This is a genomic window from Paraburkholderia sp. OAS925 (assembly GCF_040543975.1).
GTDB classification, from domain to species: domain Bacteria; phylum Pseudomonadota; class Gammaproteobacteria; order Burkholderiales; family Burkholderiaceae; genus Paraburkholderia; species Paraburkholderia graminis.
The window spans coordinates 1,721,108-1,836,450 of the sequence record NZ_JBEUNO010000001.1 but is presented as its reverse complement, the minus strand read 5'-3'; the positions used below and the strand labels follow the sequence as shown (position 1 = coordinate 1,836,450).

Below are 115,343 nucleotides of genomic sequence, written 5' to 3'. Positions count from 1 at the left end.
GGTCGGATTGTTCTTGACTGCGTGGATGTCGGCTTCCAGGTGGATGTCCGAGTCCGACGCCTTGCGCATCATGCCTTCGGGCTCCATCGTGATCGGCTGCAGATACACCGCGCCGATTTCCATGCCGCCCTGAATCTGCTGCTTGCCGATCGGATACTCTGCCGCCGTTGCCGACAGCGCCGCGACGGCCGCCGCCGCTGCAACCCCAGCGCGCACAAATGAAGAAATCCGCATTGAAACTCCTTGTTTTTATCTGACTCGATTCGATCCCATTGGAACAGTGCGTCGGACAACCAACCGAAGCAGATCGCATATTTGAACGTTAATGCGAACCATTCTCAATATTGGGCGAGTTTATCATTGTTCGCTTGCCGGAACAAATACGAACGCACGCGAAGCCTTATGGCAGCAGGGTCTTAAGGGTGTCTTAAGAAACGACGTGTGGGAGATGGCAGGCGGGCCAAGCCGCCTTTTCGGATGTAAGAACAGGACGCGGCGGATTGCCGCGCCTTGTCCTTGTCCTTGCTTTGGGCCGCCGCGTGATTTATTCGACGCCCGATACGTGATCGCCGACATTCGCCCCGAACACGCGCTGCCGCAGCAACGCAAGCTGGTCGCGCGTCTGGGCCGCTTTCTCGAACTCGAGGTTCTTCGCGTGCTCCATCATCTGCTTTTCGAGGCGCTTCAGTTCCTTGGCAAGCTGCTTCTCGGACATGTCCTCGAACTTGGCGCGCGTTTGCTGCTCTTTCAGTTCGGCGCGCGCGTCGTCGACGTTGTACACGCCGTCGATAATGTCGCGGATGCGCTTCACCACGCCGCGCGGCGTGATGCCGCGCTCGAGGTTGAAGGCGATCTGCTTCGCACGCCGCCGCTCGGTTTCGTCGATCGCGCGGCGCATTGAGTCCGTCACCTTGTCCGCGTACAGAATCGCCTTGCCGTTCACGTTACGCGCCGCCCGGCCGATCGTCTGGATCAGCGAGCGTTCGGCGCGCAGGAAACCTTCCTTGTCGGCGTCGAGAATCGCGACGAGCGACACTTCCGGAATGTCCAGACCTTCGCGCAGCAGGTTGATACCGACGAGCACGTCGAACGTGCCGAGCCGCAAGTCGCGGATGATTTCGACGCGCTCGACCGTGTCGATGTCGCTGTGCAGATAGCGCACCTTGACGCCGTGGTCGGCGAGAAACTCCGTCAATTGCTCGGCCATGCGCTTGGTCAGCACGGTGACGAGCACGCGGTCGCCCGCCTTCACGCGCTCGTTGATTTCGGCGAGCACGTCGTCCACCTGGCTGCGCGCCGGGCGCACCTCGATTTCCGGGTCAACGAGTCCGGTCGGGCGCACGAGCTGCTCGGCCACCTGGCCCGCGGTCTTCTTTTCGTAGTCCGCGGGCGTGGCCGACACGAACACGACCTGGCGCATCTTGCGCTCGAACTCGTTGAACTTCAGCGGCCGGTTGTCGAGCGCGGACGGCAGACGGAAACCGTAGTCGACCAGATTTTCCTTGCGCGCGCGGTCGCCGTTGTACATGCCGTTCAACTGGCCGATCAGCACATGCGACTCGTCGAGCAGCATGATCGCGTCTGGCGGCAGGTAATCGACCAGCGTAGGCGGCGGCTCGCCGGGCGCCGCGCCGGAAAAGTGCCGCGAGTAATTCTCAATGCCTTTGCAGAAACCCAGCTCCTGCAGCATTTCCAGGTCGAAACGGGTGCGCTGTTCGAGCCGCTGCGCTTCAACGAGCTTGCCCTGGCTATAGAAGAACTCCAACCGCTCGCGCAACTCGGCCTTGATGGTTTCCACTGCTCGCACAACCGTATCGCGCGGCGTCACGTAATGCGACGACGGGTACACGGTGAAGCGCGGAATCTTCTGACGCACACGGCCGGTAAGCGGATCGAACAGTTGCAGCGTTTCCACTTCGTCGTCGAACAATTCCACGCGCACCGCCATTTCCGCATGCTCGGCCGGGAAAATGTCGATGGTGTCGCCGCGCACGCGGAACGAGCCGCGCTGGAAGTCGGCTTCGTTGCGGTTGTACTGCATCGCGATCAGCCGCGCGATGATGTCGCGCTGGCCGAGCTTGTCGCCGGTGCGCAGCGTGAGAATCATCTGGTGGTATTCGGACGGATTACCGATACCGTAAATGGCCGACACGGTCGCGACGATCACCACGTCGCGCCGCTCCATCAGGCTCTTGGTGGCCGACAGCCGCATCTGCTCGATATGCTCGTTGATCGACGAGTCTTTCTCGATGAACAGGTCGCGCTGCGGCACGTACGCTTCCGGCTGATAGTAGTCGTAGTACGAGACGAAGTACTCGACCGCGTTGCGCGGAAAGAACTCGCGGAACTCCGAGTAAAGCTGCGCGGCGAGCGTCTTGTTCGGCGCGAACACGATAGCCGGACGGCCGAGCCGCGCGATGGTATTGGCCATCGTGAAGGTCTTGCCCGAGCCGGTCACGCCGAGCAGCGTCTGGAACGAGAGACCGTCCTCGATGCCTTCGACGAGCGTCTCGATTGCCGTCGGCTGGTCGCCGGCGGGCGGATATGGCTGGTAGAGCTGAAACGGCGAGCCTTCGAAGCGGACGAATTTGGATTCGTCGAGCGTATCTTCGGCTTCGGTCAGATGTTGTTCGGACATGGGACGGCAGCGCCTTGGGCAAAAAACTATTCTAACGGGTTGCGGAAAGTCGGATCGGGCACGGACTGCACGGATCCGCGTAGGACGGCAGCGGCGCGAGAACAGTCCGTCTTGCATTTAGCGGCGCCCTGCCTGTTTTTCAAGCAAATGAGCCCGCCAACGGGCGCTATCGTCCGAAAAACGTTCGCAGATTCGTTACAATGCGAAGTTGCGCTCGCTTGCCTCTGTCCGCGTTTTGCGTCATCCGGCGTTTGCGTTTTGCATCAGACGCAGCCGGCACGGTCGCGCATGCTCGTAGCCGCCCTCTTTTCACTACTGCTGGCCACCCACCATGTCTCTGTTCTCCGCCGTCGAACTTGCTCCCCGCGACCCGATTCTGGGCCTGAACGAAGCCTTTAACGCCGACCCGCGCCCCACCAAGGTCAATCTCGGCGTTGGCGTGTATTTCAACGAAGAAGGCAAGATTCCGCTGCTGCGCGCCGTGCGCGACGCGGAAAAGGCGCGTGTCGAAGCTGCGCTGCCGCGCGGTTATCTGCCGATCGAAGGTATCGCCGCCTACGACGCAGCCGTGCAAAAGCTGCTGCTCGGCAACGATTCGCCGCTGATCGCCGCGGGCCGCGTCGTGACGGCGCAAGCGCTGGGCGGCACGGGCGCGCTGAAGATCGGCGCGGACTTCCTGAAGCGGCTGAACCCGAACGGCAAGGTCGCGATCAGCGATCCGAGCTGGGAAAACCACCGCGCGCTCTTCGAAGCCGCGGGCTTCGACGTGGTCTCGTATCCGTACTACGACGCGCATACGCACGGCGTGAATTTCGACGGCATGCTGAGCGCGCTCAACAGCTATGCCGCGGGCACGGTCGTCGTGCTGCATGCGTGCTGCCACAACCCGACGGGCGTCGACCTGAGCGTCGAGCAGTGGAAGCAGATCGTCGAAGTCGTCAAGGCGCGCAACCTGGTGCCGTTCCTCGACATCGCCTATCAGGGTTTCGGCGACAACATCGAAGCTGACGCTGCGGCTGTGCGCCTCTTCGCCGCGTCGGAATTGAACGTGTTCGTGTCGTCGTCGTTCTCGAAGTCGTTCTCGTTGTACGGCGAGCGTATCGGCGCACTGTCCATCATCACGGGCAGCAAGGAAGAAGCCACGCGCGTGCTGTCGCAACTCAAACGCGTGATCCGCACGAACTACTCGAACCCGCCGACGCATGGCGGCTCGGTGGTCGCCGCGGTGCTCGCGTCGCCGGAACTGCGCGCCACGTGGGAAACGGAACTCGCTGAAATGCGCGACCGCATTCGCGCGATGCGCAACGGTCTGGTCGAGCGCCTGAAAGCGAGCGGCGTGGATCGCGACTTTAGCTTCGTCAATGCGCAGCGCGGTATGTTCTCGTACTCGGGTCTGACGGCGCCGCAAGTCGACCGTCTGCGCGAAGAGTTCGGCATTTATGCGGTGGGCACGGGCCGCATCTGCGTGGCCGCGTTGAACACGCGCAACCTCGACGTGGTGGCCAACGCCGTTGCGCATGTGTTGAAGTAAAGCTTTTTGCAAAGCGCGCTTAGGTGCGCTTTTATTGAAGCTGAATATGAAACGGCGCCCCATGAAGGGCGCCGTTTCTGTTTGCGGCTCAGAACTTGCCGACTCGCCTGTCAGCGCCCGTCGCGATGAATGTCGTGCGTGACGAAACCCGCGTCGTTATCCGGCATGGCAAGCCAGTCCGGTTGCGAAAGCGAATGACGGATGTCGTCCAGCCCGCTTTGCCAATGCTCACGCATGGTCGACAAGCCGAACTGGAAGTCCTTGTAGTGCCCTTCGTACTCCTTCTGCCGGTAGATGAGATGGATCACGTTGTAGCGCTTCGAGCACGATAGATCTTCCGCGAGCTTGCACCAGGGGTCGTCGCGCTGGTCCGGCGACACACGGTCCAGCACCTCGCGCAGCACGTGCCGGAAACGTTGCGAGCGTTGCAGCATGTCGGTCACGAGACGAGTGCGGCTCGAATACTGAATGTCTTTCATGCGCCCCTGCACGTCGGTGATGCTGTCCGGCACCGGCCCGATTGCGCTCCACAGATCGACCTGAAACGCGAGCGTGTCGCGCCGCGGCGTGGTCTGCATCACCTCGTAGAGCGGCGTATTCGACATCAGCCCGCCGTCCCAGTAGTACTGGCCGTCGATTTCCACCGCCGCGAAGCCAGGCGGCAACGCACCGGACGCCATGAAGTGCTCGGCCCTCAGCGTGGTGTGCGTATTGTCGAAATACGCGAAATTGCCCGTGCCGCAATTGACCGCGCCCACGGACACACGCATTTCCCGCGAGTTGATGCGGTCGAAATCGCACAGGCTTTCCAACGTGGCTTTGAGCGGCGCCGTGTCGTAATAGCTCGCCGCCTGAGGCGGTCCCGACACCGTTGGCAAAGGCGGCGGAAAGCGCGGCACAAAGAAGCCCTTTTGTCCCTCGACGAGTGCGCCGAGCGCCTGCGTCGCCGTGAACGCTTTACGCACGGCGTCGCTCGAGTTGAAGAACGCATGCTCGATAAACGCCGGCAGCGGCAAACCGAACGCCGGTTGACAGATGGTCTCCCAGAATTGCAGCAGCCGTTCCACCCGCTTTTCCGGCGGATTGCCCGCGATGATGGCGGTATTCAACGCGCCGATGGAAATGCCCGCCAGCCAGTTCGGCTCAATGCCGGCTTCGTGAAGCCCCTGAAAAACGCCGGCCTGATACGCGCCCAATGCACCGCCGCCCTGCAGCGTGAGCGCGATGGTTTCGTAGTCCGGCACTTGAATGCGCGAGCCCGGAGCCGTGGCGGACGCCGCGCCGGCGCCCGCACCTCCCTCATTGCCCGGCACGCCCAGACGCGCCTGCTTGAGATTGCGTTGCGCCATGACGCCTCCTTATTGCATGTACCAGCCGTGGCTCACAATGAAGGATTGACCCGTCAGTGCCGCCGTGGGGAAAGTCGAGAGGAACAGCACGGTTTGCGCGACGTCTTCGACGGTGGTGAAAATACCGTCGACGGTGCCGCCGAGCATCACGCGCTTGACGACTTCTTCTTCACTGATGTTCAGTTCCTTCGCCTGCTCGGGAATCTGCTTGTCGACAAGCGGCGTGCGCACGAAGCCGGGACACACGACATGCGAACGCACGTTGTGTTTCGCGCCTTCCTTGGCGAGCACGCGCGCGAGCCCGAGCAGCGCATGCTTGGCCGTCACGTAAGCGGACTTGAGCGGCGACGCCTCGTGCGAGTGCACCGAGCCCATGTAGATCACGATGCCGCCGCGATCGTCCTTGTACATGTGCTTGAGCGCTGCCTTCGTGGTCAGGAAGGCGCCGTCCACGTGAATCGCCTGCATCTTTTTCCAGTCGGAGAACGAGTAGTTCTCGATCGGATTGACGATCTGAATGCCGGCATTGGAAATAAGAATGTCGACGGAGCCCAGCTCGGCCGCCACTTTGTCGATGCCCTGGTTGACGGCGTCTTCGTTGGTGACGTCCATGGCGATGCCGATCGCCTTGCCGCCGCCCTTCCTGATTTCTTCAGCGACGGCGTTCGCGCCGTCCTGATTCAGATCGGCGATCGCGACAGCCGCGCCCGCTGCCGAAAGGGTCAACGCAATCTGCTTGCCGATGCCGCTCGCGGCGCCGGTAACCACCGCGACCTTGCCATTCAGATTTGTGTTCAGTGACGACATCCAGAACCTCCATGCAGTTGATGAGCAATGAGACCACGAGCCGCGCGCAGCGTGAAGTCAGCCGAACGGCTTAGGCGCCGATTACGCGCGCATAGGCGCGCATAGGCCTTCTCCTATACCGTTCGGCCGAATGTTGCACTGCGGCCAATCCTGCTATTGTGCATGAACCGTATGGAATCGATCGGTAAAAAGCACGCCCAGGCTTATGTATTTAAACTAGGCGTTCCGCCAGGATTCCGGTCGCTTCACTATCGAGGAGAATTGCATGAATTATCGGCGTTTAGGTCGCTCGGGCCTGCAGGTCAGCGAACTGTCCATCGGCTCGTGGGTCACGTACGGCAATCAGGTCGATCATCGCGCGGCGCGCGAATCGCTCGCGGCCGCGCGCGACGCGGGCGTCAACTTCTTCGACAACGCGGAGGTCTACGCCGGCGGCAAATCCGAAGAGATCATGGGTCAGGCGCTCAAGGAACTGGCATGGCCGCGCGTGAGCTATGTGGTGTCGACCAAGTTTTTCTGGGGACTGCAGGAAGCGCCCAATCAGTACCACACGCTGAACCGCAAGTATCTGCTCAACGCAATCGATTCATCGCTCGCACGTTTGCAGCTCGACTATGTCGATCTGGTGTTCTGCCATCGCCCGGACCCAAACACGCCGGTCGAAGAAACGGTATGGGCAATGAGCGACATGATCACGCGCGGCAAGGCGTTGTACTGGGGCACGTCCGAGTGGAGCGCGGACGAAATCCGCGCTGCTTACGAGATTGCGGAGCGGCATCATCTGCATAAGCCGGTCATGGAGCAGCCGCAATACAACCTGTTTCATCGCAAGCGCGTGGAGCAGGAATACAAGCGTCTTTACGAAGATATCGGCCTTGGGCTGACCACGTGGAGTCCGCTCGCGTCCGGCCTTCTGACCGGCAAGTATCGCAACGGCGTGCCCGCGGAAAGCCGCGCGCAATTGCAAGGTTACGACTGGCTGCGCAAACAGGTCACCGATGAAGGCAAGAACAATGTGGTCGGCAAGCTCGGCGAAGTGGCCGACGAACTCGGCTGCACGGTCGGCCAGCTTGCAATTGCGTGGGTTCTGAAGAATCCGCATGTCAGCACTGTGATTACCGGCGCATCGCGCGTCGAGCAGATCGGCGAGAACATGAAGTCCGCCGAGCTCGCCGAGCGGATCACGCCGGAGATCAAGGAGCGGATCGAAGGCATTATCGGCGACGCGTACGACTGACAGCGCTGCGGGAACCGCGCCGGTTGCGCGGCCACGGCAAAAGCGTGGCCGGCGCACGGTGCATCGGCTGGTGTGAAGCGCACACCAGGCAAATCACCGTGCGGCGCGGTGCCCGGCGTCGCGTACAATACGCGACCGCGCTGCACTCCGGCGCTCGTTGCCGCCGTGCCGCCGTGCCGCCGTATTGCATCCGCATTGCATCCGCATCGCCGGTTCCAGCCTGGAACGGCACGCCTCTTTCAGCGTCTCCTCATATGCTCAGCTACCGCCACGCCTTTCATGCAGGCAATCACGCCGACGTCCTCAAACACGCGGTCGTGTTGCAGCTATTGCGCTATCTCGGCCAGAAGGACAAAGCCTACTGGTATATCGACACGCATGCCGGCGCGGGCGTCTATTCGCTGAAGGAAGGCTACGCCGTCAAGACGGGCGAGTTCCAGACAGGTATCGCAAAGCTGTGGGAGCGCAACGATCTACCGCCGCTCTTCGCCGATTATGTCGATGAAGTCGCCGCACTCAATTCCGACGGCCAGTTGCGCTTCTATCCGGGTTCGCCGTACATCGCGTGGCGGCAACTGCGCGAGCAGGACCGCATGCGTCTGTTCGAGCTGCACAGCACCGAAATCGACGTGTTGCGCCACAACTTCCGCGATGCGGGCCGTCGCGCGATGCTATACGCAGGCGACGGTTTCGACGGCATTCTCGCGCTGCTCCCGCCAGCGCCGCGTCGCGCGCTGGTGCTGCTCGATCCGTCATATGAAGACAAGCGCGATTACACGCGCACGCTTCGTTGCGTCGAAGAGAGTCTGAAGCGCTTTCCGACCGGCACGTACGCGGTCTGGTATCCGCAGGTGAGGCGCCCGGAATCGCAGCGCTTTCCGGAGCAGCTAAAAAAGCTGCAGGACCGCAACTGGCTGCACGTCAGCCTGACTGTCAGCAATCCGCCGGAAGACGGTTTTGGTCTGTTCGGCAGCGGCATGTTCATCCTGAATCCGCCGTACACGCTGCACAAAATGCTGAAGGATCAGATGCCTTGGCTGGTGAGCGCGCTCGGCGAGGACAAGGCCGCGCAGTTCAAGGTGGAATATCGCGGCGATTGAATTCCGGCTGGGCGCGCGCGGCCCGCAGTTGACGGCGCGCTCCGGCCGCACCGTCAACTGCATTGCGCGCTCACTTGAGTTGCGCCCCCGCCTTGCGTGCGAAGTCGTTCGTAAACGTCGCGTTCAGATCGATCTTCTTCGGATCGAGCCGGTTATCAAACGACGCCAGCGCGCGCAACGAAGTCGCCGGGCCGTCTGGGGGCATCAGGCCATCGGGCGAATAGGCGTCGCGCACGTTGTGAAAAGCCTCCACATATAGCGCGGAATCGTTGAGCAGATAAGCCGGCGGCACCATCTTCAGCAGATCGGCATCGCTCGCGTTCTGCAACCAGTGATCCGCGCGCACGATCGCGTTCGCGAGCGCCTGCGTCGTCTTCGGATACTTCTGGATGAAACTCTCGGGTGCATAAAGCGTGGCTGCGGGCATCGTGCCGCCGAACACCTCCTGCGTGCCCTTAACCGTGCGAGTGTCCACCAGCACCTTGATTGCACCGCTGCGCGTGAGCTTCGTCATCATCGGATCGACGTTGGAAAGCGCGTCGATCTGCCCGTTGCCGACCGCCGCCAGCACGGTCGCGCCGCTGCCCACGCCGATCGCCGCGATGTCGCTGCGCTGCACGCCGGCCTTGCGCAATGCGACGGTGAGCACCAGATCGGTCGACGATCCCGGCGCGCTCACGCCGACTTTGGCGCCTTTGAAGTCCGCGAGCGTTTTTATCTTGTCGGCTTTCGACGTCAAGACCGCGACCACGATCTGCGGCGCGCGGCCCATCAATGCGAAAGCCCGGTAATGTTGGCCTTTGGCCTGCATGAAAAGCGTGTGCTCGAAGGCACCCGCGCCGATATCCGCACTGCCGCCCACCACGGCTTCGAGCGCTTTCGATCCGCCCGCGAAATCTTCGAGCGTGACGTCGAGACCTTCGTCCTTGAAATAGCCCAGTTGCTGCGCCGTCAACACCGGCAAATAGTAAAGACCGGGCAACCCGCCGACGGCCATCGTCAAGGCCGGCTTTTCAGGCGTGTCTTTCGCGAACGCTACGCCGTCCAATGCCGCGATGGCAAAAAGCGTAGCGCATAGGCCGGCGGCACGCCGCATCCAGTGAGAAGGCATTTGTCGTCTCCTTTTTGTATTTTCGTTCGATGCGGTCGTTGGGCCGGCTACCGTCGGCGGACTTGGGCGAGAGAGACCGCCTGAAGATTGTCGTCGTCCGACTGCAGGCGCGCCATGCGCCCAAACCCGAATGGCCGCGCCCGGCGCGCTGTGACGACTGGACGTGTCGGCGTACTGCGCGACCGATAGGCTGCGGGCCGGGACAGCGCAGTTGTGTTATTGCCGATGCGGCGGCGGACCCGGCTGGATCTGCGGCTGCGGCACGGCGCCGCCGACGGGCAACTGGATATAAGGCGCGACGATGATCGGCACCGATGAGTTCGGCGCGAGTTCGGTGGGCGTTGCGATCGGGCGCGCTTCGACGATGGGCTCCCGCGAAAGCGGCGCGGTTTGCAGGACCGTGCCGCTTTGCCCGTCGCTGATCCCGCTTTGCGTGTCGAGAATCACCGGCTTGCGGCTATTACTCGACGCGGCAAATACGCTAGATGCGGCACTGACCGTAGCCAACGAGATTGCAACGACAGCGAGGACAGGTTTAAGCGAGCGGATTGGAGACATGGGCGGACCGGTTCGAGTCGGCAAGGCCGGATTGCGCGGACGACGCCCTACCTTACCGCGACACGCGCCAGCAGGCTAGTCGATATTCGCCATCCTCGTGTTTGGGCGTCCGGTTCGCGATCACAAAGGCCCAGATGTGACAAAGCCCCGCAAAGACGGGGCTTGACACTGAACTACCACTTCTACCGCTTACTGCGACTGCGCTGGCCGTGCGACCCGCACGCTGGCGCCGCCAGTTGAAACTTACAGCGAGTAGCCGTTGGTTTCGAGCGAGCGGATACGCTGTTCGAGCTGAACGATATCCGACGACGACGCCAGATACGCTTCGCGGCGATCGCGTTCGGCAGTTTCAAACCAGGTGCTCAGCTTTTCGAGGATGTATGCAAACATGATGTTCTCCAAGGATCAAATGAATCCCCGGTGGATTGGGCATCAGGGATTTCCCGTAGACGGGTTAACCCGAATTATAGGCTGATGGTGCAACCGCGCCAGTGAAATGCTCGCATGATGTGCATTCCATTTTGGAATACCGCACACGTTTGGTGCAATAAGATCTTTGATTTCTTTGGCTTCTGAGCGCCGCGGGTTTTGTTAGCGGGCAGGTCGCCGTCCTTTTTGCACAACTTCGGTGCGCGACCTACGGGTTGCACCCGCGTCAGCACTCTCAATGCCGCGCCTTCACCGACGGTAGCCCGTGGCAATCCGCGCGCTTGTCTTCACAAAGCAAGTCCGCATCGGCGAGCCGCTCGATGATCGGACACTCCGGGCGGTCGTCGCCATGACAATGGTTCGCGAGATGCGCCAACGTGTCGCGCATCTCGGTGAGCTCGGCGATGCGTCGATCCAGGTCGGCCACGTGATCCAGCGCGATCGCCTTCACTTCGGCGCTCGCGCGCGTGCGGTCGTGCCACAGCGCCAGCAGCCGCCGAATGTCTTCCACGAGGAAACCTAGCCGGCGCGCCTGACGAATAAAACGCAACGAATGGACCTCCTGCGGCCCGTAAACCCGATAGCCGGCGCTCGTGCGTGCTTTTGCCGCCAGCAGGCCGACGCTCTCGTAGTAACGAATCATCTTCGCCGTGACGCCCGACGCGCGGGCCGCTTCGCCAATATTCATCACCGTTTCTCCACTGATCGGCTCGATCGTACACGTTCCCATGATGGGAAGGTCAGCCACTTAAATTCGGTCCGGCAGGCATAATTCAACTGTCGCAACGTTATTTCGCGAGGCAATCCGATGAAAACCGAATTCCAGGTCGAAGGTATGAGCTGCCAGCACTGCGTGGCCGCGGTCACGAACGCTATCCGCGAGCACGACGACGGCGCGCAAGTTCAGGTGGATCTGGCGGCGGGCCGCGTGACGGTTGAATCGACGCAATCGGTCGAGGCGTTGAAGGCCGCCATCGACGAGGCCGGGTACACAGTCAAAGGCGAGGTGAAAGGCGTATCGCCCGACGAGGCGAGTGGCGCGGCCGGCGGCGTCGCGCACTAGGCGGACGCGCTCATGTTCAAGGTCGCCGTGATTGGAGCGTCGGGTCTGCTCGGCCGCGCTATTGTCGACGAGTTGGCGAGGCAGCCAACCAGGCAAGTCGTCGGCACCGCGTTCAGCCGCCCTGCGCCGGACACTGTCCCGCTCGATGTCCGCGACTCGCGGGCAATCGAGCAGTTTGTCGAACGCGAAGCGCCGGATGCGCTCGTGATTGCCGCCGCCGAGCGTCGGCCGGACGTGTGCGAGCGTCAGCCGGAACTGGCCCGCGCGCTCAATGTCGACGCGGTGCGCGCGATCGCGGCCGCGGCGCAACGGCGCGGCGCCTGGACGCTGTCGATTTCCACCGATTATGTTTTCGACGGCACTCATCCGCCTTATCGGCCGGATTCCGCGCCCGCGCCGCTCAACGCGTACGGGCGCAGCAAGCTCGAAGGCGAGCACGCGTTAACCGCGACGACCGACTTCGGCTGTGTGCTGCGCTTGCCGCTGCTGTATGGGCCGATTGTCGATTGGGCGGAGTCCGCCGTGACGAGCCTCGTGCCCGCGATTGCCGCGTCGGCTTCGGCGCACGGCCAGCCGGCCCGCATGGACGCGTGGGCGATTCGCTATCCGACCTTCACGCCGGACGTCGCGTTCGTGATCCGGCAGATGCTCGAGCGTCATGCCGGGGGCAACGCGATTCGCGGCATCGTCCATTGGTCGGGCGACGAACCGATGACCAAGTACGAGATCGCGGTGCGCCTTGCGCAAGCGCTGCAACTGGATGCGCACCTGACGCCGCAGCACACGCCGACCGATGCGACGCCTCGCCCGCATAACTGCCATCTTGCGTCGGAGCGGCTCGAGGAGCTTGGCATTGGCCGGCGCACGCCGTTCGATACGGCGATACGCGAGGTGCTCGCCGCGTTTCCGTGGCGCGGCGATACGGCTGTTTGACGAGCGAAGCGGCGAGCTATGGCGAGCGCGGGTCAAGCGCACATTCAACCGCGCATCAGTGAAAATCGCGGCTCGCGGTGGCCAGGTCGCCGAGCCACTCACTTAAGTCTTCCAGACGATGAGCGACCAGGTGCACCACCTCGCCCTTGTGTTTCCGCCTCATCTTGCCCGCCTGACTCGCAGGCGCGGTCTGCTCGCCCTGATTGCCCGGGTTGCCCTGATTGCCGCCAGTGGCGACGCCGTCGTCGCGCTGCAAGACACCATAGACCGCGAGCAGCGAAGAGCCCAGCAGCGCCTTGCGCTGCTTTTCCACCAGCGACGGCCAGACGATCACATTGATCGAACCGGTTTCGTCTTCGATTGAAACGAAGATGGTGCCGTTCGCCGTGCCCGGCCGCTGCCGCACGGTGACGATGCCGCATGCCCGCGCGAGCGTGCCGTGCTGACACGCAGCGAGATCCGCCGCCGTGCGAAAACGCTGCTTCGCGAGACGCGCGCGCAACAGCGCAAGCGGATGACGATTGAGCGTGAGGCCGAGGCTCGCATAATCGTCGACGATCTCGCGCGCCTCGTCGGCCTGCGGCAACGCGAGCGGCGCTTCCGCGATCGGCGCATCGCGCAGCAGCTTGGGGACAATGTGCTGGGCGGTCACGGCCCACCATGCTTCCCGCCGATGACCCGCGATACTCGTCAGCGCGTTCGCCGCCGCGAGCGCTTCGAGATCGCGCCGCGTCAGCGCCGCGCGTCGCGCGAGATCGTCGACGTTCGTAAACGGCGCATCGCGGCGAGCGGCCATGATGCGCTCGGCAGCCGCCTGCGCGAGTCCCTTGATCAGATGCAGACCGATACGCACGGCGGGACCGCGCGCGCCATAAGTGCCGGGCGCTTGAAACACGCGCGCGGTCAGCCGCTTCGCCGCGCGCCGGATCGTCCGGTTCACTCTCAGGCGGCGCAGCGAAAGATCGCGCAACTGCTGCGCGGACAAGACGGCCTGCTGACGATGCAAACAGGTTTCGCCCGGCGCGATCCGCTCGCCTTCGCGATCGCGCTTCTCGAAGGTCGATTCCCAGTCGCTCAGCGTCACATCGGGCGGCAATACCTTGACGCCGTGGCGCCTCGCATCCTGCACGAGTTGCGACGGCGAATAAAAACCCAACGGCTGGCTATTGAGCAGTCCGGCCAGAAAAGCCGCCGGCTCGTAGCGCTTTAACCACGCACTCAGATAGACGAGCAGCGCGAAACTCGCCGCATGGCTCTCCGGGAAACCATACTCGCCGAAACCTTCGATCTGCTGGCAGATACGGTCGATAAATTCCGGCTCGTAGCCGCGCGCCGACATGCGGTCGCTCAGGTCCTTCTGATACTTCGCGAGGTTGCCGGTGCGCCGCCAGGCCGCCATTGCGCGTCGCAACTGGTCGGCCTGCTCGCCGGTGTACTTTGCGGCGACCATCGCCAGATGCATGACCTGCTCCTGGAAAATCGGCACGCCGAGTGTGCGTTCGAGCACGGGCCGCAGCTCGTCTTTCGCGTAGTCGATCGGTTCGAGGCCCTGCTTGCGGCGCAAATACGGATGCACCATGCCGCCCTGAATCGGCCCCGGCCGCACGATCGCGACTTCGATCACGAGGTCGTAATACTTGTTCGGCTTCAGGCGCGGCAGCATGCTTTGCTGCGCGCGCGATTCGATCTGGAACACGCCGACCGTATCGGCATGGCCGCACATTTCGTAGACGGCGCGGTCTTCGCGCGGAATGTCCTGCACGCGGAACTGCGGAAAGCCGCGTCTTAGCGCGACGAACTCCAGCGCGCGCCGAATGGCCGACAACATGCCCAGTGCCAGCACGTCGACTTTCAGCAGCTTGAGCGCGTCGATATCGTCTTTATCCCATTCGATCACGCTGCGGTCTTTCATCGTCGCGTTTTCGATCGGCACGAGCCGCGAGAGCTTGTCCTTCGCAATCACAAAGCCGCCGACGTGTTGCGACAGATGCCGCGGAAACAGGCGCAATTCCTTCGTGAGGCGAATCAGATTTCTGGTGATGTGAGAGTTGGCGTCGAAACCCGCTTCCGCGAGATAGCCGGCCACTGCTTCGGAACCGTCCCACCATTGCTGCGATTTGCTGATTCGCTCGATCAACGATGCCTCGAGACCCAGCGCCTTGCCGACGTCCTTCAATGCGCTGCGCACATGGTAGGTAATCAGCGACGCGGTCAGCGCCGCGCGATGACGCCCGTACTTCGCATAGATGTACTGGATCACCTCCTCGCGGCGCTGATGCTCGAAGTCGACGTCGATATCGGGCGGCTCGTTGCGCGCGCGCGAGATGAAGCGCTCGATCAGCATGTTCATATGCACGGGGTCGATCTCGGTCACATGCAGGCAATAGCAGACGATCGAATTCGCCGCCGAACCGCGGCCCTGGCAAAGAATGTTTCTGGAGCGCGCGAAGCTCACGATGTCGTGCACCGTCAGAAAGTACTTTTCGTATTTCAGATCGGCGATCAGGCTCAGTTCCTTTTCGATCTGATCGATGCGCTTCAGGTCCAGGCCGTTCGGCCAGCGTTCCGCCGCACCCGCCATGACGAGCTTGCGCAGATAGCTCGACGGCGACTCTCCCGCAGGCACCAGTTCTTCGGGATACTCGTACTTGAGTTCGTCGAGCGAGAAGCGGCACAGCGCGGCGATATTGAGCGTTTCCTCGAGCGTATCGCGCGGATAGAGTTTGCTCAGACGCACCCGCGTGCGCATGTGCCGTTCGGCATTGGCTTCGAGCGCGTGGCCGCATGCCGACAGCGGCGTGTTCAGGCCAATGGCGGTCATCGTGTCCTGCAAGGGCTTGCGCGATCGCGTGTGCATCAGAACGCCGCCCGCCGCGACGAGCGGTAGGCCGCTCGCTTGCGAAATCATCCGCAAGGCGTCGATCTGAAGATCGTCGCTGCCGGTTTGCCAAAGTTCGAGCGCGATCCACGCGCGGTTGGCGGCGAACGACGCGAGCCAATGCGCGCAATGCAGTGTGTGCGACAGCGTAGCCGTGCGCTGCGGCACAAGCAGCAGCACACAGTCAGGCAGAGTCCGCAGATGCTCGAGATGCGGCAACGAATCGGTGAAATCCGACGGGCTTAGCCGGTAGCTGCCCTTCTCCGCGCGCGAGCGGCCGAGCGTGATCAGTTCGGAAAGATTGCCGTAACCGTTGCGGTTCGCTGCAAGCGCAACCAGAGTGCAGAAAGGCTCGCCGGCTGCGTCCGTCAGATTCAGTTCGCTGCCGATGATCAGTTGAGGCAGAGGTTTCAACACCTCGTTTTCTAGGGCCTCCTGTCGTATCGCTTCGTCCAAGACTTCTTTCGGAAGCGGACCGGCTTCCGGCGGCCGGGCCGCTTTCAGCTTGTCCTCGATTTCCTTGCGCAGACGGTTCTGCTCTTCCCCGATTTCCTTTAACGCCGAATGAGCGCGCACGACGCCCGCGAGCGAGCACTCGTCGGTAATGGCGAGCGCGCTATAGCCGTGCAGCATCGCGCGTTCAACGAGTTCATGCGGATGCGAGGCGCCACGCAGGAACGAGAAATTGGTCAGGCAATGCAGCTCCGCATACGCCGGCAAATTCGAGGCGGGCGGCTGCGGAGGAAGAAGCGCGGACGCGGATACCGTCATGATGCTCAACCGAATAAACCCTGCAAATACCAATCGCCGCTGATACGTTCGCGGTACACCCAGAACATGTGGCCGCGATCGTCGGCGGCGACGTAGTAATCGCGCTCGACGCGATCGCCGTCCCACCAGCCCGCTTCGATCCGCTCGGTACGCGTGAGCATTTTCAGCGGCCGGCGATAGATCGGCCGCTGATCACGCATCATCAGGCGTAGGGGTTTATCGAGCATCCAGATAGGGCGAGGCTGAGAAGGTAAGGCGCTGTCGGGGAGGTTTAGTGAGGCTTGGGGTGGTTGCTGAGGTGCTTGCTGTGATGCTTGCTGAGGAGTGAAGGCAGTGGCGGTTTTTGCGTTCGTCGCTGCGGATGGGCGTGGGGTGGCCTGCTTTTTCGCTTCCGCGTCCGTTTCCGTTTCCGCCGCGCTCGAGGGTGATGCGCCTTCAGCCGCGGCGTTTCGCAACTCATCGGTTAGCCAGGTTTTATCCGCTTTGATTCTGGGCCGCGCTTTCGCCTGCGAGCGCTTCTTGCGCGCAAAATCCTGAGCCTGGTACGCCTCGACGCGCATGGCGTGTTCGGGGCGATGATCGTCCTGCACCGACATTTGCAGCACGTTCTCCGGTCCCAACCGGGCGCTCAAGCGTTCGAGCAGACGCACGATCGACTCACCGTCCGATTCGGGCATGGGAAACAAAGTGTCGGACTGGCCGGCGTATTCGGCGATCTGATCCGCGACCAGCTTCAATTCGATGACGGGCGCCGCGAGAACCGTCTGATTCAGTTTCTCGCGCAACAGCCAGATCAAATGCTCTGCATCACGCGACGGTATGGCCCACGCGACCTTCAAGCTCGATGTCTTCGGCGAATGGCGGGACGCCAATTCATGCTCGAGCAGCAACGTATAACCGCTCAGCGCCGCATGGTGCGCGCTCAGCCAACCGGCCAACTGCACGATCAGCCGACGCGCGGCGAACAGGAGCGCATCGGCGTTATCGACGCGCGACGGCAATTCGAGCTGCGCATGAAACGACGCGGGCGCGCGAAACGATTCGCGCGGATCGGGGCGCGTGCCATACGCCTGCGCCAGCAGGTCCAGAATGCCGCCGCCAAACCGCCGGACCACGCCCGCTCTGGGCAATTGACGCAAATCGGCGAGGGTCGTGCATCCGACATGCACGAACGCGTCGCGATGCGTTTGCGCAACCGGCAGCAGCGACACGGGCAAGCGGTCGAGTACACGCGTGAGCGAAGTCTCCTGCACCACATGCCAGCGGCGCCCGTGCCGGTTGGCGCGTGCCTGCGCCAATAGCCAGGCGCCCCACGCCGTGGGTGCACACGCGATACGCGCGGTATAACCGAATTCCGCGACCGTGGACGACACCCGCGACAACAAGGCTCGCAAGCCACCGAACAACCTCAAGCCAGAGCCGACTTCCAGCAGCAAGGTATGCGTGTCGGCCAGCGAGACCTTCGGCGTGTACGTCAGCAGGGCAAGCGCGATTGCTTCGAATGCCTGCGTTTCGCGGGCGGCGTCGGCGGTGAGCAGTTTGAGCCCCGGCGCCAAAGCCAGCGCGTAGGAACGCGAATGGCCGGGTTGCACACCGGCGCGCAAGGCATCGACGTCCGGCAGCAGAATATGTGCGTGGTCAGCGAGCGCATAGCAGTGCGCGTCGGCGATGTTTCCGGCATCGCACGACGGGTTTGCGTCGCGGCTGGGCTCACACCGATTCTGCTTCGCGGACGAACCATCCGGAAGCGATGTCAGCGGCTTTACCGCTTCCAGCGACAAGAGAGGCAATGCGACGGCGATCCACAACATGTTGAGTCTCTAATCCTTGATGGCTGCTTGCTCCGTTCGCGGGTAACAAAACGCCTTGCAGCGGCAGAACGAGACGAAGCGGCTCGGCAAGCGGCGGCCCGCGGCGCTTGAAGATGTCAATCGACAGGCCAATCTCCTGCAACCACTGACGACGGTTGATCGTCTCGGCATTAGCCGGCAAAAGCGGCTCGCAGATCATGCGTAATGGCGCTGGCGACGATTGCGCAGCGGCCTCTACAGGGCGCATCAAAAATGCCAGCGAAGCCGATTCTTGAGCCGCGACCTGCAAGCGCCTGACTTTATCGGCGCGCGCATTCGACAACCACACCAGAACCGCGCCGATGCCGTCCTGCTTCAATGCCTGAGTGGCGGCCCAAAGAGCCTTGTCTTCGTTCGAGCGCACCCATAGCACGCGCTCGACATCGATGCCCCACGCCTTCAATGCCGCCGCGCTCGGCTGAAAAGGAGGTGCCACAAGCATCACATGCCGCCCCGCCTGCTTCGTGAGATGACCAAGCGCGTAGGCCAGCAAGCGCATTTCGCCCGCGCCCCAATGCTCGACCAGCAGTTCCGTCACACCACCGGCGGGCCAGCCTCGTCCGGGCAATACGCGATCCAGCGCGGTGTGGCCACTCGGGACCACACGCGAATCCACCTCGGCAAGCTCGTTGCCCTGCCACATTTGACGCCGCAATTGCGACGACAGCGGAGTTGTCACAAGCTGAATCGCTGCTGCCATAGACCACTCGTTCCATTGAAAATGCTCCGCCCTGCCCGATCTCGATCGAGTAGGGACGACGAGTCATCACTGTATATTTATACAGTATTTTGATGGTGATGTTAAGGCGGGGAAGCGGTACGGAGGTCCCGGTGGGATAAGGAAAAGCGGCTTGGGAATGGATACGATTGGTCTGGGGGAATGGAGCTTTAGCGCTTGGAGGATGCCGATAGGACAGAGTGCAAGAAGGAGTTGCGCCGCGCCGCACATGGCGTTCACCACGCACCAACACGTCCTATCGAGTCGCGATGACGGTGAGGACCGGCGCGCTGACCTGGCAGTTCGATCCGCTGATGGACGATCAGGAACTGGACTCGCGGCAGTCGACCGGCGCGGTGTACTGGGAAGGCGCGGCACGGGTGAGCCGCAATGGCGCGGAGCTCGGGCGGGCGTATCTGGAACTGACCGGTTATGCGGGCGCTCTGCGCATGGGCGGGCCGTGACGGCGCCGTATTTTCCAGCGCTGTAAACGCAGAAACCCCACCTTTTCGGGGTGGGGTTTCTGACACTGCTGGGGAGCCTGACGATTACCTACTTTCACACGGGTAATCCGCACTATCATCGGCGTGGAGTCGTTTCACGGTCCTGTTCGGGATGGGAAGGGGTGGGACCGACTCGCTATGGTCATCAGGCTTTGACGGGTTGCTGTAGCGCTCAGGGAGCAGTACAGCCAATCGGGAAGAAGTAGCTGAGAGGATGCCTCTCGTTTTGCACGTTTATGCGTGCGGGCTGTGCTGTTCGAGGCACAACATCGATCACTCAACCGTGCGTCCTGTTCTCCCTGGCGGGGAGTTCCAGCGCATCCCCTTCGGGGATCGGACCAGTGTAGGCGCCAAAGCGCCAACGCTGGTCGAGACACACCTGTTATAGGATCAAGCCTTACGGGCAATTAGTATCAGTTAGCTGAACGCATTACTGCGCTTACACACCTGACCTATCAACGTCCTGGTCTTGAACGACCCTTCCAAGGGGCTCGAAGCCCCGGGGATATCTCATCTTAAGGCGAGTTTCCCGCTTAGATGCTTTCAGCGGTTATCTCTTCCGAACATAGCTACCCGGCGATGCCACTGGCGTGACAACCGGTACACCAGAGGTTCGTCCACTCCGGTCCTCTCGTACTAGGAGCAGCCCCCTTCAAATATCCAGCGCCCACGGCAGATAGGGACCAAACTGTCTCACGACGTTTTAAACCCAGCTCACGTACCTCTTTAAATGGCGAACAGCCATACCCTTGGGACCGGCTACAGCCCCAGGATGAGATGAGCCGACATCGAGGTGCCAAACACCGCCGTCGATATGAACTCTTGGGCGGTATCAGCCTGTTATCCCCAGAGTACCTTTTATCCGTTGAGCGATGGCCCTTCCATACAGAACCACCGGATCACTATGACCTGCTTTCGCACCTGCTCGACTTGTCGGTCTCGCAGTTAAGCACGCTTATGCCATTGCACTATCAGCACGATTTCCGACCGTACCTAGCGTACCTTCGTACTCCTCCGTTACACTTTGGGAGGAGACCGCCCCAGTCAAACTGCCTACCATGCACTGTCCCCGATCCGGATTCACGGACCAGGGTTAGAACCTCAAACAGATCAGGGTGGTATTTCAAGGATGGCTCCACGCAAACTGGCGTTCACGCTTCACAGCCTCCCACCTATCCTACACAGACCGGTTCAAAGTCCAATGCAAAGCTACAGTAAAGGTTCATGGGGTCTTTCCGTCTAGCCGCGGGGAGATTGCATCATCACAAACACTTCAACTTCGCTGAGTCTCGGGAGGAGACAGTGTGGCCATCGTTACGCCATTCGTGCAGGTCGGAACTTACCCGACAAGGAATTTCGCTACCTTAGGACCGTTATAGTTACGGCCGCCGTTTACCGGGACTTCAATCAGGAGCTTGCACCCCATCATTTAATCTTCCGGCACCGGGCAGGCGTCACACCCTATACGTCCACTTTCGTGTTTGCAGAGTGCTGTGTTTTTATTAAACAGTCGCAGCCACCAGTTTATTGCAACCCCTTCACCCTTCTGGCGCAGGCCAGTCAGGCTACAGGGGCGTACCTTATCCCGAAGTTACGGTACCAATTTGCCGAGTTCCTTCTCCCGAGTTCTCTCAAGCGCCTTAGAATACTCATCTCGCCCACCTGTGTCGGTTTGCGGTACGGTCACTGTTGAACTGAAGCTTAGAGGCTTTTCCTGGAACCACTTCCGATTGCTTCGTCGCCTAAACGACTGGCCTCGCACCCTTGAATTCCGCGCCCGGATTTGCCAAAGCGCCTTCTCCAATGCAAGGACCGGGACTTCCAACACCCGGACAACCTTCCGCGATCCGTCCCCCCATCGCATTCAACACTGGTGCAGGAATATTAACCTGCTTCCCATCAGCTACGCATTTCTGCCTCGCCTTAGGGGCCGACTCACCCTACGCCGATGAACGTTGCGTAGGAAACCTTGGGCTTACGGCGAGGGGGCCTTTCACCCCCTTTATCGCTACTCATGTCAGCATTCGCACTTCCGATACCTCCAGCACACTTTCCAGTGCACCTTCGCAGGCTTACGGAACGCTCTCCTACCATGCACATAAATGTGCATCCGCAGCTTCGGTATATGGCTTAGCCCCGTTACATCTTCCGCGCAGGACGACTCGATCAGTGAGCTATTACGCTTTCTTTAAAGGATGGCTGCTTCTAAGCCAACCTCCTGACTGTTTTAGCCTTCCCACTTCGTTTCCCACTTAGCCATATTTGGGGACCTTAGCTGGCGGTCTGGGTTGTTTCCCTCTTGACACCGGACGTTAGCACCCGATGTCTGTCTCCCGTGATTGCACTCTTCGGTATTCGGAGTTTGCTATGGCGTAGTAATCCGCAATGGACCCCACAACCATGACAGTGCTCTACCCCCGAAGGTGATACACGAGGCACTACCTAAATAGTTTTCGGAGAGAACCAGCTATTTCCAGGTTTGTTTAGCCTTTCACCCCTATCCACAGCTCATCCCCTAACTTTTCAACGTTAGTGGGTTCGGACCTCCAGTACGTGTTACCGCACCTTCATCCTGGCCATGGATAGATCACCTGGTTTCGGGTCTACACCCAGCGACTGAACGCCCTGTTCGGACTCGCTTTCGCTACGCCTGCCCTAATCGGTTAAGCTTGCCACTGAATGTAAGTCGCTGACCCATTATACAAAAGGTACGCCGTCACCCTCTTGCGAAGGCTCCGACTGTTTGTATGCATGCGGTTTCAGGATCTGTTTCACTCCCCTCCCGGGGTTCTTTTCGCCTTTCCCTCACGGTACTGGTTCACTATCGGTCGATCACGAGTATTTAGCCTTGGAGGATGGTCCCCCCATCTTCAGACAGGATTTCACGTGTCCCGCCCTACTTGTCGTACACCTAGTTCTTCCTCGCTGTTTTCGTCTACAGGGCTATCACCTGCTATGGCGGCACTTTCCAGAGCCTTCGACTAACAATGAAGATAAAGAGTACAGGCTGGTCCCATTTCGCTCGCCACTACTCTGGGAATCTCGGTTGATTTCTTTTCCTGCGGTTACTTAGATGTTTCAGTTCACCGCGTTCGCTTCACATGGCCTATGTATTCAGCCACGGATACCTCAAAAGAGGTGGGTTTCCCCATTCGGACATCTACGGATCAAAGCTCGTTTGCCAGCTCCCCGTAGCTTTTCGCAGGCTACCGCGTCCTTCATCGCCTGTGATCGCCAAGGCATCCACCACATGCACTTGTTCGCTTGACCCTATAACGGGTGTGTCTTCTCGGCCAGTGTTAGTGCTTTAGCACTTACTCTGGCCCGATCCCCGAAGGGGACCAGCGATCCGATCACTCGCTACAGGTTGAGTATTCGTGTTGCGCCGTATTCCAAGAGCAATCTTTCGATTACCTTTAAAATACATCGATACAATCACAACCCTGATTCACCTACTCGCACACCCATCTCTAAGTATGCTTTCGTGAATCTCTTTACTACTTCTTCCTGATTGTTAAAGAACGACAGCCGATACAAAGCTCTGCTTCATATCACTTGCTGACTGGCTCAATCGCCAATGCACAACGCTCTGCCTGTTTCACAGAACGCTACGCATTGAGGATTGGTGGAGGATGACGGGATCGAACCGACGACCCCCTGCTTGCAAAGCAGGTGCTCTCCCAGCTGAGCTAATCCCCCAAGTCACTGCACAGCAGCACCAGAGGTTTCAGTCCATCAGCTCACCAGACATGACATGGTGGGTCTGGATGGATTCGAACCATCGACCCCCGCCTTATCAAGACGGTGCTCTAACCGACTGAGCTACAGACCCCTGAGTCTGTCTGCGTTTCTTCACTACAGCCGATAAGCGTGAGCGCTCAACGTTTGACACGTTCAGCTCTGGAAAGGAGGTGATCCAGCCGCACCTTCCGATACGGCTACCTTGTTACGACTTCACCCCAGTCATGAATCCTACCGTGGTGACCGTCCTCCTTGCGGTTAGACTAGCCACTTCTGGTAAAACCCACTCCCATGGTGTGACGGGCGGTGTGTACAAGACCCGGGAACGTATTCACCGCGGCATGCTGATCCGCGATTACTAGCGATTCCAGCTTCACGCACTCGAGTTGCAGAGTGCGATCCGGACTACGATCGGTTTTCTGGGATTGGCTCCACCTCGCGGCTTGGCGACCCTCTGTTCCGACCATTGTATGACGTGTGAAGCCCTACCCATAAGGGCCATGAGGACTTGACGTCATCCCCACCTTCCTCCGGTTTGTCACCGGCAGTCTCCCTGGAGTGCTCTTGCGTAGCAACTAGGGACAAGGGTTGCGCTCGTTGCGGGACTTAACCCAACATCTCACGACACGAGCTGACGACAGCCATGCAGCACCTGTGTTACGGCTCCCTTTCGGGCACATCCACCTCTCAGCGGACTTCCGTACATGTCAAGGGTAGGTAAGGTTTTTCGCGTTGCATCGAATTAATCCACATCATCCACCGCTTGTGCGGGTCCCCGTCAATTCCTTTGAGTTTTAATCTTGCGACCGTACTCCCCAGGCGGTCAACTTCACGCGTTAGCTACGTTACCAAGCCAATGAAGGCCCGACAACCAGTTGACATCGTTTAGGGCGTGGACTACCAGGGTATCTAATCCTGTTTGCTCCCCACGCTTTCGTGCATGAGCGTCAGTATTGGCCCAGGGGGCTGCCTTCGCCATCGGTATTCCTCCACATCTCTACGCATTTCACTGCTACACGTGGAATTCTACCCCCCTCTGCCATACTCTAGCCCGCCAGTCACAAATGCAGTTCCCAGGTTAAGCCCGGGGATTTCACATCTGTCTTAGCGAACCGCCTGCGCACGCTTTACGCCCAGTAATTCCGATTAACGCTTGCACCCTACGTATTACCGCGGCTGCTGGCACGTAGTTAGCCGGTGCTTATTCTTCCGGTACCGTCATCCCGCCCGGATATTAGCCAGACGGTTTTCTTTCCGGACAAAAGTGCTTTACAACCCGAAGGCCTTCTTCACACACGCGGCATTGCTGGATCAGGCTTGCGCCCATTGTCCAAAATTCCCCACTGCTGCCTCCCGTAGGAGTCTGGGCCGTGTCTCAGTCCCAGTGTGGCTGGTCGTCCTCTCAGACCAGCTACAGATCGTCGCCTTGGTAGGCCTTTACCCCACCAACTAGCTAATCTGCCATCGGCCGCCCCTGTAGCGCGAGGTCCCGAAGGATCCCCCGCTTTCCTCCGCAGAGCGTATGCGGTATTAATCCGGCTTTCGCCGGGCTATCCCCCACTACAGGACACGTTCCGATGTATTACTCACCCGTTCGCCACTCGCCACCAGGATTGCTCCCGTGCTGCCGTTCGACTTGCATGTGTAAGGCATGCCGCCAGCGTTCAATCTGAGCCAGGATCAAACTCTTCAGTTCAAACCTGTTACTGTTTTCGGGCTCTTTCGAACCCGGTCGCTCACTCAACGTACTGACGAAGTGTTCAACCATCTCTCGATGACCAAACCTTCCTTTCATTACTGTGTGAGACTTGATACTTTCGCTTCTCGCCCGGCTCCGGAGTTAAACCCCGCAACCCGGCGCGCGTCGCGCATCAAGCGCCCACACTTATCGGCTGTTAGTTTTTAAAGATCATTCGCACACTTCACAGCGCCCATTTCAACCACCCCGGCACTGCTTCGTCCTGCGTCGCTGCATCAGCAGCAGAGAAGCGAGATTATGAAGAACTTCCGTCGCGCCGTCAACAGGTTTTTGCTACTGACTGAACCTGCCGCCACCGCTGGAAGCCTTGCCGCTATTGGCTCTCCCGCTTCCCGTGCCCCGGCGTCCGGAGCACGAAAGAGCGAGATTCTAGCGAGCCGGCCGGCGCCTTGCAAGCGTTATCTGCATTTATTCAAGGCGCCTTTTCTATACGGCCAATTTCTTCCGCAACAGGCGGTTTGGCGTCCGGCCTCAATGCGCCCGCAGCGGATGCTCCGATGGTCCAGTCATGCAGCACCGTGTACGCAACCGCCAGCAGCGTCGGTCCGATGAAGACCCCGAGGAAGCCAAACGCGAATGCGCCGCCGAGAATGCCCAACATGACGAGAATCAACGGCATGTCGCTGTTCTTGCCGATGAGAATTGGCTTGATCACATTGTCCGACATGCCCACAGCGAGCACGCCCCACACAACCAGGAAAATCGCCCAGCCGGTCGCACCGCCGTGATAGAGCCAGATGGCCGCGGGCAGCCATACGATCACAGGCCCGCCCGGTATTACCGAGAGAAAAAACGTAGCCAGTCCCAACAATGCAGGCGCCGGCACACCAGCGATCCAGCAGCCGAAGCCAGCCAGAATGCCCTGAACAAGCGCCGTGCCCAGAATTCCGTAGACCACGCCCTTGACGGTGCTGCCCGCCAGCGCCAGCAGATAGTCGGCGCGCTCACCCGCGATACGCCGCATGCCTGCGTTCAGCCACGCGCCGGCGCCCTCTCCTCCGGTGTAAAAGAAGAAGGCCAATATGATACTTAACGCGAGCAGGCCGAGACCGTGAGTCACGGCAATCCCTGCGGCAAGGATCCACTTGCCGGCCGGCGCCGCAAGCGTACGCAACTGCGCGATCAGTTCGGAATTACTGCTTGTCAGACTTTCCCAGAAACTTTGGATGCTCGAACCGACCACGGGAATTCGCGCCACCCAGGGCGGCAAATCCGGCAAGCCTGCTTCGAACAACCGCTGGACCAGCGCGACTATGTCGTGGACGTGCGCGCCAAACGCAAACCCGGCGTAGACGAACGGTCCCAGCACCACAATCAGGATGATGAGCACGATCAACGTCGCCGCCAGCTTGCGCCTTCCGCCAACCGCCGCGGTCAGTCGCCGGTAGAGTCCCCACGAGCTGTAGCTGAGAATCGCGCCCCACAAGAGAGCGGTCGTAAAAGGCGCGAGAACCAGCAACGAGCCGCCCACCAGGATAATCAGGGCAAACACCGCCGCGAGACGTTCAATCAATTGGTCCGATTTCACCATGAATCTCCTGTTGCGCCAGACCGAGGCGGCGAGCACGGACGCGCGTCGACGCCCGTAAAAAGCGGTCAGTATATATAAGCGACTTCCGCTTCCCCGCCCTCTTATATTATTTGACGAAGTCCCAACACAACGTACGTCGCACGTACGGCGCAGGTCTGATTTTTCATGCGGAAACGTCCTAATCGATCCCGCGCTACGTCCCGAATAATATGGCGCGGCGTAAACGACTAGAATATAAGGTTCTGTGCACCCAACTTCCGGATTTATGCGCTCGCGAATCGCCAAACGTCTCCCCCCCGATGCCGACAAACTTGTCGGTCTTTCGCTCGCGCTTTTCGCGTCGGGCAGCCGCACCGAAGACCGCTTCTGGGAAGCGAAACTCGATGCGCTGCTGGCCAAGATCGTGCGCAACGCCAACCAGACCACGCTCGATGCAGCGCTCGACCACCTGCAGCAGAATCATCCCGATGCCTACGGCGCGCTTGCCGACATGGCCGAAACGCACAGCGAGTCGTTCGTCATCGAGCATGAAGGCGTGACGTATGAAGCGCTGTTGATCGCCGCGCCGATCCTCGCGTGGACGCGCTACATGATTCCGTCGGGTCCGCTCAAAGCCGACGCAGCCGACGCCCTGCGCGCGCATCTGCAGGCTCACGTGCTCGCGGCCAACACGCGCGTCGCCATGGCTCCGTTCCTGTATAGCATCGACCAGTTGCCGCGCCATCACGTCGAAACCTGGCGCATTGCACAGCAGCTTGCACAAGCAGCCATGGCTGGCGGCAATCTCAAACTCAACTTCGGCGAATTGCCGGAAACGTCGCCGATTCTTGCCGACCCGCGCTTCCTCCTGGCGGTGGTCGCGGCCCCGGTCGGCGAGCCGACTTTTCGTTGGCAGGAAGAGGAACACGGCAGCCGGATCGAGCGCGGCCAATGTCTCGAGCAATGGGCAACGCAGGGCGGCGCCAACCTGTCACTCGTGCTGCCGGGCTGCGAATTCGAGTGTCTGTTGCCGGATGCGTACTACTCCGCATGTCGCGACGCTGACGAACGCGTGCGTCCTCACACCGTCCGGACCGCCGTGCGTTATCTATTCGACACAATTGGCGCAGCGCCGCAAGAACTCCGCGCGGTGGTTGCCGGCTTCGGCGAGCGCCGCATCGACGAATACCGCGTCGGCTTCACGCGCCGCGGCAGCAACGAGGTGATTTACGGCGTCGTGTGGCCGCTGTACGGCCGCGAAAACGGAGAAGCAGGCATCGACGAAGAGCCGCAGGAAACTGCGCCGCCGGACGCTCCGCTCGAAGAAATCGTCGCGCTGCTCAAGGAAACCGGCGTGACTGACGTGCGTCGTCACGCAGGCCGGTTCGAGCCTGAATATTGCGATGACTGCGGCGTGCCGCTCTACGCCGACCCGCTCGGCGAAATCGTTCACGCCGAAATGCCCGAAGACGCCGAGCCCGCGCAGCCGCACTTTCACTAGGCAAGCGCGCCGCCGGCGCGTTGCAGTCCATCAAAAGCCTCGCCCTGTGCGGGGCTTTTTCATATGTCATTCCTCTTATGCCTTTTGGACAGGCCGTCAAACCGAAGGGAATTTGTCATGATAGAGACGGCGACGCATCGCAACGCCTGGCACAACGCGAGGCGACTGCATCGCGCCAATTCGCCCGACACATCTGGAGACATGCATGCGATTCTCGATACTCAACTCAGACGCGGAACGACGCGACGGCCTCAAAGCGCTGTTGCGGCAAATCAACCGGCTTGCGCGCTTTAACGAAGCACAAGACTGGCGTCAGGCCGAACGCACGCTCAAGCGTCAGTGGCCCGACCTGTTCGTCATCGACTGGCAGGACTGGATGTCGGTCAAGGACGTGCGGCATCTGCTTAGCCACTATCCGGACCTGCGCATCGCGGTGCTGACCGACAGGATTTCGCCGAAGGCGGTGAGCGAACTCATGGACGAGGGCGTGCGCGGCGTGGTGCCGCGCGAAACCGACCCGTGCCTGATCGTGCGCGCCTTTGAAATGGTGCTGCTCGGCGGGCACTATGTGCCGTCCGGCGCGCTGCCGCTCAAGCCGCCGCTGCCGGCAGACACGGCGATCCGCCCGTTCGACGAAAAAAGCCCGCCGCCGCGCCGCGTCAGGTTGTCGAACGGACTGTCGCCTCGCCAGCAGCAGATCATGCGCTGCGTCCATATGGGCAGCACCAACAAGATGATTGCGCGCACGCTCGGCATCAGCGAGGGCACCGTCAAGATCCATCTGACGAGCATATTCCAGCAACTCGGCGCACCCAATCGCGCGGCCGCGGTCGCGCTTTACAACGGCTGGCTGGCGAACCATTTACAAGTACTGCGCAATAAAGGACAGAGCCTGCTTCGTCCGGTCATGGGTCAAGCGGGCCTGGTGCCGCTGCGGCGCGCAGCACTGCGGCGCTTCGAATACCCGTTGTCGGCTAACGAGACGGCGGCGCCCTTGCCGATGGCAGCCGAGCCCGGCACGGCATACGACGACGGCGAGTCCGCCGCCGACCTTCCGCCAGAGCCCGTCACCGAAGGTTCGTCGTGAGATGACGGACCGCGCGCGAGCGTGATGCGCGATTTCTGCCAGCGCGTGCACCGGCTGGCATGGAATCCGCTCACACCTTTTGTCGTCCAACGAGTAATATGAGACTCATGGGTTTCCTCTACACACCGCTTCCATTCTGGATCGCTGTCGGTGGCTGGATCGCCACTGCGATAGTGGTCGCGCTCGCGCTGTGGAAAAATCCTTTCAAACGACTTCAGGACGGCACGTTGCAGCACGTGTGGCTGGCGATCATCGTCGCCGTGTCGGTGCTGTGGGCAAGCAACGCATGGCTCGACGACGGCACGGTCATGCATCTGCTCGGCGCGACGCTCGTCGTCACGCTGTTCGACTGGGCGCTCGCACTGCTTGCAATGGCGGTGGTCACCGGCCTCGCGGGTCTCATCTTCGACGCACCGTGGCAAGGCATCGCGCTGACTTTTCTCGTGTTCGGCGCGGTGCCGGTCGGTATTTCCACGTTGCTTCAGCGGGCCAGCATTGCGTGGCTGCCGCGCAATCTCTTCATGTTTATCTTCGGCCAGGGCTTTCTGTCGCCGGCTATTGCCGTTTCGCTCACGGCGGCTGCGGCGCTCGGGGTTCATGTTGCGCTCGCCGGCGGTTCCGCGACTGTGATACCGGCGGGCTACGCGCTCAGCGTGCTTCTGCTGGCCACGGGCGAAGCCTGGTTCACGGGGATGTCTACCGCATTGATCGCGGTCTACCGCCCTGCATGGGTCACCACTTATGATGTCCGGCGATACCGGCTCGGCGGACCGCGCACTTGAGCGCGACGCAAGGTCGTAGCGCGCGGCTCGTATGTGCGGCTCGCGTGCGAGTGAGCTCTTCGCGCCGTTGCGAGCAAACGCGCGCCTCGCATAACAAAGCCCCGCAAAATAGCGGTCGAAAAATAGTTGCGGCACGATTGAACTCAACCATGCCGCCAGGCATCTTACGTGCCTCACGTCTTATTAGCGTCTAACGAACTTGATGGATTGCACCAACGCACCGCGCCGATTACTGCGGCTGGTCGGCCGGTTGGCAAGTTTCGCAGCGAGCCTCTCGCTCGCTTGCACCGCGCCCGCATTCGCCGACCAACTCGAACAGCACAACGATCTCGTCAACAGATTTGTCAATGAAATGCGCGCCGACCCGCTCGTCGCGGATTGCGCCGCGCATGGCAATTTTGTCGCGAGCACGTCGACCGCCTTTGATCACGTCGAGTTTCCTCCCAGTTCGTTCGACAGCGCACACGCGTCGATCACGCCGTGGAACGATTCGTTCGACGAGGGCAAGCAGCGTGTCAAGGTCGACAACATCGTCACCGTGGAAGGACTCGGCATCCGTCAGAACGGCGCAGGCGACGCAGCGGATCTGAAGTTCCGTTGCGGCTACGTCGGCTCGCAGATGCTCGCGTTTAGCTGGAACGACCCGGTGCCGCCTACGCGCGCACGCAGCGTGGAGCAGCCGCAGTCGCGCGCGACGTCGGGCAAGCATCGCGGGAGCAAAGGCAAGCAGGCGGCAAGTGGCAAGAGTGCAAAGAAGAGCACGGCCAAATCGTCGAAGAGCACGTCGAGTAAATCGTCGAGCAAGAAAGCGCCGGTGAAGAAGAAACACTAGGACGGAGAAAGATCTGACAGCGCGCGTCCGATGCCGGCGATACGACGCGTATGACGGTAGCTGCGAATTCAGCATGGCGACCAACGCTTCGCGAGCGTCCGCGCGAATCCAAACTCAGCACCCTACTCCCCCTGACCCGCCAATAAAAAAAAGCACACACGCAATCCGTGTGTGCCCTTCCCTTCTATTGCAATTGCGCGCAGCGAATCAGCCGAACGTCTCCAGATGCCGCAAGATCGCTTGCAGCATCGACGCCCCGAGTGACGCGCTGCGCTCGCCGTTCCAGCCCACGCGTTCGTCGGGCAAGTTGGCGTTGTCCTTAAAAGGCATCTCGAGCGTCAGCGACAGGCAGCCAAATTCATTGCCGATATATTTCGAAGCGAGCTTGAGCGCATCTTCGCGATACTTGCTCGCAGCATAGCCGTACTTGTCCTGAAAATCAGGGCTCGCCTGCTTGAAGGCTTCGATAAACGCTTTCTGTTCCTCGCGTTGCCGCTCGGTGAATCCCGGCAGCATCTCGGAACCGGCCACGAAAACATACGGCAGCGCCTCGTCGCCGTGAATGTCGAAGAACAGATCGCAGCCGGTTGCGTGAATCGCGTCGCGTACGACGAGCACCTCGGGACTGCGCGCGGCATCCGGCTCCATCCACTCGCGATTCAGATTCGCGCCCGCCGCGTTGGTGCGCAGATTGCCGCGCACGCTGCCATCCGGATTCATGTTCGGCACGATGTGGAACACCGCGTGATCGTAGAGTTTGCGCGCAACCGGGATCGCCCGCCCAATCGCCCCAGCCGACGAGCCGCTTCACGAGTCCTTCGATAAACCATTCGGCCATCGTCTCGCCCGGATGCTGACGCGCGATCAGCCAGATCTTTTTCTTCGGCATCTTCAGCATATCGCCGCTTTGCGGTGTGCCGAGCGTGAGCAGGGAAACCGGCCGGCCTTCGACGGTCGTGCCCAGTTCGGTCAGCGTGGCCTGCGGCATCTGTTGAACTGCGCCCAAAAATTCGGCGTGGCGCTCCTCGCTGTACGGCTCGAAGTACGCGTAGTAAATGCGGTCGAACTCCGGCGTGTGGTCGATGGTGAGCACCCGGCCGTCATACGATGTCGGCACGCGAAACCAGTTCACGCGATCGTAGCTGGCCACGGCCTGGTAGTCGCGCCAGCCTTCCGCGAACGCGCACGCCGCCGCATTTTCGAAAGTCATCACGCAGCGCTCGCCGGCCGCGCCCGAGAGCCGGAAGTAGAACCACTGCGCGAACTCCGCGTGGCTGTCCGGCCGAACGCGCAAGCGGATATTTCCCGCGCTCGCGCAGGACAGCACCTCGATCGCGCCTGCGTCGAAGTTGCTCGTAATCGATAAACTCATGATGTGGTTCCCTGCATGATTGTGCGGCGCTCCGTCGGGCGGCGCTCCGCCTAGTCAGCGACGCGGCGGCGAAATACGTAAGTGGAATCGTTCGACGCTTTAGCGTCGAATGCATAGCCTTCGGAGTCGAACGCCTTCAGTTGTTCCGGCTTGTCGACGCGGTTCTCGACCGCATAGCGCGCCATCAACCCGCGCGCGCGCTTCGCATGAAAACTGATGATCTTGTAGCGGCCGCCCTTCCAGTCTTCGAACACCGGCGTAATGACCGGCGCGTCCAGCAGCTTCGGCTTGACCGACCTGAAATATTCGCCCGACGCGCAATTCACGAGAACCCGCGAGCCTGCGGCGCGCTTCTTCAATTGCGCGTTCAAGGCCTGCGTGATGCGCTCGCCCCAGAACGCGTACAGATCCTTGCCGCGCGGATTGGCGAGGCGCGTGCCCATTTCCAGACGGTACGGCTGCAGCAGATCGAGCGGACGCAACAGGCCATACAGTCCCGACAACACGCGCACATGGTTCTGCGCAAAGTCCAGATCCGCCGACGACAAGGTCTTCGCATTGAAGCCCTCGTACACGTCGCCGTTGAACGCGAGCACGGCCTGCTTCGCGTTGTCCGTGCCGAAGCGCGGCGACCACTGCGCGTAGCGCTCGTGATTGAGGTGCGCGAGCTGGTCGGAAATGCTCATCAGCGAGGCGATCTGTTGCGGCGACAAACGGCGTAGACCGCTGATCAATTCCGCGGCATCGTCGATGAAATCGGGGATCGTGTGCTTCTTGACGTGAGGCGGGGTGTCGTAGTCGAGCGATTTCGCCGGCGACAGAACGATTATCATAGAGGCTTGCAGGCACGCCGTGCCTGGCGGTCAAAGACGAAAGCCAGATTGTAACGAATGCCCGGTTCCCATGCCTCAAGCGGCGCTTTGCGCGTCGTTCTCGATTCCAATGTATGGATCGACATTCTCGTGTTCGACGATCCGCACACGCGGCCGATTCGCGCCGCGCTCGAAAGCGGCGCGCTCGCCGCGCTGATCGACGCCCGTTGCCTCGCCGAACTGACTTACGTGCTCGACTATCCGCAATTCGTCGAACGCAACGTGGATAAGTCCGCGGCGCTGGCGGTCGTCGCGCGGCTCGCGCAGCTTGTGGAACTCGCCGCGCAGCCGGAAGACGCGCGGCCGCTGCCGAAATGCAAGGACCGCGACGATCAGAAATTCCTCGAACTCGCGCACGCCGCTCAGGCGCACTGGCTGATTTCGAAAGACCGCGCCGTGCTGAAACTCGCGAAGCGGATCGCGCGAGATTTCGGCTTTCAGATCGCACAGCCGGCGCCGTTCGCGGCTTCGCTAAGTGAAGCGCCTGGCGGTTCGGCAAGCGCTTCCACGAACGCGGCGACCCCAGCCGTGGAAACCCCGGTATAACCCTGGCCTCGCGGCCGTCGGCACACAGCAGCCGCGCACGCCGCGCCGCGATTCCCTACAATCAGGCTTCGCCGGTTTCAAACGATGCCTTCGCCCACTCACCCGTTTCGCCGAACAGCGCCATGAAAGCACCGCACGACACGCCCATGAGTCCCTCGTTTCCCTCGCGCCTGCCGAACGTCGGCACCACGATCTTCACCGTGATGAGCGCGCTCGCCGCCGAGAAAGGTGCGGTGAACCTCGGCCAGGGCTTTCCCGACTTCGGCTGCGATCCGCGCATCGTGGATGCGGTCGCGAACGCGATGCGCGACGGCCACAACCAGTATCCGCCGATGGCAGGCGCCGCGCCGCTGCGCGCAGCCATCTCCGAGAAGATCGCCAACCTGTACGGACGCCGCTACGACGCCACGACGGAAATCACCGTCACCGCCGGCGCCACCCAGGCGCTGTTGACCGCGATCTTATGCACGGTCCATCCTGGCGACGAAGTCATCGTGATCGAGCCGACCTATGACAGCTATCTTCCGTCGATCGAACTGGCCGGCGGCAAGCCGGTATTCGTCACGCTCGACGCGCCGGACTACGCGATCCCCTTCGACAAGCTCGCCGCCGCCATCACGCCGAAAACGCGGCTCCTGCTGATCAACACGCCGCACAATCCGACCGGCACGGTCTGGCGCGCCGACGACATGCGCAAGCTGCAAGACATCGTGCGCGGCACCAACGTGCTGATCCTGTCCGATGAAGTGTACGAGCACATGGTCTACGACGGCGCGCCGCACGAGAGCGTGGCGCGTTATCCTGAACTGGCGCAGCGCAGCTTCGTCGTGTCGAGTTTCGGCAAGACCTATCACGTAACGGGCTGGAAAGTCGGCTACGTGGCGGCGCCCGCGGCGCTGACAGCGGAATTCCGCAAAGTGCACCAGTTCAACGTGTTCACCGTGAATACGCCGATGCAGATCGGTCTGGCCGACTACATGAAAGACCCGGCGCCCTACCTGGAGCTCCCGGCGTTCTATCAGAAGAAGCGCGATTTTTTCCGCGCCGGTCTCGCGAATTCCCGCTTCAAGCTGCTGCCTTGCACGGGCACGTACTTTCAATGCGTCGATTACTCGGCCATCAGCGATCTGCCCGAAGCCGAATTCGCGCAGTGGCTGACCGGCGAGATCGGCGTCGCGGCGATTCCGGTTTCCGCGTTCTATCACGAGGCGCATGAGTCCGGCGTCGTGCGCTTCTGTTTTGCAAAGCAGGAAAGCACGCTCGCCACGGCGCTCGAGCGGCTGGCGCGGCTCTAGCATGTCGCGCGCGATGCTGCGAACGAACCCACGTTCCTCGCCATCGCGCGTAGCGGCTAATGCGTGTGGTGCGCGGCGCGGCTCGCTTCATGTCGCGCGTTGCATTGTGCGTGACGTCGTTCCTTGCATTGCGCGCCGCGTTGCATCAAGCCGGACGCGACGCCGCGATATACGCCTTACGGTCCTCGGTCACGCGCTGCGCGGCGGGCCGTCCGTTGATCGCCTTCACATAGCTTTTCCAGTCCACGCCGGCATCGAGCAAAAAGTCGCGGCCGTAAATAGCCTGCGTCGTCATGCCGACAAGCGGCAAGCTCACGAAGCCCGCGGCGTCCGCGATACTGAACCGTTCGCCGCGCAAGTACGGCGCGAACTTCGCGATCCGCCTGAAGCCCGCGATGTGATGCGCAAGCAGCTTCTCGACGCGGCCCTTGGTCGCGTCGGTGACGGTGCCGCCGAAAAACGCTTCCTTGTACAGATTGCGCGCCGTCAGCTCCAGATGCACGTCGACGAACGTGATCAACTCGCGCTCCTTCGCGGCCTCCCACGGATCGGCGGAGAAAATCCGCTTGTCGGGAAAGCGCGCGGCCAGGTATTCGACAATGCATTGCGACTCGCAAAGATCGCCGTCTTCCGTCTGCAGGTAAGGCACTTTGCCAAGCGGCGAATGCGCGACGACGGCCTCGTCCTGGCTCGGCTGCACGAACACTTCCTCGAACTCGATGCCGTGTTCCAGCAGAACGAACTTCACCTTGTTGTACTAGTTCGAAAGCGCGAATCCGCAGAGCTTGATCATCGTTGTCTCCTCATTGCTTCGGTAGGTGAGGCCGCCGGTCCGAGCAGAGGCGGCGGCCGCCGCGCAACCATCGAGTAATTGCACGAGCGTGCTATTCTAAAATAACCATGGAGTCGAGCAACATCATGACCTCTCGCAACTTCAGCATCGAGACTATCGGCATTGTCGGCAGCGGCGCGATGGGCCGCGGCATTGCGCAGATCGCGGCGCTCGCGGGCCTGAGCGTGCGCCTGTACGACACCAATCCGGCTGCTATCGGCGCCGCGCGCGACTACCTCGCCGAAACGTTCGCCAAACTGACCGCCAAAGGCAAGCTCGACGAAGCGCGCTCGCTTGCTGCGCTCGCCAACGTCAAGGCCGCGCATGCGATCAGCGAACTGGTCGACTGCGACCTCGTGATCGAAGCGATCGTCGAAAAACTCGACGTCAAGCAGGCGCTCTTTCGCGAGCTAGAGACTGTGGTCAGCGGGCGTTGCGTACTCGCGTCGAACACGTCGTCGCTGTCCATCACGGCGATTGCCGCGGGCTGTACCGACCCGTCGCGCGTGGTCGGCTATCACTTCTTCAATCCGGTCCCGCTGATGAAAGTCGTCGAAGTGATCGACGGCCTGCGCAGCGACCGCGAGGCGGGCGACGCGTTGATGGACCTCGCGCGCCGTATGGGCCACACACCGGTCCGCGCGAAAGACATGCCGGGCTTCATCGTCAATCACGCGGGCCGCGGCATGAACACCGAGGGCCTGCGCGTGGCCGGCGAAGGCGTGGCGAGCTTCGTCGACATCGACAGGATCATGCGCGAGCAAGCGGGCTTTCGTCTCGGCCCGTTCGAGCTGCTCGACCTGACCGCGCTCGACGTCTCGCACCCGGTGATGGAGTCGATCTACCATCAGTTCTATGAAGAGCCGCGCTTCACGCCCTCGCCCATCACCGGCACGCGGCTCGCGGGCGGACTGCTGGGACGCAAGACGGGCGAAGGGTTTTATCGCTACGAAGACGGCATGCAGCAGGTGCCCGCGGAGGCGCCCGCGCCCGCAACGTTGCCAGGCAGCGTGTGGGTCAGCAAGCGTTACCCGCAAGCCTATGAAGCCGTCGTGGAACTCATCAGCAAGGCGGGCGTGAAGCTCGACGAAGGGACGATGCCCGCCGCCGACTCGCTGATCGTCGTCACGCCGTTCGGCCACGACGCAAGCACGGCCGCCGTGGACGAAACGCTCGACGCGAGCCGCGTCGTCGCGATCGACGCGCTCTTTCCGCTCGTCGGCGCGCAACGCCGCACGCTGATGACAACACCCGCGACCACACGCGCCGCGCGCGATGCGGGCCACGCGCTCTTTGCCGCCGACGGCGTGCCCGTCACCGTGATCCGCGACTCGACCGGTTTCGTCGCGCAACGCGTGGTGGCCACGATCGTCAACATCGGCTGCGACATCGCGCAGAAACAGATCGCGACGCCGCAAGACATCGACCTCGCGGTGACGCTCGGCCTCGGCTATCCGCGCGGCCCGCTCGCACTCGGCGACGCGCTCGGCGCGGCAACCATCCTCACCATTCTGCGCAACATGTACGACGTGCTCGGCGATCCGCGCTACCGGCCATCGCCGTGGCTCGCGCGCCGCGCGCAACTCGGCATGTCGCTCACGCAATGCGACGCCGCCGACAACCCCACGGAGACACAATCATGAGCGCCGAACTGCTGACCTCGCGCCCGCCCGAAAGCGAATCGACGCTGGTCCTCACGCTGTCCAATCCCGGCGCTCGCAACGCGCTGCATCCCGACATGTACGCGGCGGGAATCGAAGCACTCGATTCGGTGGAACGCGATCCGTCGATTCGCGCCGTCGTGATCGCGGGCGCGGACAACTTTTTTTGCGCGGGCGGCAATCTGAATCGCCTGCTCGAAAATCGCGCGAAAGATCCTTCCGTGCAGGCACAAAGCATCGACCTGCTTGCCGAGTGGATTTCGGCGCTGCGGTTTTCGTCGAAACCGATCATTGCCGCCGTCGACGGCGCCGCAGCCGGCGCGGGCTTTTCGCTCGCGCTCGCGTGCGATCTGATCGTCGCTGGTGAAGACGCCAAATTCGTGATGTCGTATGCACGCGTCGGCCTCACGCCCGACGGCGGCGGCTCATGGTTCCTCGCGCAGGCCCTGCCTCGCCAACTCGCAACGGAAGTGCTGATCGAAGGCAAGCCGATCGGCGCCGCGCGTTTGCACGAAGTGGGCGTCGTCAACAAGCTCACGAAGCCGGGCACCGCGCGCGACGCCGCGGTTGCGTGGGCCGACGAACTCGGCAAGATCTCGCCCAATTCGGTCGCGCGCATCAAGACGCTGGTGTGCGCGGCCGGCACGCAGCCGCTTTCCACGCATCTGGTTGCGGAGCGCGATAACTTCGTCGCTTCGCTGCATCATCGCGAGGGGCTCGAGGGCATTTCCGCGTTCCTCGAAAAACGCGCTCCCGTGTACAAGTGAACAAGGATCATGGCCGCCTATCAGCTACCCAAGCGCCGCCGCATTTACCTGATGCGTCACGGCGACGTGACGTACTTCGACGACTCCGGCCGCACGATCGATCCTGAAACCGTGCCGTTGAACGCCAACGGCCGCGAACAGGCGAGCGCGGCGGGCCGCGTGTTCGCTGAGCAGCAGGTGCGCTTCGATCGCGTGATCGTCAGCGGCTTGCCGCGCACGATCGAAACCGCGCAGCGCGTGCTGGCCGAGACCGGTCAGCAGATCGAACTGGAGATCGAGCCGGCCTGGCAGGAGATTCGCGGCGGCAAGCTGCGGCAGATTCCGCTGCAAGACCTCGAAGCGGCGTTTCTCGGCGTGTTCGACGGTATCGTGCCGGAAAGCACGCGCTTTCTCGATGGCGAGACGATCGGCGAGTTGTTCGATCGCGTCGTGCCCGCGGTCGCCGCGTTGCGCGAAGACAGTTCGTGGGACACGGTGTTGCTGGTGCTGCACGGCGGCGTCAATCGCGCGATTCTGTCGCATGCGCTCACCGCGGGCGGCCGCACGTTCTTCGGGCATCTCGCGCAGGCCACCGGCTGCATCAATGCGCTCGACGTAGGCACCGCACCACGCGACTGGGTGCTGCGTGCAATCAACTATTCGCCGCCGTCGCCGCTGCATCGCGACATCCGCAATACGACGATGGAAATTCTCTACGCACAATTCATCCAATCCACGCGTAGCTGAAACCGAACCGGAGGAGACACATGGCGCAAGCGTCACACAGCGGCGAGCCGGAACAGCAAGCGGATTACTCGGCCTTCGAGGGCACGCGCCCCGTCAACGAGCGTCAGCGCTTTGACGGCGACGCGCTCGCCGCGTGGCTCGCGCAACACGTCGACGGTTTTTCGGGGCCGCTCACGGTCGAACAGTTCGCCGGCGGCCAGTCGAACCCAACGTTCAAACTGGTCACGCCCTCGCGGGCTTACGTGATGCGCGCGAAGCCTGGACCTGCGGCGAAATTGCTGCCGTCCGCGCATGCCGTCGAGCGCGAATATCGCGTGATGCATGCGCTTGCCGACACGGACGTGCCCGTCGCCCGCATGCTCGCGTTATGCGAGGACGAAAGCGTGATCGGCCGGGCCTTTTACGTGATGGAGTTCGTCGAAGGCCGCGTGTTATGGGATCAGTCGCTGCCGGGCATGAGCGCCGATGAACGAGCCGCAGTCTACGACGAGATGAATCGCGTGATCGCCGCTCTCCACAGTGTCGAGCCGGATAGCGTGGGTCTTTCGGACTACGGCAAGCCGGGCAACTACTTCGCGCGTCAGATCGGCCGCTGGAGCAAGCAGTATGTCGCGTCCGAAACCGAACCCATCGACGCGATGCAGCGTCTGATCGAATGGCTGCCGCAGCATATGCCGGCCGAGACGGGGCAACGCGCGTCGATCGTGCATGGCGATTATCGGCTCGATAACCTGATCTTCGATCGCAAGGAACCGAAAGTGCTTGCCGTGCTCGACTGGGAGTTGTCGACGCTCGGCGATCCGCTCGCGGACTTCGCCTATCACTGCATGGCGTGGCACGTCGATCCCGCGCAGTTTCGCGGCATCGCGGGTCTCGACTGGGCAGCGCTGGGCATTCCCGACGAGCAGCAGTACGTCGAGCGCTATTGCAAGCGTACCGGCTTCGAGATTCGCGGCGACTGGAATTTTTACCTCGCCTACAACATGTTCCGTATCGCCGCGATTTTGCAGGGAATCATGAAGCGTGTCGTCGATGGCACGGCGGCGAGTGCACAAGCTCTCGACGCAGGCCGCCGCGCGAGACCGATGGCCGAGCTCGCCTGGCGTTACGCGCAGAAAGTGCGCTGATGACCGGCGCGGGTGCCGCGCTTCATCACGCTTGCATGCTTGCACTTCAGGCAGCGCCCACATTGAATGTCGTCCGTTATCCGCGAGGTCATAGATGAATTTCGATTACACCCCGAAGGTTCAGGCGCTGCGCGAAAAGCTGCTCGCCTTTTTCGACGAGCACATTTATCCGAACGAGCACGCGTTCTACGCGGAGATCGCGCAAAACCGGCAAGACGGCAACGCGTGGCAGCCGACGCAACTGATCGAAGAACTCAAGCAGAAAGCGCGCGACGCGGGGCTCTGGAATCTGTTCCTGCCCGACTCCGTGCGTGGCGCCGGGCTCAGCAACCTCGAATACGCGCCGCTGTGCGAAATCATGGGCCGCGTGCCCTGGGCGCCCGAGGTGTTCAATTGCAATGCGCCCGACACCGGCAACATGGAAACCATCGAGCGCTACGGCAGCGAAGAGAACAAGCGCGAATGGCTCGAACCGCTTTTGCAAGGGCACATTCGTTCGGCATTTCTGATGACGGAGCCGGAAGTCGCTTCGTCGGATGCCACGAATATCCAGACCAGCATCGTGCGCGATGGCGACTATTACGTGATCAACGGGCACAAGTGGTGGTCTTCGGGCGCGGGCGATCCGCGTTGCAAGATCTACATCGTGATGGGCAAGACCGATCCCGATGCGCCGCGCCATCAACAGCAGTCAATGATCCTCGTTCCCGCCGACGCCACCGGCATCACGGTGCGCCGTCCGCTTTCCGTTTTCGGTTACGACGACGCGCCGCACGGCCACATGGAAATCACGCTCGAGAACGTGCGCGTGCCGGCGGCCAACATGCTGCTCGGCGAAGGCCGCGGCTTCGAGATCGCGCAAGGCCGCCTCGGACCCGGACGCATCCACCATTGCATGCGTCTCATCGGCCTTGCGGAGCGCGCGCTCGAATTGATGTGCAAACGGTCGCTGCAACGCGTCGCCTTCGGCAAGCCTGTGGCGATGCAAGGCGTGACGCAGGAGCGCATTGCAGAAGCGCGCTGCATGATCGAACAGGCGCGCCTGCTCACGCTCAAAACCGCGTACATGATGGACACGGTGGGCAACAAGAGCGCGCGCGGCGAAATTGCGATGATCAAGGTGGTCGCGCCTAACATGGCGTGTCAGGTGATCGATTGGGCGATCCAGGCGCACGGCGCCGGCGGCATCAGCGACGACTTCCCGCTCGCGTACGCTTATGCGTCGGCCCGAACGCTGCGTTTCGCCGACGGTCCCGATGAAGTGCATCGTAATGCGATCGCCAAGCTCGAACTCGCGCGTTATATGGAGCCGGGCGCGGCGGCTCGCGTCGAGACGCCGGTTACGCGCGTTTGATGTCTTGCCTGCGGGAAACGTTTTATGCTCCGCTGGCGGCGGCGTTTTGACCGCGCCGGTCTTGGGCTGTCGCCAGCAGCATCGTGCGATCTATGCTCTAATTTTCGCGAAGCGCGGCGCCCCGGTGGCGCCGCTGTCATAAACGAAAAGGAGCGAGGATGATCGACGTCTATAGCTGGGCGACCCCGAACGGCCACAAGGTCCATATCATGCTCGAGGAGACGGGCCTCGAGTACAACGTGCACGCAATCAACATCGGCGCCGGCGATCAGTTCAGCGCCGAATTTCTGGACATCAGCCCGAATAACAAGATTCCGGCCATTACGGATTCCGAAGGCCCACAAAGCGCGGACGGCAAACCGTTCGCGTTGTTCGAATCGGGCGCGATACTCATTTACCTCGCCGAGAAAACCGGCCGCTTTCTGCCGACCGATCCGGCTGCCCGTTATTCAGTGCTGCAATGGCTGATGTTCCAGATGGGCGGACTCGGTCCCATGCTCGGGCAGACGCACCACTTTCGCATCTACGCGCCCGAGCCGATCGAATACGCGGTCAACCGCTACACGAACGAAACGCGTCGCCTGTATGGCGTGATGGATAAGCAACTCGGCAAGACGCAATATCTCGCCGGGAACGACTATACGATTGCCGACATCGCATCGTTTCCGTGGACGCGTTCATGGCAGAACCAGGGCGTCGAACTCGACGCATTTCCGAACGTGAAGCGATGGCATGAAGAGATCGCCGCACGTCCGGCGGTTATGCGTGGTGTCGAAGTGCTCGCGTCCGCACGCAAACCGCTGATGGACGACAAGGCTAAAGAGGTGCTGTTCGGCGCGACGCAGTACGCGAAGCATTAGGGCGTAGGTGTTGCTGCGGCGTGTGCCTCGTGCCGTTCGCGTTGTGCGTTTTTCTTTCGCGCAAAGAAGCGCGAGGCGGCTCGCATGCCGCCCGCGCCGTGTGCTTTCGAAGCGGCCCGTCAAGCGCTCAGAAATAGTGGCGCGTGATGAACTCGGCGACGCACACCGGCCGGTCAGCGCCCTGCCGCTCCACGGCCACATTCCATATCACTTGCACGCCCGCATTGTCGACATCTTCGACCGACGCGACAGCGAACTGCGCGCGCAATTGGGAGCCCACCAATACCGGCGACGTGAACCGCACGCGGTTCAATCCATAGTTGACGGCCATGCGTTGCTCGAGCCGTACCGTTTTTTGCAGCAGCGCCGGAATCAGCGAAAGCGTCATGAAACCGTGCGCAATCGCACCGCCGAACGGCGACTCACGCCGCGCGCGTTCGGGGTCGACGTGAATCCACTGCTGGTCGCCGGTGGCCTCGGCGAAACGATCGACACTCGGCTGGTCGATCGTCACCCAGTCGCTGACAAGCGCCGCTCCGCCGACGAGCGCGCGCAGCGCCGCACTATCGCGGAACACGGCACCAGGCGACGCGCTCGGCGCAGTCATGATGAAGCGCCCGGATTGCGCAAGCCGAACAGGCCTTTGGAGCGCACCGTGATCACCGTCTCGCCATGCTGATTGATGCCCGCCCATTGCGTGGACACGATGCCGCGATCCGGCTTGCTCTCCGACACGCGCTTGTCGAGCACCGAGTTCGTCATGGTGATCGTGTCGCCGACGCGAACCGGCTTCAGCCAGCGTATTTCGTCGATGCCGGGCGAGCCCATCGACGTGGAGCCCGCCAGCGCGTTGCGCACCAGCATGCCCATCATGACCGAACAGGTGTGCCAGCCGCTCGCCACCAATCCGCGAAATGCGGACGCTTCGGCGGCGGCTTCGTCGACATGGAACGGTTGCGGGTCGAACTTCTGCGCGAACTCGACGATTTCCTCGCGCGTGAAAGTGTGCTTGCCGATTTCGGTCGTCGAGCCGACCGTCATGTCCTCGTAACTCAGACCCATCTCTTTATCTCCTGGCTGGCCGATTCGGTCGGCTAATCAAACTTCCGTGCTGATAAACGCAGGCAGCGCGGCAAACCGTGCGAGGTGATGATCGACATCGCCCAACGTGGTTTCAATGATAGCGAGACGTTTGAACAGATGCGCGGCGGCGACCTCGTTCGTCACGCCCATTCCGCCGTGCAACTGCACCGCCTGCTGGCCGACGAAACGCGCAGCCTGCCCCACGCGTACCTTGGCCGCGGAAATGGCGTGGCGGCGTTCGTCGACGTCTTCGCTCGAATAGCGCATGGCGGCAAGATAGGTGACCGAACGCGCCTGCTCGGCGTGAATCAGCATCTCGACCATGCGATGCTGCAATGCCTGAAAGCGCGCGATGGGTTGGCCGAACTGCTGGCGCGTCTTCGTGTAGTCGACGGTTGCGGCGTTCAATGCGTCGAGCGCGCCGAGCGCTTCCGCGCACAACAGCAGCGTGCCGTAGTCCGCGATGTGCTCGAGGGCCGCCGCGCCCGAGTGCGGGCCGCTCAAACGCCGTGCCGGCGTACCGTTGAATTGCAGTGTGGCGGCGCGTTGTCCGTCGATGGTGCGGTAGTCGGTGAGGGTCACGCCTGCCGCATCGCGCGCGACGACGAAAAGTGCGATCTCGCCATTGGCACGCGCGGGCACGATCCAGTGATGCGCCTGCGCGCCATGTATCACGACCGATTTCGTACCCGTAAGCGTGTGCTGTTCACCTTGTCCGCTCGCGGTGGTCGCGACGTCGAACAGATCGTAGCGCGCCCGCGGTTCGTGGAATGCGACCGCGAGCTTGATCTCGCCTTGGGCCGCACGCTCGAGCAGCGACACGTCTTCGCCCTGGCCCGTCCCGGCAAGCCGCAATGCCTCGATGCCAACCGCCGTCGCCCAATAAGGCTCGACCACCAAAGCGCGGCCGAGCTCCTGCATGACCACGAGCATATCGACGGGTCCGCCGTTGAAACCGCCTTGCGCTTCGGGCACCGGCAATGCGGTCAGGCCCAACTCGGTGAAAGCTGCCCAGTGAGCGTCCGAAACACCGGCATCCGAACGCACGATCGCCTGGCGCGCTTCGAAGCTATAGCTCTTGTCCAGATAGCGGCGCAGCGCGTCGGCGAATTGTTGCTGCTCGTCGTTGAAAGTGAAGTCCATGCGCCGCTCCTCAAAGTCCGAGAATCATCTGCGCGATGATGTTCTTTTGAATTTCATTCGAGCCGCCGTAAATCGACGTCTTGCGGAAGTTGAAGTAATACGCGGCCAGCGGCGCGGCATCGTCGTCTCCAGCAATGCTGTGCTCGCGTTCGCCCTCGAGGAACGGCGCGTCGAACGGAGCGGCGAGTGGCCCGACGGCTTCGACCATGAGTTCGGTCAACGCCTGCTGCACCTCCGTGCCCTTGATCTTCAGCATCGACGCTTCCGGTCCCGGTCCGCGTCCGCCTGCTTCGTTAGCGACCACGCGTTGCACGGTGACTTCGAGAGCCATCAGTTCGATCTCGAGATTCGCGACTTTTGCAGCGAATACCGGGTCATTCAAAAGGGGCTTGCCGTTCTTTTTCTGATCGAGCGCGAGGCGCTTCAGAAAAACCAGCTCGCGCTTAGACTGACCGACGCGCGCAATGCCGGTGCGCTCATGCCCGAGCAGATATTTTGCGTAAGTCCAACCGCGATTTTCCTCGCCGATCAGATTCTCGACCGGCACCTTCACGTCTTCAAAGAAAACTTCGTTGACCTCGTGGTCTTCGTCGAGCGTGATGATCGGCCGAACGGTAATGCCCGGTGTTTTCATGTCGATGACCAGGAACGAAATGCCCTCCTGCTTCTTCGCGCCGCTGTCGGTGCGTACGAGACAAAACATCATGTCCGCGTGCTGCCCCAACGTGGTCCAGGTTTTCTGCCCATTGACCACGTAATGATCGCCGACCCGTTCGGCACGCGTGCGCAGCGATGCGAGATCGGAACCGGAGTCCGGCTCTGAATAGCCCTGACACCACCAGTCAGTGCCGTCGAGAATGCGTGGCAAGTAGTAGCGTTTCTGCGCCTCGTTGCCGTACTTCATGAGAACCGGCGCGACCATCGACACACCGAATGGCAACACCGTCGGCGCGCCGACACGGGCGCACTCTTCGTCCCAGATATGGCGCTGCGTGGCATCCCAGCCGGGGCCGCCGTATTCTGTCGGCCACGCGACAACCGACCAGCCGCGCGTGCCCAGCAGCTTGTGCCAGTTGGCAAAGTCGTCGCGGTTCAAACGCTTGTGGTTGAGTACCTTCTCGCTGAGTTCGCGAGGCAGATTGGCTTCGAGCCAGGCGCGGATCTCGGCGCGGAACGCCTTCTCAGCGGGGGAATAGTCCAGATTCATGCGTAGTGTCTCCTGGCCGCCACCACCCGCCGCCAGAGAGCCACTGCGCTATTGCAGAGGTTCCTTTAAGGCAGCCGGGACCGGCAGCGGCATCACTTCGATGCCTTCTTCGACCAAAGCTCGCGCGTCTTCCGGCGTTGTGACACCGCGAATATTGCGGGCGGGCGCTTCGTTGTAGTGAATGCGCCGCGCTTCCTCGGCGAAGCGGTCGCCCACGTTCTCGGTCTTCTCCAGTACCTCGCGCAATGCGCGCATGACACGCGCCTGCAATTCACCTGCGGCCGCGGGCGCTTTCGCTTTCGCCTCTACCCCATGAGAGAGATTCAGGCGCGGAGCCGACGGCAAACGGCTCACTTCTTTCGCTCCGCAAATCGGACATTCGACCAGCTTGCGGGACTGCTGCGATTCGAAGTCATCAGCCGAAGCAAACCATCCTTCGAACCGATGGCCGTGCGGACACTGTAAATCGAGGACCTTCATATGGAATCAGGGCTTGCGTGCCAGTTTAGCGCAAAACGAAAATTTGTGAACGGTCGTTCGTAAAAACTTCACGCGCAACGCGCGACGAGTTGGGCGCTGCCGGAAGATGAGGCGCGGTGGGCGATTTTAACGCTTTGCGCAGACCCCTGCCGAAGGCTGTATGACTCCGCGCAATGCGGCGTGCGTGCGTGAGCCAACGCCCAGCGCTTCGCCCCCAACGACGTATCAGCCTCACGCGTGCGAACCCCTCCGTTCACGATTGACGCTCACGCCACCAGGCATTCCAGCCGACGATTGAAGCGCGGTTCAAGCTCCCGCGCCTCTTTGGCAAGGTTGACCTGTTTAGCCGTTTTGGCGACGTCGAAAACGTCGGCCTTGATGTCGTAGCCACCGCGCGCGTTCAGCCAGTCCAGCACGTCCGACAGATGCCAGACTGACGCGCTTCCCTCGTGCACCGGCGGGGGAAATTCGACCGCATGGCTCAACATGAGCTTGCGCATGTTTTGCCGCGATACGCCGGCAATTTCGGCGACGTCGGTCAACCCGACGAAGTCGGGCCCGGCTTCGACAAGCCGTGCCGACGGCACCGCCTTTTTGACGTCTCCGAGCGCGCTGACCAGTGCCTCGACCGCCGACGGTGCTTCGCGCGAAAAGACGAGCGCCAGTCGCCCCGCTTGCCCCACGCCGACCGTGGCGTCGTCGCAGCCTGCGTCGCCCAGGCGTTCGACAATCGCGTCAAGATCACTGTCTTGCGCGGCAAGCTTATACTTCAACGTGAACGTATATTCCATTTGCTACTCCTGCTTTATTCGGCCACAACGTTGCCTACTCAATGCTTTTGCGAACGATGCGCCGTGCAATTGTCGACCACACGCCGCAAATGTCTGGCGTGGTTATCAGCATTCTTCGGCGTACTCCATACGCTTGAAATGCAGAATTCTCCGCAACGGCACTCCGCATCTTTGTAAGGGCAATACATTTTTCCCCAGGCGTGGCCCTTGCCTCCGCTCTGTATGCGCCACCCGCGCCGCTCGGCATAAGCCAGCGCAGCCTCGATCTCTTTTTTAGCGTGGACTCCACGAACCATCCTGTCCTCCAATTTAATACTCGCGAATCGGGTTGTCAAGTGACAACCAGATTTTAATCGCGGAGCTCAACCGCCTCACATGCTTCGTTATCCCGATTAATGCAGCAGTGAAGACGTTTGCCGGCCTTCCATACTAAAGTTGCCGCCGCGATCACGCGAGACTGCCGGATGGCATAGGACAAAGGCGCTCATATTCAGACACCGCACGCCGCGGTAAAGACAGAAGCCTTATCGCGCTTCAGAGTGACGAAGCCCCTGCCGGTCGACGACCGGCAGGGGCTTCCTGGATGCGGCGCAAGCGTCGCCTGCGCGTTGGGAGACTCTGAAAAAACTACTGCGGCTGCGCCATCGGCCAGACGCCCGGACAGCACTTTCTCCAGCCAGAACGTGCCGATGATCGTTTTCACGTCAGTGATCTTGCCGGTCCGCACCCACTCGGACACTTCGGGAACCGTAGCAGTAAACATCTCGAGGAACTCGCCGTCGTCGAGCTTGCGCTCGCCCGCAGTCAAGCCGCGCGCGAGGTAGATGTCGATGAACTCGGTCGAGTAGGAAATGATCGGGTGAACACGCGTCAGGTACACATACTCGCGCGCCGTGTAGCCCGTCTCCTCGCGCAATTCGCGAATGGCGCAAGCGAGCGCGCCTTCGTTCGGATCGAGCTTGCCGGCCGGATACTCGACCATGACCTTGCCCATCGGATAGCGATACTGGCTTTCCAGCAGCACACGGCCGTCGTCGAACAGCGGAATCACCATCACGGCGCCGGGGTGCTCCACATACTCACGGGTAGCATGCTTGCCGTCGGGCAGGCGCACGGTGTCGCACTTGAGCGTCAGGAACGGCCCCTGGTGGACCGTCTTACTGTCGACACAGGTCTCGGTAAGGACGGCGTCGTGGTCGGGAAGTTCAGCCATATGCGGACCTCGGGACAGCTTGGTGCGCGACGGCGAGACGCCGTCAGCGGCGTTTGACGAGATACTGGAAAGTGAAGCCGGGGAAGGCGAACACGACGAACAGCGCGAACGTGATCGCGTAGAACTGCCAACCCTGTTCGAAGCGGTTGCCGGCGCGCGCTTCGAGCAGAAAGCCCAGCGCGCCGACCACGAAGTACAGCACGATCAGCTCGGCAATCCGGACCCATGCGCTTTTCTTCGCCGCCTTCAACGGGACGGCAGCGAAGAGCCGCTGATTCAGGAACGGCAGATTGGCGCCCACCAGCGCCAACAGCACGATAAACCAGCCCGCTGCCGACATCAGAACGACAGCGTGTGCTGGATAGCCTGCAGGCAAGCTTTCAACAGCGGATCGGGCACGATGCCCAGCACCAGCACGGCCACGCCATTGAGCGCGAGCAACGCGCGCGTGCCCGTGTCCGCGACGATCGCCGACTTGTCTTGCGGCTCATCGAAGTACATGAGCTTCACGATACGCAGGTAGTAGAACGCGCCGAACAGCGACGTGATCACCGCGAGCACCGTGAGCCAGGTCAGGCCGGCGTTCATCGTGGCCTGCAGCACCGCGAGCTTCGCGTAGAAACCGACCGCAGGCGGAATGCCGGCGAGCGAGAACATCATCACCATCATGACGAACGCGAACACCGGGCTCCGTTGGTTCAGCCCCTTGAAGTCGTCGAGCGTATCCGCTTCGAATTCGCGGCGTGCGAGCAGCATGATGACGCCGAAGGTGCCCATCGTCGTGATCAGATAGACGATGCTGTAGTACATCGCCGAGCCATAGGCGCTCGCAGCACCGGTGGTCTTGTGATCGACCACGCCGGCCAGCAGGCCGAGCAGCACGAAGCCCATGTTCGAGATCGCCGAGTACGCGAGCATCCGCTTGACGTTGCGCTGCACGATACCCGTGATGTTGCCGACGATAAGCGACAGCGCCGCGAGAATCACCAGCATTTGCTGCCATTCGACAGCGAGCGGCAGCAGACCCATCACCAGGAAGCGCAGGCCCCATGCGAATGCCGCCACCTTCGGACCACCGCCGACCAGCAGCGTCATCGCCGTCGGCGCGCCCTGATAGACGTCGGGCACCCACATGTGGAACGGCACGGCGCCCATCTTGAACGCCACACCGGCGACGATGAAGATAACGCCGAACAGCAGCACGCTCGGATCGTAGTGGCTCTGACCGATCGCCTTGAACACTTCGTTCAGATCGAGCGAGCCGGTCGCGCCGTACAGCATCGAGATGCCGTACAGCAGGAAGCCCGAAGCCAGCGCGCCGAGCACGTAGTACTTCATGGCCGCTTCGTTCGACGGCGCGGCTTCCCGACGCAGTGCGATCACGCCATAGAGCGACAGCGACATCAGTTCCAGACCGAGATACAGCGTCAGGAAGTTGTTGCCGGAGATCATCACGAGCTGACCGAGCAGCGAGAACATGCCGAGCAGGAAGAACTCGCCGCGATACAGCCCGCGATCTTCGAGGTAGCGGCGCGAATACACGATCGTGACCGCGTAGCCGAGTGTCACCACCGCTTTCATCAGGCTCGCGAACGAGTCGACGACGTACATGCGGCTGAAGAAGTAATGCACCGACGGGTCGAACGCATTGACCGCGAACCAGATGCCGGCGACGAGCGACGACAGGAACGCGATGAAATACGTGGTACGGCGACCGGCCTGGCCGACGAACGTGTCGTTGAGCCACGCGACGACAACGGCGAGCATCACCAGTGCGTCGGGCAACAGAGCAGTCATAGGGGCGTTTTGCATGGTCTTTAATTCCTCCTCTGCGTTACTGAGACAACGGCAGCTTCGACTGCGCAACGTGGGAGAGGAGGTTTTCCACGGATACGTGCATCACATCGGTAAAGGGCTTCGGATACAGGCCCATGAAGAGCGTCAGTGCGGCGAGCACTGCCAGCATGAAAAACTCGCGGCGGTTGATGTCGAGCAGGCCCTTCACGTGGTCGTTGGCGACCGCGCCGAAGTAGACGCGCTTGTACATCCACAGCGTGTAGGCCGCGCCGAGAATCAGCGTCACGGCGGCGCCGCCGGCGATCCAGAAGTTGTACTGGACGGCGGCCAGAATCACCATGAATTCGCCGACAAAACCCGAGGTGCCCGGCAAGCCGCAATTGGCCATCGAGAACAGCATCACGAACGCCGCGAATTTCGGCATGACGTTGACAACGCCGCCGTAGTCCGCGATCTGACGCGAGTGCATGCGGTCGTACAGCACGCCGATGCTAAGGAACATCGCGCCCGACACGAAGCCGTGCGAGATCATCTGAACGATCGCGCCTTCCACGCCGAGCTGATTGAAGATAAAGAAGCCGAGCGTGACGAAGCCCATGTGCGCGATCGACGAATACGCGACCAGCTTCTTCATGTCCGCCTGCACCATCGCGACGAGGCCGATGTAGATCACGGCGATCAGCGACAGCGTAATGACGACCGGCGCGAGGAAGTGGCTTGCGTCCGGTGCGATCGGCAGCGAGAAGCGCAGGAAACCGTATGCGCCGAGCTTCAGCATGATCGCGGCCAGCACGACGGAGCCGCCGGTCGGCGCTTCCACGTGGGCGTCAGGCAACCACGTGTGCACCGGCCACATCGGCACCTTCACGGCGAACGCCATGAAGAACGCTATGAACAGCAACACCTGCGGCGTCATCGCGATCTGCGCATGCTGCCAGGTGGCGAGATCGAACGTGCCGGTCTGGACGTACAGATAGAGCAACGCGACCAGCATCAGGAGCGAGCCCATCAGCGTGTACAGGAAGAACTTGAACGCCGCGTACACGCGGTTCGCCCCGCCCCACACGCCGATGATGATGTACATCGGAATCAGCGTCGCTTCGAAGAACACATAGAACAGCATGCCGTCGGCCGCGCTGAACACGCCGACCATGATGCCCGACAGGATCAGGAACGAGGCCAGATACTGGCCCACGTTCTTCGTGATGACTTCCCATCCGGCGATCACCACGATCACCGTGATCAATGCGGTCAACACGACGAACCACATCGAGATGCCGTCGACACCGAGGTGATACGTAATGTTGAATCGTTCGATCCAGTTGGCCTGTTCGACGAACTGAAGATCGGCGCTGCTCGAATCAAAACCGGTGATCAGCGGAATCGTGACGATGAAGCTGACGATCGAGCCAATCAGTGCGACCCAGCGCGCGGGGCCGGGGTTACGGTCGGAGCCGATGGCCAGAACCAGCAGGCCGCAAAGGATCGGCAACCAGATGGCGAGACTGAGAATCGGATAAGCGTGCATTAGTGTCCCTCGCCTTATTTGCCGCCGAGCGTTACAAACAGGGTCAGGAGCCCCAACATGCCGATAATCATGGCGAACGCGTAGTGGTAGATGTAGCCGGATTGGAGGAAGCGGATCACGCCGGCGAACCAGCCGATAAAGCGTGCGCTGCCGTTGACGATGCCGTCGATCACGACGACGTCGCCCTCCTTCCAGAGACCACGGCCAATCGCCACGGCGCCCCGCGCAAACACGACTTCGTTGATCTTGTCCATGTAGTACTTGTTATCGAGCAGCGTGTAGATCGGCCCGAACGCGCGCTTGATGGTAGCCGGCAGTTCAGGACGAACCAGATACAGGAACCACGCGACGAGCACACCCGCGAGCGCGAGCCACACCGGCAGGCCCGCGACCGAGTGCAGGCCCATTGCCGCCCAGCCGTGGAACTCTTCGGCCATCTCATGCAGCGCCGGATGGTTTTCGCCGATGAAGATCACCTTCTCGAACGCCACGCCGTGCTGGAAGAAGTCGCCGAACAGCATCGGGCCGACCGCGATCGCGCCGATCACGACAGACGGAATCGCCAGCAGCACCAGCGGCAGCCACACGACCCACGGCGTTTCATGCGGTTCGTGCGCGTGACCGTGATCGTCGTGACCATGCGCGTCGTGACCATGTGCGTCATGGCCGTTGCCATGACCGTGGGCCGCGGCTTCGGCGCCCATCGGTGAATCCGGATGCTTCGGATCGCGGAAGCGCTCCTTGCCGTGGAACACCATGAAATACATACGGAACGAATACAGCGCGGTGACGAACACGCTTGCCACCACGGCGAAATAGGCAAAGCCCGAACCCGGCAGATGCGACAGCTTCACTGCGTCGATGATCGAATCTTTCGAGTAGAAGCCCGAGAAGAACGGCGTGCCGATCAGCGCCAGCGAACCGATCAGCGACGTGATCCACGTGATCGGCATGTATTTGCGCAGGCCGCCCATGTTGCGCATGTCCTGATCGTGGTGCATGCCGATGATCACGGAACCCGCACCGAGGAACAGCAGCGCCTTGAAGAACGCGTGCGTCATCAGGTGGAACACGCCGACCGGATAAGCCGACACGCCGAGCGCGACCGTCATGTAGCCGAGCTGCGAGAGCGTGGAGTAAGCCACCACGCGCTTGATGTCGTTCTGGACAATCCCGAGGAAGCCCATGAACAGCGCGGTAATGGCGCCGATCACCGTGACGAACGACAGCGCACTATCCGACAGTTCGAACAGCGGCGACATGCGCGTGACCATGAAGATACCGGCCGTCACCATGGTTGCCGCGTGAATCAGCGCGGAAATCGGCGTCGGGCCTTCCATCGAATCCGGCAGCCATACGTGCAGCGGAAACTGCGCCGACTTACCCATTGCGCCGATGAAAAGGCAGATACACGCCACCGTCAGCAGGCCCCAATCGGTACCCGGAAAGCTCAATGCGGCCAGTTCAGTGCGCTTGGCAAACACGTCGCCGTAGTTCATCGAACCGGCAAACGCGAACAGCAGGCCGATACCCAGCAGAAAGCCGAAGTCGCCGACGCGGTTCACGATGAACGCCTTCATGTTCGCGTAGATCGCCGACTCGCGCGTGTAGTAGAAACCGATCAGCAGGTACGACACGAGACCCACTGCTTCCCAGCCGAAGAACAGCTGCAGGAAGTTGTTGCTCATCACGAGCATCAACATCGAAAACGTGAAGAGCGAGATGTACGAGAAGAAGCGCTGGTAGCCGTCGTCGTCGGCCATGTAGCCGATCGTATAGATGTGCACCATCAGCGACACGAAGGTCACGACGCACATCATCATGGCCGTGAGCGAATCGACGAGGAAGCCGACTTCGAACTTGGTCTTGCCGATGGACATCCATTCGTAGACGGTGGCGTTGAAGCTCGCGCCGTCCAGCACCTGGAAGAACACCATCATCGACAGAACGAACGAGATGGCAACGCCGAGGATCGTGACCGAGTGCGCACCCGCGCGCCCTACCGCCTTCCCGAACAGCCCCGCGATCAGGCAACCGGCCAGCGGTGCCAGCGGAATCGCCAGCAGCAGGTTTTCATTGAGTATCGTGGACATAACCGCTTTTCCTGAGATTAACCTTTGAGCTGATCGAGATCTTCGACATTGATCGTGTCGAGGCTACGGAACAGGGTCACCAGAATTGCGAGGCCGATCGCTGCTTCCGCTGCCGCTACGGTCAGCACGAAGAACACGAAAATCTGGCCATGCACGTCGCCGAGATAATGCGAGAAGGCGACGAAATTGGTATTCACCGCGAGCAGCATCAGTTCGATCGCCATCAGGATGATGATGACGTTGCGACGGTTCAGGAAAATACCGACGATGCTGATCGCAAACAGAATCGCGCCGAGCACGAGGTAATGGGCAAGGGTCAACATGATTTCTATCTCCTGTCCGCTCAGCTGTTCTTCGCAGACGCCGATTCGGCTGCTGCGGCCGCCGCTGCGGCTTCTTCCGCCGCGACGGTCGCCGGGCTCTTTTCCGACGGCATCTTCACGACGCGCACGCGATCCTGCGCACGCACCTTGACCTGGTCGCTGATCTTCTGGCGCTTGCTGTCCTTCTTGTGGCTCGTGGTCAGCGCGATAGCCGCGATGATCGCCACCAGCAGCACGAGGCCGGCCACTTCGAACGCGAAGATGTAGTCGGTGTAAATCACTTTGCCGATCAGGCGGGTGTTCGACCAGTCGCCCATGCCGCCCGCCGCGGCGGTCGTGTCGGGCACCACCGTGCTCGTCGCACCGTAGCCGTGCCACAGGATCAGCGCGGTTTCGAGCACGATGATCGCGCCCACCACCGTGGCCATCGGCACAAAGCGCCTGAAGTCCTTGCGCAGCACGTCGAGGTTGATGTCCAGCATCATCACGACGAACAGGAACAGCACCATCACCGCGCCCACATAGACCAGCACCAGCAGGATGGCGAGGAACTCGGCCTGCAGCAGCATCCAGATAGCCGCTGCGTTGAAGAACGCCAGCACGAGAAACAGTGCGGACGACACCGGGTTGCGCGAGGTGATCACCTTCAGCCCTGAAACCACCAGGAGCAGCGCGAAGATGTAGAACAGTACGGTCGTGAATTCCATGATTACCGGTTCATCGTTAGGCCATCGTCAGGCATTTTCTTTGGCACGGGCGTCCGGCCACAGCGTGACAACCGCCGGAACAGACGCACGCGTGCGCCGTGCCGCGGCTTGCATACCGCGGCGCTCGGCCCGACAACAGGCCGTATTACTGCTGCATTGACTTGATGCGCTACTGCCGCACCTACTGCTTGTACTTGGACGCTTTAACGATACGGTGCGTCGGCAGCCTTGTTCGCGGCGATCTCCGCTTCGTAACGATCGCCCACGGCCAGCAGCATGTCCTTCGTGAAGTACAGATCGCCGCGCTTTTCGCCGTGATATTCGAGAATGTGCGTCTCGACAATCGAATCGACCGGGCAGCTTTCTTCGCAGAAACCGCAGAAGATGCACTTGGTCAGGTCGATGTCGTAACGCGTGGTGCGGCGCGTGTTGTCTTCGCGCGTTTCCGACTCGATCGTGATGGCGAGCGCCGGGCACACCGCTTCGCACAGCTTGCACGCGATACAGCGCTCTTCGCCATTCTCATAACGTCGCAGCGCATGCAGTCCGCGAAAACGCGGCGAAATGGGCGTCTTCTCTTCCGGGAACTGCACGGTCACCTTGCGCTGGAACGTATAACGTCCGGTCAACGCGAGGCCCTTGATGAGTTCCGTCAAAAAGAAGGTCTTGAAAAAATTTTGGATTGCGGTCATGAGTTCATCCGCCCTTTATTTCCAGATATTCCACGGCGACATGATCCAGAAGCCGACCACCACCAGCCACACCACGCACACCGGAATGAAAATCTTCCAGCCGAGACGCATGATCTGGTCATAGCGGTAGCGCGGGAACGTGGCACGCGCCCAGATGAACACCGACAGCAGCAGGAAAACCTTGAGGACGAGCCAGAAGATGCCGGGGATAAACGACAGGAAGCCGAACGGAGCACTCCAGCCGCCGAGAAACAGCGTCGACGCCAGCGCCGAGATCACGATCATGTTGATGTACTCGGCGAGGAAGAACAGCGCGAACGCCATACCCGAGTAATCGATCATGTGACCCGCGACGATTTCCGATTCGCCTTCCACCACGTCGAACGGATGGCGGTTCGTTTCCGCGATGCCCGAGATGAAGTACACGACGAACATCGGCAACAGCGGCAGCCAGTTCCACGACAGGAAGTTCAGGCCGTGTGCGGCGAAGAAGCCGCGTTCCTGCGAACCGACGATGTCCGACAGATTCAGCGTGCCCGCCGTCATCAGCACGACGACCAGCGCGAAGCCCATCGAAATTTCGTACGACACCATTTGCGCCGCGGCCCGCATCGCGCCGAGGAACGCGTACTTCGAGTTCGACGCCCAGCCGGCCAGAATCACGCCGTACACGCCGATCGACGAAATCGCGATCGCATACAGCAGACCCGCGTTGATGTCGCCGAGCACCGCGCCCGCCTGGAACGGAATCACCGCCCAGACCGCGAAAGCCGGCACCACCACCATGATCGGCGCGATCATGTAGATCCAGCGGCTTGCCTGGGTCGGCTGAATCACTTCTTTCAGCAACAGCTTCAGCACGTCGGCGATAGGCTGCAAAAGACCTGCGGGGCCGACGCGGTTCGGGCCGAGACGCACGTGCATCCAGCCGATCAGCTTACGCTCCCACAGAATCAGGTAAGCCACGCACAGCAGGATCACGACGGCCACCACCAGGATGCGCACCAGTGCCCACACCGTGGGCCATGCCACACCGAGAAGCTGGGTGCCGCCCGAGTTGATCGTATCGAACAAGCTCATTTACGCCTTCTCCACCACCAGTTCACCGAACAGGCTGCCCAGCGCTGCACCGGCAGGCGTGGCCGCCGATACGCGGACGACCGTCTCCGCAAGATTCGCGTCGCGCACGGCCGGCAACTGCACCGATTGCTCGCCCTGGCGCACGCGCACCGCGTCGCCTTCCTTCAAACCCAGTTTGTCGAACAGCGCGGCCGGCAGGCCGACGTTGTTCGCGGCACGCGCGGCTGCGGTCAGATGCAGCGATTCCGCGCGACGAACCAGCGCGTCGGCATGGTAGATCGGCACGTCGGCGATGCGCTCGAACTTGCCTTCCGCTGCCTTCGCCGTCTTGCCGCGAGCAACCGTTACGCCCGTGCGGTTCGACAGGCGCGATTGCAGTTCGCCGTCGCCGAGCGCCGCGTTGCGCACTTCTTCCGCCGTGTCGTACTCGAAGCCGGGCGCGCCCAGCAGGCTGCCCAGCACGCGCAACACCTTCCATGCGGGGCGCGTCTCGCCAAGCGGACGCACGACGCCGTTAAACGTCTGCACCGTGCCTTCCGCGTTGACGAACGTACCGGCCGTTTCAGTGAACGGCGCGATCGGCAGCAGCACGTCCGCGTATTCGGCGCCCGTCTGGAACGGCGACATCACGACGACCATCTCAGCCTGGTTCAACGCAGCCAAAGCCTGCGCCGGATTGGCCGTGTCGAACTCCGGTTCGAAGTTCATCAGCACATAACCCTTGCGCGGTTGTTCGAAGACTTCGCGAGCGTTCAGGCCGCCTTCGCCCGGCAATGCGTTCACCAGATGCGCGCCGACCGTGTTCGCGCCTTCCGTCAGGAAGCCGAGCGTTGCGCCGGTTGCGTCTGCGATCCACTGAGCCGCTGCATGAATGACCGCGAAATCCGGATGACGCACCGCGCCGTTGCCGAGCAGCACCAGGCGACGCTCGCCCGTAGCCAGCGACCTGGCGACTTCCTTGTCGGCGTCCGACGCTTGTGCGCCAGAGAACGCTTCCGGCAGCGCCGTGCCGTTCGCTTGCGAGACCGCCGACGCGATGCCGGCGAGTGCCTCGAGCCATGCCGACGGCGCCGCAGCGATACGCCGCGCTTGCGGGATCAGCGCGTCGTCGCCGGTGGCTTGCACCAGCGTGAGCTTCGCGCCGCCCTTGGCCGCCTGACGCAGACGCGCGGCGAACAGCGGATGATCGCGGCGCAGATCGGAACCGATCACGAGCGCCGAGTCGATATTCGACAGGTCCGCAATAGCAGTGCCGAGCCACGGCGTGCCGTTGACCGGCGCCGAGAAGTCCGACTGACGCAGACGGAAGTCGACGTTAGGCGTGCCGACCGCTTGCGCCAGTTGCTTCAGCAGGAACAGTTCTTCGACCGTGCTGTGCGCGCTGCCAAGCGCGGCCAGCGCGTTTGCGCCGTGGTCGCCCTTGATGCCCTTCAGACCTTTGACCACGTAGTCGAGCGCGGTCTGCCAGTCGGTCTCGACCCACTTGCCGCCCTGCTTCAGCATGGGCTGCGTCAGACGTTCGGGGCTGTTCAGGCCTTCGTACGAGAAGCGGTCCTTGTCCGAAATCCAGCATTCGTTGATTGCTTCGTTTTCGAACGGCAGAACCCGCATCACGCGGTTGTTCTTCACCTGCACGACGAGATTGGCGCCGACGGAATCGTGCGGGCTTACCGACTTGCGGCGCGACAGTTCCCACGTACGCGCGCTGTAGCGGAACGGCTTGCTGGTCAGCGCGCCGACCGGGCACAGGTCGATCATGTTGCCCGACAGTTCGGAGTCGACCGTCTTGCCGACGAACGACGTGATTTCCGAATGCTCGCCGCGGCCCAGCATGCCCAGTTCCATCACGCCGGCCACTTCCTGGCCGAAGCGCACACAGCGCGTGCAGTGGATGCAACGGGACATCTCTTCCATCGAGATCAGCGGGCCGACGTTCTTGTGGAACACGACGCGCTTTTCTTCGCTATAACGCGACGACGACTTGCCGTAGCCCACCGCCAGATCCTGCAACTGACACTCGCCGCCCTGATCGCAAATCGGGCAATCCAGCGGGTGGTTGATCAGCAGGAATTCCATCACGGATTGCTGGCCCTTCACCGCCTTTTCGGACCTCGTGCGCACGATCATGCCGGCCGACACGGGCGTCGCGCATGCGGGCACGGCCTTCGGCATCTTTTCGACATCGACGAGACACATCCGGCAGTTGGCCGCAATCGACAGCTTCTTGTGATAGCAGAAGTGAGGAATGTACGTGTCGACCTTATGCGCAGCCTGGATCACCATGCTGCCTTCGGGCACTTCTACTTTCTTGCCGTCTATTTCAAGTTCAACCATGATGGTCAATCTTCCTTAACCTGTTACCGCTCAATCGTTCGCCCCGTTCATCGCCCGCTCGGCAATGAATCCCGTGGTTGACGTGTTCTGGTGCATACCTGTCCGGCGTGCCGCTTGTCCGGGAGCTTGCCCGAGCGCCTGTCCGTGCGCGCCTCGGGCGACTTGCGAGGTCGCTCAGCAACCTCGCTCAGGCAGCCACTGTTTCCGCTGCCGCCGCAGCGCCCGCATGACCGCCGACGAGGCAATGCTTGTGGGCGACGTGATATTCGAATTCGTCCCAGTAGTGCTTGAGCATGCCGCGAACCGGCATGGCCGCCGCATCGCCGAGCGCGCAGATCGTGCGGCCCATGATGTTTTCCGCGACCGAGTTCAGTAAATCCAGATCTTCCGGACGGCCAAGACCGTGCTCGATACGATGCACGACGCGATACAGCCAGCCCGTGCCTTCGCGGCAAGGCGTGCATTGACCGCACGACTCTTCGTAATAGAAGTACGACAGACGCAGCAGCGAACGCACCATGCAACGCGTTTCGTCCATGACGATGACCGCGCCCGAGCCGAGCATCGAGCCCGCCTTGGCGATCGAGTCATAGTCGAGGTCGGTCTGCATCATGATGTCGCCCGGAATGACCGGTGCCGACGAACCGCCAGGAATCACGGCCTTGATCTTGCGGCCGCCGCGCATGCCGCCGGCGAGATCCATCAGCGTGGCGAACGGCGTGCCGAGCGGAACTTCGTAATTGCCCGGACGTTCAACGTCGCCCGAGATCGAGAAGATCTTCGTGCCGCCGTTGTTCGGCTTGCCGATTTCCAGGTAATTTTGCGGGCCGATGGCGAGCAGGAACGGCACCGCGGCAAACGTCTCGGTGTTGTTGATCGTGGTCGGCTTGCCGTACACGCCGAAGCTCGCCGGGAACGGCGGCTTGAAGCGCGGCTGGCCTTTCTTGCCTTCGAGCGACTCGAGCAACGCGGTTTCTTCGCCGCAGATGTAGGCGCCGTAACCGTGATGCGCATGTAGCTCGAACGAGAAGCCCGAACCCATGATGTTTTCGCCGAGGAACCCGGCGCGGCGAGCTTCGTCCAACGCTTCTTCAAAGCGTTTGTAGACTTCCCAGATTTCGCCGTGGATGTAGTTGTAGCCGACCGTAATGCCCATTGCGTACGCGCCAATGGCCATGCCTTCGATCAGCGAATGCGGATTGAAGCGCAGGATGTCGCGGTCTTTGAACGTGCCCGGCTCGCCTTCGTCCGAATTGCAGACGAGGTACTTCTGGCCCGGGAACTGACGCGGCATGAAGCTCCACTTCAGGCCGGTCGGGAAGCCCGCGCCGCCACGGCCGCGCAGACCCGACGCCTTGACGTCGGCGATCACCTGCTCGGGCGGAATTTTTTCTTCCAGAATGCGGCGCAGCTGGGCGTAACCGCCGCGCGCCACATAGTCTTCGAGATGCCAGTTGTCGCCGTTCAGGCCGGCGAGAATCAGCGGTTTGATGTGACGATCGTGTAAAGACGTCATTTCGAAAGTTCCTCGAGCAGCTGGTCGATCTTCTCGCGGCTCATGAAGCTGCACATGCGATGGTTGTTCACCAGCATCACCGGCGCGTCGCCGCACGAACCCATGCATTCGCCTTCTTTCAAGGTGAATTTGCCGTCGGCCGTGGTTTCGCCGAAGTCGATGCCGAGCTTCTGCTTCAGATATTCAGCGGCGCTGTCCGAGCCGCCGTCCGGGCCGAGTTGACACGGCAGGTTCGTGCAGAGCGTGATCTTGTGCTTGCCGACCGGCGACGTCTCGTACATCGTGTAGAAGGTGGCGACCTCCTGCACGGCGACTGCCGGCATGCCGAGATAGTCCGCGACGAACTGCATGAGTTCGGGCGACAGCCAGCCATGCTCTTCCTGAGCAGTGGCCAACGCCGACATCACGGCGGACTGTTTCTGATCGGCGGGATACTTCGCGATCGCACGATCGATTTCTTTCAGGCCTTCAGCTGAGATCATTTTCAGACACGACTCTTTCAATTCCTACCGAACGAAAACCCGTCGCTCACTTCGTGCTGCGACAGACCCGGCGTTCCTTTGCTTGACGCGCGCTTCGGACCTGCATGAAGACGCGCGCCGATGAATACGTCCTAGCGATCTACTTCGCCGAACACGATGTCTTGCGTGCCGATGATCGTCACGGCGTCGGCGATCATGTGGCCGCGCGCCATTTCGTCGAGCGCGGACAGATGCGCATAGCCCGGCGCGCGAATCTTGAGGCGATACGGCTTGTTCGCGCCGTCGGAAATCAGGTAGATGCCGAATTCGCCCTTCGGATGCTCGACGGCGGCATACGACTCGCCTTCCGGCACGTGGAAGCCTTCAGTGAACAGCTTGAAGTGGTGAATCAGCTCTTCCATGTTCGACTTCATGCCCACGCGCGACGGCGGCGCAACCTTGTGATTGTCGATCATCACAGGGCCCGGATTCTTGCGCAGCCACTCAATGCACTGTTTCACGATGCGCGTGGATTGACGCATTTCTTCGACACGGACCAGATAGCGGTCGTAGCAGTCGCCATTCACGCCGACCGGAATGTCGAAGTCCAGCTTTTCGTACACTTCGTACGGCTGCTTCTTGCGCAGATCCCACTCGATACCCGAGCCGCGCAGCATTGCGCCGGACATGCCCATTTGCAGCGCGCGCTCCGGGCTGACCACGCCGATGCCGACCAGACGCTGCTTCCAGATCCGGTTGTCGGTGAGCAGCGTTTCGTATTCGTCGACGCACTTCGGGAAGCGCGTGAAGAAGTCGTCGATAAAGTCGAGCAACGAGCCCTGACGGTTCTCGTTCATCCTCGACAATGCCTTCGCATTGCGAATCTTCGACGCCTTGTATTGCGGCATTGCGTCAGGCAGATCGCGATAAACGCCGCCCGGGCGGTAATACGCCGCATGCATGCGCGCGCCGGACACCGCTTCGTACACGTCCATCAGATCTTCACGCTCGCGGAACGCGTACAGGAACACGGCCATTGCGCCAACGTCGAGCGCGTGCGCGCCGATCCACATCAGGTGGTTCAGCACGCGCGTGACTTCGTCGAACATCACGCGGATGTATTGGGCGCGCACCGGCACGTCGATGCCGAGCAGCTTTTCGATCGCCATCACGTAGCCGTGCTCGTTGACCATCATCGACACATAGTCGAGACGGTCCATGTACGGCACCGACTGAATGAACGTTTTCGTTTCGGCGAGCTTTTCAGTCGCGCGATGCAGCAGGCCGATGTGCGGATCGGCGCGCTGGATGACTTCGCCGTCGAGTTCCAGCACGAGGCGCAGCACGCCGTGCGCTGCCGGGTGCTGAGGGCCGAAGTTGAGCGTGTAGTTCTTAATCTCTGCCATGGCGTTCTCTTAGTGTTTCAGACCGCCATAGCGATCTTCGCGGATCACGCGCGGCGTGATTTCCCGCGGCTCGATCGTCACAGGCTGATAGACGACGCGCTTCTCTTCCGGGTCGTAACGCATTTCGACGTAACCGGAGACGGGGAAATCTTTACGGAACGGGTGACCAATAAAACCGTAGTCGGTCAGAATGCGGCGCAGATCCGGGTGGCCTTCGAAGACGATGCCGTAAAGGTCGAACGCCTCGCGCTCGTACCAGTTCGCCGAATTCCAGATATCGACGACGGACGGCAGAATGGGCATGTCGTCATTCGGCGCGAACACGCGAAGCCGCAGACGCCAGTTATTCTGCACCGACAACAAATGCAGAACGGCCGCGAAACGCGGACCGTCGTAAGCGCCGTCGGCATAGGTTTGATAGTCGACGCCGCACAGGTCCATCATCTGCTCGAAACCGAGCGAGCGGTCGTCGCGCAGACGCGTTGCCACGTTGAGGTAGTCGCTCGCTTTCACGACGATCGTCAACTCACCGATTGCCTCGGTAGTGCTCAACAGGAGGCCGCCAAAGGCCGCCTCGAGGTTCGCTTTCAGGGTCTCGAGTTTGCTTGCCATATTGTGGGGAGAGGCGTTGCCTTATTGACGGGCGATTGTGTTGGTGCGGCGAATCTTGGCCTGCAACTGGATCACGCCGTAGACCAGCGCTTCCGCTGTCGGCGGGCAACCCGGCACGTAGACGTCGACCGGCACGATGCGATCACAACCGCGCACTACCGAATACGAGTAGTGGTAATAGCCGCCGCCGTTCGCGCACGAACCCATCGAAATCACCCAGCGCGGCTCGGCCATCTGGTCGTACACCTTGCGCAGAGCCGGCGCCATTTTGTTGCACAGCGTGCCGGCGACGATCATCACGTCCGACTGACGCGGACTCGGACGAAACACCACGCCGAAACGGTCGAGGTCATAACGGGCCGCGCCCGCATGCATCATCTCGACCGCGCAGCACGCCAGACCAAACGTCATCGGCCACAGCGAACCGGTGCGCGTCCAGTTGATCAGTTTGTCAGCCGTCGTGGTGACAAACCCTTCCTTCAAGACCCCTTCGATACTCATTTGCTTTCCACTCCAGACGGGGCGGCAAGCCTTGGCCACCCACGCAAACCGGCGATTAAACCATCATTCCCAGTCGAGGCCGCCCTTCTTCCAGATATAGGCGAAGCCCAGCAGGAATTCGAGCAGGAAAATCATCATCGCCATGAAGCCAGGCCAGCCGATGTCGCGCAGGGCGACGCCCCACGGGAACAGGAACGCGGTTTCAAGATCGAAAATGATGAAGAGAATGGCGACGAGGTAATAGCGCACGTCGAACTTCATGCGCGCATCTTCGAATGCTTCGAAGCCGCACTCGTACGGTGCGTTTTTCTCGGTATCGGGCTTGTTGGGACCGAGGATCTTGCCGATACTGACCAGTGCTACGCCTAAACCGGTGCCCACAACGAGGAACATCAAGACGGGGAAATAGGCTGCGAGGTTCAAGACTATCCTCAATCGGTTGGTTCTGAATGCCGTCAGGAGCATAGCACCCCTGACGCGAAATCACTTCTGAGACGTACACGCCGCAGACCAACGCAAACCGCGCGCCAGAAGTGAAAATGCCAGCCGAAGCGAAGCAAGCGGCTGGCATTAGATAACATTTGGTGCCGACGGCGAGACTCGAACTCGCACAGCTTTCGCCACTACCCCCTCAAGATAGCGTGTCTACCAATTTCACCACGTCGGCACTGTATGCAATCCGGGAAAACAACTTATAAAACCCGCGAATCGCTTCAAGACTTAGATTCTAACCGGTTCAAACAGTTTGTTCAACGCACAAAAGCACTTTCTACGAAAAATTTTATTTCGGTACGTCGGTGGCCGGGACCGATGCAGCCGACGCCGCGAGCGCAGCCGAACCGCCTGCCGGAGCGGACCCAGCCGGTGCCGCCGAAGCCGCCACGGGCGGCGGTAACCGCGGCGCCCAGCACGCCGGCTGAAGGCTTGGCCCGATAAGCGCCGAGGTACGTGAGCGTCAGCGTGGTGACGAAAAACACCGCGGCGAGCACTGCGGTTGTACGCGACAGGAAGTTTGCCGAGCCGGTCGCGCCGAACAGGCTGCCCGATGCACCGCTACCAAAAGCCGCGCCCATATCGGCGCCTTTGCCGTGCTGCAGCAAAACGAGGCCGATGACCCCGAGTGCCGACAACAGCTGAACGACGATAATCAAAGTTTTCAAATACAGCATTGCACTCACCTGAGTCTTTTATTTAGCCGAAACCCGCGGACTGCGGGCCCGGAATGGGTCATTCCGAGAGGCGCCCTGCTCAACCAGCGGCTGTCGTTGCAGCCGCCGCCTTGCAGATCGCCAGAAAATCCTGGTCCTTCAGCGACGCGCCGCCGATCAGGCCGCCGTCGATGTCCTGCTGACGGAATAATTCTTCCGAGTTGTCCGGCTTCACGCTGCCGCCGTACAGCAACGGCACGCTTGCAACCTCCGCGCCCTTGGCCGCGAGACGCCCGCGCAGGAACGCATGCACCGCTTGCGCCTGGCCGGCCGTCGCGCTCTTGCCGGTGCCGATCGCCCAGACCGGCTCGTATGCGACAACGATACGCGCCGCTTCCTGCACCGACAATTTGGCCAGCACTTCGTCCAGTTGCGCGCCGACCACCTGCTCTGTCGCCCCGGCCTCGCGCTCGTCGAGCGTTTCGCCGACGCAGACGATCGGCGTCAAACCGGCTTCGAGCGCACGCTGCGTCTTCACTGCGACAAGCTCAGCGCTTTCACGGTGATACGCGCGGCGCTCCGAATGCCCGACGATGGCAAACGTCGCGGCAAAATCCGTCACCATTTGCGCCGAGACTTCGCCGGTGTACGCGCCTTGCGTGAACGCGGAAACGTCCTGCACGCCCCACATCACCCGGCTGCCATCGAGCAACGACTGCGCTTGCGCGAGATACGGCGTCGGCACGCACACACCTACGCGCACATCAGCCGGCAGTTCACCCGCGCCTTTCGCTACGGCCTGCAGCAGCGCCGCGTTTTCGGCGAGGCGCCCATGCATCTTCCAGTTACCGACTACCAGTTTGGCTCGTTGTGTCGACATCGTCTCGTCTTGTCTTGGCGGCGGGCCGTATTGCGCTAGTCGTTCGCGCTTACAGTCCGCCTATCGGATTCATGCGGCGCGCGCAAAACGCGCAATTTTACTTCGTGGGGGAGATCGGGTCAAACAAACCGGCGCGCACCGACTCCCGCCGACGGCCGCGCATCAGGCGTCGTCGCCCCAGGTCAGCACGATCTTGCCGACGTGCGTGCTGCTCTCCATCAGCGCGTGGGCGTCGGCGGCCTGCGCGGCCGGAAACACGCGATGCACGACAGGCTTGATCCGCCCGCCCTCGAGATGGGGCCACACCTGCTCCTTGAGCTGTGCGGCGATTTTCGCCTTGAATTCGATTGGCCGCGGACGAAGCGTCGAACCGGTCACGGTCAGACGGCGGCGCAGCACCTCGTTCAAATTCAGTTCCGCCTTCGCGCCGCCCAGAAGCGCAATCAGCACGATGCGTCCGCCGTCCGCCAGCGCGGTCAACTCGCGCGACACGTAGCTGCCCGCCACCATGTCGAGGACCACGTCGACGCCGCGGTCGTTGGTCAACGACTTGATGACTTCGACGAAATCTTCCGTCTTGTAGTTGATCGCCCGCTCGGCGCCCAGCGCTTCGCACGCGCGGCACTTGTCGTCCGAGCCGGCGGTTGCGAACACACGAAAGCCCAGCGCATGCGCAATCTGGATCGCGGTCACGCCGATGCCGCTCGAGCCGCCCTGCACCAGCAAGGTTTCGTTCGGCCCGCCCTCGCCCTTGCCGAGCTGCGCGCGATCGAACACGTTGCTCCAGACCGTGAAGAAGGTTTCCGGCAGCGACGCCGCCTCGACATCCGACAAACCGCCCGGCACCGGCAAGCATTGCAATAGGGGCGCGACGGCATACTCGGCATAGCCGCCGCCCGCCAGCAGCGCGCACACGCGATCGCCGATTTTCAGACCGAACGGATTATTCTTCCCGTCGATGTCGCCGCCGACGATTTCCCCCGCCACTTCCAGCCCCGGCAGGTCCGACGCGCCCGGAGGCGGCGCATACGCGCCCTTGCGCTGAAACACGTCGGGACGGTTGATGCCGGAAGCCGCCACCTTGATCAGCACCTCGCCCGCTTTCGGCTGCGGCGTGGGCCGCTCCGCGAGCTTGAGAACTTCCGGCGCTCCGAATTCCGTGATTTCGATCGCTTTCATCTGCGTCAACTCCAAGATTGGATTGCGTTGCCTACTGCGTTCGTCCGCGCTTGCCGGGACCTCATTCGCATTGTCGCCGGATCGCGGCAATCACGTGCGACACGCGCGAAAAGCGCGATTTTCGAGAGGCCACGCGATGCAAGCAGCGTACCCCTTGCACCACGCTTCAGCATCCATTTGCAACGCAATCCACCCTGTCCACCATGAAAAACGGCCGGCGCGCATTCGCGCTGCCGGCCGTTGTCCCTCTACCGCTTTACTGCGGCGTCGGTTCGCCTTGCGGCGCGCTCGACGCGCCGTCGTTCAGCAACGCCTTCGCCGACAAACGCACACGACCCTTCTCGTCCGTCTGGATGACCTTGACCTTCACTTGCTGGCCGTCCTTCAGGTAGTCGTTGATGTCCTTGATGCGCTCGTTCGCGATCTCGGAGATATGCAACAGACCGTCCTTGCCCGGCAGAATGTTCACGATCGCGCCGAAATCCAGCAGCTTCAGCACCGTGCCTTCGTACACCTGGCCCACTTCGACTTCGAGCGTGATGTTCTCGATACGCTTCTTCGCTTCGGCCATGCCTTCGCTGCTCGTGCTGGCGATGGTCACGACGCCGTCGTCGGAAATATCGATCGTCGTGCCGGTTTCTTCCGTCAGCGCGCGGATCACCGAACCGCCCTTGCCGATCACGTCGCGGATCTTTTCCGGATTGATCTTGATGGTGATCATGCGCGGCGCGAACTCGGACAGTTGCGTGTTAGCACCCGACACGGCCGACGTCATCTTGCCGAGGATATGCATGCGGCCTTCCTTCGCTTGCGCGAGAGCGACCTGCATGATTTCCTTCGTGATGCCCTGGATCTTGATGTCCATCTGCAGCGCGGTCACGCCTTGTTCCGTGCCCGCCACCTTGAAGTCCATGTCGCCGAGGTGATCTTCGTCGCCGAGAATGTCGGTCAGCACGGCAAACTTGTTGCCTTCGAGAATCAGGCCCATCGCGATGCCGGCGACGTGCGCCTTCATCGGCACGCCGGCGTCCATGAGCGCGAGGCAGCCGCCGCACACTGAAGCCATTGACGACGAACCGTTCGATTCCGTGATTTCCGACACGACGCGAATCGAGTAGCCGAATTCGTCGGCGCTCGGCAGGCATGCGGCCAGCGCGCGCTTGGCGAGACGGCCGTGACCGATTTCACGGCGCTTCGGCGAACCGACGCGGCCCGTTTCGCCGGTCGCGAACGGCGGCATGTTGTAGTGGAGCATGAAGCGCTCGCGGTACTCGCCTTCGAGTGCGTCGATGTTCTGCTCGTCGCCCTTCGTGCCGAGCGTGGCCACCACCAGCGCCTGCGTTTCGCCGCGCGTGAACAGCGCCGAACCGTGGGTACGCGGCAGCACGCCGGTACGGATTTCGATCGGGCGCACGGTGCGCGTGTCGCGGCCGTCGATACGCGGTTCGCCGTTCAGGATCTGCGTACGGACGATCTTCGCTTCGATGTCGAACAGCACATTGCCGACCGTTGCCTTGTCGGCCGCCACGGTGCCGCTTGCCGCGGCTTCTTCTTCCAGCTTCGCCGAAACGGCTGCGTAGACTTCCTTCAGCTTGCTCGAACGTGCCTGCTTGTCGCGAATCTGGTAAGCCGCGAGCAGTTCGGCTTGCGCCAGTTCCGTCACGCGTGCGATCAGCGGCTCGTTCTTCGCGGCCGGCTGCCAATCCCATTCCGGCTTGCCGCCTTCACGGACCAGATCGTGGATCGCGTCGATCGCGATCTGCATTTGCTCGTGGCCGAACACCACGCCGCCGAGCATCACTTCTTCGCTCAGTTGCTGCGCTTCGGATTCCACCATCAGCACCGCGCGTTCCGTACCGGCGACGATCAGGTCGAGCGCCGATTCCTTCATTTGCGGACGCGTCGGATTCAGCACGTATTCGTTGTTGATGTAAGCCACGCGCGCTGCGCCGACCGGGCCGTTGAACGGCAGACCGGACACGGCCAGTGCCGCCGACGCGCCGATCAGCGCGGGAATGTCAGCGGGAACGTCCGGATTCAGCGACAGAACGTGAATCACAACCTGGACTTCGTTGTAGAAGCCTTCCGGGAACAGCGGACGCAGCGGACGGTCGATCAGGCGCGAGATCAGCGTTTCGCCTTCCGACGGACGGCCTTCGCGACGGAAGAAGCCGCCCGGAATCTTGCCGGCGGCGTAAGTCTTCTCGAGATAGTCGACGGTCAGCGGGAAGAAGTCCTGGCCCGGCTTGGCGGTCTTGGCGCCGACCACGGTCGCCAGGATAACGGTGTCTTCGACGTCGACGATCACCGCGCCGCTCGCCTGGCGAGCGATTTCGCCGGTTTCCAGGCGAACGTTATGTTGTCCCCACTTAAATTCTTTGACGATCTTGCTGAACATAGTCATTGCTTTTCCTCATCGTAATGCCGCGCGGACCAGAAGCGGCGCGGCAACGCCAGAACCGGCGCCGCATGGGAAGAGGTGTGTTATGCCATTCCAGAGAGCCACGCGCCGCGCCGCCTGCATGGCGAACGCGCGCGAACCGCTGGAATGACACAAAGCTCCGCCCTGAAGCCCGGCCATGTTTCTATTTCTGCTTCTTCTGCTTGCTCTACTGCTGCTTTTCTACTGCATTTGTCGTGCTTATTACTGCATTTACCGCTTCCTGCCCCGCCGCGCGAACCAGCACGCCGCCGCGGAATTCAGGCAGTGCGCGTCACACGAAGCGCACCGTGCAAAAACAAAATGCCTGCATCAGCGGAACTGACACAGGCATCTTGCTGAACGACTGGCCGATTACTTACGCAGACCCAGCTTCTCGATCAGTGCGCGGTAACGATCCGCGTCCTTACCCTTCAGGTAGTCGAGCAGCTTGCGACGGCGGCTCACCATGCGCAGCAGACCGCGGCGGCTGTGGTGATCTTTCGCGTGTGCCTTGAAGTGAACGGTCAGTTCGTTGATGCGGGTCGTGAGCAGCGCGACCTGAACTTCGGGGGAGCCGGTGTCGTTAGCTGCGCGTGCGAATTGCGCGACGACTTCGGACTTCTTGCTTGTATCAACTGCGGACATGTCGATTTCCTTGAGAACTAGACAGGCGGTCACGGAAGAAAGGCCGTGCCGTGGGTTACCCGTGCAACCGGCGCCGCAAAGCGCTCTTTTGGAGAGCTTGCCGACGTCCAGCACCGCAACGGGACGCGTATTGTAGCACAGTGCGATCCCGCCGCGAATCCCGCGGCGCCGGGCTCAGTGGCGGTTCCAGACGGCCTGGCGACGACGCAGCGCAGCGGCCGATCTGGCCACTCACGGCCTTTTCATCTTGCAGACGGTCGGCGGCACCGTGCGTTCCGCCGGCAACGCCAGCACCGTGCGAAACCCGAAGCCCGAGCCTTCGTTATCGAAATGCACGCCGCGCGTGCCGGCTTTATCCATCTCCATCACGTAAAGGGGCTGGATCAGTTGATGATCGTCCGCCCTCATCCACGATGCGTGAAAGCCGTTGTCGAAGCGGATGCCTTCGAGCGCCCGCGCAACCGCCGTGGGATCGGCGCTCTGCGCGCGGTTCATCGCGGCGGCGAGCGTTTCGATCATCAGCGGCATGCGCAATACCGGGTAGTCGTCCTGCGCGGCCGGGAAACGCGCGCGGAACGCTTCGTACCACGCATCAGAGGCCGCGCCGCCCGCGTTCGGATGCCAGTCGGCCACGGCGATCACGCGTCCCACGCCCGCCTCGCCGAGCGCCGCCGGCGCGCCGAGACTGTTGCCATAGAACGTGTAGAACTTCGCATCGAAACCTTGTTCGCGCGCCGCCTTCACGAGCAGCGTCAGGTCGTTGCCCCAGTTGCCGGTGATCACCGCATCGGCGCCGCTCGCGCGCATTTTCGCGACGTACGGCGCGAAGTCCTTGACGCGGCCAATCGGATGGAATTCGTCGCCGACCACGGCGATGTCCGGGCGCTTCGCTCGCAGCGCGAAACGCGCCAGGCTGCTGACGTCATGGCCGAAACTGTAGTCCTGGTTCAGCAGATACACCTTCTTCACGGCCTTGTCGCGCTGGATCACGTCGGCGAGCGCGTCCATGCGCATGCCCGCGTGCGCGTCGAAGCGAAAGTGCCAGAAACTGCAGTTGGCGTTGGTCAGCGCGGGGTCGTCGGCGGAATAATTGAGAAACAGCTCGCGGTTGCCCGGCTCGCGGCTGTTCTGCTTGTCGATCGCGCCGATGAGCGCCGCCGCCACCGCCGAGCTGTTGCCCTGCAGGATGTAGCCGATGTGACGATCCGCCGCCGCGCGCAGTTGCGTGAGTGCCTCTTCGGTACCGCCCTTGCTGTCGAGCACGACGAGTTCCAGCGGATGCGCGCCGTCGGCGAGCTTCACGCCGCCGCGCGCGTTGACCTGCTCGACGCCAAAGCGCAGATTGCGCTCCACGGCCGCGCCGGCGTTCGCGAACGGACCGGACATGCCCTCGATCAACGCGAGCTGGATCGGCGCGCCGGCGGGCCTGGGCGCCGTTTCGGCCGCGACGGCGCAGGTTGCCGACATCGCCGAGATCGCCGCCATTGCCACCGACATTGCCACCGATACCGCCGCCGTCTTGCTGTGCCAGTTCGCCATCGTCCGCATCCGTCTGATTCGTCAAAGCGCGGATCATAGGGCGCGCGCGATGGAATAAGCAAGCCGCGCGAGCCGTTATCGTGCAAGCCGGCCAACCGGCGCGCGGGCGGGCACATGTTCCCGGCGCCGCGTGTCAAAATGTTCTGTATCGACAAGAAAAACCGCCACTCAAGCCATTGGAGGAAGTCATGTTCAACCGCCATCACCGCAAGGCGGCCTCGACCGGGGCGCCCGCTGACGCGCGCGGGCGCGGGCGCGTGCGCCGCGCGGCGCTCGTGTGCCTGAGCGTGCTCGCGCTCGCCGGCTGCGCGCAGCCCTGGCAGCAATATCAGGCCGGCGCGGATGAATCGACGATCGTCGCGCGCCTCGGCCCGCCGCGCGAAAGCTACGACCTGCCGAACGGCGGCAAGCGGCTGATGTGGCCCACGCAGCCGATGGGCGAAACCACCACCGCGGCCGACATCGACGCGTCCGGCAAGATCGTCAATGTGCGCCAGGTTTTGCAGCCGAACGAGTTCTACCGCGCCGAAGTCGGCAAATGGACGAGGGGCGAGGTGCTGGTGAATTTCGGCCGCCCGGTGGAAACGTCCTACTTCCCGTTGATGAAGCGCGAGGTCTGGACCTATCGCTATCTCGAGGACAACTACTGGTACATGATGTTCAGCTTCTATTTCGACGACCAGGGTGTGCTGCGTCTCACGCAGAAAACGCCCGATCCGCTGCACGATCCAGATCGCCGGAACCTGTTCTAGCCCGCGCTGTCATTCACTACGCACGAATCTCCAAAAGCCGCTCATCCAAGCGGCTTTTTTTTATTTATTTCGCATCACGACGAATTTTATTTCACACACAGACGATTAATTTTTTGATAGAAAGGCTTTTGTAAGCATTGAACCGGTGCTGGTCGATCTGCTCAACGACGAGCGCGACCACACGGCACGGCCGTGATTCCTGCACCGGACGATGCGCCCCTTTTTGGAGCCGCTATCGATGAATCGTCCTAAACGTCTTCTCGTCGCCAACGTCGCATGGGCACACGACACCGCCGAGCGCAACCCCGAGTTCTTCCGTGAACTGGCGCGCGGTCAGAATCCGCATGTGCTGTGGATCGGCTGCTCGGACAGCCGCGTGCCCGCCGAAACCATCACGCATTGCGAACCGGGCGACCTGTTCGTCCATCGCAATATCGCCAACCTCTTCAATCCCGACGACGACAACTCCGCCAGCGTTCTCGAATACGCGGTGCGCGTGCTGAAGGTCGCTCACGTGATCGTCTGCGGACATTACGGCTGCGGCGGCGTGCGTGCGTCGCTGCTGCCGCCCGATCCGAGCCTGCCGCATGTGAACCGCCGCATCGCGCCGCTCTGCTCGCTCGCGAGGACCCATCACGACGAACTGGACGCGCGCGCAAGCGAACGTGAGCGCGTCGACCGCCTGGCCGAACTGAACGTGCTCGAACAGGTGCGCCAGCTTCGCGCGAATCCGATCGTGCGCGACGCGGAGCAGGCGCCGCTTGTGCACGGCTGGATCTTCGCGCTCGAAGACGGACGCCTCAAGGTGCTCACGTCCGGCTACGAGGCCGACGACGCGATGACCTGCGAGACAGCCGCCCACAGCGCGGCGTAGCGCGCAGCGCAAGCGTGGCACGCGTCCGTGCCGCCGCCGCGCGCATGCCTATCCGGTTCAGCCTTCGCCTCTTACCAGGCCTCACCTATTTCTGCACCGACACCATGAATCTTCGAGCTTATTTTTCGACATTTCAGCGCGACATGCTTGCGGGCATCGTCGTTTTTCTGGTGGCTCTACCGCTATGCCTCGGCATTGCGAACGCGTCGGGCGTCGAGCCGTTTGCCGGGCTCGTCTCGGGCATCGTCGGCGGGCTGGTCGTCGCGGTTCTGAGCGGCTCGCGCCTGAGCGTGAGCGGACCGGCGGCGGGTCTTGTCGTGATCGTCGTCGACGGAATCGCGCAGCTCGGCAGCTTTTCCGCGTTCCTCGCGGCCGTGCTGTTGTCCGGCGCGATCCAGTTCGGCTTCGGCGTGCTGAAGGCGGGGCGCTTTGCCGCGTATGTGCCGTCGCCGGTCATCAAGGGCATGCTTGCCGCGATCGGCATTCTGCTGATCGTCAAGCAGTTCCCGCTCGCGCTTGGGCTCGTCAACGGCCAAGCGCCGGGCGCCGCGCCAGCAGGCGGCACGATCATGGCGCCGTTCGGCGCGGTGTCGCTGGTCGCGTGCGTGATCACGCTGCTGTCGCTCGCGATCCTGATGGCCTGGGAAACGCGGCCGATGCGCCGCTTCGCGCTGGTGCGCATCGTGCCCGCGCCGCTTGCGGTCGTCCTGCTCGGGATCGGCGCAACGTTGCTGCTGACGATGCTCGCGCCGTCGCTCGCGCCGGCCGCCGAGCATCGCGTGGCGTTGCCGTCGCTCGAATCGTTCGCGGCGTTGAGCGTGGCGCTCGAGTGGGCCGATTTCGGGCCGCATTTCGCGCAGCTCGTCAATCCGGACGTGTGGCGCGTCGCGATCACGCTCGCCATCGTCGCCAGTCTCGAAACCTTGCTGAGCCTCGAGGCGGTCGAGCAGATCGACCCCGAACGCCGTCCCGCGCCGCCGGATCGCGAGCTCAAGGCACAAGGCGTGGGCAATCTGATTGCGGGTGCGATCGGCGGGCTGCCGATCACCGCGGTGATCGTGCGCAGTTCCGCGAACGTGCATGCCGGCGCGCAAAGCCGTCTGTCGGCGATCATTCACGGCGTACTGCTGCTGGTCAGCGTGTTTGCGTTGACGAGCGTCATCAACCTGATTCCGCTCGCCTGTCTCGCGGCCATTCTTATTTTCACGGGCGTGAAGCTCGCCAAGCCGTCGCTGTTCGTCGCGGTCGCGAAGCAAGGGTTCGCGCCCTTCGCACCGTTTATCGTCACGCTGGTCGGCGTGCTCGCGACCGACCTGCTGATCGGCATCGTGCTCGGCATTCTGTGCAGCGTGCTGCTCGCGCTGTATGCGAATCTGCGCCGCCCTATCGTGCTCGCGCAACACGGCGATCATTTTCTGCTGTCGTTTCGCAAGGACGTGTCGTTTCTCGGCAAAGTGCCGCTCAAACACTACCTGCAGCAGATTCCCGACGGCGCGACGCTGATCGTCGATGCGACGCGCGCGGATTTCGTCGATCACGACGTGCGTGAACTGCTCGACAGCTTCGTCGAGGATGCGCCTCGCCGCGGCATTTCCGTCGAAGTGCGGCATCAGGTGCGCACGCAGGCGCGCGCGGCGCGCGGCTGGTCGATGCGGCGCCCCGCCACGGAGTAACGTGGGGAGACCGCGGCGTGCGAGCGGCATGCGCACGCCGCATTAAAAAAGCCCCGCGCCATTGAAGGCGCGGGGCTTCATCTTTCTATCTATCGACAAGCACTCTGTGCGAGCTCACTCCGACCGCTGCGGATTCAGCTTGTCCGAGTTCGAATGCAGTTTGTTGAGCGCCGAGATATACGCCTTCGCCGACGCAGCCACGATGTCCGGATCGGTGCCGACGCCATTGACGATACGCCCGCTCTTCGAAAGCCGCACCGTCACTTCGCCCTGCGCCTGCGTGCCGGTGGTGATCGCGTTCACCGAGTAAAGCAGCAACTCCGAACCGCTGCCGACTTCGGTTTCGATTGCGTTGAGCGTGGCATCCACGGGACCGTTGCCGCGCGCCTCGCCGGTGATCTCCTTGCCGTCCACCGCGAACACGATCTTCGCGTGCGGCTGCTCGCCGGTCTCCGAATGCTGCGACAGCGACACGAACTTGTAGTGCTCTTTCTGCTGCGCCTCAGCCGATTCCTCGGTGACGATCGCAATGATGTCCTCGTCGAAAATCTCCGACTTGCGGTCCGCGAGTTCCTTGAAGCGTGCGAATGCCGTGTTGAGTTCAGATTCGCTGTCGAGCGCGATACCCAGTTCCTGCAGACGCTGCTTGAACGCATTGCGGCCCGACAATTTGCCGAGCACGATCTTGTTCGCACTCCAGCCCACGTCTTCCGCGCGCATGATTTCGTAGGTGTCGCGCGCCTTCAAAACACCGTCCTGGTGGATGCCAGACGCGTGCGCGAACGCGTTTGCGCCGACCACAGCCTTGTTCGGCTGCACGACGAAACCGGTGATTTGCGACACAAGCTTGGAAGCCGGCACGATCTGCGTCGTATCGAGGCCGAGTTCGAGCCCGAAATAATCCTTGCGCGTTTTCACGGCCATCACGATTTCCTCGAGCGACGTATTGCCCGCCCGCTCGCCGAGACCATTGATCGTGCACTCGACCTGACGCGCACCGCCGATCTGCACGCCCGCAAGCGAATTGGCAACCGCCATGCCGAGGTCGTTATGACAATGCACCGAGAACACCGCCTTGTGCGAGTTCGGAATGCGCTCGCGCAGCGTCTTGACGAGATTGCCGTACAGCTCCGGCACGCCGTAACCGACCGTATCGGCGATATTGATGGTGGTTGCGCCTTCCGCAATCACCGCTTCGAGCACGCGGCACAGGAAGTCCATGTCCGAGCGGCTGCCGTCTTCCGGCGAAAACTCCACGTCGTCCGTGAATTTGCGTGCGAAGCGCACGGCAAGCTTCGCTTGCTCGAACACCTGGTCGGGCGTCATGCGCAGCTTCTTTTCCATGTGCAACGGCGACGTCGCGATAAACGTGTGAATGCGGAAACGCTCGGCGGGCTTGAGCGCGTCGGCCGCGCGCTGGATGTCCTTGTCGTTCGCGCGGGCGAGCGAGCAGACGGTGCTCTCCTTGATCAACCCGGCGATGGTCTGGATCGAGTCGAAGTCGCCGTTCGAACTCGCCGCGAAGCCTGCCTCGATCACATCCACTTTCATCCGCTCGAGTTGCTTGGCGATGCGGATTTTTTCTTCTTTCGTCATCGATGCGCCAGGCGATTGTTCGCCGTCACGCAGCGTCGTGTCGAATATGATCAGTTTGTCGGACATGAGGAGTCTCCTGCGGAGTCGTTCGATTGTGGGAGTCGGATATTGGAATGGATGCGGTTGCCGTTAGCGCTCCGAGGCACTCGACCGCGGACCGCGAGCCGCGACTCTAGCGGTTGGCGCGTCGACACACGGCGCACGCACGGTTAGCTGACTTTATTCTGCGATTCAAACTGCGGCTTGCATTACGCTCGGCGCGCACTGCACTGCCATTCGCCGAACCGCCTGGCCTCGCGCCGTTGCTGCGGAAGAAAGCATCGCCGGCACAGTCATCCAACGACTATAGCGGCATTCCACCCGCCGTGCAATTCACGCCAGGCGCGGCTGGCAAGCGCCTCGCCGGTGTCCGCGGACAGCATCGCAATGGTGGCTTGCCAAAGAACAAACGGCGCCCCGAAGGACGCCGTTCTCTCATGCAGCACAAGCTTCGAGCGACACGCGCGCGAGGCGGCCGGCTACCTGTCGTGCGCGACCGAACGAGCGGGATTGCCCCGGCCACGCAGCACCTGGTAACCCCAGAACACATAGCCGGACAAACCGTACAGCACGAACAGGCCGAACAGCATCAGCGGCGGATCGGACGAAACCAGCACGAACGCGACCACCACGAGCAGAATCACGCCGAACGGCACGCGATGCCGCACGTCGAGCGCCTTGCCGCTATAGAACGGCGCGTTCGAGACCATGGTCACGCCCGCATAGATGGTCAGCACGAACGCGACCCACGGCAGCCAGACGAGCTTGAGCGGCACGCGGTTGTCGGTGGCGAGCCACACGAAGCCCGCAATCAGCGCCGCCGCCGCCGGGCTCGGCATGCCCTGGAAGAACCGCTTGTCGACCACGCCGATGTTCGTGTTGAAGCGCGCGAGGCGCAACGCCGCGCCCGAGCAATAGACGAACGCCGCGAGCCAGCCCCATCGGCCGAGGTCTTTCAGAATCCACTCATACATGACGAGCGCCGGCGCGACGCCGAACGACACCATGTCGGACAGACTGTCGAACTGCTCGCCGAATGCGCTTTGCGTATGCGTCATACGGGCGACGCGGCCGTCCATGCCGTCGAGCACCATGGCCACGAAGATCGCGATGGCCGCGATTTCGAAGCGCACGTTCATGGCCTGCACGACGGCGAAGAAACCGCAGAACAGCGCGGCCGTGGTGAACGCGTTCGGCAGCAGATAAATGCCGCGCTTTCTCAGGAATTGCTGACGCTGCGCGCGCCGGCTGTCCACCGCCGGCGACTCCGCGACGATCGGCTTGTTGCGACGGAACGGACGCGGCAGCGGTCCACTGTTGCGCGGTCGGCGCGGTTTGAATGCGGCCATTCGGACAATCTCCTTTGTGCCGCTTTACAGGTCAGCGAGAATCGTGGACGACGCCGACACCTTCTCGCCGATCGACACACGCGGACGGCTGCCCACCGGCAAATAAACGTCGACACGCGAGCCGAAGCGGATAAAGCCATACCGTTGACCGCGCGTAAGCGGCTCGCCTGCACGGACGTAGCAAAGAATACGCCGCGCGATCAAACCGGCAATCTGCACGGACGTCACCGTTTGCCCGCCGGCCATTTCGATCACGATCGCATTGCGCTCGTTTTCGAGCGAGGCCTTGTCCACCGCGGCGTTCAGATACGCGCCGGGGAAATATTCGACCTTCGAGATCGCGCCGTCCACGGGCGAGCGCTGCGAATGCACGTTGAATACGTTCATGAACACGCTGATTTTCAGCGCTTCACGATTGGCATACGGATCGTGCGCGGTTTCCACTGCGACGATGCGGCCGTCCGCGGGACACAGCACGGCATTGGCCTGCGTCGGAATCGGGCGCGCCGGATCGCGGAAGAACTGCACGACGAAGATCAGGATCAGCCAGAAGATCCAAGCAAAGCCGAACCCCGCGAAAGCGTGAACCAGTAAGGCAACAACGGCCGCGATGGCGATAAACGGCCAGCCTTCTCGCGCGATGATCGGATGTGGGTAATTCATGGATGGCTTCAGTATTTTTGGAGGGTAGCCCCCCTTCCTCGCGGAAGAGGAGCCCCCTAAGAACCGTACGTGCGAGTTTCCCCGCATACGGCTCAAATCTACAAACAAAGCCCGGGGTTAGTCCCGGGCCGGCTTAGTTACTGCAATTTTACCTGCGTGCACTTGCCGGTGGCAGTCCGGGTGAAGCAAAACCCTGTTCGAAAGAGCATCCGATCCACCATGCATCCGATATTCCAGATGATGGTCATGCCAACCGGTTTCCTTCGTCAGAGCGCATCCACAGTGCGCGCACAATCCGCTCTGTGACATGTACAACGAGACCCATTGTCGCCGGTGGCGCATCGAATGTTCCATGCGTGCCTCGCGCAACTGCTCGCCGTATTGCTCCCACTCTGGGTCAAATGGGTTGAACGCCCCTTTGACCTTTCTGTGTCGCCTGATTTCTGTACCGCTGATCTGGTACAGCTCAAGTAACCCCTTTCCTGCTTCACGAACCACTGGAACAGCAAACACCCAGTGTCGGCTGCCCTCTGAGTGAAAGTACTTCTTTCTCACCCAGTCGGCACTCTTGCTCGGATGCCGCCTCTTAGACCACCGCCAGAGCCTCCGGAAAATCAAAGACTCCATGCGGCTGTACGCCTCTTTGGCTACTACAGGACTGTGATACCGCGCCCAGCCTCGTAGCATCGGGTTCAGCAGCCGGATCAGACTCGCCTGCTTCACCGTCTTGTTACCGCTGATCGTTTCCGCCACCTTGCGATAGAACGCTTGCGCGTTCTTTTTGCTCGGCTTGATGAGTAGCGTTCCCGAGTACCTTCGGAAATTCCACCCAAGGAAATCAAAGCCTGTGTCAATGTGCGTGATCCGTGTTTTCTCCTCGGAAAGTTGCAATCCTCTAACGGCAAGGAATGCTTCCACCCAAGGCCGAACTTCCTGCTCCAGCACCTCTTGCGAGTCACCGGTAATCACGAAGTCATCCGCGTACCGCACCACATTCACTTTCAGCTTCTTCGCCTTTGCGATCCCGAACTTCGCACCGAGGTGCGCGATCAGTTCACGCTCCAGCCCGTTCAACGTCACGTTCGCCAGCGTCGGGGAGATGATCCCTCCCTGCGGCGTACCAGCCTCAGTCGCCTGTAGCTGACCTTTATAAATCAGGCCAGCCTTCAACCACTTCCGGAGGATCTCCTTGTCCATAGGGACATGGTTCTCCAGCCATTCATGGTTGATGTGGTCAAAGCAGCCTTTGATATCCGCCTCCAGTACCCAGCGGGCTGAGCCCTTTTGGGACATGGCGACGAAAATCTGCGACATGGCGTCAGCCGTCGAGCGGTTCAGCCTGAACCCATACGAGTTCGCGTCGCTCGTCGATTCCGACACCGGCTCCAGAGCCAGCAGATACAGAGCTTGCATCGCCCTGTCCCGCATGGTTGGAATGCCCAGAGGGCGTTCTTTTCCATTGGCCTTGGGGATAAAGACTCTCCGTAATGGCAGAGGCTTATATCCGCGCCGCTTCAACCTGCCGATTGCTTCCCATCGGCTCTCAGGCGAATCCCACAGTTCACGATCGACTCCCGCCGTTCGCGCACCCTGGTTCTGCGTAACACGTCGTACCGCATACAGCTTCGCGGACAACGTGCGGGTCAGCATCCGTTGCAGGGCTTTCACCCTGCGCCAGTCACTTTCCCGCGTCGCCTTCGCAATTCGTATCTGCATCCCTCTCACGTTCCGTTCAACCCGTCGCCAATCTACGGCGTACCAGTTGTCCGGCGCGTGGGAAAGCGCAGATCCAGTCTTTCGGCCAGATACTTTCATGCTGCTCTCCTACTCGAAGAAGTGAATCCCGAGCGGAGAACAGATCACCCCTTGCGGGAGCGATCTGCTCCCGCAAGGGGGTAAACAACAAGCACTGACGACTAAGAAGCCGCCAGCAATCACCAGTTCCAGCTAAAGGTCAGTCAGCCGTCTTGCGACGGTAGACCAGACGGAAGTCTGCCCGCTTTCGCGTGAGGTGATGTCTCAACCCCTATCCGGACCATTACAGCCCGGCCTTCGCTTTTTCCGTCGTCCTCTACCTGCACAATTAACAGCGTTCCTCACGGTCCGCCTGCCAGCCTCACTGCGCCGGCAACCATACAGGCTTACCACGTTCCCGGCATGTCACACGACTGACTTAGGTTCTGCCTATTCCCCGGCGGTCCGAAGACGACGTAGCCCGAATTTACAGCGAGCTATCCGACCGCATACCTTTTTGGTTGATGCCTACCAGCAGCTTTGGCACCGTCCTACTTACGAGGTTTATCAGCAGTTCATTTACGTTAACCGTATCAGCCAGCCTAGCCCCTCAACCCCGTTGCTGCTGGGAGTCTCCAGATGGTCGTTTCACAGCCACCATCCGCCCGAACTTCCGGGGGGTACATTGTCAGAAGAGCTTCACACCTCACCGTTGCCAGTGACGCATGTCTTCCTAGGCTACTGCTGGTCGTACAGCAGGTTCACTACCCTCGCCAATTCAGCCAGCGAGGCCGAACAATGACACGCCGAGCTTTCGCTCGTGTCGTTTAGCGACTCCGTTGCCCGAAGGCGCGGGAATTGCAAACACCACCCCGCCCTGTCGGCGGAGATGAAGCCGCTGACTGGGCGGGACCTGACGGTAATCAGGTCAATGCAATACGGTTGACGGCAGACTGCGCCGTGTCCCGTGTTCACTACCAAGGTGTGTCCATAAGGACACATCTACTGCTTAAAGTGCAGCTCACAAGGGAGCCGCCTGCGGAGGGCATGGTGAGTCCAGTCAAGACCTTCCTCAATAACCCTCTAGTCGATGCCCCGTAACGTGGGGCTGACGGACACGAGCGTGCGTGTCGCACGTAAAACCGTAGGATAGCAAAAGCCGCCCGGGGTTCAGCACCCTCGGGCGGCTTTTTGCATGACCGGCGCATGCGGCGGTGCGCCGCGCCGGTTTCAGGCGATAAAACGGACTTCTTAGTTCTTCGACTGGTCGACCAGCTTGTTCTTCGCGATCCACGGCATCATGGCGCGCAGCTTCGAGCCGACCTGCTCGATCTGGTGCTCGGCCGTCAGACGGCGGCGCGATTGCAGCGTCGGTGCGCCGGCCTTGTTCTCGATGATGAAGCTCTTCGCGTACTCGCCCGTCTGGATGTCGGTCAGCACGGCCTTCATCGCCTTCTTCGTTTCAGCCGTCACGATGCGCGGACCCGTCACGTACTCGCCGTATTCGGCGTTGTTCGAGATCGAGTAGTTCATGTTCGCGATGCCGCCTTCGTAGATCAGGTCGACGATCAGCTTCAGTTCGTGCAGGCATTCGAAGTACGCCATTTCCGGCGCGTAGCCCGCTTCCACCAGCGTTTCGAAGCCGGCCTTGATCAGGTCGACCGTACCGCCGCACAGCACGGCTTGTTCGCCGAACAGGTCGGTTTCCGTTTCTTCGCGGAAGTTCGTTTCGATGATGCCGGCACGGCCGCCGCCGTTCGCCGCCGCGTACGACAGCGCGATGTCACGTGCTGCGCCCGACTTGTCCTGCGCAACCGCGATCAGGTGCGGCACGCCGCCGCCTTGCGAGTAGGTGCCGCGAACCGTGTGGCCCGGCGCCTTCGGCGCGATCATGATGACGTCGAGGTCGGCGCGCGGAATCACCTGGCCGTAGTGCACGTTAAAGCCGTGCGCGAATGCCAGCGCTGCGCCTTGCTTGGCGTTTGCGTGCACTTCCTTTGCGTAGACTTCTGCGATCTGCTCATCGGGCAGCAGCATCATGACGACGTCCGCGCCCTTCACGGCTTCCGCCACTTCCTTGACTTGCAGGCCGGCATTCTCAGCCTTGCTCCACGATGCGCCGCCCTTGCGCAGACCGACCGTGATGTTCACGCCGCTTTCCTTCAGATTCAGCGCGTGCGCATGGCCTTGCGAGCCATAGCCGATGATGGTGACCTGCTTGCCCTTGATGAGGGAGAGATCGGCGTCCTTGTCGTAGAAAACTTTCATGTCGGTTCCTTGGCTAAATTCGATGATTCGAGAGATTCAGATACTGCGAATGTTGTGCTGCAAGGCCGGATAGTGATGAGCGCCACCGGCCCGGATCGGACGCTGCGCGTTACACCTTCAGAATGCGCTCGCCGCGGCCGATGCCCGAACTGCCCGTGCGGACCGTTTCGAGAATTGCCGTGGAGTCGAGTCCTTCGATGAAGGCGTCGAGCTTGTCGCTCGCGCCCGTCAGTTCGATCGTGTAGGTCTTTTCGGTGACGTCGATGATGCGGCCGCGGAAAATATCCGACATCCGCTTCATCTCTTCACGTTCCTTGCCGACCGCCCTCACCTTGATCAGCATCAGCTCGCGCTCGATGTGGGCGCCCTCGGTAAGGTCGACCACTTTCACCACCTCGATCAGGCGGTTCAGATGCTTCGTGATCTGTTCGATCACGTCGTCCGAGCCAATGGAGACGATGGTCATGCGCGACAGCGAACGGTCTTCGGTCGGAGCCACCGTCAAGGTTTCGATGTTGTAGCCGCGTGCCGAGAAGAGACCGACGACGCGCGACAACGCGCCCGGTTCGTTTTCGAGCAGGACGGAAATAATGTGTCTCATGATTCGCTTCTTCCAGATGTTTTGTCGATGTCTGCGAACAGTACGGCGCCGCTTCGTCCGACTGCGTCTTTTTTGAAGACGTTCGTGACGAAGCCGGCGCTACAAACCGTCGTTATAGATCTTCCGAACCCATGAGCATCTCGGTGATGCCCTTGCCGGCCTGGACCATCGGCCAGACGTTTTCGGTGGGGTCGGTCTGGAAGTCGAGAAACACGGTGCGATCTTTCAGGCGCAGCGCTTCCTTGAGCGCCGGCTCGACGTCGGCCGTGCGTTCGATACGCATGCCCACGTGGCCGTACGCTTCGGCGAGCTTCACGAAATCGGGCAGCGCGTCCATGTACGAATGCGAATAGCGCTTGCTGTACTCGATCTGCTGCCACTGGCGCACCATGCCCAGATAGCGGTTATTCAGCGAGATGATCTTCACGGGCGTGGCGTACTGCTTGCAGGTGGACAGCTCCTGAATGCACATCTGAATGGAGCCTTCGCCCGTGATGCACAGCACGTCGTCGTCCGGGTGCGCCATCTTCACGCCCATCGCCGCCGGCAGGCCGAAGCCCATCGTGCCCAGGCCGCCCGAGTTGATCCAGCGGCGCGGCTTGTTGAAGCGATAGAACTGGGCCGCCCACATCTGATGCTGGCCGACGTCGGAGCAGACGAACGCGTTGCCGTCAGTCAGTTCCCACGCCTTTTCCACCACGTACTGCGGCTTGATGATGTCGCTCTTGCGGTCGAACTTCAGGCAGTCTTTCGCGCGCCAGGCTTCGATGTCCTTCCACCAGTCGGCGAGCGCCGCGGTGTCCGGGCCATGCTCGGCTGTTTGCAACTGCTCGATCAGCTCCTTCAACACTTCCTTCACGTCGCCGACGATAGGAATGTCGACCTTGACGCGCTTGGAAATGGAAGAAGGATCGATGTCGATATGGATGATCTTGCGCGGACGCGACGCGAAGTGCGCCGGGTCGCCGATCACACGGTCGTCGAAGCGCGCGCCGATGGCGATCAGCACGTCGCAGTGCTGCATGGCCATGTTGGCTTCGTACGTGCCGTGCATGCCGAGCATGCCGAGGAATTTCTTGTCGCTCGCGCGGTAGCCGCCCAGACCCATCAACGTATTGGTGACGGGATAGCCGAGCAGATCGGCGAACTGGTTCAACTCACGCGATGCGTCCGCGAGAATGATGCCGCCGCCGGTGTAGATGTACGGGCGCTTCGCCGACAGCAGCAGCGACACGGCCTTGCGAATCTGGCCGGAGTGGCCCTTCGTGACCGGGTTGTACGAGCGCAGCGACACGCTCTTGAGCGGCTCGTACTGGCAAGGCGCCTTCGACACGTCTTTCGGAATGTCGATCAGCACCGGGCCGGGACGGCCGGTACGGGCAATATAGAAGGCTTTCTTGACGGTGGCGGCGAGGTCGCGCACGTCCTTCACGAGGAAGTTGTGCTTCACGCAAGGACGCGTGATGCCGACCGTATCGCACTCCTGGAACGCATCCTGGCCGATCGCGGCAGTCGGCACCTGGCCGCTGATCACGACCATCGGGATCGAATCCATATAGGCGGTGGCGATGCCGGTCACCGCATTGGTGACGCCGGGGCCGGAGGTCACGAGGCACACACCGACCTTGCCGGTGGAACGCGCATACGCGTCGGCGGCGTGAACCGCGGCCTGTTCGTGGCGCACGAGGATGTGCTCGAACTTGTCCTGCTTGTACAGCTCGTCGTAAATGTAGAGTACCGAGCCGCCGGGATAGCCCCAAACAAATTCGACGTCTTCGTCGGCCAGTGCCTTCATGAGCACGGTGGCGCCGATAGAGTCAGCTTCGTGTTGTGGAGTGGTATCCGACGTGGAGAATTCCGCGCTGGGCATATTCATTTGATTCACCTTTCGAATTTTCGGCAAAAAATTGATCGGGTGCTCTCTGCCGGGCTTGTGGCTCGGGTTCAAGCGGCGCGTCCAGTTGACAGGTGAGCTTCTTGGGCCACACCTCAATGAGACAAGTCACTTATATTGCGAACCAGCGACGATAGCGGCAGACGTCCGCGCGGTCAAGCAAATATTGCCCCAACGCCCGCCGGGACGCCCTTTAATGACCCACGCGCCGCCTCGCGACGACAGCGGCGGTCCCACGTTTCGCCCCTGCTCGCGCAAAAATTTGTTAGCATCCGCGGGTTTTACGACATTTTTCGACCGATTACGCGCACGCTCGCTGCGCCGACCCCCAAACGGATGGCATCAGACAAGGAACTCGCCGACTTTCTGGCGGGCGTCGAAAGGCGCGCATTCAAGCAGACGGTCTACGCCGTGCGGGACGACGACGCCTCGCTGGATATCGTGCAGGACGCGATGATCAAGCTCGCCGAAAAATATGGCGACCGTCCCGCGGCCGAGCTTCCGCTGCTGTTTCAGCGTATTCTGCAGAATGCGATGCACGACTATTTCCGTCGTGCGAAAGTGCGCAATACGTGGGTGAGCCTGTTTTCGTCGTTCGGTAATGCCGACGACGACGAATTCGATCCGCTGGAAACCTTCGAGGCGCAGCAAGGCTCGGCCGGCGCCGAGAGCAACGAGCAGAAACTCGAGCGCGAACAGGTCTTGCAAATGATCGACGACGAGATCCAAAAGTTGCCGGCACGTCAACGGGAGGCGTTTCTCATGCGTTATTGGGAAGATATGGATGTCGCCGAGACTGCCGCCGCCATGGGCTGCTCCGAAGGCAGTGTGAAGACGCACTGCTCGCGGGCCACCCACACGCTGGCGCAAGCGCTCAAGGCCAAAGGAATCACGCTATGAGCTCCCTCGAAACAAAAGAACTCGAGTTCGCCCGCCAGGTGCGCCGCGCGCTCGACGAAAACGCGGCCGGCATTCCGTCCGCCGCCGTCGACCGGCTGGCCGCCGCCCGCCGTGCCGCGCTTGCCCGCAAGAAGCCCGAAACCGCCGCCGCGCCGGTGTTCGTCCCGTCGTTTGCGGGCGTGCCGTCCGGTCTGCCGGATGAACAACGCCCAGAGCGCCGCCGTTCGCCCGCTGCGCCGCTTCGCGCTGGCGTGGCCGCTCGCCGCGCTGGTCGTGAGCCTCGTCGGCATTGCCTACTGGGAAGACCAGCAACGCACGGCCGAACTCGCCGATATCGATGCCGCCATGTTAAGCGACGACCTGCCGCTCAATGCCTATCTCGACCACGGCTTCAACGCGTATCTTTCGCGCGCCCACTGAGCGGGAGATCGTTCGGGTGAGCTACAAGCGCGGTCTGGCCGTTGTTTTCGGATGTGCGATAGCGGCGCTCGTGTCGTTTGCCGCCACGTATCCGCGCTTCTACCCGAGCCCCTCGCCCGCCGGCGCGCCCGTTGCGAACAGCAACGGCGCGGCGCCCGCGCCCGCACCCACGCTCGGCGTCGAATTGCCGAGCCTGCCCGGCAGTAAAAGCCCGATGGCCTGGTCGCGCCTGAGCGCGGCCGAGCATATCGCGCTCGCGCCGTTCGAGGCGCAGTGGGATTCGTTCAGCGACGAGCGCAAGCGCAAGTGGCTGAAAATCGCGTCGCGTTACTCGAAGCTGTCGCCCGAAGCACAAAAACGCCTGCACGACCGGATGACCGAATGGGTCCGCATGACGCCCGATCAGCGGCGCGTTGCGCGCGAGAACTATCAGGTCTCGAAGCAGTTGCCGCGCGAAGCGCGTCAGAACGCGTGGAAGGCGTATCAGGAACTGCCCGAGGAACAGAAGCAGCGGCTCGCCGCAAGCGAGCATAAGCGGCGTCCGAGTGTGGTGAGCGCACCGCCGTCGGGCCGCAGCGAGATCAAGGGGCTCGACCGTCTGGTCAATGCGCGTGAGCGCGCCGCGAGCGGCACGCCGTCGGCGAGCGCGGCCGCTGCGGCCGCGTCGTTGCCGAGCCCGGCGTCGCTGCCGGGCATTCCGGCGGCCGGCAGCTTCGTGCCGGCCACGCCGCTGCCGGTTTCGCCGGCGGAAGCGCCGTCCATCTTCAACGGTTCGTGAGCGGCGCTGCCCGTGTCCGAGCCGCGCGCCACTTCCGCCACCGTCAATCCCGATTCGGGCACCGCGTCCAGCGCGAGTTCGCCCGCGGCCGTGTCCGCTTTACCAGGCAAATCGCCGAGCGTTCGCCGCCGCCTCGCCGCGCTGCTTTACGAAGCGCTGCTGCTGTTCGGCGTCGTGTTTATCGCGGGCTATCTGTTCAGCACGCTCACGCAGCAGCGCAACGGGCTCACGCATCACAACGTGATGGCGGCGTGGATCGGGCTCGTCGTCGGCCTGTATTTCGTCTGGTTCTGGACCCACGGCGGCCAGACGCTGCCGATGAAAACCTGGCGCCTGCGCGTCGTCACAGCGAATGGCGCGCCGCTCTCCGCGTGGCGCGCCGTCGCGCGATATGGGCTGGCGTGGCTATGGTTTCTGCCGCCGCTCGCGCTTCATCCGCTGCTCGGGCTGCGCTTGCCGCAAACTCTTGCGATCGCCGGAATCTGGTTCGTGCTGTGGGCGGCCACGGGGCGCCTCGGCGCGAGCCGCCAGTTTCTGCATGACCGGCTCGCCGGCACGCGCGTGATCGAAGTCGCGCGCTAGACATTGCGAGCCGCGCGTCGCGCAGTCGACCGCGCACTGAACCGCGCATCCACCACGCGAAGCAAACGCTTCGCCATCGCCTCATCTCGCCTCATCTCGCATCACATCGCCTCACCTCCCATCGCTCCCGCAGTAATAAGAACTTCTCGTGACTGTCACGGCACCGTCACGCGTGGTAGGCCCAATACGGGCACTGCAACTCGACGCGTGAGCCATGGACTCCAAAACGTCCGCGACTTCCCTGTTCCGCCAGACCGGCCCGAGCGTCGACCCTGTCGCGTTCCGTCCGGAATCCAGCCCTAGCCACGGCTTCGCGCTGCCCGCCGTGCCCCAGCCGATCGACACCGAGACGCCGCAGCACGACGACGAGCACGCCGAGCCGCACCGCTACCGCACGATCTGGCTGTCGGACATCCACCTCGGCTCGAGCGGCTGCCAGGCGCCGTATCTGCTCGACTTCCTGCGCCATAACGAGTCGGAATACCTGTATCTGGTGGGCGACATCATCGACGGCTGGCAGTTGAAGAAAGGCTGGTACTGGCCGCAGGCGCACAACGACGTCGTGCAGAAGGTGCTGCGCAAGGCGCGCAAAGGCACGCAAGTGATCTACGTGCCCGGCAATCACGACGAAGCCGCGCGTCAGTTCTGCGACCTCGCGTTCGGCGACATCCACGTGCGCGGCGAGGCGTTTCACACGACGCTCGCCGGCAAGCGCCTGTGGATCGTCCACGGCGATCTGTTCGACGGCGTGATCCAGCACGCGAAATGGCTCGCGTATCTCGGCGACACGCTCTACACGATGATCCTGATCCTGAACCGCTGGTTCAACCGGATCCGCAGCCGGCTCGGCTTTCCATACTGGTCGCTGTCGCAATACCTGAAGCACCAGGTCAAGAACGCGGTGAACTTCATCTCGTCGTTCGAACGCGTGATGACCGACGAAGCGCGCCGCCGCGGCTGCGACGGCGTGGTCTGCGGACACATCCACAAAGCCGAGATTCGCGACATCGACGGCGTGCTGTATTGCAACGACGGCGACTGGGTCGAAAGCCTGTCGGCGCTCGTCGAAACCTATGAAGGCGAACTCAAGGTGATCTACTGGACCGCGATGCGCAGCCCGCAAGCCGGCGTGCAAAAAGCCCGGGCGACCGCCTGACGCAACGCCGCACTCCAATCCGCTGGGCTGAATCGACGAACCATCCGAGGAGCAAACCGATGAAGATCATGATCGTCACCGACGCATGGGAACCGCAGGTCAACGGCGTCGTGCGCACGCTCAAGAACACCACGCGCGAGCTGACCGAACTCGGCCATCGCGTCGATCTGCTGACGCCGCTCGAATTCAGGACGATTCCGTGCCCGACGTATCCCGAGATCCGCTTGTCGCTGATGCCGCGCCGCAAGCTGCGTCAGCGTATCGGCGAGTTCGCACCGGACGCGCTGCATATCGCCACCGAAGGTCCGCTCGGCATGGCCGCGCGCGCCTACGCGATCCAGCACAAGCTGCCGTTCACGACCGCTTATCACACGCGCTTTCCCGAGTATGTGCAGGCGCGCTTCGGCATTCCGCTCGCCGCGACGTACAAGTTCCTGCACTGGTTCCACAAGCCGTCGCTCGCGGTGATGGCGCCGACGCCCGTGGTCAGGAACGACCTCGAGAAATTCGGCTTCACGAACGTCGTGCTGTGGACGCGCGGCGTCGATCTCGAGATTTTTCATCCGATGGACTCGAAGGTGCTCAACACCGCACGGCCGATCTTTCTGTATGTGGGGCGTGTGGCCGTCGAGAAAAACGTCGAGGCATTCTTGAAGCTCGATTTGCCCGGCTCGAAGTGGGTCGCCGGCGAAGGCCCCGCGCTCGCGGAACTGAAGTCGCGCTATCCGCAAGCGAATTATCTCGGCGTGCTGTCGCAGGCTGAACTCGCGAAAGTCTACGCGGCCGCCGATGTATTCGTGTTCCCGAGCCGCACCGACACGTTCGGTCTCGTGCTGCTCGAGGCGCTCGCCTGCGGCACGCCGGTGGCGGCGTATCCGGTCACCGGCCCGATCGACGTGCTCGGCGACGGCGGCGCCGGCGCGATGGACGAAGACCTGCGCGAAGCCTGTCTCGAAGCGCTGAAAATCGACCGCGCGCATGCACGCGCGTGGGCCGAGCGCTTCTCGTGGGCCGCGGCCTCCGAGCAGTTCGCCGCGCATCTAAAGCCGTTGCCGCGCGCGTCGTATCGCGAGGAAAGCGCAGCCGCGTGACGCGGCGCGCCGGGTTGTCCATGCGAAGCCGATCTTCTCCTGCAAGCCGCGCGTCCGTGAACGGCGCGCTGCGCGCCGCGCACGCCGGCAGCGATGCTCACGACGCTCGCGTCAACCATGATGACCGCGACGATCATGATGACCACGAAGCCGCGAGCGTCGAGCCGTTCGATAGCATTAGCGAGTCCGCCGCCATGAACCATGCAGAAGCCCATCGCATGAGCGGCCACGAAGGCCACGCGCGCCACAGCCGTGTCGACGGCGACGGCGATGAAAGCGCGGGCATCAACCGGCACGGCTCACACGCCGCAGCCGAGATCCAGCACGAGCCGCTCAGCCCCGACGATCCGCTCGCGCCGCTGCCGTTCAATCCGTACAAGGGCAATCGCGGCCTCACCCGCGCGTGGCACGCGATGAAAAACTCGCTCGCGGGTTTTCGCGTGGCGATCCGCGAGGAAAGCGCGTTTCGTCAGGAGCTGACGCTGGCCGCGATTCTGCTGCCGTGCGGCGTGCTGGTTCCGGTTGAGCCCGTCTCGCGCGTGTTGCTGCTCGGCTCGGTGCTGCTCGTGCTGATTGTCGAACTGCTGAATTCGAGCGTGGAAGCGGCCATCGACCGTATCTCGCTCGAGCGGCACGAGCTGTCGCGCCGCGCGAAAGACCTGGGCAGCGCCGCGGTGATGGTCGCGCTCGGCATGTGCGTGATGACGTGGGGGCTGATCGTCGGCCCGCTCGGCGTTGATTGGGTGAAAGCGTGGCTGTGAAGCTCATGGAAACCCTGAGTACCCGCTAGAGATTCGAACGCTCGGTTTATAATCGTCCGGCAGTCTTAAAAAACAGCAACCGCGTCCGGGTGGACCTACAGCAGCGGCACGCCGCCGCGCGCCCAACCCGGCGTAACCAGGGCCGGACGACATGGAAGCCAAACCTCCCCGCCGCACGCGCGAACGGATACTCGAACTGTCGTTGAAACTGTTCAACGAAATCGGCGAGCCGAACGTCACGACGACGACGATCGCCGAGGAAATGGAAATCAGTCCAGGCAACCTGTACTACCACTTCCGCAACAAAGACGACATCATCAACAGCATCTTCAGCCAGTTCGAGCAGGAGATCGAAAAGCGTCTGCGTTTTCCCGACGACCATCGCGCGACCATCGACGAAATGTGGTCCTATCTGCAGTACATGGTCGATTTCACGTGGCGCTACCGCTTCCTGTATCGCGATCTGAACGATCTGCTCGCACGCAACCGCACGCTCGAAACGCACTTCAAGCAGATCATCAGCCATAAGGTGCGCTTTGCGAGCCAGTTCTGCGATCAGCTCGTGGCCGACGGCGAAATGGTCGCCACGCCGGACGAGTTGCAGGTGATCGCCACGAACATCGGTGTGATCGCAACGTACTGGCTGTCGTATCAGTTCGTGATGAATCCGCGCAAATACAACGAGCAGGAGACGATTCGCGCGGAACTGCATCAGGTGAGCGTGCAGATCGTGTCGTTGATGGCGCCTTATCTGCGCGGCCGCTCACGGCAAATTTTCGACGATCTCGTATCGGGCAAGCTCGAGAAACGCGAGTTCTACGACTATCTGCCGCCGAAGGAAGGCGCCGCGCCTCGCAACGAATAGGACGTTTTTCATGAAGTCGGTGTGTGTGTATTGCGGCTCCGCGAATGGAGCCAAACCGTTGTATGCGGAGGCCGCGCGTGCGTTCGGCCGCGCGCTGGTCGAAGCCGATCTGGCGCTTGTGTATGGCGGCGGCAAGGTCGGGCTGATGGGCGTGATCGCCGACACGGTGATGGCCGAAGGCGGCCGCGCGATCGGCGTGATTCCCGAGCTGCTGGTCAACAAGGAAGTCGGTCATAACGGCCTGACGGAGTTGCACGTCGTGCCCGACATGCATCATCGCAAGAAGATGATGGCCGATCTCTCGGATGCGTTTGTCGCGATGCCGGGCGGCGCGGGCACGCTCGAAGAGTTCTTCGAGGTCTACACGTGGGCGCAGCTCGGCTACCACCACAAACCGGTGGCGCTCCTGAATATCGACGGCTTTTACGATCCGTTGATGAAGCTCTTGCAGCACACCGTGGACGAAGGCTTCATGCGGCAGACGTATGTCGACATCCTGCAGATCGACTCCGATGCGGCCACGCTGATCGGCAAGCTCCAACGGTATCAGCCGCCGGTTGCGGATAAGTGGGCGGTTAAGCGGGAAGCGGTTTGAGCGGGGGCGGCGGCGCTTGCGGCTGAGAGCGCCGCGGGTTTCTCCGCGCGTTCTCGGCTTTGCTCTCGTTTTTTAGCTTCGCTTTCTGCCTCGCTTTTCGTTGGTTTTTTTCCCGCTGCGTTTTTTCCCGCTGCGTTTCCAGCGCTCACCCTACTTTGCATGTCGAGGTTGCGATGACTCAGACCGTTCTCATCACCGGCGGCAGCCGCGGCATCGGCCGCGCGACCGCGCGCTTGCTCGGCGCGCGCGGCTGGTCGGTGGGCGTGAACTACGCGCGGAATCTCGCGGCCGCCGAGGAAACCGTCGCTGAAGTCGAGCGAGCCGGCGGACGCGCGCTGCCGATTGCCGGCGACGTCGCGAACGAAGCCGACGTCATCGCCATGTTCGACGCGGTTGTGCAGAAGTTCGGCCGGCTCGACGCGCTCGTCAACAACGCGGGTATCGTCGCGCCGTCCATGCCGCTTGCCGACATGGATCTCGCGCGCCTCACGCGCATGTTCGACGTCAACGTGCTCGGCGCCTATCTGTGCGCGCGCGAAGCCGCGCGGCGCATGTCGACGGATCGCGGCGGCGCGGGCGGCGTGATCGTGAATGTGTCGTCGGCGGCGGCGCGTTTGGGTTCGCCCAACGAATACGTCGACTACGCAGGCTCCAAAGGCGCAGTCGATACGATGACGCTCGGTCTCGCGAAGGAACTCGGGCCGCGCGGCGTGCGTGTCAATGCAGTGCGGCCTGGTCTCATCGATACCGAAATCCACGCGAGCGGCGGCAAGCCCGAGCGTGCGGCGCAACTCGGAGCGGCCACGCCATTGGGCCGTCCGGGCCGGGCTGATGAAGTGGCTGAGACCATCGTGTGGTTGTTGAGTGATGCCGCGTCGTATGTCACTGGGGCGCTTGTGGATGTCGCTGGGGGGCGTTAGGCGGGGCGATTGGTCTGCTGTTGTTCGGCGTTCGTTCTTTCGCCTTCGTTCTTTCGCCTTCGTTCTTCTGCATTCGTTCTTTCGCCTTCGTTCCGCATTTCTTCCGCGTTTCGTTGCAATCTTTCCGGTTTTTTTTCGCCTTACTTCGGCGCTCTTTCTGCAATGCATTCGGCTTTTCTCCGCCTCCGTTAAGCGCTCCTTCCTCATCCCTTCCGCCCTCTTTCCGCTCTCCGTCCGTCGGCTCACGCGGCGCTCCTAGATAAGCCTCGCGTTGCTTCCACTGCCCGCTATATCCACCGCCACGGCAGGCGCAATCGCCGCATCCGTGCGCCGTCGCACGTGTAATCGGTCGTAATAATCGGAGACTACAATCGCGGGAATCGCGCGGCCTCGTGCGACGCAAGCCAGAACATCGTGCGCGCGATGCTGCCGCGCACCGCGACCAGAGATTCGTTTCATGCAAGAAAAACCTTCCGCACCGTGGCGCAACGGGAACGCCGCGGCAGCGGTGTCCGCGCCGGCCGGCGTTGTCGATAGCGCGCAGCAAGTGCGCGTGGCCGGCCTGATCGATAGCGCGCAGCAAGCGCACATGACCGGCGCCATCGACAGCGCACAGCAGGCGCACATGGCCAGCCTCATCGACAACGCGCCGCAAGCGCACATGGCCGGTCTCATCGACAGTGCCGAGCATGCGCGCTCGGCCGACCTTGCCGCAAACAGTCCCAATACGGCCCAAGCCCTGACCGCCGAGGCCGCGGCCCCAGCCCGACCAGCCAAGCCCTCCAAACCTCACGCACCCGCCGCAGGCAACGAACCCACCATCGGCTCACCGCCTGCGGACCACTCAAACGACAGCAACAGCAACGGCAACAGCCGCGCCCCGCGCTGGCACACGCTCAGCGCCTCACGCCCGCTAACGTACCTGATCGCCCTCGCCATCCTCTGCGCGTGGCTGCTGCCCGGCACCCTGGGACACGATCCCTGGAAACAGGACGAGACGTACACGTTCGGCATCGTCCAGCACATGCTCGACACCGGCGATCTCGTCGTGCCGACCAACGCCGGGCAGCCGTTCGTCGAAAAACCGCCTGTCTACGACTGGGTGGCCGCGAGCTTCGCGTGGATGTTCGGCCGCTACCTGCCCTTGCACGACGCGGCGCGGCTCGCGAGTGCGCTGTTCGCGGGCCTGACGGTCTACTACACGGCCCGCGTCGCGCGCCGCGCGGTGAATGCGCCGAGCTGGTTCGACCTGCGCGTGATCGGCACGCTGGCGCTGTTCGGCGGCACGCTCGTCGTCGTCAAGCATGTGCACGACATGATGACCGACGTCGCGTTGATGGCCGGCGCGGCGATCGGCTTCTGCGGATTGTTCGAACTCGTGCTCGCGCATCTTCGTTACGACGGCCATCAAGAGCGCCTTTCCGCCGACGCCGCGCGCGAGCGCCGGCACGCGATTCTGAGCGGCGCGGCGATGTTCGGCGCGGGCGTCGGCGTATCGTTTCTCGCCAAGGGCCTGTTCGTGCCGCTGGTTTTCGGCGCGACCGTCTGCGCAGTGTTCGCGCTCTACCGCGCGTGCCGCAGCCGCAGTTTCGCCGCCGCGCTCGGCGTCGCGGCGCTCGTCTGCACGCCGTTCGCGCTGATCTGGCCGATCTGCTTCTATCTGCGCTCCGAGGCGCTCTTCAAGGTCTGGCTGTGGGATAACAACGTCGGCCGCTTTTTCGGTTTTTCGGTCGCCGAACTCGGCTCCGAAAGCGAAAGCCGGCTGTTCGTGCTGCGCACGGTCCTAAGCGTCGGCTTCCCAGTCGCGCCGCTTGTGCTGGCCGCGCTCGGCGGCGGCGCATGGCAGCGCTGGCGCGATCCGCGCGTCGCCTTGCCGGCGATCTTCGCGGGTGTCGGCTTCGCCGTGCTGCAAAGCTCGGCGACGATCCGCGAGCTGTACATCCTGCCGTTCATCGCGCCGCTCGCATTGCTGGCGATGCAAGGCGTCGAGCGCCTGCCGCCGCGTCTGCATGTGGTGTGGGACATGGCGAGCCGCGTGCTGTTCGGCAGCGTGGCGGCGCTCGCGTGGATCGTGTGGTCGATCATGAGCAGTCCGGCGAACACGCATGCTTCGCTGCACCGGCTCGGCCGATGGCTGCCGCTCGACTGGGTCTTGCCGATGAAACCCGCGCTGATCGCCGCGGCATTAGTGATGACGCTCGGCTGGCTCTGGCTGCTGCCCGCCTTCAAGTACGCGGGCAAATGGCGCGGTGTGCTGAGCTGGTGCGCGGGCGCGATCGTCGCGTGGGGACTCGTGAGCACGCTGCTGCTGCCGTGGCTCGACTACGCGAAAAGCTACCGCTCGGTGTTCGAGAACCTCGGCGCCGCGCTGAGCGCGCAATGGAACGACGGCGATTGCATGGCGAGCGTCGGGCTCGGCGAATCCGAGGCGCCGATGCTCGACTACTACACGGACATCGAGCATCAGCCGACCGCGAACCCGCGCACGACCGAGTGCACATGGCTGATCGTCGAAAGCCGCCGCAACAACGCACTTCAACCGACGGGCGACTGGCGGCTATTCTGGTCGGGCGCGCGTCCCGGCGATACCGACGAGTTGTTGCGCGTCTTTGTGCGCACGCCGACGGTGCCGGCTGTGGTTGATGGTCGGTAACCTGACGCCGGGTGGCGCTGCGCGGCACGCCGCTAACTACCGCGCGCCCGCTTCCTCGCCCGCCGCGACTGAAACGACGACCCTGGCTCGCGCAAAAACGCGATTTCCTCCGCCGTCGATTCCCGCCCAAGCACCGCATTGCGATGCGGAAAGCGCCCAAAGCGCTCGACGATCTCCGCATGCCTAACGGCGAACGAATAATACGACTCGCCACCAGGCTCCCCGGCGAGCGCTTTAAAAAGACGCAGCGACTCCCGCTGGCTCGCCGGCGCCTCGTCGTGTTCGAACGGCAGATAGGCAAACGCGCGATGATGCGCGCTCGGCAACAGCCGATCCGCGCCGCTCGCCACCATCTGCTGCGCGATCTCCACCGCTTTGTGATCCGCTGCAAACGCACGCGCCGTGTCGCGATGGCAGTTGCGCGAAAACTGATCGAGCACGATCACGAGCGCAAGCGCGCCGAGCGGCGTGGCCGTCCAACTGTCGAGGCGCGAGTCGCGCGCCGCATCGATAAGGGTTCCGAAACGTTCGCGCAGCATCGCGTCGAACGATTCGTCGGCGGAAAACCACTGCTTGCGCGCCTCGCCGAAGCCCGGCGCATCGGGCACGCCGAACCAGCAGTCGAGCACCTCGCGCGCTCGCGGATCGAGCGCGCTGTAAGCAGCGAGATCCGCCGGCGTGCGAGGCGGCGCCGCACGTTCAGCGTCAACCATTGCGATTGCGCATCCAGTCGGCTGTTTCAAAGAACGAACCAAGCAGGCGCTCTCTGAGCGGCTCGTCAAGCCCGATGTCTTCCATCGCCCAGGCCATGCAGCGCAGCCACTGATCGCGTTCGCTCGATGCAATCGCGAACGGCAAATGCCGCGCGCGCAACCGCGGATGCCCGAAGCGGCTGATGTAATGATCAGGGCCGCCCAGCCATCCGCACAGAAACCAGAACAGCTTGTCGCGCGAACCGTCCATCGATTCGGGATGCAGCGCGCGAATGCCGGCGAACTCGGCTTCAAGGTCCATCAGGTCGTAAAAACGGTCGACGAGTTCGCGCACGCGCGCTTCGCCGCCGACCAGTTCGAAGGCCGTCGGCTGCGCCGCGGAGACTTCGTTGTCGATCTCACTCATAACCACTCATCAACGGAAAATAATCAGGCGTCCCGCAGCGATTGCAACGCGGGACGCGACAACACATGCCGCAAGCTCAGCCAGCCGCCGACCGCCGCACACGCGATGCCGGCCGCGACTCCCGCCGGCAGCAGCCACGGGTTGAAGTCCAGATAGAACTGGAACACGCGCGTGGCCAGAATCCAGCCGATCACCTGCGCGCCGATCGCGGCCATCAGGCCGGCGAGCGCGCCGACCGCGACGAACTCGGCGATCTGCACCGCGCGCACCTGGCGATGCGACGCGCCCAGCGCCCGCAGCAGCGCGGATTCTCGCATACGCTCGTCGCGCGTGCCGGCGAGCGCGGCGTACAACACCAGCACGCCCGCGGCGAGCGTGAACGCGAACAGGAACTGCACCGCGCCGATCACCTGCTGCAGCACGCGCTGCACCTGCGCGAGAATCGGACCGGTGTCGATGGCCGTCAGGTTCGGATAGGCGGCGATCAGACCGTCGATAGTCGCGCGTTTTTCCGGGGGCAAATGGAAACTGGTGATGAACGTAGCCGGGAAATCCTGCAACGCGGCGGGCGGCATCAGCACGAAGAAGTTGACCTTGAACGAACCCCAGTCGAGCTTGCGCACGCTCGTCACCGGTGCATCGATCTGCAAGCCGGTCACGTCGAAACGCAGCACATCGCCGGGCTTCACGTTGATGAGCTTGGCGAGCCCCTCTTCGATCGAAATCTGCGGAGCCTTCGTGTCGCCATACCAGGTGCCGGCGGAAATGCGATTGTCGTCCGGCAACTGCGTCGTGTACGACAGATTGAATTCGCGGTCGACGAGCCGTCGCGCGTCGTCGCCCTTGAACGAATCCGGATTGACCGGCTTGCCGTTGATCGCGGTGAGCCGGCCGCGCACCATCGGCGAGAGCACCGTGCCGGGCACGCCGTGCGTGTCGAGATAGTGCGTGACCGGTTCGCGCTGATCCGGCTGAATGTCGATGATGAATTCGTTCGGCGCATCAGGCGGCGTCGATTTGCGCCACCCGGCCACGAGGTCGTTACGCGTCATCGCGATCAGCAGCAGGCACATCAGGCCGATGCCGAGCGCCGTGATCTGCAGCGCGCTCGCGCCGCTGCGCCGCTCCAGCGACGCCAGCGCGTAACGCCAGCCGATTCCCGCGTTCACGCGCTCGCTGCGCACCGCGCGCGCCGCCGCCCACAACGCGAGCCGCGCGATGCACGCAAACACCAACAGCCCGCCCGCGAACCCGCCCGCGACGATGCCGCCGAGCTTCAACTCGCCCGCCGCGACGATCAGGAGCGCCGCGAACAACACGATGCCGAGCGCGTACGCGGCCCACGCGGTGCGCCCCGCCTCGCCCCACTCGCGGCGCAGCACGCGCACCGGCGGCACGCGCGTCAGCGGCAGCAGCGGCGGCAGCGCGAAACCGAGCAGCAGCACGAGACCGGCCGCAATGCCCTGGAGCGCGGGCCATGCCGTCGGGTACGGCAATTCGACGTCGATCAGACTGCCGAGCGACGTCAGCAACGCGAGATGGCCGAGAAAGCCGAGCGCCACGCCGAGCGCGCCGCCCGCCACGCCGACGCCCACGAATTCCAGCGTAAACAGCGCCCGCAGTGTGGACTGACTGACGCCGAGACAGCGCATCGCCGCGCAGCCGTCCAGATGGCGGCGCATGTACCGATGCGCGGCCATCGCAATCGCCACGGCCGCGAGCAGCGCGGTCAACAGCGACACGAGCGTGAGGAAATGACCGGCGCGATCGAGCGTCTGACGCACTTGCGGCTGGCCGTCCTGCAACGATTCGAGCGCGACGCCGCGCATCTTGCCGCCGTCCACCCTGCCGTGTGCGAACTGCGCGAAACGCGCGACCGCTGGATCCGCGCCCGCCACCAGCAGCCGGTACGTCACGCGGCTGCCGAACGTGATGAGGCCGGTGGACTGCGCGTCATCGGCGCGCATCATCAGGCGCGGCGAGAAGTTGACGAACGAGAAGCCGCGGTCGAGTTCGCGCGTGATCATCGCGCCGATCGTGAAGCTGCGGTTGCCGACCTTCACGGTGTCGCCAACGCGCACCTTCAGCGCGTCGAGCAATTGCTGATCGACCCACACGGTACCCGGCGGCGGAATGGATTGCGCGGCGCGATCCGGAGCGCCCGGTCCCGGCGCGATGCGCAGCGCGCCGCGCAACGGATAACCCGGCGACACGGCCTTGATCGCGGCGAGCCGCGACACCGGCTGCGCGCCGCTCGAGTTGATCATGCTGGGGAAAATCGCCGTGGTGGCGGTGTTCAGGCCGAGCGCCGCGGCCTCGCGCGCGAACTGCGGATCGACCGGATGATCGGCGCGCACGATGAAGTCGGCGGCGATCATGCGTCTCGCGTCGCGCTCCAGGCCCTGGTGCAAGCGGTCGGCGAGAAAGCCGACGCTCGCGAGCGCCGCCACGGCGAGCACGAGCGCGAGCAGCAGCATCGTGAGTTCGCCGGCGCGCCAGTCGCGCGCCGTCATGCGCAGCGCCTGGCGCAGCAGATCGCCGACGCTAAAGCGGCGCGCCGCAGGGACGGCGACCCGCGCCGTGGAACGTCCGGCCGTATCGCTCAATCGTGCCTGCTCCTCGCAAGGCGCGACACCATATGCGTCGCCATGCCGCGAAAACCGCCCTGCACGCCGCGCCACAGACGCGGCAAAACCCAGCCGGCGAGCACCAGAAAGCCCACGATCAGCACCAGAAACAGCAGCGGCACAAATAGCGCGAGCAGAATGCCGCCGAACACGAAACCATCTTCAGCCGTCGACGTGACGACGTTCGACACCGGTTCCGGCGACAGATTGATGAGCGCGCGCGTGCCCGCTTTCGTCAGATGCGCGGTGCCCGCCAGTGTGCCGCCCGCGAGCGCGGCGACCGTCAGCAGCGCCGGATCGGCATGGCCCAACGCGCCGGCTGCGAGCACGGCGCCGGCCGGAATGCGGATGAAGGTGTGAATCGCGTCCCATAGCGAATCGAACGCGGGAATCTTGTCGGCGAGAAATTCGGTGACGGTCAGCACGCCCGCCACGCCGATCACCCACGGCGAGGACAGCGCGGACAACGTATCGGGAAGATGAATCAGACCGAGGCGCTCGAACACGCCGGCCAGCAGAACCGTCAGATAGAGGCGCAGGCCGCTGCCCCATGAGAGCCCCGCAGCAAGCGAAAGTGATTCAAGCATGGCCGCCTCCAGGCGCGCTGTGCGTGCCGGGCGCTTCGGGGGCAATCAGGGATGAGCCGCCGCACCGAAGTCGTCAGACCCGCGCCAAGCCGGCCGCGCCGGGCAGGCCGCGGGCAATTTCAGATTGGTTTCCATCTCATTATAGCCACGTTAATTCGCAGAACGCAGAGTGGCTTGCAAATTGGCGGACTATGCAGCAGAGGCAAAGGCCGCGCCGGTGGCGGCCGGCGCGTGAGTATGCCGATGCGCGTTCTGATGCAGCGCGCTTAATGCCCGGACGAGAGCTTGAGCCCGATCAGCCCGACGACGATCAGCGCCGCGCTCGCCACGCGCGCGGCCGTGAGCGCTTCACCCATCATCACGATGCCGAAAACGAAGGCGCCGACGGCGCCGATGCCGGTCCAGACCGCGTAGGCGGTGCCGAGCGGCAACTGCCGCATCGCCATCGCAAGCAGGATAAAGCTGCCGAGCGCCGTGACGATGGTGAAGACAGAAGGCCACAGCCGGGTGAAACCGTCGGAACTCTTGAGACCGGCCGCCCAGGCGACTTCGAGCAGACCGGCGATGAACAGAAGAATCCAGGACATGAAACAGCTCCATGATCAGATGGGGCCGTCCCCGTTTGTAAATGGCGTAAGGTCGTCCTTACGGTCCGTAATTATAACGACGCCTGCACCATCTTGCTGCGCGGCCGCAAGTCGCCGCCTGCTCACAGGACGCCGACCAGCCGATAGCCGACGCCCGTCTCCGTGACGATATGCTCGGGCTGCGCCGGATCGCGCTCGAGCTTGCCGCGCAGATGCGCCATGTAAATGCGCAGATAGTGATAGCTCTCCACGTGCGACGGCCCCCACACGTCGCGCAACAGTTGCCGGTGCGTCAGCACGCGGCCGGCGTGGCGCACCAGCGTCGCGAGCAGCCGGTATTCGATCGGCGTCAGATGGACCGCCGCGCCGTCGCGCGTGACCTGGCGCAACGCGAGGTCGACGCTCACCGCGCCGAAGCGCACCTGCGGCGATTCGTTCGCGCCGCCCTGATTGCGCCGCCGAAGGTGCGCGCGAATCCGCGCGAGCAGTTCCGAGACGCCGAACGGCTTGGTCAGGTAATCGTCGGCGCCGGCATCGAGCGCCGCGACTTTCTCGCTTTCCTGCGTGCGCGCCGACAGCACGATCACCGGCAGTTCGCTCCAGCCGCGCAATTCGCGGATCACGTCCAAGCCGTCGGTGTCGGGCAGGCCGAGATCGACGATCACGAGGTCGGGCTTGCGCGTCGCGGCCTCCACGAGACCCTGCTTGCCGGTCTCGGCGTCATGCACGACGATGCCCTCGTCTTCGAGCGCGGTCCGCACGAAACGGCGGATCTGCTTTTCGTCTTCGATCAGAACGACGGTGATGCTCGGGTCACTCATGGGTCGGTTTGGCAAGCGGGTTCGGGTTCATGTTGTCGGCGGATTGGTCTTCGGCGGATTGGTCTTGCAGTGCGTCGGGCGCATCTGGCGCGTCGGCGGCTTCGGGCAGATCGGGCACGTCCGGCGGCGTTTCAACCGGCAGCGTAAACCAGAAACGCGCGCCTTCGACGCGGCTTCTAGCCGCCTCGTCCGTTGCTGCCGACATGCGATTCACCGCCCCAATGCTGCCGCCATGCGCTTCGACAATCGCGCGGCAAATCGCGAGACCGAGCCCGATGCCCGGCTTCGCCGATTCCTTCTCGCCGCGCGTGAACTTCTCAAACACGCGAGTCTCCATGCCGGCGGGCAAACCCGGCCCATTATCGTCGATGGTCACGCGCACGAACGACTTGCCGTCCGCGTCGAAACGCTGCGCGCCGATCGTCAACGGCGTGCCCGTCGACGTGTATTTCGCCGCGTTCTCGAAGAGGTTCGAGAAGAGCCGCTCCATCAGCACGGCGTCGAGCTGCAGCAGCGGCAAATCCGCGGCGAGTTCGACCCGCACCGGATGCCCGCTCAGCACGCGCTTGCACGCACGCAGCGCGGCGCCCACGGTTTCCTCGAGCAGCGTCCATTGCCGGTTCAATTGCAGACTGCCCGCCTGCAGGCGCGCCATGTCGAGCAGATTGGTCACGATGCCGGTCATGCGCAGTGCTTCTTCATGGATCGCGTCCACGAGCTCGTCGTCGCGCCGCGCGTCGGCCGCGTGTTCGCGCGATTGCGCCAGCATCGACGAAAAGCCGACGATGGTCGTGAGCGGCGTACGCAAATCGTGCGAAATCGCGGACAGCAACGAGTTTCGCAAACGTTCGGATTCCATATTGACGAGCGCGTCGCGTGCGATGTCCACGTAATGCACGCGCTCGAGCGCGAGCGCGATTTGCGCGGCGAACGCGTCGAGCATGCGCTGCTGCTCGGGCGCGTTCAGCTCGCGCTCGTCGCGCAGCACGGCCGCGAGCACGCCGCGCGTGCGCATCGGCGCCTTCAGCGGCAGATACAGCGCGGCGGCCGCCGGCAGCGTGTCGGTGCCGTGACCGGCCGGCTTCTCGTGATCGTAGACCCACTGGCCGACATCGGTATCGAGCAGTTCGCCTTCGAGCGTGATGGCCGCGTCGGGGTCTTCGATCTTCTGCTTCACGCGGTCCGCGCTGTCCGGCAACAGGATCGCGACGCGCGCGCCGAACACTTCGCTCACGTGACGGCTGCCGATGCCGACGATCTGCTCGGTGGTCAGCGCCGCCGCGAGTTCGCGCGCCATCGCATACATCGCGCCGGTGCGCTGCTCGCGACGCCGCGCGATCCGCGCTTCGCGCCGCAAGCTCGACGTGAGATGGCTGATCACGAGCGAAGTCAGCAACATGCCGAAGAACGTCAGCAGATATTGCGTGTCCGACACCGACAACGACAGGCGCGGCGGCACGAAGAAAAAGTCGAACGCGGCGACGCTCATGAACGACAGCAGCACGCCGGGCCCGCGTCCGAGTTTCACCGCCGCGAAGATCACGCCGAGCAGATACAGCATGACGAGGTTCGTCAGATCGATGCGCTCGTTCAGTTGGCTCGCCACCGCGGTGATGCCCGCGCATATCGCGAGCGCCCAACCGTACGCACGCGGCGGCGAGCGGCGCTCGCGCGCGGCGCTCAACGCGTCGCGCCATGCGTTGGCCGTCGTACTCAGCAGGCGGCGCTCGTGGTCGCCGCCGCTATCGGACGAAGCGCGGATCAGCGTGACGTCCGCATGACCGCCGTGTTCGGCGAGACGCTCGCCAAGCGGCCGGCGCAGCCAGCGCCGGATGCCGGTGCGTGCCGATGCGCCCGCCACCAGCTTCGACACATTGCGCGCCTGCGCATAACCGGTCAGCGCGGCCACCGCGTCAGCGCCGGCGAGCGTCGCGGTTTCCGCGCCGAGTTCCGCGGCGAGCTTCAATGCGTTGAGCGTGCGTTCGCGGCGCGCGTCGGGCAAACGCTGCAGCGCGGGCGTTTCGACATAGACGGCGATCCAGTCGGCCTTGAGGCTCGCGGCAAGACGCGCCGCCGCGCGCACCAGCATCGGCGCTTCGGGACCGGGGCCGACGCACACCAGCAAGCGCTCACGCGCCTGCCAGATTCGCTCGATCGAACGGTCCGCGCGATATTCACGCATTTGCGCGTCGACGCGATCGGCCGTACGGCGCAACGCAAGCTCGCGCAGCGCGATCAGATTGCCTTTGCGAAAGAAGTTGCGCACCGCGCGCTCGGCCTGCTGCGCGAGATACACCTTGCCGTCGCGCATGCGGTCGAGCAGCTCTTCGGCGGGCAGATCGACCAGCGTGACTTCGTCGGCGCGATCGAACACGCGGTCGGGCACCGTCTCCCACACGCGAATGCCGGTGATCTGCCCCACCACGTCGTTAAGGCTCTCGAGGTGCTGAACGTTGACGGTCGTGTACACATCAATGCCGGCGTCGAGCAGTTCATACACGTCTTGCCAGCGCTTCAGATGCCGCGCGCCTTGCACATTCGAATGCGCGAGTTCGTCGACGAGTATCAGTTGCGGCTTGCGCGCCAGCGCCGCGTCGAGGTCGAACTCGCCGAGCTTGCGACCGCGATATTCGATGTGCGCGAGCGGCAGCACGTCGAGACCTTCGAGCAGCGCCGCCGTTTCGCCACGCCCATGCGTTTCGGCGATGCCGACCACCACGTCCGCACCTTCGTCGCGACGGCGACGCGCCGCCTGCAACATCGCATACGTCTTGCCGACGCCCGCCGATGCGCCGAAGAAAATCTTCAGCTTGCCGCGCTGACGCTTTTGTTCGTCGCGCTGCAGCTTGTCGAGCAGTTCGTCAGGATCGGGGCGGTTCATGCGTGAATGCTTTGATGTTTTGATGGTGGGCGCGCGGCGGTGCGTGCAATGGTGGCACGGCGGCGGCCCGGCCGCAAATCAGATGCGAATGGGCTTGGGCGACGCCGCGTGCAACCGCCGGCATTGTGCGTCAACGACGCGCTCAGCCGCGCTTCATCTCATCCAGCGCAAGATTCAATTGCAGCACGTTCACGCGCCGCTCGCCGAGCATGCCCAATTGCCGCCCGCTCGTATAACGGTCGACCAGCGCCTCTACTTCGTTCGGCGCAAGTCCGCGCGCTTTCGCGACGCGTCCGATCTGATACGCGGCAGCCGCCGGGCTGATCTCAGGATCGAGTCCGCTTCCCGACGATGTCACAAGATCGACCGGCACGGGTGCCGACATGTCGGTGCCCGCTGCCTTCAACGCGTCGATGCGGCCTTTGACTTCATCGAGCAACGCCGGATTCGTCGGCCCGAGATTCGAGCCGCCCGAAGCCTGCGCGTTATACGGCATCGGGCTCGTCGCCGACAGACGTCCCCAGAAGTACTGCGGCGCGTCGAACTGCTGACCGATCAGCTTCGAGCCGACGACCTTGCCGTCGCGCTCGATCAGACTGCCGTTCGCCTGGTCGCGAAAGAGCGTTTGACCCACTGCGGTCATCACCGCCGGATAAGCGAGACCGGTCACGGCGCTCAGCACCGCAAAAATAACGAGCAACGGACGCAACGAATTCTTCATGACGATCACTCCTTCAAGACAAGCCGCTTCAAACCCAGCCGAATGCGGCCAGCACCATATCGATCAACTTGATGCCGATGAACGGCACCACGATTCCGCCGAGTCCGTACACGAGCAGATTGCGTCGCAACAGAACGGCCGCGCCGAGCGCGCGATAGCGCACGCCCTTTAACGCGAGCGGAATCAGCAGCACGATGATCAGCGCATTGAAAATCACCGCCGACATGATCGCGGACGCGGGTGTCGCGAGATGCATGACGTTCAGCGCATTGAGCGCCGGGTAGGTGGTCGCGAACGCGGCCGGAATGATCGCGAAGTACTTCGCGAGATCGTTGGCAATCGAGAACGTGGTGAGCGAGCCGCGCGTCATCAGCATCTGCTTGCCGATCTCGACGATCTCGATCAGCTTGGTCGGATTCGAATCGAGGTCGACCATGTTGCCCGCTTCTTTCGCGGCCTGCGTGCCGGTGTTCATCGCGACGGCGACGTCGGCCTGCGCGAGCGCGGGGGCGTCGTTGGTGCCGTCGCCAGTCATCGCGACGAGCCGGCCTTCCGCCTGATGCGCGCGAATCGTCGCGAGCTTCGCCTCGGGCGTGGCTTCCGCGAGGAAATCGTCGACGCCGGCTTCCGCCGCAATCGCCGCAGCCGTCAGCCGGTTGTCGCCCGTCACCATCACGGTCTTGATGCCCATTTTGCGCAGCTCGGCAAAGCGCTCCTTGATGCCGCCTTTCACCACGTCCTTCAGCTCGATCACACCGAGCACGCGCGCGCCCTGCTCGCCTTTCTCCGCGACGACAAGCGGCGTGCTGCCGCGCCGCGCGACTTCGGCCACCGCCTGACTCACTTCGTTCGGAAAACGGCCGCCGTTGGCTTCGACGTAATGCTTGACCGCGTCCGCGGCGCCCTTGCGAATCTCGCGGCGAGACGCATCGGCAGACGTGCCTTTTGGTGCAAGATCGACGCCGCTCATCCGTGTTTGCGCGGTGAACGCGAGAAACTCCGCGTGCAGCGAGGCCATATCGCGCTGCCGGATATTGAAGCGCTGCTTCGCCAGCACGACGATGCTGCGGCCTTCAGGCGTTTCGTCGGCCAGCGACGAAAGCTGCGCCGCGTCCGCGAGCGCTTCTTCGGTCAAACCCGGCGCAGGAATAAAGAGCGACGCCTGACGGTTGCCGAGCGTGATCGTGCCGGTCTTGTCGAGCAGCAGCACGTCGACGTCGCCGGCCGCTTCGACCGCGCGGCCCGAGGTCGCGATCACGTTCGCCTGCATCATGCGGCTCATGCCGGCCACGCCGATGGCCGACAACAATCCGCCGATGGTGGTCGGAATCAGGCACACGAGCAGCGCGACCAATGCGGTAATCGTCACCACGTGGCCCGCCGAATTGGGCAGATGCGCGGCTTCCACGGAGAAGATCGAGAACGGCAACAGCGTCGCGGTCGCGAGCAGCATCACGATCGTCAGCGCGACCAGCAGGATGGTCAGCGCGATTTCGTTCGGCGTCTTCTGACGCTTCGCGCCTTCGACCATCGCGATCATGCGGTCGAGAAACGCCTCGCCGGGATTCGCCGTGACGCGCACGACGATCCAGTCGGACAGCACGCGCGTGCCGCCCGTCACCGACGAAAAGTCGCCGCCCGACTCGCGAATCACGGGCGCGGATTCGCCCGTAATCGCCGATTCGTCGACCGAAGCGACGCCGTCGACCACTTCGCCGTCGGCGGGAATCACGTCGCCGGTTTCGATCAGCACCACGTCGCCACGGCGCAAGTCCGAGGCCGTGACAATGCGGATCGGCGACTTCGGATGCGGCTCGTTGAGCTTTTTCGCCATCACGTCTTTCTTCGCGCTGCGAAGCGACGCGGCCTGCGCTTTCGAGCGGCCTTCCGCGAGGGCTTCGGCGAAGTTCGCGAACAGCACCGTGAACCACAGCCACAGCGTGACCGCGAGAATGAAACCCGCGGGCGCCTCGGCCTGGCCGGCGAGCGCGGCGATCCAGAGAACCGTCGTCAGAATACTGCCCACGTACACGCAGAACATCACCGGGTTGCGGAATTGCGTGCGCGGCGTGAGCTTCCTGAATGAATCCGCGATCGCCGGGCGCAGCAGCGCCGGGTCGAACATGGACATCGTTGCATTGTGTTCAGTCATTGAATCCTCGAATGTCGCGTTGACTCATGGCCGCGTCAATGCGCGCCCATCATCATCAGATGTTCGACGCCGGGCCCGAGCGCAAGCGCGGGCACGTACGTCAGCGCGCCGACCAGCAGCACCGTGCCGAGCAGCAGCACGACGAAGAGCGGTCCATGCGTCGGCAGCGTGCCGCCCGTCACGCCGATGCGCTTCTTTGCGGCGAGCGAGCCGGCAATCGCGAGCACGGGAACGATCGTGCCGAAGCGGCCGAACCACATCGCGATGGCGGTCAGCCAGTTGTAGAACGGCGTGCCCACCGTGAGGCCCGCGAACGCGCTGCCGTTGTTGTTCGCCGCCGAACTGAACGCGTAGAGGATTTCGGAGAAGCCATGCGGGCCCGGATTGGCGATACCGGCCTTGCCCGCTTCGCTCAGCACCGCGATCGACGTGCCCACCAGCACGAGCAACGGCGTCAGCAGCACGACGATGGAGACCATCTTCATCTCATACGCTTCGATCTTCTTGCCGACATACTCGGGCGTGCGGCCGATCATCAAACCCGCGACGAACACCGCGAGCAGCGCGAACACGAGCATGCCGTACAGACCCGAGCCGACCCCGCCGAAGATGACCTCGCCAAGCTGCATCAACAGCAGCGGATAGAGGCCGCCGATCGGCGTCAACGAGTCGTGCGTATTCGCGACTGCGCCGCACGAAGCCGCCGTCGTCGCAATCGTGAAGATGCCGGATTGCGCGATGCCGAAGCGCGTTTCCTTGCCTTCCGCGTTGCCGCCCGACTGCATCGCGTTCGCCGACTGATCGACGTGCAACGCGGCAAACGCCGGATTGCCGCTCTGTTCGGCGCCGATTTCGCCGAACACGCAGACGCCGAATGCAATCGTCATCGCGGCCAGCACCGCGACGCCCTGCTTGCGATCCGCGATCATGCGGCCGAACACCAAAGCGAGCGCCGATGGAATGATCAGGATGGCGAATATTTGCAGGAAGTTCGATAACGGCGTCGGGTTCTCATACGGATGCGCCGAATTGCCGTTGAAGAAACCGCCGCCATTCGTGCCGATCATCTTGATCGCTTCCTGCGACGCAACCGGGCCCATCGCGATGGTCTGCGTTTTAACCGGCGTGTCGACGGTCAGCGCATTGCCCTTGGCATCCTTCAACGGATTGCCTTGTGCATCGAGTTTCGGCGCGGCGTAAGTCGTCGCCTGCAACGTGGGAATGTCTTCGTAACTCTTGAAGTTCTGGATCACGCCCTGGCTCATCAGCAGCGCTGCAAACACGACCGACATCGGCAGCAGCACGTAAAGCGTCACGCGCGTCAGGTCGACCCAGAAGTTGCCGATGGTTTGCGCGGTATGGCGCGCGAAGCCGCGAATCAGCGCGATCACGACGACGATGCCGGTTGCCGCCGACAAAAAGTTCTGCACGGTCAGGCCGAGCATCTGCGTGAGATAACCGACTGTCTGCTCCGGCGTGTAGTCCTGCCAGTTCGTGTTGGTCACGAAACTGACCGCCGTATTGAACGCACCGTCGACGGTCATCGCGCCAAGCTGCTGCGGATTGCCGGGCAGCCAGCCCTGCACGCGCAACAGCGCATACAGAAACACGACGCCCAGCACGTTGAACGCGATCACGGCGACCGCGTAGTGCTTCCAGCTCATTTCGCTCGACGGATCGACGCCGGCCGCGCGATACAACAGGCGCTCGATTGGTCCGCCGACGCGCAGCACGCGCGAACTCCCGTCCATCACGCCGCAGAGATAGCGCGACAGCGGCACGGCCGCAGCGAGCAGCACGACGATAAAGAGCCCGGCTTGCAGGACATTGTTCGAATTCATTCGATGTCCTCCGCGCGCAACAGCGCATAGACCAGGTACGCGAACAGCAGCGCGGTCGCCGCACCCGACATCCACAGCATCCAGTTCATGAGCGCGCTCCCTGTCTGCGGGAGAGCAGCAGCTTCTCGCAACCGGCGATCAATGCAAAGGTCAGCGCGGCAAAGAGCGCGATGGCTCCGACGTACAGCACATCCATTGTTGTTCTCCATTGACGGACTTTGGATAGCCGCAACGATAGGCGCGCGCGCGTAAAGGCCCGATCAAAGCTTGTACAGGCCGTATAAAAATCGCGTAAACGGAGAGACTCGCAATGCAAAGGGCCGCTCCATCGCGAGATGGAGCGGCCCTTCCTGTGAAACGCGAAACTTCGGGAAAACTAAAACTACGGCAGCAGTATCGTCGAACCCGTGGTCTTGCGCGCCTCGAGGTCCGCATGCGCCTGACCGACGTCGGCAAGCGCGTAGCGCTGGTTGATGTTCGTCTTCACCTTGCCGGAGACCAGCACGTCAAAGAGTTCGGCGGCCATCGCTTCGTAGTCGCTGCGTTTGCCCATATACGTGAACAACGTCGGGCGCGTGAAGAACAGCGAGCCACGTCCGGCGAATTCCGACGAGTCGATCGGCGGCAACGGCCCCGACGCATTGCCGAAGCTCACGAACATGCCGAGCGGCGCGAGGCAATCGAGCGAGCCGGCAAACGTATCTTTACCGATGGAGTCGTACACCACCGGCACGCCCGCGCCGTTGGTGATCTCGCGCACGCGCTTCGTGAAGTTTTCGCGCGTATAGACAATCGCATGGTCACAGCCGTGCGCTCTCGCGATCTCCGCTTTCTCGTCCGAGCCGACGGTGCCGATCACCGTCGCGCCGAGCGCCTTCGCCCACTGGCACACCAGGAGCCCGACGCCGCCCGCCGCGGCCTGGATCAGGATCGTGTCGCCGGCCTTCACCCGATACGTGCGCCGCAGCAGATATTGCGCGGTGAGACCTTGCAGCATCACCGAGGCGGCCTGTTCGTCGCTGACCGCATCCGGCAGTTTGATGACCTGCGCCGCCGGCAGCACGCGCTCCTGCGCATATGCGCCGGGCGGCCTCGCCACGTAGGCGACGCGGTCGCCCGTTTTCAGATCGCTCACGCCCGAGCCGAGCGCGATCACTTCGCCGGCGGCTTCCATGCCGAGGCCGCCCGGCAACGGCAGCGGATACAGGCCGGTGCGGAAGTACACGTCGATATAGTTGAGCCCGACCGCCGTTTGACGAATGCGAATCTCGCCGGGGCCGGGGTCGCCCACTTCGACGTCGACCCATTTCATGACCTCGGGACCGCCGGTTTGATCGAATCGGATTGCCTTGACCATTCACGTCTCCTTGATGGAATGCCGGCTATTTATGTTGCCGTTGAATGTTGCCAATGAGTGTTTGCCGATCAGCCGCGCGCGTGCGGCGTCAAACCTGCTGCGTGATACGCAGCGTGAGCGCGTCGAGCACCATGCGCGCCGTCGAAATGTTCGTCGCGCACGGAATGTTGTGCACGTCGCACGCCCGCACGAGCGCGTTGATGTCCGGCTCGTGCGGTTGCGGCGTCATCGGATCGCGCAGAAAGATCACCATGTCCACGCGCCCTTCCGCGAGTTGCGCACCGATCTGCAAGTCGCCGCCGTGCGGGCCCGACAGCATGCGCTCGACCTGCAGCCCATGCGCGTCGCTGATGCGTCCGCCCGTCGTGCCGGTCGCGATGATGTCGCAGCGCCGCAGCGTGTCGACGTATTCGCCGGCCAGCGCGACGATGTCGTCCTTCTTGTGATCGTGCGCGATCAGCGCAATGCGGGTGGTCATGTCGTAAGACTCCTGAAACCGTTGTGATTGTCGTTGTTGTGATGCTGCTTGAATTGCTGACTGCTGGGCTGCTTGTCGGGCAGGCGCTGCGAAGAAGACGACTGCACGCGCCTAGAAAGTGCCCGGATACGCGCCGCCGTCGATCAGCCAGTTCTGTCCCGTGATGTAGCCCGCATGCACGCTGCACAGAAACGCGCAGGCGCGGCCGAACTCGTCGCGCGTGCCGAAGCGGCCCGCGGGAATCGCTTTCATGCGCTGCTCGCGCGCCTGATCGACGGAAATGTTTTGCGATTTTGCGGTCGCCGCCATCGTGACGGCGATGCGATCCGTGTCGAACATGCCCGGCAGCAGGTTGTTGATCGTGACGCCGGTCGGCGCCATCTTGCGCGCGAGGCCCGCGACGAAACCGGTCAGGCCCGAACGCGCGCCGTTTGAGAGGCCCAGCACGTCGATAGGCGCCTTCACCGCCGAACTCGTGATGTTGACGATGCGCCCGAAGCCGCGCGCGCTCATCGAGTCGATGGTCGCGCGGATCAGTTCGATCGGCGTCAACATGTTGCTTTCGAGCGCGCGAATCCAGTCGTCGTGCGTGAAGTTGCGGAAGTCGCCCGGCGGCGGGCCGCCCGCATTGTTGACGAGAATGTCGGGCTGCGGACAGGCGGCGAGCGCCGCGGCCCGGCCCTCGGGCGTGGTGATGTCGCACGCGACCGTGTTCACCTGCACGCCGCTTTGCCGGCGAATCTCGTCGGCCGTCGCCTCGAGCGTCTCGGCGGTGCGCGCGACGATCGTCAGGTTGACGCCTTCGGCGGCGAGCGCTTCCGCGCAGCCGCGCCCCAGGCCCTTGCTCGCCGCGCAAACCAGCGCCGTGCGTCCTGCGATTCCCATGTCCATGTGTGCGTTCTCCTCGCTGGCGTCTTGCCGATGGTTGCAAAGTTTCCCCCGATTCTAGAAGAATCGGTGCCAGGCTGCGCCGGCCCGCTGCAATCTTCGGTATCTTCGGGTGGCACTCTTTCGGTAAACTTGCGCCGTGGCGCGTTCGCCGGTCGTCGCAAGTTGTGTTTGCCGGCCGGGCGAAGCGCCGAACCGATCTCCGAATCGGCCTCGAATCGATCTCTTACCCGCCGCGTGTGCCCCCGCCATGACTCAGGACAGCCGTTTCCCCAATCTTTTCATCCTCGATCACCCGCTGATCCAGCACAAGCTGTCGCACATGCGCGACCGGGACACGTCCACGCGCACGTTCCGCGAGCTGCTGCGCGAGATCACGCTTTTGATGGGCTACGAAATCACCCGCAATCTACCGATGACCACGCGCCGCCTGAACACGCCGCTCGTCGAGATCGACGCGCCGGTGATCGCCGGCAAGAAGCTCGCGATCGTGCCGGTGCTGCGCGCGGGCATCGGCATGTCGGACGGTTTGCTCGAACTGGTGCCGTCGGCGCGTGTGGGCCACATCGGCGTGTATCGGGCCGAGGACCATCGGCCGGTCGAATATCTGGTGCGTCTGCCCGATCTCGAAGACCGCGTGTTCATTCTGTGCGATCCGATGGTCGCGACCGGCTACTCCGCCGTGCATGCGGTCGACGTGCTCAAGCGCCGCAACGTGGCCGGCGAGAACATCCTGTTCCTCGCGCTCGTCGCCGCGCCCGAGGGCGTGCAGGTGTTCCAGGACGCGCATCCGGACGTGAAGCTCTTCGTCGCGTCGCTCGATTCGCATCTGAACGAGCACGCGTACATCGTGCCGGGCTTGGGCGACGCGGGCGACCGGCTGTTCGGCACGAAGAACTGAACGTTGTCGAAAAAGCCGGTGCGCGGCGCCTGGTTCGCGCCGCGCACGCATACTTTTCCTGCAATGTCGGGCCATCCCGGGCGACGGCGGCCGCTGCCGCACCCCCGCGGCGTGATAAAATTCGAATCCACTCGAAGCGCGGCCTCGCGCGCAGCGCGAGGCGCGGCGGGCATTTCGGTGCGCCATGCAGCGCAGGCAATCAGCCAGGACCGGCGGCGCGCAGCCGGGCAGAACGGCCGGCACGAATTTGACATCGAGGCGCCTTGACGAGCGCCTGAAAAATCGCAACGACAATTGCACACTGCGCGCCCCGCTGGCGCGCGCGACGGAGAAAGGTATGGCGGGTCATTCGAAATGGGCCAACATCAAGCATAAGAAAGCAGCGGCCGATGCCAAGCGCGGCAAGGTCTGGACGCGGCTCATCAAGGAAATTCAGGTCGCGGCGCGCATGGGCGGCGGCGACATCGACTCGAATCCGCGTCTGCGGCTCGCCGTCGAAAAGGCGTACGACGCCAACATGCCGAAAGACAACGTCAACCGCGCGATCCAGCGCGGCGTGGGCGGCGTCGACGGTGCGAACTACGAAGAAATCCGCTACGAAGGCTACGGCATCGGCGGTGCGGCGGTGATCGTCGACACCATGACCGACAACCGCACGCGCACGGTCGCGGAAGTGCGTCACGCGTTCTCGAAGAACGGCGGCAACATGGGCACTGACGGCTCGGTGTCGTTCATGTTCGACCACGTCGGCCAGTTCCTGTTTGCGCCCGGCACGCCCGAAGACAAGCTGATGGAAGCGGCGCTCGAAGCCGGCGCCGACGACGTGGTGACGAACGAGGACGGCAGCATCGAAGTGCTCTGCCCGCCGAACGATTTCCCGAAGGTGAAGACCGCGCTCGAAGCCGCGGGCTTCAAGGCCGAAGTGGCCGAGGTCACGATGAAACCTCAGACGGAAGTCGAGTTCACCGGCGACGACGCCGTGAAAATGCAGAAGCTGCTCGACGCGCTGGAAAATCTGGACGACGTGCAGGAAGTCTATACAAACGCCGCGATCGCCGACGAATGAAGCCGCTGGCCGGGCAAGCCGCCTTTGTGCGCATGCCGCCGGCCGGTTTCAACGTTGCTGCTGAACGGGCCTGGCCGGGACGGCGCTGAGGCGTCCTGTCGCGCTGCCCTCGTCCGGGTTCGCCATGCGTTGCGCCGCCACAACCGGCTGCGAACATGGCGGAACTCACTGTTATTGCACGGCTCGCCGCCGCACAGGGCGGCCGCCGTTTTTGGTTTTTAAGTCTCGGGGATTCACATGAAGTTACTCGTCGTCGGTTCCGGCGGTCGCGAACATGCGCTCGCATGGAAGCTCGCGCAATCGCCGCGGGTCCAGCTCGTCTACGTGGCTCCTGGCAACGGCGGCACCGCCCAGGACGAGCGCCTGCGCAACGTCGACATCACCGAGCCGGCTGCGCTCGCCGATTTCGTCGAGAAGGAACAGATCGCCTTCACGCTGGTCGGGCCGGAAGCGCCGCTCGCCGCGGGCATCGTCAATCTGTTCCGCTCGCGCGGTCTGAAGATTTTCGGACCGACGAAGGAAGCGGCGCAGCTCGAAAGCTCGAAAGACTTTGCGAAGGCGTTCATGAAACGCCACGCGATTCCGACGGCCGAGTACGAAACGTTCGCCGATGTCGCCGCCGCGCACGCGTATCTCGATGCGAAGGGCGCGCCGATCGTCATCAAGGCCGATGGCCTGGCTGCCGGCAAGGGCGTGGTCGTCGCGCAGACGCTGGAAGAAGCGCACGCCGCCGTCGACATGATGCTGTCGGACAACAAGCTCGGCGACGCCGGCGCGCGCGTCGTGATCGAAGAGTTTCTGGCGGGCGAGGAAGCGAGCTTCATCGTGATGGTCGACGGCAAGCATGTGCTGCCGCTCGCGTCGAGCCAGGACCACAAGCGTTTGCTCGACGGCGATCAGGGCCCGAACACCGGCGGCATGGGCGCGTACTCGCCCGCGCCTATCGTCACGCCGCAACTGCACGCGCGCGTGATGCGCGAAATCATCCTGCCGACAGTGCGCGGCATGGAGAAGGAAGGCATCCGCTACACGGGTTTCCTGTACGCCGGTCTGATGATCGACGCGCAAGGCAATCCGAAGACGCTCGAGTTCAACTGCCGCATGGGCGACCCGGAAACGCAGCCGATCATGGCGCGTCTGAAGGGCGACTATTCGAAGGTGGTCGAGCAGGCGATTGCCGGCACGCTCGATACGGTCGAACTGGAGTGGGACCGCCGCACCGCGCTCGGCGTGGTGCTCGCCGCGTACAACTATCCGGACACGCCGCGCAAGGGCGACCGCATCAACGACATTCCGGCCGAAACGGCGGATTCGGTCACCTTCCATGCGGGCACGACTTACGCGGACGGCAAGCTGGTCACGTCGGGCGGCCGTGTGCTGTGCGTGGTGGGTCTGGCCGATTCCGTGCGCAGCGCGCAGTCGGTCGCGTACGAAACGATCAACCAGATTTCGTTCGACGGCATGCAGTACCGGCGCGACATCGGCTATCGCGCATTGAACCGCAAGCACGACGCCAGGACCGAAGGCAAGCACTGAAGCGCCAGTCCGCCATGCCGCCCTGCCCGTGTGCCGCGCCAACGGCGCTACACTGCGGGTTGGCGGCGGCTCGTTGCCGCGCGGCGGCAATCCGCACTGAACGGCCGCACCTTTGCGGCAACCTCCGCCCCACCCAGCGCGGCGCTTCACGACGAACCCGCGGCACCGGCGTGCCGCCTTCAGCACCTGCATTGATGACCGATTCGAGCTACGACGCACAAGCCGTGCGCACCTGGCTGCAAGGCCTGCAAACGCAGATTGCGGACACCCTGGGCGCCTTCGACGGCAAGCCCTTCGCCACCGACGCATGGCAGCGCACGCCCGGCGAAAAACTGCGCGGCGGCGGCTGCACGCGGATTCTCGAAGGCGGCGACTTCTTCGAGCGCGCGGGCATCGGCTTTTCGGACGTCGCGGGCGACGCGTTGCCGGGCTCCGCGAGCGCGGCGCGTCCGCAACTGGCCGGGCGCGGCTTCGAGGCAATGGGCGTGTCGCTCGTGCTGCACCCGCACAATCCGCACTGCCCGACCGTGCATATGAACGTGCGCCTGCTGATCGCGACCAAGCCCGGCGAAGAGCCGGTGTTCTGGTTCGGCGGCGGCATGGACCTGACGCCGTACTACGGTTACGAAGACGACGCGCGGCATTTTCATCGCGTGTGCCGCGATGCGCTCGAGCCTTATGGCGCCGACCTCTATCCGAGTTTCAAGCGCTGGTGCGACGAGTATTTCTTCCTCAAG

Annotated in this window: 98 protein-coding genes, 3 tRNA genes, 3 rRNA genes and 5 pseudogenes (2 of these 109 running past the window's edge); 37 read left to right on the top strand and 72 right to left on the bottom strand. The window is 62.6% G+C overall.

Annotated elements, in window-relative coordinates; all coding sequences use genetic code 11:
* Together ABIE53_RS08065 and uvrB are read right to left on the bottom strand one after the other, a co-directional pair.
* Nucleotides 1-234 carry the 5' end (the start) of an iron transporter gene (locus ABIE53_RS08065; protein WP_006053101.1) on the bottom strand. 315 nt of this gene lie to the left of the window's left edge, so 234 of the gene's 549 nt are visible here — the first part of the coding sequence; the start codon lies at nt 232-234; its stop codon lies off the left edge, out of view.
* 310 nt (nt 235-544) lie between these two features.
* Entirely contained in the window at nt 545-2,638 is a 2,094-nt protein-coding gene (uvrB, locus tag ABIE53_RS08060) for an excinuclease ABC subunit UvrB (protein WP_029972115.1), read from the bottom strand.
* Nucleotides 2,639-2,969: 331 nt separating this feature from the next.
* On the opposite strand from uvrB, the gene ABIE53_RS08055 reads away from it, so the two are divergent.
* The gene (locus ABIE53_RS08055; RefSeq protein ID WP_107710876.1) at nt 2,970-4,169 is read left to right on the top strand and encodes an amino acid aminotransferase; all 1,200 of its coding nucleotides are present in this window, start codon (nt 2,970-2,972) and stop codon (nt 4,167-4,169) included.
* 110 nt (nt 4,170-4,279) lie between these two features.
* On the opposite strand, the gene ABIE53_RS08050 is transcribed toward ABIE53_RS08055, so the two are convergent.
* Both ABIE53_RS08050 and ABIE53_RS08045 read right to left on the bottom strand, forming a co-directional pair.
* Nucleotides 4,280-5,518 (bottom strand): DUF3734 domain-containing protein, encoded by a 1,239-nt coding sequence (locus ABIE53_RS08050; protein ID WP_029972113.1) that lies wholly within the window; start codon nt 5,516-5,518, stop codon nt 4,280-4,282.
* A 9-nt stretch (nt 5,519-5,527) separates the two neighbouring features.
* Complete coding sequence (locus ABIE53_RS08045; RefSeq protein ID WP_006053105.1) at nt 5,528-6,325, bottom strand: 3-hydroxybutyrate dehydrogenase; 798 nt, start codon at nt 6,323-6,325, stop codon at nt 5,528-5,530.
* 265 nt (nt 6,326-6,590) lie between these two features.
* Between ABIE53_RS08045 and ABIE53_RS08040 the strand changes: the two genes are divergently transcribed.
* Nucleotides 6,591-7,562: a potassium channel beta subunit family protein gene (locus ABIE53_RS08040; protein ID WP_107710877.1), complete on the top strand. Its 972-nt coding sequence runs from the start codon at nt 6,591-6,593 to the stop codon at nt 7,560-7,562.
* A gap of 254 nt (nt 7,563-7,816) precedes the next feature.
* A complete protein-coding gene (locus ABIE53_RS08035; protein WP_006053107.1) occupies nt 7,817-8,662 on the top strand; it encodes a 23S rRNA (adenine(2030)-N(6))-methyltransferase RlmJ in 846 nt (281 codons plus the stop codon).
* A gap of 70 nt (nt 8,663-8,732) precedes the next feature.
* On the opposite strand, the gene ABIE53_RS08030 is transcribed toward ABIE53_RS08035, so the two are convergent.
* From ABIE53_RS08030 to cueR, 4 genes are all read right to left on the bottom strand, one after another.
* Nucleotides 8,733-9,773, bottom strand: a complete 1,041-nt coding sequence (locus ABIE53_RS08030) for an ABC transporter substrate-binding protein (RefSeq protein ID WP_029972110.1) — start codon at nt 9,771-9,773, stop codon at nt 8,733-8,735.
* A 216-nt stretch (nt 9,774-9,989) separates the two neighbouring features.
* Complete coding sequence (locus ABIE53_RS08025) at nt 9,990-10,331, bottom strand: hypothetical protein (RefSeq protein ID WP_006053110.1); 342 nt, start codon at nt 10,329-10,331, stop codon at nt 9,990-9,992.
* A 243-nt stretch (nt 10,332-10,574) separates the two neighbouring features.
* Nucleotides 10,575-10,721, bottom strand: coding sequence for a DUF3563 family protein (locus ABIE53_RS08020; RefSeq protein WP_006053111.1), 147 nt, complete (start codon nt 10,719-10,721; stop codon nt 10,575-10,577).
* 274 nt (nt 10,722-10,995) lie between these two features.
* Nucleotides 10,996-11,448, bottom strand: coding sequence for a Cu(I)-responsive transcriptional regulator (gene cueR, locus ABIE53_RS08015; protein ID WP_107710884.1), 453 nt, complete (start codon nt 11,446-11,448; stop codon nt 10,996-10,998).
* A 120-nt stretch (nt 11,449-11,568) separates the two neighbouring features.
* Between cueR and ABIE53_RS08010 the strand changes: the two genes are divergently transcribed.
* On the top strand, nt 11,569-11,823 hold the full coding sequence (locus ABIE53_RS08010) for a heavy-metal-associated domain-containing protein (RefSeq protein WP_192700563.1): 255 nt from the start codon (nt 11,569-11,571) through the stop codon (nt 11,821-11,823).
* Between the two features lie 12 nt (nt 11,824-11,835).
* Nucleotides 11,836-12,756 (top strand): dTDP-4-dehydrorhamnose reductase family protein, encoded by a 921-nt coding sequence (locus ABIE53_RS08005; protein ID WP_107710879.1) that lies wholly within the window; start codon nt 11,836-11,838, stop codon nt 12,754-12,756.
* 55 nt (nt 12,757-12,811) lie between these two features.
* Here ABIE53_RS08005 and ABIE53_RS08000 read toward each other — a convergent pair whose 3' ends face one another.
* Genes ABIE53_RS08000 through imuA form a run of 3 tightly spaced genes read right to left on the bottom strand, consistent with a single transcriptional unit; the run spans nt 12,812 to nt 18,955 of the window.
* A complete protein-coding gene (locus tag ABIE53_RS08000; protein WP_107710880.1) occupies nt 12,812-16,405 on the bottom strand; it encodes an error-prone DNA polymerase in 3,594 nt (1,197 codons plus the stop codon).
* A 5-nt stretch (nt 16,406-16,410) separates the two neighbouring features.
* A complete protein-coding gene (locus ABIE53_RS07995; protein WP_107710881.1) occupies nt 16,411-18,216 on the bottom strand; it encodes a Y-family DNA polymerase in 1,806 nt (601 codons plus the stop codon).
* Nucleotides 18,116-18,955 (bottom strand): translesion DNA synthesis-associated protein ImuA, encoded by an 840-nt coding sequence (gene imuA, locus ABIE53_RS07990; protein ID WP_053857831.1) that lies wholly within the window; start codon nt 18,953-18,955, stop codon nt 18,116-18,118. Before imuA ends, ABIE53_RS07995 begins: the two co-directional genes overlap by 101 nt.
* Nucleotides 18,956-19,191: 236 nt before the next feature.
* On the opposite strand from imuA, the pseudogene ABIE53_RS07985 reads away from it, so the two are divergent.
* Nucleotides 19,192-19,437 (top strand): annotated as a pseudogene (locus ABIE53_RS07985) (lipocalin family protein); the annotation flags it as partial.
* 75 nt (nt 19,438-19,512) lie between these two features.
* Here the strand turns inward: ABIE53_RS07985 and rrf are convergent.
* From rrf to ABIE53_RS07955, 6 genes are all read right to left on the bottom strand, one after another.
* Nucleotides 19,513-19,626 (bottom strand): 5S ribosomal RNA (rrf, locus tag ABIE53_RS07980).
* A 236-nt stretch (nt 19,627-19,862) separates the two neighbouring features.
* Nucleotides 19,863-22,746: ribosomal RNA gene (locus tag ABIE53_RS07975) — 23S ribosomal RNA — on the bottom strand.
* A 353-nt stretch (nt 22,747-23,099) separates the two neighbouring features.
* Nucleotides 23,100-23,175: transfer RNA gene (locus tag ABIE53_RS07970), tRNA-Ala, on the bottom strand.
* 56 nt (nt 23,176-23,231) lie between these two features.
* Nucleotides 23,232-23,308, bottom strand: a tRNA-Ile gene (locus ABIE53_RS07965).
* A 72-nt stretch (nt 23,309-23,380) separates the two neighbouring features.
* Nucleotides 23,381-24,913: ribosomal RNA gene (locus ABIE53_RS07960) — 16S ribosomal RNA — on the bottom strand.
* Together the 16S, 23S and 5S rRNA genes with 2 tRNA genes alongside form the textbook arrangement of a ribosomal RNA operon.
* Before the next feature lie 475 nt (nt 24,914-25,388).
* Complete coding sequence (locus ABIE53_RS07955; protein ID WP_258196196.1) at nt 25,389-26,504, bottom strand: AI-2E family transporter; 1,116 nt, start codon at nt 26,502-26,504, stop codon at nt 25,389-25,391.
* 268 nt (nt 26,505-26,772) lie between these two features.
* Here ABIE53_RS07955 and ABIE53_RS07950 point away from each other — a divergent pair, with 268 nt between their 5' ends.
* The 4 genes from ABIE53_RS07950 to ABIE53_RS07935 all read left to right on the top strand — a co-directional run bounded on the left by ABIE53_RS07950 (nt 26,773) and on the right by ABIE53_RS07935 (nt 30,688).
* Nucleotides 26,773-27,987 (top strand): DUF2863 family protein, encoded by a 1,215-nt coding sequence (locus ABIE53_RS07950; RefSeq protein WP_107710110.1) that lies wholly within the window; start codon nt 26,773-26,775, stop codon nt 27,985-27,987.
* Between the two features lie 205 nt (nt 27,988-28,192).
* Nucleotides 28,193-29,074 carry a response regulator transcription factor gene (locus ABIE53_RS07945; protein WP_029969763.1) on the top strand — a complete coding sequence of 294 codons (882 nt, stop codon included), beginning with the start codon at nt 28,193-28,195 and terminating at the stop codon, nt 29,072-29,074.
* A gap of 107 nt (nt 29,075-29,181) precedes the next feature.
* On the top strand, nt 29,182-29,856 hold the full coding sequence (locus ABIE53_RS07940; RefSeq protein ID WP_029969765.1) for an energy-coupling factor ABC transporter permease: 675 nt from the start codon (nt 29,182-29,184) through the stop codon (nt 29,854-29,856).
* A 202-nt stretch (nt 29,857-30,058) separates the two neighbouring features.
* A complete protein-coding gene (locus tag ABIE53_RS07935) occupies nt 30,059-30,688 on the top strand; it encodes a BspC domain-containing protein (protein WP_029969766.1) in 630 nt (209 codons plus the stop codon).
* Nucleotides 30,689-30,895: 207 nt separating this feature from the next.
* Here ABIE53_RS07935 and ABIE53_RS07930 read toward each other — a convergent pair.
* Together ABIE53_RS07930 and yaaA are read right to left on the bottom strand one after the other, a co-directional pair.
* Nucleotides 30,896-32,060, bottom strand: a pseudogene (locus ABIE53_RS07930) (M14 family metallopeptidase).
* A gap of 50 nt (nt 32,061-32,110) precedes the next feature.
* Nucleotides 32,111-32,893, bottom strand: coding sequence for a peroxide stress protein YaaA (gene yaaA / locus ABIE53_RS07925; RefSeq protein WP_006052872.1), 783 nt, complete (start codon nt 32,891-32,893; stop codon nt 32,111-32,113).
* A gap of 57 nt (nt 32,894-32,950) precedes the next feature.
* On the opposite strand from yaaA, the gene ABIE53_RS07920 reads away from it, so the two are divergent.
* A complete protein-coding gene (locus tag ABIE53_RS07920; protein WP_107710116.1) occupies nt 32,951-33,478 on the top strand; it encodes a putative toxin-antitoxin system toxin component, PIN family in 528 nt (175 codons plus the stop codon).
* Between the two features lie 122 nt (nt 33,479-33,600).
* Complete coding sequence (locus ABIE53_RS07915) at nt 33,601-34,773, top strand: pyridoxal phosphate-dependent aminotransferase (RefSeq protein WP_107710119.1); 1,173 nt, start codon at nt 33,601-33,603, stop codon at nt 34,771-34,773.
* A gap of 145 nt (nt 34,774-34,918) precedes the next feature.
* Here the strand turns inward: ABIE53_RS07915 and ABIE53_RS07910 are convergent, their stop codons facing one another.
* A complete protein-coding gene (locus ABIE53_RS07910; RefSeq protein ID WP_258196186.1) occupies nt 34,919-35,521 on the bottom strand; it encodes a glutathione S-transferase in 603 nt (200 codons plus the stop codon).
* A 170-nt stretch (nt 35,522-35,691) separates the two neighbouring features.
* Between ABIE53_RS07910 and ABIE53_RS07905 the strand changes: the two genes are divergently transcribed.
* The 6 genes from ABIE53_RS07905 (at nt 35,692) to ABIE53_RS07880 (ending at nt 42,100) form a co-directional block, all read left to right on the top strand.
* Nucleotides 35,692-37,248, top strand: coding sequence for a 3-hydroxyacyl-CoA dehydrogenase (locus ABIE53_RS07905; RefSeq protein ID WP_107710302.1), 1,557 nt, complete (start codon nt 35,692-35,694; stop codon nt 37,246-37,248).
* Complete coding sequence (locus ABIE53_RS07900; RefSeq protein WP_107710122.1) at nt 37,245-38,033, top strand: oxepin-CoA hydrolase, alternative type; 789 nt, start codon at nt 37,245-37,247, stop codon at nt 38,031-38,033. Before ABIE53_RS07905 ends, ABIE53_RS07900 begins: the two co-directional genes overlap by 4 nt.
* Before the next feature lie 9 nt (nt 38,034-38,042).
* Nucleotides 38,043-38,759 carry a histidine phosphatase family protein gene (locus ABIE53_RS07895; protein ID WP_006052878.1) on the top strand — a complete coding sequence of 239 codons (717 nt, stop codon included), beginning with the start codon at nt 38,043-38,045 and terminating at the stop codon, nt 38,757-38,759.
* 20 nt (nt 38,760-38,779) lie between these two features.
* Complete coding sequence (locus tag ABIE53_RS07890; protein ID WP_006052879.1) at nt 38,780-39,886, top strand: phosphotransferase; 1,107 nt, start codon at nt 38,780-38,782, stop codon at nt 39,884-39,886.
* A 94-nt stretch (nt 39,887-39,980) separates the two neighbouring features.
* Nucleotides 39,981-41,240: an acyl-CoA dehydrogenase family protein gene (locus tag ABIE53_RS07885; protein WP_107710124.1), complete on the top strand. Its 1,260-nt coding sequence runs from the start codon at nt 39,981-39,983 to the stop codon at nt 41,238-41,240.
* A gap of 158 nt (nt 41,241-41,398) precedes the next feature.
* A complete protein-coding gene (locus tag ABIE53_RS07880; RefSeq protein WP_107710126.1) occupies nt 41,399-42,100 on the top strand; it encodes a glutathione binding-like protein in 702 nt (233 codons plus the stop codon).
* 127 nt (nt 42,101-42,227) lie between these two features.
* On the opposite strand, the gene ABIE53_RS07875 is transcribed toward ABIE53_RS07880, so the two are convergent.
* From ABIE53_RS07875 to ABIE53_RS07730, 30 genes and pseudogenes are all read right to left on the bottom strand, one after another.
* The gene (locus ABIE53_RS07875; protein WP_053857821.1) at nt 42,228-42,707 is read right to left on the bottom strand and encodes a MaoC family dehydratase; all 480 of its coding nucleotides are present in this window, start codon (nt 42,705-42,707) and stop codon (nt 42,228-42,230) included.
* Complete coding sequence (locus ABIE53_RS07870; protein ID WP_006052883.1) at nt 42,704-43,162, bottom strand: MaoC family dehydratase; 459 nt, start codon at nt 43,160-43,162, stop codon at nt 42,704-42,706. The genes ABIE53_RS07875 and ABIE53_RS07870 overlap by 4 nt, the downstream gene beginning before the upstream one ends.
* Before the next feature lie 36 nt (nt 43,163-43,198).
* A complete protein-coding gene (locus tag ABIE53_RS07865; protein ID WP_107710128.1) occupies nt 43,199-44,326 on the bottom strand; it encodes an acyl-CoA dehydrogenase family protein in 1,128 nt (375 codons plus the stop codon).
* A 10-nt stretch (nt 44,327-44,336) separates the two neighbouring features.
* Entirely contained in the window at nt 44,337-45,533 is a 1,197-nt protein-coding gene (locus tag ABIE53_RS07860; protein ID WP_107710130.1) for an acyl-CoA dehydrogenase family protein, read from the bottom strand.
* Between the two features lie 48 nt (nt 45,534-45,581).
* Entirely contained in the window at nt 45,582-46,013 is a 432-nt protein-coding gene (locus tag ABIE53_RS07855) for a DUF1178 family protein (RefSeq protein ID WP_029969785.1), read from the bottom strand.
* A gap of 266 nt (nt 46,014-46,279) precedes the next feature.
* Nucleotides 46,280-46,804, bottom strand: a complete 525-nt coding sequence (locus ABIE53_RS07850) for a helix-turn-helix transcriptional regulator (RefSeq protein ID WP_053857818.1) — start codon at nt 46,802-46,804, stop codon at nt 46,280-46,282.
* A 38-nt stretch (nt 46,805-46,842) separates the two neighbouring features.
* On the bottom strand, nt 46,843-47,100 hold the full coding sequence (locus ABIE53_RS07845; protein ID WP_006052888.1) for a hypothetical protein: 258 nt from the start codon (nt 47,098-47,100) through the stop codon (nt 46,843-46,845).
* 331 nt (nt 47,101-47,431) lie between these two features.
* Nucleotides 47,432-48,017 (bottom strand): annotated as a pseudogene (locus ABIE53_RS07840) (NUDIX domain-containing protein).
* 43 nt (nt 48,018-48,060) lie between these two features.
* Entirely contained in the window at nt 48,061-48,357 is a 297-nt protein-coding gene (locus tag ABIE53_RS07835) for a DUF2818 family protein (RefSeq protein ID WP_006052890.1), read from the bottom strand.
* Complete coding sequence (nuoN, locus tag ABIE53_RS07830; protein ID WP_006052891.1) at nt 48,357-49,829, bottom strand: NADH-quinone oxidoreductase subunit NuoN; 1,473 nt, start codon at nt 49,827-49,829, stop codon at nt 48,357-48,359. The genes ABIE53_RS07835 and nuoN overlap by 1 nt, the downstream gene beginning before the upstream one ends.
* Before the next feature lie 22 nt (nt 49,830-49,851).
* A complete protein-coding gene (locus tag ABIE53_RS07825) occupies nt 49,852-51,342 on the bottom strand; it encodes an NADH-quinone oxidoreductase subunit M (protein WP_029969790.1) in 1,491 nt (496 codons plus the stop codon).
* 14 nt (nt 51,343-51,356) lie between these two features.
* Nucleotides 51,357-53,435: an NADH-quinone oxidoreductase subunit L gene (gene nuoL / locus ABIE53_RS07820; protein ID WP_029969791.1), complete on the bottom strand. Its 2,079-nt coding sequence runs from the start codon at nt 53,433-53,435 to the stop codon at nt 51,357-51,359.
* 17 nt (nt 53,436-53,452) lie between these two features.
* Entirely contained in the window at nt 53,453-53,758 is a 306-nt protein-coding gene (gene nuoK / locus ABIE53_RS07815; RefSeq protein ID WP_006052894.1) for an NADH-quinone oxidoreductase subunit NuoK, read from the bottom strand.
* 20 nt (nt 53,759-53,778) lie between these two features.
* Entirely contained in the window at nt 53,779-54,465 is a 687-nt protein-coding gene (locus ABIE53_RS07810; protein ID WP_006052895.1) for an NADH-quinone oxidoreductase subunit J, read from the bottom strand.
* A 203-nt stretch (nt 54,466-54,668) separates the two neighbouring features.
* Nucleotides 54,669-55,157: an NADH-quinone oxidoreductase subunit NuoI gene (gene nuoI / locus ABIE53_RS07805; protein WP_006052896.1), complete on the bottom strand. Its 489-nt coding sequence runs from the start codon at nt 55,155-55,157 to the stop codon at nt 54,669-54,671.
* A gap of 15 nt (nt 55,158-55,172) precedes the next feature.
* The gene (gene nuoH / locus ABIE53_RS07800) at nt 55,173-56,237 is read right to left on the bottom strand and encodes an NADH-quinone oxidoreductase subunit NuoH (protein WP_006052897.1); all 1,065 of its coding nucleotides are present in this window, start codon (nt 56,235-56,237) and stop codon (nt 55,173-55,175) included.
* Nucleotides 56,238-58,571: an NADH-quinone oxidoreductase subunit NuoG gene (gene nuoG / locus ABIE53_RS07795; RefSeq protein ID WP_107710132.1), complete on the bottom strand. Its 2,334-nt coding sequence runs from the start codon at nt 58,569-58,571 to the stop codon at nt 56,238-56,240.
* Between the two features lie 187 nt (nt 58,572-58,758).
* Nucleotides 58,759-60,087 (bottom strand): NADH-quinone oxidoreductase subunit NuoF, encoded by a 1,329-nt coding sequence (nuoF, locus tag ABIE53_RS07790; RefSeq protein ID WP_006052899.1) that lies wholly within the window; start codon nt 60,085-60,087, stop codon nt 58,759-58,761.
* Nucleotides 60,084-60,569 (bottom strand): NADH-quinone oxidoreductase subunit NuoE, encoded by a 486-nt coding sequence (nuoE, locus tag ABIE53_RS07785; RefSeq protein WP_006052900.1) that lies wholly within the window; start codon nt 60,567-60,569, stop codon nt 60,084-60,086. Before nuoE ends, nuoF begins: the two co-directional genes overlap by 4 nt.
* 131 nt (nt 60,570-60,700) lie before the next feature.
* Nucleotides 60,701-61,954: an NADH-quinone oxidoreductase subunit D gene (locus ABIE53_RS07780; RefSeq protein ID WP_006052901.1), complete on the bottom strand. Its 1,254-nt coding sequence runs from the start codon at nt 61,952-61,954 to the stop codon at nt 60,701-60,703.
* A 9-nt stretch (nt 61,955-61,963) separates the two neighbouring features.
* Nucleotides 61,964-62,566 (bottom strand): NADH-quinone oxidoreductase subunit C, encoded by a 603-nt coding sequence (locus tag ABIE53_RS07775; RefSeq protein WP_006052902.1) that lies wholly within the window; start codon nt 62,564-62,566, stop codon nt 61,964-61,966.
* A gap of 21 nt (nt 62,567-62,587) precedes the next feature.
* A complete protein-coding gene (locus tag ABIE53_RS07770; protein WP_006052903.1) occupies nt 62,588-63,067 on the bottom strand; it encodes a NuoB/complex I 20 kDa subunit family protein in 480 nt (159 codons plus the stop codon).
* A gap of 63 nt (nt 63,068-63,130) precedes the next feature.
* The gene (locus tag ABIE53_RS07765) at nt 63,131-63,490 is read right to left on the bottom strand and encodes an NADH-quinone oxidoreductase subunit A (RefSeq protein WP_029969798.1); all 360 of its coding nucleotides are present in this window, start codon (nt 63,488-63,490) and stop codon (nt 63,131-63,133) included.
* Nucleotides 63,491-63,649: 159 nt separating this feature from the next.
* A tRNA-Leu gene (locus tag ABIE53_RS07760) sits at nt 63,650-63,734 on the bottom strand.
* Between the two features lie 114 nt (nt 63,735-63,848).
* Nucleotides 63,849-64,236, bottom strand: a pseudogene (gene secG / locus ABIE53_RS07755) (preprotein translocase subunit SecG).
* A 79-nt stretch (nt 64,237-64,315) separates the two neighbouring features.
* Nucleotides 64,316-65,095 carry a triose-phosphate isomerase gene (tpiA, locus tag ABIE53_RS07750; RefSeq protein ID WP_107710134.1) on the bottom strand — a complete coding sequence of 260 codons (780 nt, stop codon included), beginning with the start codon at nt 65,093-65,095 and terminating at the stop codon, nt 64,316-64,318.
* Nucleotides 65,096-65,257: 162 nt separating this feature from the next.
* Nucleotides 65,258-66,274 carry an NAD(P)H-quinone oxidoreductase gene (locus tag ABIE53_RS07745; protein ID WP_053857815.1) on the bottom strand — a complete coding sequence of 339 codons (1,017 nt, stop codon included), beginning with the start codon at nt 66,272-66,274 and terminating at the stop codon, nt 65,258-65,260.
* Between the two features lie 256 nt (nt 66,275-66,530).
* Nucleotides 66,531-68,678, bottom strand: a complete 2,148-nt coding sequence (pnp, locus tag ABIE53_RS07740; protein WP_029969803.1) for a polyribonucleotide nucleotidyltransferase — start codon at nt 68,676-68,678, stop codon at nt 66,531-66,533.
* 390 nt (nt 68,679-69,068) lie between these two features.
* Nucleotides 69,069-69,341 carry a 30S ribosomal protein S15 gene (gene rpsO, locus ABIE53_RS07735; RefSeq protein ID WP_006048211.1) on the bottom strand — a complete coding sequence of 91 codons (273 nt, stop codon included), beginning with the start codon at nt 69,339-69,341 and terminating at the stop codon, nt 69,069-69,071.
* Nucleotides 69,342-69,572: 231 nt separating this feature from the next.
* Nucleotides 69,573-70,826 carry a branched-chain amino acid ABC transporter substrate-binding protein gene (locus ABIE53_RS07730; protein WP_374710225.1) on the bottom strand — a complete coding sequence of 418 codons (1,254 nt, stop codon included), beginning with the start codon at nt 70,824-70,826 and terminating at the stop codon, nt 69,573-69,575.
* On the opposite strand from ABIE53_RS07730, the gene ABIE53_RS07725 reads away from it, so the two are divergent.
* From ABIE53_RS07725 to ABIE53_RS07710, 4 genes are all read left to right on the top strand, one after another.
* Nucleotides 70,726-70,938, top strand: coding sequence for a hypothetical protein (locus ABIE53_RS07725; protein ID WP_258196199.1), 213 nt, complete (start codon nt 70,726-70,728; stop codon nt 70,936-70,938). The genes ABIE53_RS07730 and ABIE53_RS07725 overlap by 101 nt on opposite strands.
* A gap of 130 nt (nt 70,939-71,068) precedes the next feature.
* Nucleotides 71,069-71,632 (top strand): hypothetical protein, encoded by a 564-nt coding sequence (locus tag ABIE53_RS07720; protein WP_107710138.1) that lies wholly within the window; start codon nt 71,069-71,071, stop codon nt 71,630-71,632.
* A 238-nt stretch (nt 71,633-71,870) separates the two neighbouring features.
* Nucleotides 71,871-72,506, top strand: a complete 636-nt coding sequence (locus ABIE53_RS07715) for a carbonic anhydrase (RefSeq protein ID WP_006048214.1) — start codon at nt 71,871-71,873, stop codon at nt 72,504-72,506.
* A 104-nt stretch (nt 72,507-72,610) separates the two neighbouring features.
* Nucleotides 72,611-74,179 (top strand): SulP family inorganic anion transporter, encoded by a 1,569-nt coding sequence (locus ABIE53_RS07710; RefSeq protein WP_053857813.1) that lies wholly within the window; start codon nt 72,611-72,613, stop codon nt 74,177-74,179.
* Nucleotides 74,180-74,293: 114 nt separating this feature from the next.
* Here the strand turns inward: ABIE53_RS07710 and ABIE53_RS07705 are convergent, their stop codons facing one another.
* The 7 genes from ABIE53_RS07705 to ABIE53_RS07675 form a co-directional block, all read right to left on the bottom strand.
* Nucleotides 74,294-75,841, bottom strand: a complete 1,548-nt coding sequence (locus ABIE53_RS07705; protein WP_107710140.1) for a 2-isopropylmalate synthase — start codon at nt 75,839-75,841, stop codon at nt 74,294-74,296.
* A 452-nt stretch (nt 75,842-76,293) separates the two neighbouring features.
* Complete coding sequence (gene pssA, locus ABIE53_RS07700; RefSeq protein ID WP_006048217.1) at nt 76,294-77,163, bottom strand: CDP-diacylglycerol--serine O-phosphatidyltransferase; 870 nt, start codon at nt 77,161-77,163, stop codon at nt 76,294-76,296.
* A 24-nt stretch (nt 77,164-77,187) separates the two neighbouring features.
* Nucleotides 77,188-77,826, bottom strand: coding sequence for a phosphatidylserine decarboxylase (locus ABIE53_RS07695; RefSeq protein ID WP_006048218.1), 639 nt, complete (start codon nt 77,824-77,826; stop codon nt 77,188-77,190).
* 117 nt (nt 77,827-77,943) lie between these two features.
* Nucleotides 77,944-79,641 carry a group II intron reverse transcriptase/maturase gene (gene ltrA, locus ABIE53_RS07690; protein WP_027801289.1) on the bottom strand — a complete coding sequence of 566 codons (1,698 nt, stop codon included), beginning with the start codon at nt 79,639-79,641 and terminating at the stop codon, nt 77,944-77,946.
* Nucleotides 79,642-80,811: 1,170 nt separating this feature from the next.
* Complete coding sequence (gene ilvC, locus ABIE53_RS07685) at nt 80,812-81,828, bottom strand: ketol-acid reductoisomerase (protein ID WP_006048219.1); 1,017 nt, start codon at nt 81,826-81,828, stop codon at nt 80,812-80,814.
* Between the two features lie 109 nt (nt 81,829-81,937).
* Nucleotides 81,938-82,429: an acetolactate synthase small subunit gene (ilvN, locus tag ABIE53_RS07680; protein ID WP_025602412.1), complete on the bottom strand. Its 492-nt coding sequence runs from the start codon at nt 82,427-82,429 to the stop codon at nt 81,938-81,940.
* 112 nt (nt 82,430-82,541) lie between these two features.
* Nucleotides 82,542-84,305, bottom strand: coding sequence for an acetolactate synthase 3 catalytic subunit (locus tag ABIE53_RS07675; RefSeq protein ID WP_006048221.1), 1,764 nt, complete (start codon nt 84,303-84,305; stop codon nt 82,542-82,544).
* 354 nt (nt 84,306-84,659) lie between these two features.
* Here ABIE53_RS07675 and ABIE53_RS07670 point away from each other — a divergent pair, with 354 nt between their 5' ends.
* The 11 genes and pseudogenes from ABIE53_RS07670 to ABIE53_RS07620 all read left to right on the top strand — a co-directional run bounded on the left by ABIE53_RS07670 (nt 84,660) and on the right by ABIE53_RS07620 (nt 95,044).
* A complete protein-coding gene (locus ABIE53_RS07670; protein ID WP_006048222.1) occupies nt 84,660-85,223 on the top strand; it encodes an RNA polymerase sigma factor in 564 nt (187 codons plus the stop codon).
* A pseudogene (locus tag ABIE53_RS07665) lies at nt 85,220-85,643 on the top strand (DUF3619 family protein). Before ABIE53_RS07670 ends, ABIE53_RS07665 begins: the two are co-directional and overlap by 4 nt.
* A gap of 16 nt (nt 85,644-85,659) precedes the next feature.
* Nucleotides 85,660-86,421 carry a DUF3106 domain-containing protein gene (locus ABIE53_RS07660; protein WP_006048224.1) on the top strand — a complete coding sequence of 254 codons (762 nt, stop codon included), beginning with the start codon at nt 85,660-85,662 and terminating at the stop codon, nt 86,419-86,421.
* A gap of 90 nt (nt 86,422-86,511) precedes the next feature.
* Complete coding sequence (locus ABIE53_RS07655) at nt 86,512-87,003, top strand: RDD family protein (protein WP_107710304.1); 492 nt, start codon at nt 86,512-86,514, stop codon at nt 87,001-87,003.
* A gap of 214 nt (nt 87,004-87,217) precedes the next feature.
* Nucleotides 87,218-88,159: a UDP-2,3-diacylglucosamine diphosphatase gene (locus tag ABIE53_RS07650; RefSeq protein ID WP_006048226.1), complete on the top strand. Its 942-nt coding sequence runs from the start codon at nt 87,218-87,220 to the stop codon at nt 88,157-88,159.
* A gap of 59 nt (nt 88,160-88,218) precedes the next feature.
* Entirely contained in the window at nt 88,219-89,250 is a 1,032-nt protein-coding gene (locus ABIE53_RS07645; protein WP_029969815.1) for a glycosyltransferase family 4 protein, read from the top strand.
* A 20-nt stretch (nt 89,251-89,270) separates the two neighbouring features.
* The gene (locus ABIE53_RS07640) at nt 89,271-90,011 is read left to right on the top strand and encodes a diacylglycerol kinase (RefSeq protein ID WP_107710305.1); all 741 of its coding nucleotides are present in this window, start codon (nt 89,271-89,273) and stop codon (nt 90,009-90,011) included.
* A 151-nt stretch (nt 90,012-90,162) separates the two neighbouring features.
* The gene (locus ABIE53_RS07635) at nt 90,163-90,876 is read left to right on the top strand and encodes a TetR/AcrR family transcriptional regulator (protein ID WP_006048229.1); all 714 of its coding nucleotides are present in this window, start codon (nt 90,163-90,165) and stop codon (nt 90,874-90,876) included.
* Nucleotides 90,877-90,886: 10 nt separating this feature from the next.
* Nucleotides 90,887-91,471 (top strand): LOG family protein, encoded by a 585-nt coding sequence (locus ABIE53_RS07630; RefSeq protein WP_006048230.1) that lies wholly within the window; start codon nt 90,887-90,889, stop codon nt 91,469-91,471.
* A 173-nt stretch (nt 91,472-91,644) separates the two neighbouring features.
* Nucleotides 91,645-92,391, top strand: coding sequence for an SDR family oxidoreductase (locus ABIE53_RS07625; protein ID WP_053857809.1), 747 nt, complete (start codon nt 91,645-91,647; stop codon nt 92,389-92,391).
* Nucleotides 92,392-92,848: 457 nt separating this feature from the next.
* The gene (locus tag ABIE53_RS07620) at nt 92,849-95,044 is read left to right on the top strand and encodes an ArnT family glycosyltransferase (protein ID WP_107710142.1); all 2,196 of its coding nucleotides are present in this window, start codon (nt 92,849-92,851) and stop codon (nt 95,042-95,044) included.
* Between the two features lie 32 nt (nt 95,045-95,076).
* On the opposite strand, the gene ABIE53_RS07615 is transcribed toward ABIE53_RS07620, so the two are convergent.
* The 15 genes from ABIE53_RS07615 to ABIE53_RS07545 all read right to left on the bottom strand — a co-directional run bounded on the left by ABIE53_RS07615 (nt 95,077) and on the right by ABIE53_RS07545 (nt 111,106).
* On the bottom strand, nt 95,077-95,757 hold the full coding sequence (locus tag ABIE53_RS07615; RefSeq protein ID WP_192700177.1) for a DUF924 family protein: 681 nt from the start codon (nt 95,755-95,757) through the stop codon (nt 95,077-95,079).
* Nucleotides 95,750-96,163 (bottom strand): group II truncated hemoglobin, encoded by a 414-nt coding sequence (locus ABIE53_RS07610; protein ID WP_006048234.1) that lies wholly within the window; start codon nt 96,161-96,163, stop codon nt 95,750-95,752. Before ABIE53_RS07610 ends, ABIE53_RS07615 begins: the two co-directional genes overlap by 8 nt.
* Before the next feature lie 23 nt (nt 96,164-96,186).
* Nucleotides 96,187-98,769, bottom strand: a complete 2,583-nt coding sequence (locus tag ABIE53_RS07605; protein ID WP_107710146.1) for an ABC transporter permease — start codon at nt 98,767-98,769, stop codon at nt 96,187-96,189.
* Complete coding sequence (locus ABIE53_RS07600) at nt 98,766-99,377, bottom strand: DUF4126 domain-containing protein (protein ID WP_006048236.1); 612 nt, start codon at nt 99,375-99,377, stop codon at nt 98,766-98,768. Before ABIE53_RS07600 ends, ABIE53_RS07605 begins: the two co-directional genes overlap by 4 nt.
* 266 nt (nt 99,378-99,643) lie before the next feature.
* Entirely contained in the window at nt 99,644-99,964 is a 321-nt protein-coding gene (gene sugE / locus ABIE53_RS07595) for a quaternary ammonium compound efflux SMR transporter SugE (RefSeq protein WP_006048237.1), read from the bottom strand.
* Between the two features lie 122 nt (nt 99,965-100,086).
* Entirely contained in the window at nt 100,087-100,785 is a 699-nt protein-coding gene (kdpE, locus tag ABIE53_RS07590) for a two-component system response regulator KdpE (RefSeq protein WP_053857805.1), read from the bottom strand.
* Nucleotides 100,778-103,666 carry a DUF4118 domain-containing protein gene (locus tag ABIE53_RS07585; protein ID WP_107710148.1) on the bottom strand — a complete coding sequence of 963 codons (2,889 nt, stop codon included), beginning with the start codon at nt 103,664-103,666 and terminating at the stop codon, nt 100,778-100,780. Before ABIE53_RS07585 ends, kdpE begins: the two co-directional genes overlap by 8 nt.
* A 142-nt stretch (nt 103,667-103,808) precedes the next feature.
* Nucleotides 103,809-104,387: a potassium-transporting ATPase subunit KdpC gene (kdpC, locus tag ABIE53_RS07580; protein ID WP_107710150.1), complete on the bottom strand. Its 579-nt coding sequence runs from the start codon at nt 104,385-104,387 to the stop codon at nt 103,809-103,811.
* A 28-nt stretch (nt 104,388-104,415) separates the two neighbouring features.
* Nucleotides 104,416-106,539 carry a potassium-transporting ATPase subunit KdpB gene (gene kdpB / locus ABIE53_RS07575; protein WP_107710152.1) on the bottom strand — a complete coding sequence of 708 codons (2,124 nt, stop codon included), beginning with the start codon at nt 106,537-106,539 and terminating at the stop codon, nt 104,416-104,418.
* A 35-nt stretch (nt 106,540-106,574) separates the two neighbouring features.
* On the bottom strand, nt 106,575-108,380 hold the full coding sequence (gene kdpA / locus ABIE53_RS07570) for a potassium-transporting ATPase subunit KdpA (RefSeq protein ID WP_107710154.1): 1,806 nt from the start codon (nt 108,378-108,380) through the stop codon (nt 106,575-106,577).
* On the bottom strand, nt 108,377-108,469 hold the full coding sequence (gene kdpF / locus ABIE53_RS07565) for a K(+)-transporting ATPase subunit F (protein ID WP_006048244.1): 93 nt from the start codon (nt 108,467-108,469) through the stop codon (nt 108,377-108,379). The genes kdpA and kdpF overlap by 4 nt, the downstream gene beginning before the upstream one ends.
* Complete coding sequence (locus ABIE53_RS07560) at nt 108,466-108,576, bottom strand: hypothetical protein (protein ID WP_006048245.1); 111 nt, start codon at nt 108,574-108,576, stop codon at nt 108,466-108,468. Before ABIE53_RS07560 ends, kdpF begins: the two co-directional genes overlap by 4 nt.
* 186 nt (nt 108,577-108,762) lie before the next feature.
* The gene (locus ABIE53_RS07555) at nt 108,763-109,737 is read right to left on the bottom strand and encodes a quinone oxidoreductase family protein (protein ID WP_029969831.1); all 975 of its coding nucleotides are present in this window, start codon (nt 109,735-109,737) and stop codon (nt 108,763-108,765) included.
* Nucleotides 109,738-109,825: 88 nt separating this feature from the next.
* Nucleotides 109,826-110,215 (bottom strand): methylglyoxal synthase, encoded by a 390-nt coding sequence (locus ABIE53_RS07550; protein WP_006048247.1) that lies wholly within the window; start codon nt 110,213-110,215, stop codon nt 109,826-109,828.
* 111 nt (nt 110,216-110,326) lie between these two features.
* Nucleotides 110,327-111,106, bottom strand: coding sequence for an SDR family oxidoreductase (locus tag ABIE53_RS07545; RefSeq protein ID WP_006048248.1), 780 nt, complete (start codon nt 111,104-111,106; stop codon nt 110,327-110,329).
* Between the two features lie 247 nt (nt 111,107-111,353).
* Here ABIE53_RS07545 and upp point away from each other — a divergent pair, with 247 nt between their 5' ends.
* From upp to hemF, 4 genes are all read left to right on the top strand, one after another.
* Nucleotides 111,354-112,004, top strand: a complete 651-nt coding sequence (upp, locus tag ABIE53_RS07540) for a uracil phosphoribosyltransferase (RefSeq protein WP_006048249.1) — start codon at nt 111,354-111,356, stop codon at nt 112,002-112,004.
* A gap of 337 nt (nt 112,005-112,341) precedes the next feature.
* Nucleotides 112,342-113,070, top strand: a complete 729-nt coding sequence (locus ABIE53_RS07535; RefSeq protein WP_027776629.1) for a YebC/PmpR family DNA-binding transcriptional regulator — start codon at nt 112,342-112,344, stop codon at nt 113,068-113,070.
* 237 nt (nt 113,071-113,307) lie between these two features.
* Nucleotides 113,308-114,606 carry a phosphoribosylamine--glycine ligase gene (gene purD, locus ABIE53_RS07530; protein WP_006048251.1) on the top strand — a complete coding sequence of 433 codons (1,299 nt, stop codon included), beginning with the start codon at nt 113,308-113,310 and terminating at the stop codon, nt 114,604-114,606.
* 194 nt (nt 114,607-114,800) lie between these two features.
* On the top strand, nt 114,801-115,343 hold the 5' portion of the coding sequence (hemF, locus tag ABIE53_RS07525) for an oxygen-dependent coproporphyrinogen oxidase (RefSeq protein WP_107710159.1). Its footprint extends 381 nt past the window's final position; only the first 543 of its 924 coding nucleotides appear in the window; it begins with the start codon at nt 114,801-114,803; its stop codon lies beyond the right edge, outside the window.

Coding starts and splice junctions, on each gene's coding strand:
- uvrB (WP_029972115.1), bottom strand. CDS start 2,638: ATGTCCGAACAACATCTGACCGAAGCCGAAGATACGCTCGACGAATCC.
- ABIE53_RS08055 (WP_107710876.1), top strand. CDS start 2,970: ATGTCTCTGTTCTCCGCCGTCGAACTTGCTCCCCGCGACCCGATTCTG.
- ABIE53_RS08050 (WP_029972113.1), bottom strand. CDS start 5,518: ATGGCGCAACGCAATCTCAAGCAGGCGCGTCTGGGCGTGCCGGGCAAT.
- ABIE53_RS08045 (WP_006053105.1), bottom strand. CDS start 6,325: ATGTCGTCACTGAACACAAATCTGAATGGCAAGGTCGCGGTGGTTACC.
- ABIE53_RS08040 (WP_107710877.1), top strand. CDS start 6,591: ATGAATTATCGGCGTTTAGGTCGCTCGGGCCTGCAGGTCAGCGAACTG.
- ABIE53_RS08035 (WP_006053107.1), top strand. CDS start 7,817: ATGCTCAGCTACCGCCACGCCTTTCATGCAGGCAATCACGCCGACGTC.
- ABIE53_RS08030 (WP_029972110.1), bottom strand. CDS start 9,773: ATGCCTTCTCACTGGATGCGGCGTGCCGCCGGCCTATGCGCTACGCTT.
- ABIE53_RS08025 (WP_006053110.1), bottom strand. CDS start 10,331: ATGTCTCCAATCCGCTCGCTTAAACCTGTCCTCGCTGTCGTTGCAATC.
- ABIE53_RS08020 (WP_006053111.1), bottom strand. CDS start 10,721: ATGTTTGCATACATCCTCGAAAAGCTGAGCACCTGGTTTGAAACTGCC.
- cueR (WP_107710884.1), bottom strand. CDS start 11,448: ATGAATATTGGCGAAGCGGCCCGCGCGTCGGGCGTCACGGCGAAGATG.
- ABIE53_RS08010 (WP_192700563.1), top strand. CDS start 11,569: ATGAAAACCGAATTCCAGGTCGAAGGTATGAGCTGCCAGCACTGCGTG.
- ABIE53_RS08005 (WP_107710879.1), top strand. CDS start 11,836: ATGTTCAAGGTCGCCGTGATTGGAGCGTCGGGTCTGCTCGGCCGCGCT.
- ABIE53_RS08000 (WP_107710880.1), bottom strand. CDS start 16,405: ATGACGGTATCCGCGTCCGCGCTTCTTCCTCCGCAGCCGCCCGCCTCG.
- ABIE53_RS07995 (WP_107710881.1), bottom strand. CDS start 18,216: ATGTTGTGGATCGCCGTCGCATTGCCTCTCTTGTCGCTGGAAGCGGTA.
- imuA (WP_053857831.1), bottom strand. CDS start 18,955: ATGGCAGCAGCGATTCAGCTTGTGACAACTCCGCTGTCGTCGCAATTG.
- ABIE53_RS07950 (WP_107710110.1), top strand. CDS start 26,773: ATGCGCTCGCGAATCGCCAAACGTCTCCCCCCCGATGCCGACAAACTT.
- ABIE53_RS07945 (WP_029969763.1), top strand. CDS start 28,193: ATGCGATTCTCGATACTCAACTCAGACGCGGAACGACGCGACGGCCTC.
- ABIE53_RS07940 (WP_029969765.1), top strand. CDS start 29,182: ATGGGTTTCCTCTACACACCGCTTCCATTCTGGATCGCTGTCGGTGGC.
- ABIE53_RS07935 (WP_029969766.1), top strand. CDS start 30,059: ATGGATTGCACCAACGCACCGCGCCGATTACTGCGGCTGGTCGGCCGG.
- yaaA (WP_006052872.1), bottom strand. CDS start 32,893: ATGATAATCGTTCTGTCGCCGGCGAAATCGCTCGACTACGACACCCCG.
- ABIE53_RS07920 (WP_107710116.1), top strand. CDS start 32,951: ATGCCCGGTTCCCATGCCTCAAGCGGCGCTTTGCGCGTCGTTCTCGAT.
- ABIE53_RS07915 (WP_107710119.1), top strand. CDS start 33,601: ATGAAAGCACCGCACGACACGCCCATGAGTCCCTCGTTTCCCTCGCGC.
- ABIE53_RS07905 (WP_107710302.1), top strand. CDS start 35,692: ATGACCTCTCGCAACTTCAGCATCGAGACTATCGGCATTGTCGGCAGC.
- ABIE53_RS07900 (WP_107710122.1), top strand. CDS start 37,245: ATGAGCGCCGAACTGCTGACCTCGCGCCCGCCCGAAAGCGAATCGACG.
- ABIE53_RS07895 (WP_006052878.1), top strand. CDS start 38,043: ATGGCCGCCTATCAGCTACCCAAGCGCCGCCGCATTTACCTGATGCGT.
- ABIE53_RS07890 (WP_006052879.1), top strand. CDS start 38,780: ATGGCGCAAGCGTCACACAGCGGCGAGCCGGAACAGCAAGCGGATTAC.
- ABIE53_RS07885 (WP_107710124.1), top strand. CDS start 39,981: ATGAATTTCGATTACACCCCGAAGGTTCAGGCGCTGCGCGAAAAGCTG.
- ABIE53_RS07880 (WP_107710126.1), top strand. CDS start 41,399: ATGATCGACGTCTATAGCTGGGCGACCCCGAACGGCCACAAGGTCCAT.
- ABIE53_RS07875 (WP_053857821.1), bottom strand. CDS start 42,707: ATGACTGCGCCGAGCGCGTCGCCTGGTGCCGTGTTCCGCGATAGTGCG.
- ABIE53_RS07870 (WP_006052883.1), bottom strand. CDS start 43,162: ATGGGTCTGAGTTACGAGGACATGACGGTCGGCTCGACGACCGAAATC.
- ABIE53_RS07865 (WP_107710128.1), bottom strand. CDS start 44,326: ATGGACTTCACTTTCAACGACGAGCAGCAACAATTCGCCGACGCGCTG.
- ABIE53_RS07860 (WP_107710130.1), bottom strand. CDS start 45,533: ATGAATCTGGACTATTCCCCCGCTGAGAAGGCGTTCCGCGCCGAGATC.
- ABIE53_RS07855 (WP_029969785.1), bottom strand. CDS start 46,013: ATGAAGGTCCTCGATTTACAGTGTCCGCACGGCCATCGGTTCGAAGGA.
- ABIE53_RS07850 (WP_053857818.1), bottom strand. CDS start 46,804: ATGGAATATACGTTCACGTTGAAGTATAAGCTTGCCGCGCAAGACAGT.
- ABIE53_RS07845 (WP_006052888.1), bottom strand. CDS start 47,100: ATGGTTCGTGGAGTCCACGCTAAAAAAGAGATCGAGGCTGCGCTGGCT.
- ABIE53_RS07835 (WP_006052890.1), bottom strand. CDS start 48,357: ATGTCGGCAGCGGGCTGGTTTATCGTGCTGTTGGCGCTGGTGGGCGCC.
- nuoN (WP_006052891.1), bottom strand. CDS start 49,829: ATGCAAAACGCCCCTATGACTGCTCTGTTGCCCGACGCACTGGTGATG.
- ABIE53_RS07825 (WP_029969790.1), bottom strand. CDS start 51,342: ATGCACGCTTATCCGATTCTCAGTCTCGCCATCTGGTTGCCGATCCTT.
- nuoL (WP_029969791.1), bottom strand. CDS start 53,435: ATGTCCACGATACTCAATGAAAACCTGCTGCTGGCGATTCCGCTGGCA.
- nuoK (WP_006052894.1), bottom strand. CDS start 53,758: ATGTTGACCCTTGCCCATTACCTCGTGCTCGGCGCGATTCTGTTTGCG.
- ABIE53_RS07810 (WP_006052895.1), bottom strand. CDS start 54,465: ATGGAATTCACGACCGTACTGTTCTACATCTTCGCGCTGCTCCTGGTG.
- nuoI (WP_006052896.1), bottom strand. CDS start 55,157: ATGACCGCAATCCAAAATTTTTTCAAGACCTTCTTTTTGACGGAACTC.
- nuoH (WP_006052897.1), bottom strand. CDS start 56,237: ATGAGCTTGTTCGATACGATCAACTCGGGCGGCACCCAGCTTCTCGGT.
- nuoG (WP_107710132.1), bottom strand. CDS start 58,571: ATGGTTGAACTTGAAATAGACGGCAAGAAAGTAGAAGTGCCCGAAGGC.
- nuoF (WP_006052899.1), bottom strand. CDS start 60,087: ATGACGTCTTTACACGATCGTCACATCAAACCGCTGATTCTCGCCGGC.
- nuoE (WP_006052900.1), bottom strand. CDS start 60,569: ATGATCTCAGCTGAAGGCCTGAAAGAAATCGATCGTGCGATCGCGAAG.
- ABIE53_RS07780 (WP_006052901.1), bottom strand. CDS start 61,954: ATGGCAGAGATTAAGAACTACACGCTCAACTTCGGCCCTCAGCACCCG.
- ABIE53_RS07775 (WP_006052902.1), bottom strand. CDS start 62,566: ATGGCAAGCAAACTCGAGACCCTGAAAGCGAACCTCGAGGCGGCCTTT.
- ABIE53_RS07770 (WP_006052903.1), bottom strand. CDS start 63,067: ATGAGTATCGAAGGGGTCTTGAAGGAAGGGTTTGTCACCACGACGGCT.
- tpiA (WP_107710134.1), bottom strand. CDS start 65,095: ATGTCGACACAACGAGCCAAACTGGTAGTCGGTAACTGGAAGATGCAT.
- ABIE53_RS07745 (WP_053857815.1), bottom strand. CDS start 66,274: ATGAAAGCGATCGAAATCACGGAATTCGGAGCGCCGGAAGTTCTCAAG.
- pnp (WP_029969803.1), bottom strand. CDS start 68,678: ATGACTATGTTCAGCAAGATCGTCAAAGAATTTAAGTGGGGACAACAT.
- rpsO (WP_006048211.1), bottom strand. CDS start 69,341: ATGTCCGCAGTTGATACAAGCAAGAAGTCCGAAGTCGTCGCGCAATTC.
- ABIE53_RS07725 (WP_258196199.1), top strand. CDS start 70,726: ATGCCCTCGATCAACGCGAGCTGGATCGGCGCGCCGGCGGGCCTGGGC.
- ABIE53_RS07730 (WP_374710225.1), bottom strand. CDS start 70,826: ATGGCGGCGATCTCGGCGATGTCGGCAACCTGCGCCGTCGCGGCCGAA.
- ABIE53_RS07720 (WP_107710138.1), top strand. CDS start 71,069: ATGTTCAACCGCCATCACCGCAAGGCGGCCTCGACCGGGGCGCCCGCT.
- ABIE53_RS07715 (WP_006048214.1), top strand. CDS start 71,871: ATGAATCGTCCTAAACGTCTTCTCGTCGCCAACGTCGCATGGGCACAC.
- ABIE53_RS07710 (WP_053857813.1), top strand. CDS start 72,611: ATGAATCTTCGAGCTTATTTTTCGACATTTCAGCGCGACATGCTTGCG.
- ABIE53_RS07705 (WP_107710140.1), bottom strand. CDS start 75,841: ATGTCCGACAAACTGATCATATTCGACACGACGCTGCGTGACGGCGAA.
- pssA (WP_006048217.1), bottom strand. CDS start 77,163: ATGGCCGCATTCAAACCGCGCCGACCGCGCAACAGTGGACCGCTGCCG.
- ABIE53_RS07695 (WP_006048218.1), bottom strand. CDS start 77,826: ATGAATTACCCACATCCGATCATCGCGCGAGAAGGCTGGCCGTTTATC.
- ltrA (WP_027801289.1), bottom strand. CDS start 79,641: ATGAAAGTATCTGGCCGAAAGACTGGATCTGCGCTTTCCCACGCGCCG.
- ilvC (WP_006048219.1), bottom strand. CDS start 81,828: ATGAAAGTTTTCTACGACAAGGACGCCGATCTCTCCCTCATCAAGGGC.
- ilvN (WP_025602412.1), bottom strand. CDS start 82,429: ATGAGACACATTATTTCCGTCCTGCTCGAAAACGAACCGGGCGCGTTG.
- ABIE53_RS07675 (WP_006048221.1), bottom strand. CDS start 84,305: ATGAATATGCCCAGCGCGGAATTCTCCACGTCGGATACCACTCCACAA.
- ABIE53_RS07670 (WP_006048222.1), top strand. CDS start 84,660: ATGGCATCAGACAAGGAACTCGCCGACTTTCTGGCGGGCGTCGAAAGG.
- ABIE53_RS07650 (WP_006048226.1), top strand. CDS start 87,218: ATGGACTCCAAAACGTCCGCGACTTCCCTGTTCCGCCAGACCGGCCCG.
- ABIE53_RS07645 (WP_029969815.1), top strand. CDS start 88,219: ATGAAGATCATGATCGTCACCGACGCATGGGAACCGCAGGTCAACGGC.
- ABIE53_RS07640 (WP_107710305.1), top strand. CDS start 89,271: ATGCGAAGCCGATCTTCTCCTGCAAGCCGCGCGTCCGTGAACGGCGCG.
- ABIE53_RS07635 (WP_006048229.1), top strand. CDS start 90,163: ATGGAAGCCAAACCTCCCCGCCGCACGCGCGAACGGATACTCGAACTG.
- ABIE53_RS07630 (WP_006048230.1), top strand. CDS start 90,887: ATGAAGTCGGTGTGTGTGTATTGCGGCTCCGCGAATGGAGCCAAACCG.
- ABIE53_RS07625 (WP_053857809.1), top strand. CDS start 91,645: ATGACTCAGACCGTTCTCATCACCGGCGGCAGCCGCGGCATCGGCCGC.
- ABIE53_RS07620 (WP_107710142.1), top strand. CDS start 92,849: ATGCAAGAAAAACCTTCCGCACCGTGGCGCAACGGGAACGCCGCGGCA.
- ABIE53_RS07615 (WP_192700177.1), bottom strand. CDS start 95,757: ATGGTTGACGCTGAACGTGCGGCGCCGCCTCGCACGCCGGCGGATCTC.
- ABIE53_RS07610 (WP_006048234.1), bottom strand. CDS start 96,163: ATGAGTGAGATCGACAACGAAGTCTCCGCGGCGCAGCCGACGGCCTTC.
- ABIE53_RS07600 (WP_006048236.1), bottom strand. CDS start 99,377: ATGCTTGAATCACTTTCGCTTGCTGCGGGGCTCTCATGGGGCAGCGGC.
- sugE (WP_006048237.1), bottom strand. CDS start 99,964: ATGTCCTGGATTCTTCTGTTCATCGCCGGTCTGCTCGAAGTCGCCTGG.
- kdpE (WP_053857805.1), bottom strand. CDS start 100,785: ATGAGTGACCCGAGCATCACCGTCGTTCTGATCGAAGACGAAAAGCAG.
- ABIE53_RS07585 (WP_107710148.1), bottom strand. CDS start 103,666: ATGAACCGCCCCGATCCTGACGAACTGCTCGACAAGCTGCAGCGCGAC.
- kdpC (WP_107710150.1), bottom strand. CDS start 104,387: ATGAAGAATTCGTTGCGTCCGTTGCTCGTTATTTTTGCGGTGCTGAGC.
- kdpB (WP_107710152.1), bottom strand. CDS start 106,539: ATGACTGAACACAATGCAACGATGTCCATGTTCGACCCGGCGCTGCTG.
- kdpA (WP_107710154.1), bottom strand. CDS start 108,380: ATGAATTCGAACAATGTCCTGCAAGCCGGGCTCTTTATCGTCGTGCTG.
- kdpF (WP_006048244.1), bottom strand. CDS start 108,469: ATGAACTGGATGCTGTGGATGTCGGGTGCGGCGACCGCGCTGCTGTTC.
- ABIE53_RS07560 (WP_006048245.1), bottom strand. CDS start 108,576: ATGGATGTGCTGTACGTCGGAGCCATCGCGCTCTTTGCCGCGCTGACC.
- ABIE53_RS07555 (WP_029969831.1), bottom strand. CDS start 109,737: ATGGTCAAGGCAATCCGATTCGATCAAACCGGCGGTCCCGAGGTCATG.
- ABIE53_RS07550 (WP_006048247.1), bottom strand. CDS start 110,215: ATGACCACCCGCATTGCGCTGATCGCGCACGATCACAAGAAGGACGAC.
- ABIE53_RS07545 (WP_006048248.1), bottom strand. CDS start 111,106: ATGGACATGGGAATCGCAGGACGCACGGCGCTGGTTTGCGCGGCGAGC.
- upp (WP_006048249.1), top strand. CDS start 111,354: ATGACTCAGGACAGCCGTTTCCCCAATCTTTTCATCCTCGATCACCCG.
- ABIE53_RS07535 (WP_027776629.1), top strand. CDS start 112,342: ATGGCGGGTCATTCGAAATGGGCCAACATCAAGCATAAGAAAGCAGCG.
- purD (WP_006048251.1), top strand. CDS start 113,308: ATGAAGTTACTCGTCGTCGGTTCCGGCGGTCGCGAACATGCGCTCGCA.